Origin of the sequence: Coraliomargarita parva, from assembly GCF_027257905.1 — a bacterium.
Taxonomy (GTDB): domain Bacteria; phylum Verrucomicrobiota; class Verrucomicrobiia; order Opitutales; family Coraliomargaritaceae; genus Coraliomargarita_A; species Coraliomargarita_A parva.
The window spans coordinates 57,672-173,014 of the sequence record NZ_JAPZEI010000003.1 but is presented as its reverse complement, the minus strand read 5'-3'; the positions used below and the strand labels follow the sequence as shown (position 1 = coordinate 173,014).

At 52.7% G+C, this 115,343-nt stretch carries 74 protein-coding genes (2 of these 74 cut by a window edge); 33 read left to right on the top strand and 41 right to left on the bottom strand.

What is annotated here, in order from left to right; translation table 11 throughout:
• The 4 genes in view from O2597_RS05190 to O2597_RS05175 are tightly spaced (at most 51 nt apart) and all read left to right on the top strand, a layout consistent with a single transcriptional unit that may run on beyond the window.
• Positions 1–1,893, top strand: the 3' portion of a protein-coding gene (locus tag O2597_RS05190) for a glycoside hydrolase family 31 protein (protein ID WP_269523138.1). The gene continues 201 nt to the left of window position 1, outside the view; only the last 1,893 of its 2,094 coding nucleotides appear in the window; its start codon lies beyond the left edge, outside the window; it ends in the stop codon at positions 1,891–1,893.
• Positions 1,890–2,888 carry a DUF4886 domain-containing protein gene (locus O2597_RS05185; protein ID WP_269523137.1) on the top strand — a complete coding sequence of 333 codons (999 nt, stop codon included), beginning with the start codon at positions 1,890–1,892 and terminating at the stop codon, positions 2,886–2,888. Before O2597_RS05190 ends, O2597_RS05185 begins: the two co-directional genes overlap by 4 nt.
• A gap of 43 nt (positions 2,889–2,931) precedes the next feature.
• A complete protein-coding gene (locus tag O2597_RS05180; protein ID WP_269523136.1) occupies positions 2,932–3,942 on the top strand; it encodes a glycoside hydrolase family 130 protein in 1,011 nt (336 codons plus the stop codon).
• A gap of 51 nt (positions 3,943–3,993) precedes the next feature.
• Positions 3,994–7,152: a glycoside hydrolase family 2 TIM barrel-domain containing protein gene (locus tag O2597_RS05175; protein WP_269523135.1), complete on the top strand. Its 3,159-nt coding sequence runs from the start codon at positions 3,994–3,996 to the stop codon at positions 7,150–7,152.
• Between the two features lie 468 nt (positions 7,153–7,620).
• Here the strand turns inward: O2597_RS05175 and O2597_RS05170 are convergent, their stop codons facing one another.
• A complete protein-coding gene (locus O2597_RS05170) occupies positions 7,621–8,403 on the bottom strand; it encodes a helix-turn-helix transcriptional regulator (protein ID WP_269523134.1) in 783 nt (260 codons plus the stop codon).
• A 138-nt stretch (positions 8,404–8,541) separates the two neighbouring features.
• On the opposite strand from O2597_RS05170, the gene O2597_RS05165 reads away from it, so the two are divergent.
• The 4 genes from O2597_RS05165 to O2597_RS05150 all read left to right on the top strand — a co-directional run bounded on the left by O2597_RS05165 (position 8,542) and on the right by O2597_RS05150 (position 14,715).
• Positions 8,542–9,327 carry a hypothetical protein gene (locus O2597_RS05165; protein ID WP_269523133.1) on the top strand — a complete coding sequence of 262 codons (786 nt, stop codon included), beginning with the start codon at positions 8,542–8,544 and terminating at the stop codon, positions 9,325–9,327.
• Positions 9,328–9,533: 206 nt separating this feature from the next.
• Complete coding sequence (locus O2597_RS05160) at positions 9,534–10,880, top strand: FAD-dependent oxidoreductase (RefSeq protein WP_269523132.1); 1,347 nt, start codon at positions 9,534–9,536, stop codon at positions 10,878–10,880.
• A gap of 445 nt (positions 10,881–11,325) precedes the next feature.
• Complete coding sequence (locus O2597_RS05155; protein ID WP_269523131.1) at positions 11,326–13,158, top strand: right-handed parallel beta-helix repeat-containing protein; 1,833 nt, start codon at positions 11,326–11,328, stop codon at positions 13,156–13,158.
• Between the two features lie 48 nt (positions 13,159–13,206).
• Entirely contained in the window at positions 13,207–14,715 is a 1,509-nt protein-coding gene (locus O2597_RS05150; RefSeq protein ID WP_269523130.1) for a sialate O-acetylesterase, read from the top strand.
• Positions 14,716–14,963: 248 nt separating this feature from the next.
• Here the strand turns inward: O2597_RS05150 and O2597_RS05145 are convergent, their stop codons facing one another.
• The 5 genes from O2597_RS05145 to O2597_RS05125 all read right to left on the bottom strand — a co-directional run bounded on the left by O2597_RS05145 (position 14,964) and on the right by O2597_RS05125 (position 21,438).
• A complete protein-coding gene (locus O2597_RS05145; RefSeq protein ID WP_269523129.1) occupies positions 14,964–15,935 on the bottom strand; it encodes an alpha/beta hydrolase in 972 nt (323 codons plus the stop codon).
• On the bottom strand, positions 15,935–16,831 hold the full coding sequence (locus O2597_RS05140; RefSeq protein ID WP_269523128.1) for a polysaccharide deacetylase family protein: 897 nt from the start codon (positions 16,829–16,831) through the stop codon (positions 15,935–15,937). The genes O2597_RS05145 and O2597_RS05140 overlap by 1 nt, the downstream gene beginning before the upstream one ends.
• 186 nt (positions 16,832–17,017) lie before the next feature.
• Positions 17,018–17,851, bottom strand: a complete 834-nt coding sequence (locus tag O2597_RS05135) for a carbohydrate-binding family 9-like protein (RefSeq protein WP_269523127.1) — start codon at positions 17,849–17,851, stop codon at positions 17,018–17,020.
• A 236-nt stretch (positions 17,852–18,087) separates the two neighbouring features.
• A complete protein-coding gene (locus O2597_RS05130; protein ID WP_269523126.1) occupies positions 18,088–20,601 on the bottom strand; it encodes a LamG-like jellyroll fold domain-containing protein in 2,514 nt (837 codons plus the stop codon).
• A gap of 57 nt (positions 20,602–20,658) precedes the next feature.
• Positions 20,659–21,438 (bottom strand): hypothetical protein, encoded by a 780-nt coding sequence (locus tag O2597_RS05125; RefSeq protein ID WP_269523125.1) that lies wholly within the window; start codon positions 21,436–21,438, stop codon positions 20,659–20,661.
• Between the two features lie 83 nt (positions 21,439–21,521).
• Here O2597_RS05125 and O2597_RS05120 point away from each other — a divergent pair, with 83 nt between their 5' ends.
• Together O2597_RS05120 and O2597_RS05115 are read left to right on the top strand one after the other, a co-directional pair.
• The gene (locus O2597_RS05120; RefSeq protein ID WP_269523124.1) at positions 21,522–22,313 is read left to right on the top strand and encodes a helix-turn-helix domain-containing protein; all 792 of its coding nucleotides are present in this window, start codon (positions 21,522–21,524) and stop codon (positions 22,311–22,313) included.
• 160 nt (positions 22,314–22,473) lie between these two features.
• On the top strand, positions 22,474–24,546 hold the full coding sequence (locus O2597_RS05115; protein ID WP_269523123.1) for a glycosyl hydrolase family 28-related protein: 2,073 nt from the start codon (positions 22,474–22,476) through the stop codon (positions 24,544–24,546).
• Positions 24,547–24,561: 15 nt separating this feature from the next.
• On the opposite strand, the gene O2597_RS05110 is transcribed toward O2597_RS05115, so the two are convergent.
• From O2597_RS05110 to O2597_RS05100, 3 genes are read right to left on the bottom strand one after another with little or no spacing between them, the layout of a single operon-like run.
• The gene (locus tag O2597_RS05110) at positions 24,562–25,395 is read right to left on the bottom strand and encodes a sugar phosphate isomerase/epimerase family protein (protein ID WP_269523122.1); all 834 of its coding nucleotides are present in this window, start codon (positions 25,393–25,395) and stop codon (positions 24,562–24,564) included.
• Positions 25,379–26,380, bottom strand: coding sequence for an NAD(P)-dependent oxidoreductase (locus O2597_RS05105; RefSeq protein ID WP_269523121.1), 1,002 nt, complete (start codon positions 26,378–26,380; stop codon positions 25,379–25,381). Before O2597_RS05105 ends, O2597_RS05110 begins: the two co-directional genes overlap by 17 nt.
• Entirely contained in the window at positions 26,377–27,738 is a 1,362-nt protein-coding gene (locus O2597_RS05100; protein ID WP_269523120.1) for a BNR-4 repeat-containing protein, read from the bottom strand. Before O2597_RS05100 ends, O2597_RS05105 begins: the two co-directional genes overlap by 4 nt.
• Before the next feature lie 90 nt (positions 27,739–27,828).
• Between O2597_RS05100 and O2597_RS05095 the strand changes: the two genes are divergently transcribed.
• Entirely contained in the window at positions 27,829–28,722 is an 894-nt protein-coding gene (locus tag O2597_RS05095) for an AraC family transcriptional regulator (RefSeq protein ID WP_269523119.1), read from the top strand.
• 63 nt (positions 28,723–28,785) lie between these two features.
• Here O2597_RS05095 and O2597_RS05090 read toward each other — a convergent pair whose 3' ends face one another.
• A complete protein-coding gene (locus O2597_RS05090; RefSeq protein WP_269523118.1) occupies positions 28,786–29,556 on the bottom strand; it encodes a hypothetical protein in 771 nt (256 codons plus the stop codon).
• A 305-nt stretch (positions 29,557–29,861) separates the two neighbouring features.
• Between O2597_RS05090 and O2597_RS05085 the strand changes: the two genes are divergently transcribed.
• From O2597_RS05085 to O2597_RS05075, 3 genes are all read left to right on the top strand, one after another.
• Positions 29,862–30,704: an SGNH/GDSL hydrolase family protein gene (locus tag O2597_RS05085; protein ID WP_269523117.1), complete on the top strand. Its 843-nt coding sequence runs from the start codon at positions 29,862–29,864 to the stop codon at positions 30,702–30,704.
• A gap of 47 nt (positions 30,705–30,751) precedes the next feature.
• Positions 30,752–32,572 (top strand): glycosyl hydrolase family 28-related protein, encoded by a 1,821-nt coding sequence (locus tag O2597_RS05080; RefSeq protein ID WP_269523116.1) that lies wholly within the window; start codon positions 30,752–30,754, stop codon positions 32,570–32,572.
• A 65-nt stretch (positions 32,573–32,637) separates the two neighbouring features.
• Positions 32,638–34,074 (top strand): sulfatase family protein, encoded by a 1,437-nt coding sequence (locus O2597_RS05075; protein WP_269523115.1) that lies wholly within the window; start codon positions 32,638–32,640, stop codon positions 34,072–34,074.
• A 508-nt stretch (positions 34,075–34,582) separates the two neighbouring features.
• Here the strand turns inward: O2597_RS05075 and O2597_RS05070 are convergent.
• The 5 genes from O2597_RS05070 to O2597_RS05050 all read right to left on the bottom strand — a co-directional run bounded on the left by O2597_RS05070 (position 34,583) and on the right by O2597_RS05050 (position 41,824).
• On the bottom strand, positions 34,583–35,431 hold the full coding sequence (locus tag O2597_RS05070) for a PEP-CTERM sorting domain-containing protein (protein WP_269523114.1): 849 nt from the start codon (positions 35,429–35,431) through the stop codon (positions 34,583–34,585).
• 277 nt (positions 35,432–35,708) lie between these two features.
• The gene (locus O2597_RS05065; RefSeq protein ID WP_269523113.1) at positions 35,709–36,527 is read right to left on the bottom strand and encodes a PEP-CTERM sorting domain-containing protein; all 819 of its coding nucleotides are present in this window, start codon (positions 36,525–36,527) and stop codon (positions 35,709–35,711) included.
• A gap of 125 nt (positions 36,528–36,652) precedes the next feature.
• Positions 36,653–39,634, bottom strand: a complete 2,982-nt coding sequence (locus O2597_RS05060; protein ID WP_269523112.1) for a right-handed parallel beta-helix repeat-containing protein — start codon at positions 39,632–39,634, stop codon at positions 36,653–36,655.
• Positions 39,618–40,937, bottom strand: a complete 1,320-nt coding sequence (locus O2597_RS05055; protein WP_269523111.1) for a sulfatase-like hydrolase/transferase — start codon at positions 40,935–40,937, stop codon at positions 39,618–39,620. Before O2597_RS05055 ends, O2597_RS05060 begins: the two co-directional genes overlap by 17 nt.
• A gap of 158 nt (positions 40,938–41,095) precedes the next feature.
• Positions 41,096–41,824: a hypothetical protein gene (locus tag O2597_RS05050; RefSeq protein ID WP_269523110.1), complete on the bottom strand. Its 729-nt coding sequence runs from the start codon at positions 41,822–41,824 to the stop codon at positions 41,096–41,098.
• A 161-nt stretch (positions 41,825–41,985) separates the two neighbouring features.
• Here O2597_RS05050 and O2597_RS05045 point away from each other — a divergent pair, with 161 nt between their 5' ends.
• On the top strand, positions 41,986–42,948 hold the full coding sequence (locus O2597_RS05045; RefSeq protein ID WP_269523109.1) for a LacI family DNA-binding transcriptional regulator: 963 nt from the start codon (positions 41,986–41,988) through the stop codon (positions 42,946–42,948).
• Between the two features lie 240 nt (positions 42,949–43,188).
• Here O2597_RS05045 and O2597_RS05040 read toward each other — a convergent pair whose 3' ends face one another.
• Positions 43,189–44,697 carry a sulfatase family protein gene (locus O2597_RS05040; protein ID WP_269523108.1) on the bottom strand — a complete coding sequence of 503 codons (1,509 nt, stop codon included), beginning with the start codon at positions 44,695–44,697 and terminating at the stop codon, positions 43,189–43,191.
• 170 nt (positions 44,698–44,867) lie between these two features.
• Here O2597_RS05040 and O2597_RS05035 point away from each other — a divergent pair, with 170 nt between their 5' ends.
• Positions 44,868–45,902 (top strand): LacI family DNA-binding transcriptional regulator, encoded by a 1,035-nt coding sequence (locus O2597_RS05035; protein ID WP_269523107.1) that lies wholly within the window; start codon positions 44,868–44,870, stop codon positions 45,900–45,902.
• A gap of 77 nt (positions 45,903–45,979) precedes the next feature.
• Here the strand turns inward: O2597_RS05035 and O2597_RS05030 are convergent, their stop codons facing one another.
• Both O2597_RS05030 and O2597_RS05025 read right to left on the bottom strand, forming a co-directional pair.
• A complete protein-coding gene (locus tag O2597_RS05030; RefSeq protein ID WP_269523106.1) occupies positions 45,980–47,317 on the bottom strand; it encodes a sulfatase family protein in 1,338 nt (445 codons plus the stop codon).
• Positions 47,318–47,375: 58 nt separating this feature from the next.
• On the bottom strand, positions 47,376–48,095 hold the full coding sequence (locus tag O2597_RS05025) for a PEP-CTERM sorting domain-containing protein (protein WP_269523105.1): 720 nt from the start codon (positions 48,093–48,095) through the stop codon (positions 47,376–47,378).
• Positions 48,096–48,354: 259 nt separating this feature from the next.
• Here O2597_RS05025 and O2597_RS05020 point away from each other — a divergent pair, with 259 nt between their 5' ends.
• From O2597_RS05020 to O2597_RS04985, 8 genes are all read left to right on the top strand, one after another.
• Entirely contained in the window at positions 48,355–49,395 is a 1,041-nt protein-coding gene (locus O2597_RS05020) for a LacI family DNA-binding transcriptional regulator (protein WP_269523104.1), read from the top strand.
• A 189-nt stretch (positions 49,396–49,584) separates the two neighbouring features.
• On the top strand, positions 49,585–50,208 hold the full coding sequence (locus tag O2597_RS05015; RefSeq protein ID WP_269523103.1) for an SGNH/GDSL hydrolase family protein: 624 nt from the start codon (positions 49,585–49,587) through the stop codon (positions 50,206–50,208).
• A gap of 44 nt (positions 50,209–50,252) precedes the next feature.
• Entirely contained in the window at positions 50,253–51,899 is a 1,647-nt protein-coding gene (locus O2597_RS05010; RefSeq protein WP_269523102.1) for an FAD-dependent oxidoreductase, read from the top strand.
• A gap of 27 nt (positions 51,900–51,926) precedes the next feature.
• Entirely contained in the window at positions 51,927–54,056 is a 2,130-nt protein-coding gene (locus O2597_RS05005) for an alpha-amylase family protein (protein ID WP_269523101.1), read from the top strand.
• A gap of 31 nt (positions 54,057–54,087) precedes the next feature.
• Positions 54,088–55,473: an FAD-dependent oxidoreductase gene (locus O2597_RS05000; protein ID WP_269523100.1), complete on the top strand. Its 1,386-nt coding sequence runs from the start codon at positions 54,088–54,090 to the stop codon at positions 55,471–55,473.
• A gap of 36 nt (positions 55,474–55,509) precedes the next feature.
• Positions 55,510–56,382, top strand: coding sequence for an alpha/beta hydrolase (locus tag O2597_RS04995; RefSeq protein WP_269523099.1), 873 nt, complete (start codon positions 55,510–55,512; stop codon positions 56,380–56,382).
• Between the two features lie 24 nt (positions 56,383–56,406).
• The gene (locus O2597_RS04990; protein ID WP_269523098.1) at positions 56,407–57,813 is read left to right on the top strand and encodes a hypothetical protein; all 1,407 of its coding nucleotides are present in this window, start codon (positions 56,407–56,409) and stop codon (positions 57,811–57,813) included.
• A 43-nt stretch (positions 57,814–57,856) separates the two neighbouring features.
• Positions 57,857–59,962: a glycosyl hydrolase family 28-related protein gene (locus O2597_RS04985; protein WP_269523097.1), complete on the top strand. Its 2,106-nt coding sequence runs from the start codon at positions 57,857–57,859 to the stop codon at positions 59,960–59,962.
• 4 nt (positions 59,963–59,966) lie between these two features.
• On the opposite strand, the gene O2597_RS04980 is transcribed toward O2597_RS04985, so the two are convergent.
• Positions 59,967–60,989 carry a LacI family DNA-binding transcriptional regulator gene (locus O2597_RS04980; protein WP_269523096.1) on the bottom strand — a complete coding sequence of 341 codons (1,023 nt, stop codon included), beginning with the start codon at positions 60,987–60,989 and terminating at the stop codon, positions 59,967–59,969.
• 21 nt (positions 60,990–61,010) lie between these two features.
• On the opposite strand from O2597_RS04980, the gene O2597_RS04975 reads away from it, so the two are divergent.
• A complete protein-coding gene (locus tag O2597_RS04975) occupies positions 61,011–62,393 on the top strand; it encodes a hypothetical protein (protein WP_269523095.1) in 1,383 nt (460 codons plus the stop codon).
• Positions 62,394–62,638: 245 nt separating this feature from the next.
• Entirely contained in the window at positions 62,639–63,313 is a 675-nt protein-coding gene (locus O2597_RS04970) for a hypothetical protein (RefSeq protein ID WP_269523094.1), read from the top strand.
• Positions 63,314–63,761: 448 nt separating this feature from the next.
• Here O2597_RS04970 and O2597_RS04965 read toward each other — a convergent pair whose 3' ends face one another.
• From O2597_RS04965 to O2597_RS04955, 3 genes are all read right to left on the bottom strand, one after another.
• A complete protein-coding gene (locus tag O2597_RS04965; RefSeq protein ID WP_269523093.1) occupies positions 63,762–64,427 on the bottom strand; it encodes an REP-associated tyrosine transposase in 666 nt (221 codons plus the stop codon).
• Between the two features lie 120 nt (positions 64,428–64,547).
• A complete protein-coding gene (locus O2597_RS04960) occupies positions 64,548–66,578 on the bottom strand; it encodes a beta-galactosidase (protein WP_269523092.1) in 2,031 nt (676 codons plus the stop codon).
• A gap of 69 nt (positions 66,579–66,647) precedes the next feature.
• Positions 66,648–68,528 carry an FAD-dependent oxidoreductase gene (locus tag O2597_RS04955; protein WP_269523091.1) on the bottom strand — a complete coding sequence of 627 codons (1,881 nt, stop codon included), beginning with the start codon at positions 68,526–68,528 and terminating at the stop codon, positions 66,648–66,650.
• 196 nt (positions 68,529–68,724) lie between these two features.
• Here O2597_RS04955 and O2597_RS04950 point away from each other — a divergent pair, with 196 nt between their 5' ends.
• Complete coding sequence (locus tag O2597_RS04950; RefSeq protein WP_269523090.1) at positions 68,725–69,582, top strand: helix-turn-helix transcriptional regulator; 858 nt, start codon at positions 68,725–68,727, stop codon at positions 69,580–69,582.
• 96 nt (positions 69,583–69,678) lie between these two features.
• On the opposite strand, the gene O2597_RS04945 is transcribed toward O2597_RS04950, so the two are convergent.
• From O2597_RS04945 to O2597_RS04910, 8 genes are all read right to left on the bottom strand, one after another.
• Positions 69,679–72,696 (bottom strand): helix-hairpin-helix domain-containing protein, encoded by a 3,018-nt coding sequence (locus O2597_RS04945; RefSeq protein WP_269523089.1) that lies wholly within the window; start codon positions 72,694–72,696, stop codon positions 69,679–69,681.
• A gap of 392 nt (positions 72,697–73,088) precedes the next feature.
• Positions 73,089–73,880 carry a hypothetical protein gene (locus tag O2597_RS04940; protein ID WP_269523088.1) on the bottom strand — a complete coding sequence of 264 codons (792 nt, stop codon included), beginning with the start codon at positions 73,878–73,880 and terminating at the stop codon, positions 73,089–73,091.
• A gap of 246 nt (positions 73,881–74,126) precedes the next feature.
• Entirely contained in the window at positions 74,127–76,772 is a 2,646-nt protein-coding gene (locus O2597_RS04935) for a right-handed parallel beta-helix repeat-containing protein (protein ID WP_269523087.1), read from the bottom strand.
• 13 nt (positions 76,773–76,785) lie between these two features.
• Positions 76,786–78,303 (bottom strand): hypothetical protein, encoded by a 1,518-nt coding sequence (locus O2597_RS04930; protein WP_269523086.1) that lies wholly within the window; start codon positions 78,301–78,303, stop codon positions 76,786–76,788.
• A 213-nt stretch (positions 78,304–78,516) separates the two neighbouring features.
• Positions 78,517–79,242, bottom strand: a complete 726-nt coding sequence (locus O2597_RS04925) for a PEP-CTERM sorting domain-containing protein (protein ID WP_269523085.1) — start codon at positions 79,240–79,242, stop codon at positions 78,517–78,519.
• Positions 79,243–79,326: 84 nt separating this feature from the next.
• Positions 79,327–80,751 (bottom strand): sulfatase-like hydrolase/transferase, encoded by a 1,425-nt coding sequence (locus tag O2597_RS04920; RefSeq protein WP_269523084.1) that lies wholly within the window; start codon positions 80,749–80,751, stop codon positions 79,327–79,329.
• Between the two features lie 233 nt (positions 80,752–80,984).
• Positions 80,985–82,406 (bottom strand): hypothetical protein, encoded by a 1,422-nt coding sequence (locus O2597_RS04915; protein WP_269523083.1) that lies wholly within the window; start codon positions 82,404–82,406, stop codon positions 80,985–80,987.
• Positions 82,407–82,543: 137 nt separating this feature from the next.
• Positions 82,544–83,557 carry a LacI family DNA-binding transcriptional regulator gene (locus tag O2597_RS04910; protein ID WP_269523082.1) on the bottom strand — a complete coding sequence of 338 codons (1,014 nt, stop codon included), beginning with the start codon at positions 83,555–83,557 and terminating at the stop codon, positions 82,544–82,546.
• A gap of 144 nt (positions 83,558–83,701) precedes the next feature.
• Here O2597_RS04910 and O2597_RS04905 point away from each other — a divergent pair, with 144 nt between their 5' ends.
• From O2597_RS04905 to O2597_RS04895, 3 genes are all read left to right on the top strand, one after another.
• The gene (locus O2597_RS04905) at positions 83,702–84,382 is read left to right on the top strand and encodes a PEP-CTERM sorting domain-containing protein (protein WP_269523081.1); all 681 of its coding nucleotides are present in this window, start codon (positions 83,702–83,704) and stop codon (positions 84,380–84,382) included.
• Between the two features lie 492 nt (positions 84,383–84,874).
• A complete protein-coding gene (locus tag O2597_RS04900) occupies positions 84,875–87,334 on the top strand; it encodes a sulfatase family protein (protein WP_269523080.1) in 2,460 nt (819 codons plus the stop codon).
• Between the two features lie 20 nt (positions 87,335–87,354).
• Complete coding sequence (locus O2597_RS04895; RefSeq protein WP_269523079.1) at positions 87,355–88,758, top strand: sulfatase family protein; 1,404 nt, start codon at positions 87,355–87,357, stop codon at positions 88,756–88,758.
• 266 nt (positions 88,759–89,024) lie between these two features.
• On the opposite strand, the gene O2597_RS04890 is transcribed toward O2597_RS04895, so the two are convergent.
• The 3 genes from O2597_RS04890 to O2597_RS04880 form a co-directional block, all read right to left on the bottom strand.
• A complete protein-coding gene (locus O2597_RS04890; RefSeq protein WP_269523078.1) occupies positions 89,025–92,147 on the bottom strand; it encodes a sulfatase-like hydrolase/transferase in 3,123 nt (1,040 codons plus the stop codon).
• Between the two features lie 149 nt (positions 92,148–92,296).
• Positions 92,297–93,049: a PEP-CTERM sorting domain-containing protein gene (locus tag O2597_RS04885; protein WP_269523077.1), complete on the bottom strand. Its 753-nt coding sequence runs from the start codon at positions 93,047–93,049 to the stop codon at positions 92,297–92,299.
• Between the two features lie 94 nt (positions 93,050–93,143).
• The gene (locus O2597_RS04880; protein WP_269523076.1) at positions 93,144–94,478 is read right to left on the bottom strand and encodes a sulfatase-like hydrolase/transferase; all 1,335 of its coding nucleotides are present in this window, start codon (positions 94,476–94,478) and stop codon (positions 93,144–93,146) included.
• Positions 94,479–94,551: 73 nt separating this feature from the next.
• Here O2597_RS04880 and O2597_RS04875 point away from each other — a divergent pair, with 73 nt between their 5' ends.
• Positions 94,552–95,583, top strand: coding sequence for a LacI family DNA-binding transcriptional regulator (locus tag O2597_RS04875; protein ID WP_269523075.1), 1,032 nt, complete (start codon positions 94,552–94,554; stop codon positions 95,581–95,583).
• A 595-nt stretch (positions 95,584–96,178) separates the two neighbouring features.
• Here O2597_RS04875 and O2597_RS04870 read toward each other — a convergent pair.
• The 5 genes from O2597_RS04870 to O2597_RS04850 form a co-directional block, all read right to left on the bottom strand.
• Positions 96,179–98,032: a cellulase family glycosylhydrolase gene (locus O2597_RS04870; RefSeq protein WP_269523074.1), complete on the bottom strand. Its 1,854-nt coding sequence runs from the start codon at positions 98,030–98,032 to the stop codon at positions 96,179–96,181.
• Positions 98,033–98,046: 14 nt separating this feature from the next.
• Positions 98,047–99,504: a glycosyl hydrolase family 28-related protein gene (locus O2597_RS04865; RefSeq protein ID WP_269523073.1), complete on the bottom strand. Its 1,458-nt coding sequence runs from the start codon at positions 99,502–99,504 to the stop codon at positions 98,047–98,049.
• A 32-nt stretch (positions 99,505–99,536) separates the two neighbouring features.
• Positions 99,537–100,232, bottom strand: a complete 696-nt coding sequence (locus O2597_RS04860) for a hypothetical protein (RefSeq protein ID WP_269523072.1) — start codon at positions 100,230–100,232, stop codon at positions 99,537–99,539.
• Positions 100,229–103,867 carry a hypothetical protein gene (locus tag O2597_RS04855; RefSeq protein ID WP_269523071.1) on the bottom strand — a complete coding sequence of 1,213 codons (3,639 nt, stop codon included), beginning with the start codon at positions 103,865–103,867 and terminating at the stop codon, positions 100,229–100,231. The genes O2597_RS04860 and O2597_RS04855 overlap by 4 nt, the downstream gene beginning before the upstream one ends.
• A 365-nt stretch (positions 103,868–104,232) precedes the next feature.
• Positions 104,233–104,955, bottom strand: a complete 723-nt coding sequence (locus O2597_RS04850) for a PEP-CTERM sorting domain-containing protein (RefSeq protein WP_269523070.1) — start codon at positions 104,953–104,955, stop codon at positions 104,233–104,235.
• A 161-nt stretch (positions 104,956–105,116) separates the two neighbouring features.
• Between O2597_RS04850 and O2597_RS04845 the strand changes: the two genes are divergently transcribed.
• Both O2597_RS04845 and O2597_RS04840 read left to right on the top strand, forming a co-directional pair.
• The gene (locus tag O2597_RS04845) at positions 105,117–105,962 is read left to right on the top strand and encodes a helix-turn-helix domain-containing protein (protein WP_269523069.1); all 846 of its coding nucleotides are present in this window, start codon (positions 105,117–105,119) and stop codon (positions 105,960–105,962) included.
• A gap of 284 nt (positions 105,963–106,246) precedes the next feature.
• Positions 106,247–109,306 carry a polysaccharide lyase domain-containing protein gene (locus tag O2597_RS04840; protein WP_269523068.1) on the top strand — a complete coding sequence of 1,020 codons (3,060 nt, stop codon included), beginning with the start codon at positions 106,247–106,249 and terminating at the stop codon, positions 109,304–109,306.
• 1,346 nt (positions 109,307–110,652) lie between these two features.
• Here the strand turns inward: O2597_RS04840 and O2597_RS04835 are convergent.
• The 3 genes from O2597_RS04835 to O2597_RS04825 form a co-directional block, all read right to left on the bottom strand.
• Positions 110,653–113,289 (bottom strand): right-handed parallel beta-helix repeat-containing protein, encoded by a 2,637-nt coding sequence (locus O2597_RS04835; protein ID WP_269523067.1) that lies wholly within the window; start codon positions 113,287–113,289, stop codon positions 110,653–110,655.
• Positions 113,290–113,715: 426 nt separating this feature from the next.
• A complete protein-coding gene (locus O2597_RS04830; RefSeq protein WP_269523066.1) occupies positions 113,716–114,765 on the bottom strand; it encodes a glycosyl hydrolase in 1,050 nt (349 codons plus the stop codon).
• Positions 114,766–114,907: 142 nt separating this feature from the next.
• Positions 114,908–115,343: the 3' portion of an arylsulfatase gene (locus tag O2597_RS04825; RefSeq protein WP_269523065.1), read on the bottom strand. It continues 986 nt past the right edge of the window; only the last 436 of its 1,422 coding nucleotides appear in the window; its start codon lies beyond the right edge, outside the window; its stop codon occupies positions 114,908–114,910.

Genomic DNA, 115,343 nt, shown 5'->3' with positions numbered 1-115,343 from the left:
GTGCTGACGCTCCCCTTCTCCCAATCGGAAGGGATCTTCGGCTTTGGGCTCCAACTGAAGAGCCATCTACAATCCGGAAAGAAAAAGCATTTGCGGGTGAACTCAGATCCGGTCGCGGATACAGGTGACTCACACGCACCCGTGCCGTTTTATGTGTCCACAAAAGGTTACGGGATTCTGGTCGATACAGCCCGCTATGCTTCCGCCTATGTGGGCACACATGCGGGACAAGAGGCTTTGAAAGCACGTGTCGTCGCAAAGAGCGAGGAACCCAAACTATCGACAACCGAGCTCTACACCCGCCAAGCAATTGGAAAGTCGGTCGTTTTTGATATCCCAGCCGCACAGGGCGTCGACGTGTATATCTTTGCAGGGCCCGACATGGCAAATGCCGTCAGCCGATACAACCTGTTTTCCGGTGGCGGTTGCCTCCCGCCCTATTGGGGTCTCGGGAATTGGTATCGGGCCTGCGCAAGACATACCTCAAGCGATGTTCTTGAGCTCGTCGACGGTTTTCAAAAAGACAAGCTGCCATTCAGCGTGGTTGGCTTGGAACCCGGTTGGCAGACTCATGCCTATCCGTGCACCTATACCTGGAGCGAACGCTTCCCGGAACCCGAATCCTTTATTTCGGAATTAAATAAATCGGGCTATCAATTGAACCTATGGGAACATGCGTTTGTTCATCCCTCGGCGCCTTTTGCTGAAGCCATCGCACCTGTCTGCGGAGAAAATCTAGCAATGGATGGCTTGGTTCCGGATTTCCTGGAAACTGAGGCCTGTGAACTCTTTCAAAAGCACCACAAGAAATTGATCGAGCAAGGTGTCTCAGGCTTCAAGCTCGATGAATGTGACAACAGTGATTTCATCTCCTTCTCGTGGTCGTTCTCTGAACATGATCGCTTTCCGAGCGGAGCCGATGGCGAACAAATGCACTGCCTGTATGGAATCCACTACCAACAGACAATAGAGGAAACTTTTACTCGGAATGGGCTCCGTAGCTATGGCTTGGTCCGCTCTTCCGGCGCATTGGCCGCACCACACACTGGAGTCTTGTATAGCGATCTATACGATCACCGTGATTTCATACGTGGCGTAGTAAATTCCGGATTTAGTGGCATGCTCTGGAGTTCGGAAGTCCGTCATGCAAAGGACACCGAAGACCTGCTACGGCGGATACAGACAACCGTCCTTACCGCTCAAAGCCAGATCAACGGATGGTATATCCCCATGCCGCCGTGGTATCAAGTAGACCGGAAGCTGAATAACGAAGGGGTTGTCATGGATGAGATGGACACCGTGCTGCCACTCGTGCGTGAGGCTCTGAATCTCCGGATGAGGCTCTTGCCTGTTCTCTACACCGCATTTGCAGAATATGCACGCAGCGGCCGGCCACCCTTTCGCGCGGTGGTGATGGACTACCCGGAAGACAAAGCAACCTGGAGCTTGGACCAGCAGTTCATGATCGGAGACCACTTACTGGCAGCACCGCTCGTAGCCGGTGAAACAACAAAGGAGCTGTATCTACCGAAAGGGCTATGGTGGGATTTCAAGACAGGCCAGCAGATCGAAGGAGGACGCAGACTCACCCTTGAAAACCCGTCTCTGGATACAATTCCGCTTTACGTGAAGGATGGAGCCATCTTGCCACTGGCAGAAATCAAGCGAGATAACTCTGAGTCACATGAGCCAACAGTCATCCGACCGCATGTATTCAGTTCAACCGAGGCTCAAGGCATTCTTTATGAAGATGACGGTGAAAGCCTGAACGCTTCGAATCAGCTGTGGCATGAGCTGTCTTGGTCGGCAAACTCAGGCCTGAACATTCAAACCGAGGGTCCACTCATGGAGAATCAACGCATCTATACCTTTGGAGAACTGAAAATGCCATGATCCGCCCCTTTCTGATCCTCCTGATTTCGATCCTTCCGGCTGTAATCCTTGCATCCGACTCCACGATTCAGATCCTGGGAATCGGGAATAGCTTCACCCAGAACGCGGCCCAGTATTTGCCTGACATCATCAAGTCTTCGCCTGAGGTCGAAGCCGACATCGCGCTGGCTGTGATCGGAGGTTGCTCGCTGGACAAGCACGTCGCCTTAGCCAAAGCTCACGAGGCAAATCCCGAAGCGGGCAACAAATATAATTTCTTCGTGAACCGCTCGAAGATAAAAGGAGGTGCCTCATTGCAGGAAATTCTTCAGGATCGGGAGTGGGACTATATCACGATTCAACAAGTCAGCACCAAGAGCTACAAAATCGAAACCTACTACCCCTATGCCGGGGAGCTTATTAGCTATATCAGGCAATATGCTCCAAGTGCAGAAATTGTGATCCACGAAACATGGTCCCATAGTATCGACAGTTACCGCTTCAAGAAATGGGGACTCCATCCCGATGACATGTTTGCACGGCTACACGCAGCCTACGGACAGATCGGCAATGAATACAGTCTCCGAATCATTCCCGTGGGCACTGCCTTTCAAAAAGCGAAAAAGCACCCCCTCTGGAATTATCAGCCGACGGAAATGGATGTTTCCATGTTGAGCTACCCCGAAGACAAAGAGAATCTACCTGATGAAAGTAGAAGCCTTCACCGGATTCACTTTTGGATCAAAGACAAGCAGACGGGAAACATGAGGGTCCACAACGACGGATACCACGCAGGCAAGTATGGTGAATATCTGGGAGGCTTGGTTTGGTATGAGTTCTTTTTCAATCAGGATGCACGTGAGATCACTTATCGCCCAAAAGGGTTTACAGACGAACAAGCAATCTCATTGCGGAAGGTCGCGCACGATACGATATTACAGACTAACACAGCCGAAGTGATACCAGCGGGCGCAGTTCTCTTCGATAAGGAATCAGAATTTGTAGATAATCCGTAATACAAATTCCTAAACCATTTTAAAAATCTCTTAAACTTAATTTATGAATAATTCAACTTACGCTCTAACACGCAACACAAACAACCCAGTTCTCAGCGTCAATGACGTTCCTTGGGAATGCATGTCGGTCTTCAATGCAGGTGTCTGTAAATACAAAGGCAGTTATACGATGTTATTTCGCACGGATACAGGTGCTAAAGAAGCCCCAGATGCTCGACTGACAAAAGTCGGCCTGGCAACAAGTGTAGATGGCATCAACTGGCAAGTCGACCCTGAGCCCGTATTCGACCAGACGAAAATGCGCGAATGGTTAGGTTCCGTTTATCGTGAACGATTTGGACCAGAAGAATTGTTTCGGATTTACGATCCACGTCTCACCATCATTGACGACGAAATCTACCTTTGTTTCGCATTAGACACGATTCACGGTGTCCGCGGTGGCATTGCTAAAAGCACTGATTTCCGTAATTGGAACCTGCTACACATTACACTTCCAGACAACCGTAATATGGTGCTCTTTCCAGAAAGGGTAAATGGAAATCTCGTCCGTCTGGAACGCCCATTCCCAATCGTCACCCATCATAAAGACTCATTTGACATTTGGATCAGCGAATCACCCGACGGCGTGCACTGGGGCAACCACCAACTCCTCTTAGCGGCGCACGAAATACCGTTTGGCAACACGAAATGTGGTCCAGGCGCACCACCGATCAAGACCGAAAAAGGCTGGTTAACGACCTTTCATTCCGTCTATATCCACGAGGATAAACAACTTTATTCCTGGGACCGAGGTGCATGGCACAAGGAATACATGGCTGGCTTGCTATTACTCGATTTGAACGAGCCATGGAAAATTATCGGCATGAGTCAAGAGCCCTTGCTTCGCGCTTCTGAACCCTACGAACTCGAAGGTTTCCGAGGCTCTGTGATTTTCCCAGGAGGTTTCCTACTTGAAGAAGATAAAGTAAAAATGTTCTACGGCGCAGCCGACACAACAGTGGCCTTAGCTGAAGGCAAACTGGAAGATCTGTTAGCGATGATTCAGCCAATGTAACACACTCTGAACCTCCCTGTAGAACAACAGCACGTAGCGTATCCTTTGATCATGACACCTGTCTCACTTAGCCCAAAGCCTTCCTGCCACACTCCACTGGTACAGTGGTCAACGGTCTTATCCGAAGCACCCGACCCAATTGCACTGGACAATGCTGCCGCATGGAAGAGCGTCAACGTTCCTCATAACTGGGATGACTATCATGGCTACCATGAAGTCTGCCATGGGAACCTGCACGGCATCGCTTGGTATAAAACGCATTTTCAATACAACAAATGCGCGCAAGAGCGTCTTTACGCATTCTTTGAAGGCGTGGGCAGTTACGCAACGGTCTACATTAACAAGCAGGAAGCAGGCTATCACGCTGGTGGCAGAACGACATTTACTGTCGATTTGACAGATCATTTGGTCGAAGGCGTTAACGAATTGCTCGTTAAAGCAGATCACAGGGAAATGATTGACGACCTGCCCTTCGTTTGCGGCGGTTGCTGGGGTGCCCCCAATACCGAGGGCTCCCAGCCGATGGGCATCTTTCGCCCAGCGTGGCTAGAGTCAACTGGCCCAGTCAGAATCGAGCCCTTCGGCGTCCATGTTCAAACGCCAAAAGCAAGTGAACTGGTAGCGGAAATCTTGACGGTCAATACACTGTCAAATCCAACCCAGCTCAGTGGAGATGCAATCATTCGACAATCCGTCCTCGATAGCAATAAGCTTGAAGTCGCTAAAAGCGAGAAAACGGTTCAATTGACAGGTCAAATAGAGGAAACCGTTTCGAGCAGTTTCCCCGTATTGGAAAATCCCCAACTTTGGTCACCGGAGAATCCACACCTTTACACAATGCACACCGAGGTGCTTGTAAACGGCAATGTGTCACACATAACGGATACAACTTTCGGCATTCGTTGGATTGAATGGCCACACATCGAAGCCCCCGATGCAGATTACTTGGGGGTATCCGTAGATCGTCGCGGCACACCGATTTCATGGGGAGTCGAACCCCTCACACTTGAGAACAACGGGCTAACCGAGATCGCCGTGCCTGCGAAAGATGGGGCCATTTGCCTCGCACCCATGGGGGTCAGCATACAACAAACAGCAGACACCACCAACACCGCAGCAAACCTCGTCGTAGATTTAACACTACAAGCAGCATTAGAGAGTGACGAACCGGTGCAAATCCTCTGTGAAATACAAAACGAGATGGGCACGATTTTTTTCCATCAATACCGGAAGGAAATGCATGTCACAGCGCCGCAGTCCAACTTGAGATGGCAAGTGCCGACCATTATCCATCCGCACATGTGGTCGAAAAAAGACCCTTACCTTCATAAGCTTGTAGTGGAAATCCGAACACAGTCTGGCGAATTATCTGAGCGCAGCGTGACACTCTTTGGCATGCGCGATCAACCATGGGATACCAGCACTCCACTGAACCTCACCCGCCCAGTCTACGAAGCACTGCCAGAAAAAGCAGCCGAGACACAGAGCGACCGTGAGCGCGTATTCAAAGTCAATGGACAGCCACTGTTCATGCGCGGAACTTGTGAGTATGAAACCATGCTCGGCTGCGATCACGCATTCACCGAAGAACAGATTGCAGCAGATGTTACGATGATGAAAGCTGCCGGATTCAATGCCTTCCGCGACGCCCACCACCCGCACAACTTGCGCTATTATGACCACTGGGACCAAGCGGGGATCGTGTGCTGGACACAGATGGGCTCTTGCGTCTGGTTTGATAATGATCGCTTCCGGGAAAACTACAAACAGCTGGTTCGCGAATGGGTCAAAGAGCGGCGCAACCACCCTTGCATTATCATGTGGGGAATACAAAACGAGTCCCCCTTGCCCAAGGAATTCGCCGAAGAAATACGCGACATCATTATTGAGCTCGACCCGACATGCCCGCAGTGGCGCATCACGACGACTTGCAACGGCGGCAAAGGCTCTGATTGGAATGTGCCGCAGGATTGGAGCGGAACCTATGGACGCAATTGCCACGACTATGATTTACAGGCCATTCAAATGGTTGGCGAATACGGCGCCTGGCGCACCTTTGGTGTCCACACAGAAACTGAATACAATGGCGATGAAAATGACCGCAGCGAGAGTTGGGCCTGTGCGGCAATGGAAATCAAGTTACGCCTCGGCGACGAAGCCCGAAATGATGCCATCGGCCATTTCCATTGGATATTCAACACGTTCCCAAACCCGGGGCGCGCTCCCGACAACTGCGAAGGCCCGGACAACAGTAAGATCGGATCCGTAAACAACAAAGGCTTGGTTACCGCATGGCACCAACCATCGGATCTGTATTACATGTTTCGTTCACATTATACTCTGGGACAAGCCTCAGACCCCATGGTATATATCGTCTCGCACACTTGGCCAAACCGCTGGATAAATCCGCAACCAAGGAAAGTCCGCGTTTATAGCAATTGCGAAGAAGTCGAACTGTTCAACGGCGTCGAACGCGTTTCTTACGGCAAGAAAACACATCCGGGTTTTGGGTATCACTATATTTGGGAAAACGTGCTTCCAGAAACAAATATTCTTCACGCCATCGGTTACCAAAACGGCCAAAAGGTGACAGAAGACATCATCCGACTCGATCACTTACCCGAAGATGAAAGCGTGACGAAATGGATCGGCGAAACCAAAGATGTATCGGCTGAGGGAACCGTTTTGTATCGTGTAAACTGCGGTTCCGATCAGGCATACATCGACGATTGCGGAGCCACGTGGTCACCAGACACAGCTTGGACCGACTCATCAGACTTTGGGTGGATCAGTTGGGGAAATCGCTTTGATAATGTTGAAGATGACCTGGCGAGCAAAGGCTTTACAATGACACCCGTTCGCGGCACGACTCTTCAGCAATTGTATCGAACATACCGCTACGGAAGACACTGCCTGAAATACCATTTCAAGACAGGACCAGGGAAGTTCCGCATTCGCTGCCACTACGCTGAACCTTGGTTCGGCGTAGGAGGTTTCAAGGACGCAGAGCAACTCCGCTTGTTCGATGTCGCCATCAACGATACCATTGTCGATGCAAAGCTCGACATCCATAAAGCATCAGGCGGACATCACCGAGCACTCGTCCGCGAGTATGATATCGAAATCACATCTGCTACACTGACGCTGCACTTCCCAACGATCCACGTCAACCAAGCCATCATCTTCGGCATCGAGTGCATCAAGCTGTAGCGACTCAATATATCAAACCGACTGATCTGAATGGCGCTAGCTTAAGGAATCGGAGTGATCGTAGGCGACTTGCTTCAGCCGGTCGCCCGCATGTGCAACGGGTTCCGCAAGTCCGCTCGGCCGTGCGGCTAAAGCAACACGACTACGTCAATCCACCTTAAGTTAGCGCCATTCCCGACTGATCTTTTAAAGATTACCCCGAACGCTGGGAAGAGTTCTCCGTTCAGGAAAACCTTGCCCAGTTGAAAGACGGCGTCGGCTATTTCGGAATAATATCACTGGGTTCTTCAGACGTTTATCATTCCTTTCGATTGAGTTCTTTTTCGAAGAAGATGCCCGTGACATCACTTATCGCCCCAAAGATTTTACCGACGAACAAGCGATCTCGTTACGGAAGATCGCACACGATACGATGCTACAGACTCAAAACGCCGAAGTGATACCAGCGGGCGCAGGCCTTTGGTAGTCTTAGCCTCGGTCTTCTGATGGAGCCCGTTTCCAGAATTTTCGATAGGTTCGACTAAAGTAAAGTGCATCCGGATAGCCTGTGCTCTCGGCAACTTCTTTAATACTCATCTCCCGCTTGCTGAGGAAATATCTAGCTGCCCGCATACGCAGCATCGTAAGATACTGGTTCGGACTAAAGTGCATCTGACGGCGAAACAAATTCCTAAAGTAATCAGGGTTGAGTGTAAGCTGCTCCTGAAGTTCAAATAACGCAGAGGGCACAGCGTAATGATCCTGCAGCCAACCGACGGCATAGTTCACCTCTGGGTGCCGACTGGATGTTATGGAAGTTAAGGCGTCGGTCGGAGCCGACAGAAAAAACCGGGCTAAGATCGCCTTCATCTCGCCTTCCAAAATCAGTTGCTCCTCCTCGGAAGCCTGCCAGAGGTCATACATTCGAAGTAGCGCAGCCTTAAGCAAATCAAAGCATTCGGGTTGACTGACGACGGCATTCACCGAACTCAGCAAGCCCTCGCCCACATTGAACACGGCCCATGTTAGCTCGGCTGGCTTTCCTCCAATAACCTTCCATTTTCGCCAGGTCCATTGAGGCACAAATAAAACTGTTCCCGGAACCGCAATGATCGGATCACTATTCTCAACTTCGTAGCATACTCTACCCCGGATAAAAGCGATGATACGACTCGAAGGAACCACTTGGGATTGGGTAAAACGGGATTGAGGAAACACGGAGTGATTCACCTCGAGAAACTTAAGCCGGCTCAGCAGGATCTGCCCGAGCAAAGACTCAACGGATGAGTTCATAGAAGTTCAATCCATCCCAAATACTCTGTTTTGTCCATATAAATTACCAAACCCAACGTAGACGCCAAAGTGCCCATTTATTATGATAACAATTCACCCGAAAAAGTCCTTATTCCAATGAAACTCCATCCCAAGCACTCCATCTGCATATTACTCGCCTGCTCCAGCCTCTCGGCAGAAAATATTCTGCTGAACTTCGGAGCAACGAGCTACAACGGCACAAACGCTCCCGGTCACTCTACAGGCGATTTGACTGGAACCTACTGGAACACGGTAGCAAGTGATACCGCCTCTGGCATCGTTGATGAAAACGGTCTGGCCACTGACATCGCACTGGATTTCGGAACATCCGCAAGCAATGGCAGCACGACTGTCAATTATTCCAATGCAACAAAATCCTCCGACTACACATTTAATTCTGCTTACGACACGTTCATCACACTGTTTGATACAGGCTTGGGCTCAAGTAATGCGGTACGGGATACAGGCACGCAACTCGGCATTGCCGTAGCGGTTTCCGGCTTGGATCAAGGAGAGTATCGGTTCTATGTAACAACTTTCCGGGGCGATTCGGATTCAAACACGCAACGGGATTTCGATCTTTATGCAGGTACCTCGACCGATGCCATGACGGATTTCTCGGGCAGTAGCATCGGGACAATTATCAATACGAGAAGCGGCCTCTCAAATTGGTCAGAAGTGGATAACTATCTGACTGGCACATTCACAATCGATGGAACGAATGATGTCTTCTCTATATTATCGGATTCCCCCAGTTACATCGGTGTACTCACATCACTCGAAATCGTCGCGGTTCCTGAACCTGCTCAGTATACACTGATCTTTTCGGCCATTGCAGTACTTCTTTTGGGATACAGACGCACTCAAAAGCTCGATAATTGAGCAGCCCGCTTACCCAATAGATAAAAGAGGGCTTTGGCACTCTTTCAGGATAGAGTCAGCTCTCAAAGGAAATGTGCTCTGGTTAATGAACACATCGCCTTTCCATTAACTGTAACGATGGATCCATCGTCACAGTTTGGCTGGTCAAACTGGCAAGAATCCAGTCAAGGCCTGGCATACCTAAATGTATCTGAATAAGCATTTTTATGTACGAGAATAGCATACTCGAAGCAGCGCGCAGCACCCCTGTATATGGCGAATACGACCTCTGCGTGCTTGGCGGTTCCTGCACTGGAGTGTTTGCCGCAGTCCGAGCGGCGCGCCTGGGACTCTCCGTCGCCTTGATTGAGCGCATGGGGAGCTTTGGCGGCGTAGCAACCCTCTCCATGGTCAACATCTGGCATAGTCCGCTTGATGAATGCTTCGAAAAACAGATTTTCGCCGGCCTATCAACGGAATTAATCGAACGCCTGCAACGACGTGACGCAGTCACGGTTCGCGAAAACGATCCCAATGCTGCCTGGGTCTTCAATTCCAGTGAGATGCAAATCGAGTTGGATGAACTCGTGGACGAACATAAGATCACTCCATTGCTCCACACCGTCTGTGTCGCACCACATATTGAAGACGGTGAACTCACTGCGATTCTAGTGGAGAATAAATCCGGCCGAAGCGCCATCAAAGCCCGCTTTTTTATCGACGCGACCGGCGATGGAGACCTGTGCCAGCGACTTGGTATCGACACTTACCTCAGTTGCCATCGCCAGCCATCCACCACATGTGCTCTCTTTGACGGCATCAGCCAATGGGATAAGTCCGAATGGCAAGAACTCATCCTGAAGCATGGCCACGAATACAATCTGCCAGAAGGCTTCTCCTGGGGTTGCACAGTCCCCGGATCCGACCTCTTCATGTTTGCTGGCACGCGTGTCTATGACGATTGCTCAACTGCGGAAGGATTCACTCAAGCGGAAATAGAAGGTCGTCGGCAGATTCGTGCGATTCAGGATTTGCTAAGAAAATACGCACCGGAGCATCCGATCACACTACAGGCACTCCCTGCGCGTATCGGTATCCGCGAGACAAGACACATACGCAGCCATTATCATTTGACAGGAGAAGACCTTCTTAATGGCCGAAAATTCCCGGACGCCATCGCATATGGATCTTATCGTGTCGATATCCACCACGATGATAAGCCAGGGCTGATATTCCGCTATCTGGACGGACGTGAGATTTACATGCGTCCTGGCCATCCACCACAACATGGACGCTGGCGTCCCGAACAAACAACCGACCCGACTTACTATCAGATCCCCTACCGCAGTCTGGTCCCACGCGGACCATACGGGAACGTACTTGCCGCAGGACGCTTCATCGATGCCGACGAGCAAGCGCATGGAGCCATCCGCGTCATGGTCAACATGAACCAAACCGGCGAAGCTGCCGGCGTCGCCGCATTCATCGCACTCAAAGAAAACCGTAAGGCCTGCGACATTGATGTCGATCAACTCCGCTCAACTTTAAGCGATGGCGGATCTATCATGCTCTAGGAGCCTGGTCAGGGATGTATCTATTCTTTCCGGTGTAGGTTTCCCATCGGATTGCCCATGTTGCGTCAAATATTTACCGGGATAAACATTGAGCCGGATCATTGAGTAGCGGGTTTGAGAGAGCACCTTCAAACACTCGTCCACATGCCGACCTTCCATCCCGTTGATGAAGTTTCCGCCCCCCATGAAGTCCGTCACATCGCCTTTGATTCCGGCATGCGCAGTCAGGGCTAAGGCTGCTGTAAACAGAGTCTTAGAGATGAAAGAGACGATTCTAGAGTTCATACAGGTATCGTTGGTCTTCAATGTTTCCGAGACAGACCTAGCCACACTCGTGACGTATACGATGCGGCTAATACATAAATTAATCCCTTGAAATGTAATGCGTTGCATATAACTTAAGCCCCCTCGCTACGATTATCCTGAAAAATATAGAAATCCCATCATGCCCCTCCATCGCTTGCTACAAGGCACAGTTCTGACAGTCCTCTCCACCCAGGTCATTCTGGCAAATGAACCACCGAAAACAGCCGGGGCGATCACTCCTGAGAAAGTCATGCATCTGAGCGAGTTTGGTGGCATCCCGAACGACCCAAAGGACGACACTCAGGCCCTCAACGCCGCGCTCCAAGCAGTCAGTGAACTCGCACCGGCGCAGATCATACTCAAATTGGATGCCGGCCGCTACCTGTTCTCTTCAGCCGACGTGCCACCGCATCGTGGACATGTCATACTCGATGGTTTGTCCAATCTGACGTTATCCGGTGTTGGACCTGAAACCGAGTTGATCATGACCGACACTAAAGCCAGCGGAATCGTCTTGAGACGCTGCGAGAATGTGCGCATCGAACAGCTCAGTGTCGACTACGACCCGCTTCCACACACTCAGGGAACGATCATCGCGGCCGATCCTGACAAACGCAGCTTTGATGTCGAAATCGACCCTGGCTTCCCCTCCCCGCTCGATGAGCATATTGTCACTGAGACTTGGAGAAAAACACGCGCCTATCTCTTTAAGCCCAACAGCACCGAACTGAACACACTCTTTTTTGACCAGTATCCCGCCTGGGCCTCAAAAGGAGTCGAAGCCAGAATGACTCATCTTGGAGGCCATACCTTTCGTTATCATTCCAGAAATCCGGTTCAGGATAAGTTTGTCGGCTACCGGGTTGCCATCGTCGGTCGTAGCAACAACGACGCCTTCATTTTCGAAGAGTCGACCAACTGCAGCGCGGTCTCCGTCGACCTCTACAGCGCCCCCGCTGCGGCCTTCAAAGTTCGCCATTCCAAAGAAGGCACGACCATCGACCACTGTAGGGTCATCCCAAAACCCGGAACCACACGCCTACTGGCATCCAATGCCGATGCCCTTCATGCCAAGTTCAACCGAGGCGGCATTCATCTTCATAACTCACGCTTCGAAGCCAGCGGCGATGACGGCGTCAACATCGGCGGCGCCTACCAAGCCGTCTACGAACAAGCGGATCCTCATACATTGATTATCCAAGCTCACAATACTTACAAAATCGGCGACACGGTGACACTGACCGACACTGTATATGGCTCGGTCATCGCAACCAGCACGGTCAAGGCGGTCGGCAATGAGAAGTGGAAAGGAAAGATTGCCGTGCGTATCACCCTCAATGAGCCCGTGGAAACAACCAGCACAGTCGACGACGGCACGCCATATAAGCAAGCCAACCAGCTCACCAGCATCGCCACTTCCGGCCAGAATTCTACCCTCATCGGAAACGATTTCATCAACATCCGGGGACGGGGTATCATGATGCATGGCGATAACTCGGTGATCGAAGGCAATACCTTCAAAGGTTTCCGTGGACCAGGCATCGTCATCGGCCCGGACTTCTGGTGGGGCGAATCATCATCCGGTAGTCATCTCAAGATTCTCAACAATCACTTCGATGACATCTATTGGAATAACATCATCGCCCACGGGGGTAAAAAACTTAGCCACGATTACCCCGCAGCCTCCAGCGACATTCTGGTTGAGGGCAATACCTTCACCAAGTATGGCCGCCCTAACCCAATCCCCGGTCGCGGCGTGGTCGGACCGATCCTTTCCTTCAGCAACGCGAGCGACGTCGTCATTCGCAACAATGTATTTGGCAAGCCGCACCCCGAGTCGAAAGGCGGCCCGCTTGTCGTGCTGGAGAAGGCGCGCGACATCGAGATCTCAAAAAACACTTTCGAAACCGACAAGGAGAACTGGCTGGAAACCGATGAAGACGTCGATCTGCAAAGCATCCGAATCGACTAAATCGATCACCGCCCTGCCCCAGTCCAGCAACAAGCGATTTAATTTACTATGAAGTCTAAAGCACTGATCCTGATTGCCGTCCTTGGCGCAATTGCCACCTCCCATGCCGAGATTAAAATGCCCAGCATCTTTGGCCATCGAATGGTCTTGCAGAGAGACATGCAGACCCCGATTTGGGGCACCGCAGATCCGGGTGAAGAAGTGATCGTGGAGATTGGCGAGCAGCGCCATCAGACACAAGCAGACGCCCAGGGCGCTTGGAAAGTATTGCTCACACCGATGCCTGCAGGCGGCCCCTACCTCCTCAAAGTCAAAGGAAAGAATACCCTCACCTTCAATGACGTTCTCATGGGCGACATCTGGATTTGCGCCGGCCAATCCAACATGCAGTGGCCGGTCATGTATAGCAAGAATGCGCCGCTTGAAATTGCCACTGCCAACTATCCGGAGATCCGCTTATTGACCTTCCCCGTCCAAGGCAGACAAGAGCCACAGATCTATTTCAAAGAAACCTGGCAAGCATGCACCCCTAGGTCCGCGAAAGCCTTTTCGGGCGTGGGTTACTTCTTCGGACGCGACATTCACAAAGCCACCAATGTGCCAATCGGCTTAGTCGACATCTCATGGGGTAGCTCAGCAATCGAGTCCTGGATTGATCGTGAAACACTTGAAGCAACCGGTGTCTCAGATGAATACATAGCCACCAAAGAGAAGCGAGCAGCTGAGTATACCGACGAGGAGCATGCAAAGCGCGTCGCCGAATACCGGACAAACATGGAAGAATGGAAACAAACAAAATCCGGTCAGCGTCCGGAACCACCAAAGGATCCGCGTTATAATCAATACCGCCCGGCCAACATCTACAACGGCATGCTCTATGGCGCGATTGGATACGGCATCAAAGGCGCGATCTGGTATCAGGGTGAGTCCAATGCACGCAATGCGGAAGCCTACCATACACTTTTCCCGACCATGATCGAGATGATGCGTGAAGACTGGGACCAAGGTGATTTTCCTTTTTACTGGGTACAGCTAACCAGTTTCCGTTTTCAACCAAAGGAACCAGGTAACGATAGCTGGGCACGTCTACGTGAAGCGCAAACCATGACGCTCGATAAACTCCCGAATGTTGGACAAGCGGTCACCTTGGACGCGGGCGAAGTTTATACCATTCACCCTGAGGATAAACAAACTGTTGCACACCGTCTGGCCCGCCTAGCCCTGGCAAAAGATTATGGTTTCAATGAGATCCCCTGTGAAAGTCCCCGTTTCAAGTCGATGGAAATCCAAGGCTCCAAAGCGCTTCTCACTTTCGACCATGTCGACAAGGGACTACACGCTTATGATTCCAAGGAGGTCAAAGGTTTTGCCATCGCAGGCGAGGACATGAACTTCGTCTGGGCAGATGCAAAAGTCACAGGCAAGGACAGCATCGAAGTGTGGAGCGATTCGATCAAAGCCCCTGTCGCCGTCCGCTATGCCTGGGCACAGAATCCGGATGCCAACGTCCGCGATCGTAATTCGCTCCTGCTGACACCGTTCCGCACGGATGACTAGGTAAAATAGACGGCACAATCCGAGCTAAGCAGTCTCGGCTTAGTTCGGATTGACTCAAAAAAAGATGAGCTGAACCGTTAATGGACGTGAATGAACGTTAATTTTTTATGTGTGGATAAATTTGCTTATTAATAAGCGTGAAAAATCAACCACATTGACAGCATCTTTCAGGTGCTTCGGACTTCCGGGCACAAGAACTGTCAACCGAAGGGGCAAATCCAAATAACAATCCCCCTAATTAACGTTCATTAACGTCCATTAACGGTTCCAAAAATAGAGTCTGGTTTGAGGTGCCTTAAAATATAATCCGCGGCCATTCGGTTGATCGCTTCCATACTGGGAGATCGATTCGCACCTGAAAAACCATGCCGCGCTTGGTGCACGGTGATCAGCTCCGCATCGGCGCCAATCGCTTCGGCACATTCCATATAATACTGTGATAAACCGATCGGAAGGATCTGATCTTCGTCGCCATGTAAAAGTAAAGTCGGTGGCGAATCTGCTCTCAAGTGCTCCGTGGGACTCAGCAGCTTGGCGCGTTCCGGAAAATCTTTGGCCAATCCGCCAATCATCGGAACCATACGCCCCGGATTCTCGAAGTTACTCCCGACGAGTAGCTCCGGATTTAGAAAGGTCGTCGCGGGATAGTATGCGAGGATACAACGAAATTTCGGATCATAACTGATTAAATCCGAATCCCCTGGAAAGAGATCGTTTGCAGCAAGCCCAGTCATCAAAGCTAAATGCCCGCCAGCAGAACCGCCCCAGACCCCCATCCGGTTTGTATCCAAATTATAGGTATCGGCATGCTTTATCAAAAAGCGCGCCGCATCCTTGCAATCCACAACACAATCAATCGCGTTCGACTGTCCTTTGCGCGTCAGACGATAATCGATGGCGGCGCAGGCAATCCCCTGATCCAGTATCTGCCGAAGCGATGAAAGAAAGACCGGACCGAAAATCTTGTATTTGCTACCACCTCCCCAGCCACCGCCGTGCGTATAGAGCATGACTGGCATCGGCCCCTCCACCTCCCGATCCGGGAGAAAAAGAATCATTTTTAAGGATTTCTCTCCAACCTGTTTATAGACGACATCCGTCTTCGCATGGAAGCTTTTCAGGATGCGCTCGTTGCGTTCCGATGCCGTCTCAGCTTCACTGCCGACTACTGGGTTCAACGCCAAACTCGCGAGGAAAAAGATTAAGAACAAAGACTTCATTATAGATCGATTACTTGGTTGGGATAAACAGTGATTAGTTTCCAGTCTTCCCCCTCCGTGACTCGAACCGTCAGGGGGATGTTGTAGACCGAAGTATCGAGTTCGGTTCGGATAATAAAGCGGTGCCCATCTTCAAGCCAGTGCAACTCGGAAGCATTTCTGAGCTGCGTATACATGCTCACTTCGCCGAATGTTGCAATCCATAGATCTTCGCGATGCGACTGCAACAAGTCCAATAAGGCAGCAAAATCTGCCTCCCCATTGGGCAACGGATCATATCCATGATAATCCGGTATAATTGCATGGAGCATAGCCACACCCCAGGCTCGCTTTTGAGTGAGCCGTTCAACCCACGCTTCGGCATGATGGATTCGGAAGTTCCGGCCAATTCCATACTGCTGAGTCCGTGCATTCAAGTGAGACGCCATCACATAGCCCAAGGACTGCTCATCATAGGCATTCCAAGGAAAAGCAAAACTCACCGGACGTATACCGACTTGCTCTTCGATCATCGCGGCAGCTTCAGTCACCTCTGTGTTCAGGACGGCTTCGTTCTGCCCGACTAGCTTGATCTTATGTGAAAGGCTGTGATTGCCGATTTCATGGCCTTCATCGGATAGTTGAGCAATCTGCTCCCAACTCATTTTCTGAGCCAGCGAAGGATCTGACCGGCGCTCCAGTGCTGTATTTGCAGCATTGGTCACCACGAAGAAGGTCGCCGGCATTTGATGTTCATTCAGTAAGGGACGGGCAATCGTGTATTGATCCAGGATGCCGTCATCAAACGTCAAACTGACCGCAGCCGCTTTGTTGTCCTTGAACTTGCAGATAGAAAGCTCGATCGGATCCGCGTAAAGTAGACTCAGCATTCCCGACATAAGCATACCAATAGACATTAGTGACTTGTTGAATGGATATCTTCTCATTTGGCCGTAGCGTCTGAGCTTGCTCAGGCCATCGACGCACACAGCAAGCATCGGGCGCGAGCGAGCTCGCACACTACGTCTGATTACGTAATCATTTTTGCACTTGTTCACGAAACAAGACACGAGGGACTTAGGGAGAAACGATAGCATAACTATTTATTCTACTAGATGAAGCTCCCCCATCAGGTGGGGACTCAAGTTCGGTTTACCATAGACGGTGGGCGCCCATTGCATCGGCACCATATACCCGCGTGCCTTTTTACCGGCTATCGGTCGCCCCCACCGTTCGTAGCGGATAAAATTTGCATGTAAAACCAGCCCAGGCTGCAGCTGTCCATTATAGTCATCAGCTTCATAAAGCACGCTAGCGGGGATCGCCATTTCCACCACCCAAGTGGCATCGTCCTGAATATGGGCTGAAGTGCGCAACCCATCACAATCCCAGCCCAGATTCACTTTACGTTGAAGCTGGATGGATTCATCGGACATCACACCATCGGCATACCATTTCGCGTCCCCCGTGACTTGGTAGCTTAGATCCAAGATCTGATTTAGCGGGGTCACTTGGACTTCGAACCACTCACGCTGCTGACGGGCCGGATCAAATAATACTTCCACAATATCACCATTCTGGTGCTTATTGTCGCGTCCCATATACGGGACCACCAGAACATCATCCTCACAGACAAAACGGATAAATAATGCCTCCGGAGCCCAGAGAAGTCTAAGTTCTGTCGCAGAAGTTGCTAAGTCCTTTGTGTATTTGGAAGCAACCATCGGTAATTCCGGAACGACAACCGCTTGTTGCCATACTGGATCATTAGTGGATGCGTCCACATCGGGAAGCAACTTAGCTTGAGGAACTTCAAGAACCGGAACCTCCTCCCGACTGACTGTGCCATAGGTCGAACGAAACAAGTTTTGACAGCCCACATTGGAGAATACTCCAAAGCAGATCAGTAATAGGGGAAGAAAATTTCGATAAATCATTTTTGATTTTGTGGGAACGAAGTAGTCGGTATGGGGCCTCTATCCATTGATTCGAGCATTACCTCGAAAATACAACCTGCATAATACAATGCATTTCATTTGCAAACCTGCAATCATTAGAATCCTTCCCCCCTTCCCCACTACCGGAATATCGTCCCACCCCTTGAGGCCATTAGTGATTACCAAGCCTTTCACTACCGAATAAGCTTTTCAGCAAATATCGGCACCTTTCATCGTCAGTTTAGTGGCTCAGCAATAGAAAATCTAAAAAACGCCTCAGTCTGAGTGTCTGATAATGAAAACTCCCAGAGGATTTGTTCAATGTCATCATCCTCGATTTCCCACTGGTTCAGCACAGTTGGTTCCGGCAAAGACATGATTTCCCAAAGGTTTAACGTTGAAGACGTCTGTAGCCACAGGTCGACTAAAGCGTGCTTTCGCCGGTTGGCTGTTATTTGAATCGTGGGACTCCCACCAGACCAGCTAACATCGTAACTGAAAAGCGATCCTCCCTCGTTTTCTATGGGCGAACGAGCAAAGGCATACTCCAGGATGTTGGAGAATCCGTCAAAATCATAGTCCATTTCGGGTTCTGCACTCGAATTTGAAAAATCAGGGTTCAAATGTTGGTTCCATTGCTTCCAAGTCGCGTATGATGCGCTAACCAAGCTTCTTTTATTGATAAAAACTTCGAGATCATCGACTCTGATAACACCAGCGTTTTGAGTTTGAAAAAAGCCGATTCCCTGGAGGAGGCCTGACGGTATGGCGCGTGGATCTTCCTGTGCCTGTTCCAGTAATCCGGATGCATCAAAAATCATTTCCCGCCATTCTTTGGCATCACGATTCATGATCAAATTCTCCAATTCAGCGCTGCTCCAGTCACTCGAAATGGCGCCGTCAATCGACATTGAAAATGGCTGTGAGTAAATATGCCAGGTATCATCTATTTTAAGTGCCAAATATACGCTGTCTGCCGCGAGACTGTTATTCAGAGTAAACTCGATACGCTCGATCAAGGTGACGGGTATCGCAGGCACGGCATCCGTCCAAGCGAAGCCTTGCTTGCCGGCCGACGTTTTGGCCAGATAACCGGCCCCCTCTGTCCCCGTCCCGACGCCGGAACCGAGCAACCATCCATTTGAAATCGTTTCGCTTGCGTCGGTCACCGCATCTTCGAAAGCACACCAGCTACGGGTCGAAACACTTCGGTCGGAGCCGCTGGCGTTACGAAAGGAGAAACGGATGACAGGCTCACCGAACGGCACAGAAACGGCATGCAAGATGAACAGTTCATAGGGCGACAAGGCCCGGTCGAAAACGGCAACTCCACCAATCTGACCTTTATACCAGTTTGACATTCCATGTGTCAGACGCACCGCCCCCACCGTAAAGTCACCGCCATTAGATCCCAAACCATCCGGGAAATAATACGGGTTCTTCGCATAGGTGATCCCCTCACCAATACTGGGTCCCGGTTCCGTATATTCGGGCCGGGCTTCGAATTTGGCATTGAGATAGGAACGTGCATATTCACCGTCGTAGGTGAAAGCCGCAGTCGCCCATTGACCGCCCAACACTTCAGTGAGATTCGCGGAATAGTCCCGACTGTAAGGCAAATACCCGCTCGATAAGACCTTGGGCGAAGGACCGCCATACTGTGATACGTGTCCGCAAACATTCCTGTAACCACCATACGCCGGGAGATTGATGAACAAACCATATTGGCGGCGGGGATCGTTGTTATCCTCCTGCCAAATACCGGAAACAAAACCGGCATTGCCCGTCGTAGTCCACTTTACCCAGGAAACCACAGTGAGCTCGGCATCGTCGCCCGCGATATCGAGTGCGCCAACTGAAGCATTAGGTAGGCTCAGATAAGTGGAGCTACCATTGAAGGAAGCCGAATAACCGGAAAAAGGACCTTCACCCACACGGGAAACGGCAGTGCTCCCACCATCTGTCAAAATATAGTCACCGACCTCGGACACACGCACATCTCCCTCGGCTTCTCCGAATGTCCAGAAAGCAACCAGACCGGGCATACTTTTTACGATTTCCGTAGGCTCTGGCATCTCGGGTGGCACCTCCCCCAGCAAGCGAAGCTCATCGATACGGCAAACCGTGCCAGGATCGTCATGCTCGATATAAAAGCCGATCCCGTCGATCGTCAGATCAGTCAAATCTTCTTCCGGCGACTGCCCCGTCAGGCCGAGCGAAATCCCCGGGTCCAAATCAAGAATCTGCCAATTCGCGGCCTCCACATCCAGCTCAACCGAGATGGTTTCCGGTGCGCTCTGAAAGTCGGAAATCCCCGCAAATGCCGCAGTCGAATACACCTGCTCTCTGGCATACCAGACATTATTTTGCCGAACCAATAGTCGCACGGATACCGAAGGCAGCGAGTTGCCCATTTTCCATGAGACCGCAGCGACATCCTGGGCGTCAAAGCTATGGATGGCCGCCCAGGCAGTTTCGTCCGCAACGGAAAAAAAGTAACCACCACTGCCGTCCGGGCCGGTGACACTGGCGATGCCAATCCGGTCTCCGCTCGCCGGAGTCTGGTCGCTATAATCTTCCGCTTCCGCTCCATGATAGGCCGACCAGTCAACGCTGGACAGCGGCTGGTTGGTATTCGTCGAGTTGGCAAAATCCTCGGCCCCGGCTTGCAGCAGAGTTCCCGCAATCAATACGAACGAAAGCACGATGAACTGCCAGCAGCCTCTGAAACGAAAGGCGGCGTATCTCATCCAAACGAATTTCAGTAGGCCTTCGACAGGCAACATTAAGGCAAAAAACTACCTGTCCTATTTCCGGCGGCGGCGAGCCAGCATGGTCAACAGGGCGACACTACCACAGAGAAAAGCGAAAGTCGCCGGCTCGGGAATATTCGTAACCTGAAGTGTATCGAGCCGGATCGTCGTATTGGCGGTGTTATTTGAATCGAAGTAGAATCCGATGCCAGTGATCGGAGACGAAGCCAAATCGGAGGAAGCTACCGAACCGATCGACATCGTGCTGTCGGGAGTCAGGGTGAAATCAAGCCATAAGGCCGCGTCCGTGGAATAGGTGAATTGTTGGGCCACAGCCGACGCATCTGCCGAACTAAAGTTGCTAGCGGACGTATAGGCGCTGCTGTTGGAAAAAACCTCGGCAGATACATACCAGCTGCCTCCCACCTGCACAAGCAACTGGACAGAAGCCGTGGTGTTCGAATTCCCCATCATCCAAGTGATGGTGTCTACGTTTGACAGGGACAGACCATCCTCGAATCCAGCCCAGATCATATCCTGGGTTCCGGTTGATGCATTCGATGCGAAGTAGTAGCCAAATCCATCGCTGGAGGGATTTCCTGTAAGACTGGAGATACCAATACGATCTCCTGCATTCGGGGCAACATTCGTCAAATCAGTCGCCGACGTTGTCGCATAAGCCTCCCATCCGATAGTGGCGCTACTCGAATTAGTGCCACTGCTATCGAATGTTTCAGAGTAGATGACGCCTCCATGAAGCGAGGCTCCAGCGGCCAAAGACGCCAGAATGACGAAGAGGGTAGGTTTGGTAGGGGTAAGCAATTGAATATTCATAGAGTGCCTATTATGCGAAGAAATCAGTGATACATACAATTTTATACTAGAGATGTGATGCAGTTTCGATTTACTATTGGTAAATGATTGAAAAGGTGCAGTCACTCGAAAGAGCCTTTAAAATCCTCTATATAGTGGCGGGACGAAGCGGAGGGAGAAGCGTGGCTGAAATTGCGAAAGAAGCCGGACTCAAGTCGATCACTGCCTATAAACTCATCCGCACGCTGGAGTCGGAACATTTCCTCAAACGCACGGGCCCTCCACTCCATTTCGAATTGGGTCACGCGGTCTACGAACTCAAAAGCATCGACGATGCCCGTCACCTTCTAACCTCAGCCGGCAAGGAATTACTCAGGGCGCAGCGCCGCTTACCCGAAGCTGCCTTTGCGCTGCTTCAGTGGGAAGACACGGACACCTATCAACGGCTGGCGGTCTTGCCGAAACAGTATGGAAAAGTGATTGCGCGCCGCGAATATCAGGTGGACCCTTACAGCAAGGCGAGTTCCCTGCTCTTCCTCGCGTATGCGCGATCGGAGCAAGTAAAACGTTTCTTTGAAAAGCACCCGTTTGACCGGCAAATAGAATCAGGCAACACGCTGACATGGAAATCAAAGCGGGAGTTAAACCGTTTCCTCAAGGAAATCCGCACCACCGGACTGGCTCTACCAAAGGCTCTTGATTACGGATGGTTCCGCTTGGCCGCCCCGGTCTGGTCAGCCGATGGAGAATTACTGGCGGCCGTCGTGGGTTACATCGGAAACGATCACGCATCCGACCGGCAAAAGAAACGACTCATCGAGTTATGCATCGAATTAGCAGACCGGCTGACAAAAATCATGTCTACCTACGATAAAACAATGTTCGACGCCACTTAAACTGCAATGGTGCCAGAAAATTAGCCTGAGCCCTAAACGGAGGGGCAAAGTTTTCTTAAATCACTGACCAGCCATTGGATGGGGCCTCTATCCATAGATTCAAGCGATAAACTGTCGATTCTACTTGTTAAATGCAATGCATTTCATTAACTACCGAACTATGCCAAAAATCACCCCTCTCAGTCGCCTGCTATGCCTCTCACTGTTCTTTGTCAGTGCCCTTAATAGCACGTCAGCAGTAGACCTTACATCTGGAGACCGGCACCCCGGGACCCGAGCGGTATTTCCCGAAAGTGCCCTTTATGAAAATGGTGGCCCGATTATTGATGTCACCCGAGCTCCGTTTAATGCCAAGGGCGATGGCGTCACTGACGACACCCAAGCACTGGTGAAGGCCTACGACGTAATAGCTAAAGACGTCCGCTACGAAAATGAGTATGGTAAAGGTTTAAAAAACACGCCCATACCTGACAAATCCTACATCATCTACCTACCCGACGGGGAATACCTCGTTTCCGATACCATCATTTATTCAGGCGAGCCGATTATCTGGCGTCGGCCTAGCAGTGGTGATCTCCTTGAAGGGATCAATCTGGTTCACTTCATCGGCGAGAGTCGCGAAGGCACCATCATCCGACTCAAGGATGCTTCGGAAGGCTTTGAAGCAGGCTCACACAAGCCGGTCATTTCCTTCGGCAAGCTAGAGTTCAATAATGTCGAAACAAACAACCTCGTTGAAAACATCACGATCAACACGGGCTCAGAGAATCCTGGAGCAGTAGGGATTTATCATGTCGGTGCAAACATGTCCACACTCCGCAACCTGACGATTCACTCCGATGATGGTGCAGGCTATGCCGGGATCGCGGTGATAGCACCGCCGACCATGGGATACCATTCTGACATTACCATCGATGGCTTCGAGAACGGGATCCTCATGACGCCCTACCACGTTAGCCACAACTCCTTCGAATATATTAGCCTGATTGGTCAGAGCAAAGCCGCCATCAGTGTCGAAGACAGCTCGACCTCGCTACGTCGCATACGGGTTGAAAACTGCGGCGGCCCTGCAATTGAGATCGTGGGCAAAGGCGGTCAGGTCTTTGCTATGGACAGTGACTTTTCTGCGGCCAGCTCAGGCGTCAGCGGCCCGGCCATATCTGCAGAAATGGGCTCGCTCTATGTTCGGGATATTCGCACGAGCGGATACGCCACCAGCATCTCTGCCTACGGCAACCGCCAAGTCAAGGAAGGCTACGTGGAAGCATTTGCCTATCCAAGCGCTCATGCCTATCCCTATGTGAAAGACGCACTGTTACACGCACTCAATCTCCCGGTTAAAGACGAGCCGCCGGTTTCCTATCCTGAGAATTTAGAGGATTGGGCTGTGGTTGAAGATTACATCGAAGGCACCGAGGCCGCAGATGACCCCTTCGATTACTCCGAAGCCGTCCAAGCCGCGATGAACAGCGGCAAGCCCTATGTGATCTTCTCCAAAACGGGCAGCTACTTGATAACAGGGACCATTGACGTGCCGGCCTCCGTCAAAGTCGTGAACGGTCTCTTCTCCAAGATTTCGGCTAAGGACCAGACACTATTCAAGGTTTCGGAAGCATCAGAGAAACCCGTAATCTTCGAGAACATTCAAGTCTGGGGCGCCCGGCCCATCATCAGCCATGAAGCCATGCGGCCCGTCGCGATTCGCATGACACGAGGCCAGCACAGCATGTATGAGAATAAAAATGAAGCCGCGGGGGCTGAGCTATTCCTCACTAATATTTGTAATGTTGGGAAAGACAAAGGCAGCATCCGCGACCAGAAAGTCTGGGCACGTTTTATCAATACTGAAAATGGGCTCACTCCGCAGTTCCCAGTCGTCAATACAGACTTCTGGTTATTCGGATATAAAACGGAAAAGCACCGCAGCTCGGTCGCAGCCTACGACGGCTCCCGCGTCGAAGTGCTCGGTGGCGTCTCGAATCAATACACGCAAGCCAAGTATCTGCGTGACGGCTACTCGCCGGATGCGACTTTCCTGATTGAAAACTCCCAAGCGACTATTTTCGCCTGCACCAACGGCCCTAGCCGCAAAGACGAGTTTGGTTTCTTTAAGCTTCTGGAAGTGACCAAGGGAAACAAGACATGGACCTATGACGTCTCGAAAGCTCCCAAGCGCCACGGACGGAAAGGCCAGTATTTCATCCCGGCTTCGATCGTGGGCGCCGAAGAATAAATGGGCTCAAGCAGCCTAGCTTGGCCACCATCCGTGAACACCCCCGGATTCGAGGGCCTCTTTCAGGGAGGGCAAATCAGGATGCCACTGCTTCTCCCACTCCAGACTGACGACACCGTCAAAGGAATCAGTCGTCAGTTTCTCCAACAAAGGCACGATCGGTAAAGCCCCCTCCCCCGGTAACACATACTGAACTCCATTTTTGCTCGATGCATCCAGAAGAGCATCCTTGATATGGATGTGCCGGGTAAATGGTTTGAAGTATGCCCAATCGTCCAAAGGCGAACGCCCGGTCAAGCGCCAAGAATGGCAGACATCCCAGAGGATGTTAATCTTCCCAGGAAAACGCTCAGCGAGCTCCCCTGTTTTCCGCCAATCCGCCAAATAATCGTGGGTCTCGATCAGCAGTTCAGTGTGAATACCTGCAGCGCACTTCCAAGCCTCCCATTTTTCCAAGGCCTTCAGAATCAAAGCAACGCCATCTTCCTGCCCATCTGGTTTTCCGTCAAAGACACGAATGTAGGGAATGTTTGCTCGCTCAGCCCAGTGCGCCAACTTTTGCACGTCTTGCCAGCCCGCTTCGTTATCAGCGAGTAAAAACCAGGAGCTATTGAGGCCAACGACACCCACACCCGATGCATCGCACTGGGCACGCATCGATTCCGGACTGCCGAATGCCTGAATCATCGCCGAGTGAATATCCAATTCGCCTCCAAGCGTGCGCAATTCAATTGCACCAAAGTCAAACTGACGAGCCAGAGTTGAGAGTTCGGCCCAGTTCGCTTCCGGCCAACCCATGCTGGAAAAGCAAAGTTTGAAAGGTCTGAATGTCTCAGGTGCTTCTGTCATAAATTTCCAAAGTTATTGCGGCCTGAACGGGTTCGCCAACTAAGTAGCGCTTTAAATTTTCAAAAGCAAAGTCGGCGCAATACCGGTAAGCATCCGTGGTCGGCCCTCCGATATGCGGGGAGAGCACGATCCCCGACACTTGATGCAGAGGCGAGTCCTTTGAGAGAGGTTCTTCAAAATAGACATCCAATCCCACACGCAGAGATTTTTCCATGGCCACCCGGGTCAAGGCAGCCTCATCAACGACCCGCCCCCGGCCCACATTGACAAAGACAGCCCCCTCCGGCAGTTCGCGTAATATGGCCTCGTTCACACTCAGTTCCGAGCTTTCCCGCAAGGCCTCCAATTCGATGAGCACATCGGCTCCGGCAAAAAGCGATTTCAAACTCTGGGCTTCTTGAACCCCGTTAACCTCAAACAGTGACGAAGGCACCCCTTCGGAATACGCAGTAATCGATGCCACTTGAAAACTTCGCAGCATTGGAACGAGTTCGCGCGCAATCACACCAAACCCGTGAATGCCGACTCGGCGATGCCGTAGACTCTGCGCATTCAGCCTAGCTTTAGCATTACGAGAATCCCCCATCATGAGATCAGGCCAATCCACAACACGACGCAGCGCACCCAATGTCAGGAGCATCACATGTTCTGCTATGGTATAGCTGATTTGCGAACCCCAGTTACTGACGATCACACCCCGTTCAATCATGGAGCGTGGCACCAATTGACGCACCGATCCGGCGAAGTAACACACGTAACGGATCGAATCATTCGGGTCCTCAGCAATGACCTTGGGAATTGATGGCGTATCCCAGCCAGCGACCAAGACGTCAGGCTGTTCTTCCCGCAAACACTGAAGCCATTGTTCCCCGGAAAAGCCTGTCACATCGACTTCCTGAATCTCATAACCATCCAGATTCGGGAACGGCCGCCCCTGTAAGAATGCCTTTTTGGAACGTTCGGATATGGCAGCCAGCAACTTCATACGCCTTGAGTCTGATTGAAGCTGACCCGCTGCGGCTGACAAGTATTGCCTTCCATGTCATACGGTAACTCAAAGACAAGCTCTCCGCTTGAATCACAGAAATACAATCTGGATGAACTCAACTCACGTGGATTGCCATCGGCCCAAAAGGCATAGAAGGGATCCTTGGCCCCGAGAGGACGACGGACATAGCCGTGATTCATCTCACTGTCTTCGGTCACCTTGCACACACAGAGCCAATGAGCTCCTTGATCACGACTCTCCCAGATCGAAATCTCGCCACCGGTCCCGTAGTGATCCTTGCCCGGATCCGTCGGAGCAATCACGCGCCAGAGATCACCTTCGACGTAGAGACTCCCCATGTCGTAATTGTGGGTCGAAATCGTAATTACGGATGTTTGCCAAGCCTTCCCATCCCAGTGCGTCACACACCATTCCCGCGGGTCGCCCTGCGGACCGGGGTTCCCGTCACGACTGCGCACATACAATAAGATCGGGTTGCCTTCGGCATCAAAATTCAAATCACAAGTGTAGGCCAATTGCCCGGCAGAACGATAGTCTGCGACCAACGCCATATTTTCCGGTTGATCCAAGGGCAATGCAGCGACTGCTCCAGCTGCATTGGTCCAGGTTCTCCCACCATCACTGCTTTCCAAATAGTAGATATTCGTCCGTGCATTATTGTCACTCTCCGGATGCCAATTGAAAAAGGTAGCAAGCTTAACACCATTACAGCCTGAGACTTGATAGTGTCCACCAAAGCCAGCCAGTTTATGGTCCCGCGACCATGTGAACCCATCAGAGCTCGTTTTCCAAAAAAGTTCACGAGCGGGGCCCTTCAAACCCTCGGTATATTTTGTAAAAAGCAAAAAGAACCCCTGGTTTGGAATCAACCAAACCTCCGGATAAGTTACTTCCTGTTCCGAAATGCATTCAAAAACGTCAATACAACCCGGCTCTCGACTACAGAAAATATATCCCGGACGTTTCACTCCACGCCCACTGACGAATACCCAAATACGACCTTGGGCATCGATTTGAATGGATGCATTATCATGGGGGTCGTCCACCCCCTGCTTATCACAAACGACAACCGGCTTGGAGACCTCGCCTGTCTTGTGATCGTAGTAACCGGCCATGATCAACAAATAGCGTTGATCGGCCGAAGGTGTGCCCCCGTAGGTGAAAAAGGTTTTGTCGAATTTTTCAGAGTAAACCGCCATCGGTTGGTGATTTGCCGTATAGGTGCCCAAACCTCCGGAATAGCGGTCGCCATGTTCATATTGATGCCCGAGCTCGAACCAGATGCCACGATAGCCATCAATTGTCAGCTGTTTTGATAGGGAGGAGCAATTCATGTCCTCGAGTTTCAAGAAAATGCAGATAACGGCGCAATCGGATTGAATTTTGATATTTTATAAATCATTTTATTTTTATATCATTTCACCATGGTCGAAAATTTCACCCCGCAACATCTACGCCTTTCCCTCCATGAGTTTGCCAGTTTACGCAATGAGCTGATCTGGGCTTACGACCACGCGCCGGGATCCCTCACCAAAGTCGTGACTCGCAATGCAAATAGCGGCAATTGGGCTTGGTTCATTCGGACAGGCTGCTTGAATTTAATCCATGAAGACAGAACGATCCGGGTGAACCCAGGCCAATGGATCCTCCTGCCCGAGGGCACCTCGCAACATGTATTCGAAGAGAATACGCACATCATTTCCATTCACTACCGATGCCAATGGCCTTCAGGCGAAAATCTGGTCCGCACCCAACAAGGACTGGTCTTCGAGGCAAAAAAATTCCCTGAGCTACTGAAATCCGCCACCAAACTGGCAAAAACTGTATCCACCGCAGTCCCGAAATCAGCGATCTATAACACTTACCATTCCCAACAGCTGGACTTTCGAAGCTACCTCAGAATCGAATCACTCTTCCTAGAATGGCTCGGACTCTGGTCAGAGGTCGTCCAAAGTGAAGGAGCCGAATGGGTGAAGAATCACACTGAGGACGAGCGCCTGTATAAGGCCATTCGCATCCTCAACAAACACCCTCTCAGCCAGAAGCTCCCGGAAGACACATTGATGGAGGAAACAGGCTTAAGCATGGTTCATCTGAACCGTTTGATGCTCAATTACAGCGGTTTTACCATAAGGAAGTATTGGGAAAACCGTCGCCTTAACATGGCACAGGACGCGTTAATGGACACCCGTAAGAGCATCAAAGAGATCGCCTATCAGCTGGAGTTTCGCTCCGACTCTTTATTCGTCAACTGGTTCAAACGGCGCGAAGGAATCAGCCCGGGACAATACAGGGAGGAAAATACGACACAGCATTAAATGTATAAAAAAAAGCCTCCGGTGAGAGTCCTCAGAGACTCAGCCCAATAGAACTCCCATTATTTACGCTCTTCTTCGAACAAGGCTCACAACTAAGACACAAATACCACCAATTAAAGCAGATGCCCTCGGCTCAGGAACAATAGAAACATTATCTATAATGTAATCGCTGGACGAGTTCCCACGACCAAAAGTAATATTGGCCAAATCGTTACGGGCTGCTGCATAGTGAAAGTATGTGATACCGGTGGCAGAACCGGCGACTACGTCATCGGTCAAATTGTAGATCGTAATATTATAGTAGGAGTTACTGCCACTTTGTTCGTCGAAAAATCCATCCAATGTAAGACGATAAACATCAGTGCTTGCACTAGTGATTAATTCACTTTGTGAACCACCCGCATCGACTAGAGTTTTCCAATTCGAGCCATCATACATCTGGAAATTACCTGTGTTATCTAAACGCGTATTAGCAGAAATTACGTTTCCTGAATCACGCAAAAACATATTAAATGTTCGGCTATCGCTTCCAAGAGCGTTTCCAGTGGTCAAAAGTTGGAAATCGACATTCAACGTGAATGCACCGGTCATCGTTGTAAAATCCTGGTATAAGGTGCTACTGCTGTTAGTTCCGGCAATGATTGCGGCCGAGCCTGAACCATCCAAACCAGTCACCTCAGAAGGTGTGATTCCACCAGCCTTTGTCCAACTATCCGGATCACCACTGGTCCAGGATTCGAAATCACCATTATCCAGAGTCTGAGCACTTAATTGAGAAACAAAGGCAACAGACAGGAGCCCGATGAGGGCAGAACGTGCGGAATAGTCATTCATAATCAATCGTGACAGGGGTTCAGGGTGGTCGCAGGTTAAGAAATACCGAACCGTGCATTCAACCGAATTGCCTTTTACTATTTCCCAAAGAGTTTTAAATTTTTATCAGATCGCATCTTGGCAGACACTCTCACCGACCAGTAGGTAAAGAGTTCCTTCACCCCATAAGCCATCATTGACTCAGTTCGTCCGACACAGGCCTTAAACGTAAAATGTAATGCATTTCATGTATTCGGTGGACAAGACAACTTTCTTGGCTAAAGCTAGAATCTTTCATCCCAACCGAGTCCATCCCCTTACCTAATATGTCCATTAAGATTCTGAAAATCAGCGTCTGCCTACTCTGCTCCGCGACAGGCAGTCTCTTTGCACAAAATATCCTCTTTGTAGGTAATAGCTTCACCTACAAATCAAAGAGTCCCGACGCCAGCGTTGTGAGCGACTTGAACGGCGGCAAGATGGGAGGTATCCCCGCGATCATTCACGCCATGGCCAGCGAAAGCGGTGTAACCGGCTTTGAAATCAGTATGGAATGCGTCGGTGGCCAAACACTCTCCTGGCATTATGCGAAGAAGCGCGAGCTCATCGACAAGCCCTGGGATGTTGTCGTGCTTCAGGACTATAGCACCCGCACTCTAACCACACCGACCAGCGGCAAAGGTTCCAATGTCCCTGCCTTCAAGAAAGCAGTCGACGATCTCTGCAGCATGATGCGAGCAAAGAATCCAGACGCTGAGATGATCCTCTACGAAACCTGGGCGCGACCCAACATGGTCAAGACAGGGACCTTTTCGAATCTGGAAGCGATGCAATCGGAAATCCGCACCGCCTACAAGCAGGCCGCCCAGGACTTCAACGCCGCATATGCTCCGGTGGGTGATGCCTTTGTCGCAGCCGTTGAGGCGGGCTACGCGGACGACCCAAGCACCGAGGCAAAAGAGGGCCCTCACTCACTCTGGGCGGGCGACCATTACCATCAAAGCAACTACGGCTCCTTCCTATCCGCTGCGGTTTTCTATGCTAGAATCTTTGAGCGCGACCCCCGGGAACTTTCGACCGGAGAAGACAGTGTTGCTGCCCAGCTAAACTTGGACCCAAAGATCGCGCAGTCACTGCTCAATCTCGCCTACCAGTTAACCCAAAGCTAAAACGTCTCCGGACAAAGCGAAACCTTGCTTCAAGCCCTTCCCCTAGAATGCAAAAACTACAACACTTCAGTGCCTCACTACTCTCACTCTTACTGGCCGCCTGCGGGAATTCTGTAAAAACGACGACGCCGGCCGAGACGACACAGCCTGCAGTCGAAAACGTCTATCGCCTCAATGTCCAGGACCTGGGCGCATTGGGTGATGGGAAGCACGACGATGCCGCTGCTTTTGAGTCGGCGCTGAATCAGCTACGCGCCATTGAGGGCCCGAAAGAACTGATCGTTCCAACCGGCACCTACTACCTCAAGCCCACAGAGGGATCGAGTGCACACATTTCGATCACCAAGCAAAAGGATCTCACACTCAAGGCCGGCAAAGGCACGCTCTTTGTCATGGGTTCTCCCTTTCATGATGGAGTCTATGTCGGCCAGTCCGAAAATGTAAATTTGGAATCCTTTGCGATCGACTACCAACCGCTCCCCTTTACCCAGGGCACGATTGTGGAAGCGGATCCGAAAAGCCACGCATATGTGTTGGAGATCGACGAGGGCTATCCTCTGGTCAGCGATCCGCAAATCGATGCCGATCACACCAAGAACATTCTCTACATCTACAAAGACGATACCACGATCAAGGATAACAGCTTCTACGACCAGTATATCGTCAAGATGGAACAACTCGGTGACCACCGGGCGAAGCTGAAAAGCCGCAATCCGGTCACGGATGCTTTCGTCGGCAAGCGTGCCGTGCTAGTAGGACGCCGCAAAGCCAATGCGGTCACCTATGATAAGAGCAAAGGTGGAACCTTGTATCAAATTTCCGTGCATGCTTCACCCGCACTCGCCTACTTGCTCCGGTCCTCCAGCAATATCACACTGAGGGAATGCAACATCATCCAAAAGCCCGGCACCAACCGGATCCTCAGTTCCATCGCCGACGGCCTGCATGTCAAATGGGGGCATATCGGCCCGAAGGTCTATGACTGCCACTTCGAAGGCATGGGCGACGATTCCATGAACGTCGGAGGAACGTATCAACGAATCTACGACCAACCGGATCCCCGCACGCTCATCGTCGAAGCACATGGATCGCTGGCCACCGGAAAGAATATCAAATGGGTTGTTTATGAAACCGGTGAGGTCATCGACCTTCCGGAATGCAGCGGCCTGCGCACAATGAGATACAACGGCAAAGCGGCCATGCAGCTCAGCTTTAGCGAGGACTTAAAGCGGATCGGCCCAATGCTCAAAAATACCGATTTCGACCACTGCGACTTGGTCATCAACTACGACCAGGTAGCGATGAACCCGATCATTAAAGGCAACTTCTTCGGGCGCCATCGCATGCGCGGTATTATGCTGCATGCACCAGGTGCCATCGTCGAAGACAACCACTTCGAAAACCTGAATGGCGGGATCAATGTCGGACACCACTACCATGGCCGTAAGGAAGGCCCCAATGGTGCCGGAGCCATCATACGCAACAATAGCTTTTCCTATGTGCAATCGGTCAACATCAGCCTGAATGACTCCGGGCCTCCGGCAGCGACGGAGGCCCGGAGAAGCTCGATCAAGGATATCGAGATCACGGGCAATCAATTCGACAATTATGGCGAACCCACCGCACACAGCGGTAGAGACTTCGGCTCTGTCATTTCAGTCAATACGGCTGACAATGTCCTCGTTAAAGACAACGTCATCGGGGTGCCCAACCCGAAGGCTCCCTCCGATGTCGCTCGCATTAAAATCGGTGAAGCGATGAACGTGAAGCTGGAGAATAACATGTTCTCCGCAACCGCATTACAGAATGGGACGGAATACGGGTTCTCCGAAGAGGCTGATATGACAAGCATCGAAAAAGACGACTGAACAAATGCAGCGTCGATGCGACACATCGCTTTGACAAACTCGCTCAACTGACGATAGCATCGGATATGAATATACTCTTCCTCATGACCGACCAGCTGCGCTACGACTGCGTCAGCTACCTCCCCGGGAGTAAGGTCGAGACTCCGAATATCGATCGGATTGCGCAAGGTCATGCATTTACACGTTGCCAAACAGTCAACCCGATTTGCCAACCGGCACGCACCGCCCTTCTAACTGGTAAATACCCGCATCAGATCGGCACACTTTCCATGTCTGGCGACTTGAGCCTGGACCATCCGACCTGCCCGCAGGCCCTGCAAAAAGCGGGCTACTGGACCGCCGGCATCGGCAAATTCCACTACCTGCAAACCTGGCATTGGGATCGCCCCCGTGGCCAAGGCGTCGATTTCACGGCCCTCAAAAAGGAGATGCAGCAACTCGGCTACGACCACGTTTGGGAAACAGCCGGCAAGCAGCTGGCCCTCAAAAACTACTGCGATTATTGCGTCTATCTGGAGGAACAAGGTCTACTGGAAGCCTATCGTGATTTCGTTCAAGCCAGTGGATTGAACCGAAACTTTCCCGATGCTGAATTGGCCAAGGACGGCAATCCGTGGCCTTTCGACGAAGCACACCATGTGGATCGGGTGACCGGACGAAAGATTCGCGAGGCGATTTCTGAACGACCAAAGGACAAGCCCTTCTACATCTACGGATCCTTCTGCAGTCCACATAAGCCATTCGATCCGCCGCAGAGGCTGCTCGACCAAATCCCATACGAAGAAGAGGATGATTTCATCCCCGGAGAGCGGTCGTTATCCGCAGAGCAGAAAAAAGATCTCTGGAAACTGCGACGTGCCTACAAAGCGACCATCCGTCTGATTGACGAAGAAGTCGGCATGATTTTGGACCAACTGGAAAGCGAAGGTATTCTTGAGGACACCCTGATACTCTTCAGCTCCGACCACGGCGAAATGATGGGCGATCACTTCCGCGTGCAGAAATCGGACTACCACCAGGGTTCCCTGAATGTGCCCTTCGCCATCCGCCATCCCAAGTATTTAAATGCCGGATACAACGACAGTCCGGTCGAACTGACAGATGTCACAGCCACGATTCTGGATGCAGCCGGGCTCGCCCCGAAAGAGGCGCTCAGCAAAGCTTGGCCGCAACACAACAACAAGGTGCCCTGCCGCTCGCTGCTCCCGGTCTTAAGCGGAGAATCCCATTCCATCCGCGAATACGCCTTTTCCGAATGTGCGGGTGATTGGTCGAGTATCACCAGCTCAAAATTCAAATACGTCCGCTTGCACACAAGTAAGGATCCGGATCAGCCAAGCGAAGCACTCTACGACACGGAAAACGATCCTCACGAACAACAGGACCTTTCAGCCGATCCGGACTATACCGAAACCCTGGCTTGGCACCGCCGCCGGTGGATACATGTCATGGAAAAGACTCCACCAGCCCAACACACATGGGCACCCTTGATCGGAAGTTGATCAGTATTTGCGATTCAACGGCAGCACAGCAACGTCCCACAATTTCAGCTGAATCCCCGATCAACGGGAAACACCGGTGTTGGACATCGAGTCATGCCATGCTTGAACCCCTCCGTCTCCGCTTAGCGGAGCCACCTCCCCTCTGAGAGAGGAGGAGCTTGTGTTTTATAGCCCCACCGAGACATTCGCTACAATCGAAGCGCCTCACCTGCTTGCAGGGGAGGAGGACCGCAACGCGGTGGAGGGGTTAAATAGCGGCGTATATTGCAGTGTCTTCCCGCGAATCGCAGATGAACCCGAATGGCACGGACTTAAGGCAATGCCGTAGTGGCGACTTCAGTCGCCAGCAAGTCGACGCACCTACAGTACGTAATATGGCAGCTAAAGCAGCCACTACCGCCCCAAGCCTCTATAGGCCCAAATATTCAAATCGCCTCATTCATTAAGTCCGTGCCATACCAGATGAACCCAATTTCAGTTGGTGCTGAGAATCCGAAAGCAGCGACTATCACTTACGCTTGCTCCACACGACAAAGGCCAGACCAAACAAGCCACTGATCAATGCGTAGGTGCCCGGTTCCGGAACCGCTGTCACGGTGATGTTGTCAACGTAGTGATCCCGGGAAACCGTGTCGGCAAAAGCTATCATCACTTCATCGAAACTGGTAATCAAAGCGCTGGTATCCGTGGTGACCATAGTCGTCGTGGCATTGGTGCTCCCGTCCCAAGATCCTGAGATCGTCAACTCGGATGCCCCCGTCATTTCGATCGTTAATGAAAAGCTATGATAAGCATAATCATCATCGAACCCCGCGCTGGCAGTCACCAAATCCGTATCCGACACACCAATCAATTCCGTATCATCGGCATCTTTACTGATCTTAGAGGAACCGATCGCGTTTAGCGTCGGCGTGCCGATGTTTAATTGGTAGCCATAGTCATTATCGGATTCCGATGTATTATCACCCGTAATCGGGGTTCCATTGCTACTGAACAGGCCAAAACGAAATCCGCCTCCAACTGGATTCGGGATACGGATCTCACCGGAAAATGTAATCGAATCGCCGATGTTGCTAAGCGTGAATTCCGAAAAGGAAGCGACCACACGTTGTTGATTGGCATTCATATCAACAAACATCGCATTCGAACCTCCTGCCGCACTGTCGTCTGCCACCGATAGCGTCAGTCCCGAATCCCCCACCTCATACCAAGTGCTATCGAGAGGATCACCGGCATCGTCGAGCACCGTCGCCGAGTTCTCGAACGTGTCGTTGAGCAGAGTCGCAGCCTGAAGACTGGAAACTCCGGCAAGTGAAGCTACGAAACTGAAGAATAATGTAGAACGGAGGTAATTCATGGGGATTGGGTTTGGTTGGGCCATGGAGGAAAGTAATGCCTACATGGAACAAAATCCGGCCAAAGAAACAACCCACCATTCACTGGACACGTCCATCCGTCCCAAACAATACCAGCCCTCATAATAAACGTAGCGCGCCGCTTTCCTGGCCTGAGCTTGTCGATGGCAGCAAGCGAACGCCGTTGTAAGAAATACGAGCGATTTTTGCAGGTGCCAGTGACCGTTTATCACCGATGCGGCGTGCCCCCGCGAGAGGTCCTAAACCTGTATTCGAAGATCAAGACTGCCGGCGTCGCAGCATCACAAAACCAAGCCCGAAAATGCCGGCCAGCAGGGCGTAAGCCCCCGGCTCCGGAACGGCAATCGCTCCCTGATAGATTGAAAAATCGTCGTAGTTGATTACTGCCTTGCTATGCGACACGCTAGAAAAGGTTCGGAATTCAAATTCGCCAACGCCTGCGACTCCACCAGTGTAGGCACCATGAGCTATGTTGACGTCATCGGCCATGAGCGTGCCGTCCAGATAGATATCAGCCGTCAGGGAGGCCACTGCTGAGGTATCTCCGTAATTCACCGTGCTCGCCGAGTTGTTCAAAACGATCTGTAAATTATAAACTGTATCGTAATTGAAGGTAAAAAAAGCAGTATTGTCTGAATTAGCGACCCTTACGCTATCCGTCTGCGTATAAAAGCGCAGATGCAACGCCTGATCTGCCCCTCCGGCCAATGATGCATTACCGATCCCCATGACCATGGTTGTGACATCCCCCGGCGTGGTCGTGCCTTCCATATAAAGCTTGGTCGACAGAGTCACAACCTCACTACTTGTAAATGTCTGATAGAGTGCCAAGGCACTGTCTTTGGTCGCTCCAACATTCAGGTAGCTGTTGTCAGCCCCAAAGTAATCCGCGTTAACTGGGGGCGATTGAATATTGAAAGTGCTGCCAACAAAAAAACCAGTTCCATTGTCGTCGAAGCTCCAGGCACTGAGATCGTTAAAGGCCTCAGGGCCGACCAGCACTTGAGCGTTCGCGTTGCCGGCAAGGCCTGCAATGGTGGATAGGGATAGAATAAGAATAGGTAGGGGTTTCATCATGCGAGGGGTGAATAGGATGTAACTTGCAGATAAATGACACACCACCTCGATCGGTGGCAAGGGATCATTCAGTGTTGCGCAACACTGAATTTGCCCAAAATAGCAGATGATTCAAACATTTCGCATTACTCGGCGATCGAGACGCGAAGAAAGCGACGTTCATGCGCTACGATCGGGTCAACATCCTGTGCCGTCACCCGAAGGGAAGCTCCCATGTCAATCGTGCCGAGTATCTCCACAGCATCCGTCGACCAGCTGCCGACCAGCAAAGTCTCGCTTAATTGGGGCGTGATCGTCACCCCGCCCGTATCGCTCGGACTGTCGTATTCGATTGTGAGATGTCCAGACGGGCTTTGCCCGATGCGGACCAAGTTCGTATCCACTTCAGTGGGGTTCCCACAGAGTGCAAATTCTTCGAGATTGGAATAGGCATCGCCATCCGGATTATCCAATGGTCCCGCCCCGACCGGGGCTGATCCTGTATAGTTGAAGGCATCTCCACGCCAGACTTCGAAAGCCCGGTCGACAATCGTCACCATCGCACTCGACGGGCTACCGGCAAAGTAGCCACTGCCGTCATGAAGCACCAAAACGGCCTCGCGGTCGCCATCGACCGCATCATTCGTGATCGCAGTCAGCAAAAGCTCTGTGGTTTCGCCTGCAAGCTCAAGCGTGGTTCCCGGATCCACATAATCGACACCGGGCACAGCATCGCCCTCCAGACTCCAATCCAGTGTTAATGGAAGCACCCCCACCCCCTGACGTTGAAAGTCAACCACACCGGATGTAGGACCATCTTCCGAAGCCGTTGCCACCTGTAAAACAGGCGTGACCAGATTGTCTCGTATGGAATGGCCCGCCGACGAATCATAGAGGATCACGGTGTCGTAAGGCGTCAGACCGGAAACCTGAGCCTTGATAAAGGCCGGTGCCGTCATCGCCGTTTCGACAAGGCTGGCATTCAGCGCGTTGGCCACCGTAGCATTCGGTGCTTCGATACGGAGGGCCACATGATCCGTTAAATCAAAAAGGGAGCCAATGTAGGTCCCGGCCTCATCAACCAGCAAACTCGCCCGTTGAAAAGGAAGCACGACCGTATCCCCCACACTGGCAGTTCCAAGTATCGCGCGCTGGGAAATCGTTTCAGCGACGCCGTTCACCTGAGGGTCCAGCCCGGTATGAGTTGATTCGAAAAGCTGCGTCCCCTTGGGCAAAGTCACCACGGAATCAGAGGCACCAAGTCCGAAGCCGGTTCCGCCTTGCAGGTCATCCAATGAAGCGAAGACCACTGCGGGCAGTTCCGAAGGATCCCCCACCAAATCATCAAGCAGGCTGAAATAGACGTCTCCCGCATCGGAAGGGTCGTAGGTATTGCCGGCAATCACGACCTCACGTGATTCCAGATCGCTCAAACGGATCAAGCTGCGGTCCCAGGAATTAATCGCGGCCCGACGCCAGCGCGCAAACTGATTCCCGCTGATGCTGATGTCGCGAAGCTTGTTGTCATTGGCGATACTGAAACCGGTCGTGCCCGTGTTCCATATGTAAATATTGCGGAAAGTGATGCACGTTCCGTTGTCGATCATAGTGTTTCCCGAAACGGACACCGAATTGCTTTCACACAGCGCCACCCCCGGACCGGTGTTGCTATAGAGCAAATTATCGGAGATCGTTGAGACACCTCCGCAATACTCGATCTGGATCCCGGCACCACTCCACCACTCACGCCCGTGCTGGGCAAAAATGGTGTTGCCGGAAATCGTATAACCATCGGATTGATCGGCCAACCAGAGACCCGGACCGGCATTATCGTATATCACACAGCCTTGGATCTTCGCACCGACGGCCCGGGAAAGGAAGATGCCCGCCGCCTCACTGCCCTGCCGGTTGCCGGCGCTGTGACAGCGACGCACGACCGAATTACGGATCTCAATGCCCGTCGGCCCGCTGGCTCCGGAAACAGGATCCCCCACCCCGGTAATTCCGCCTGACGGGCAATCCTCGATCACCGTATCGGAGATTCGGATACCGGAAACACGGCCAAGCCCGCCATCGATACGGATCGCAGCACCGCAGTCTTCGATCCGGCACTGCTCTACCGACCATCCGGCAACGGGCATGAGCGCCGCTTTGTTCGTCTGTGCCCCCGCATCACGGAAGACGATGCCGCGCACCGTCACATTTTCGGCCAGATAGCCGGAAGCATCCACGGCCGATTGCAGAAGCGCGGGGCTCGTTGCCGCCACAACCACTGTGCCGGGAACCTGCGCTTCGATGGTGAAAGGCTGTAGCGCCGTGCCCCCCGAAGGAATCGTAATAGCCTCAGCATAAGTGCCGGGAGCCACGTGCAGCGTCACATTAGGCCCGGCTTCCTCGACACCACGGGCCAAGGTAGCAAAGGGTGCCGACTCGCTGCCGTCATGACCATCGTCACCGGATGGATCGATGTAGTAATGGCTCGCTTCATACACCGTCGGGCTGAAGGCAAGGATACTGATGTCGTCAAACAGGCCCTGTTGTGCCCCCGAACTGGCATCGTCGGTTGACGCGAGCGCCAGCCACAGGGTCTCGCCCGTTGGCACCGATGCCGCGTCGAGAGACACCGTAACGCTTGCGCTGACAGGAGCGTTCCCAGCGGGCTGGGAAAGCAGCACACTGTCCACCAAGGTCAGTCCACCCAGCGAAGACGGAGGCGTGCCGTCCGCTCCGGTGGCGCTGCCCGAGTAAAGCTGCAACTCGGCTCGATTGAACGGCGCGTCGCTGCGCATGCCGACCTCCATCGTCACATCATAGCGGGTGACTCCCGCATCGTGCGTTCCGATTTGCTGATAGACCCCGGTCGCTTGTGTGAAGGAACTGCTGTCGACCAGATTCAGCCAGTAAGAACCATCGGAATCCTGAGGAATCGCCGACGGGTTGCCGTTTTCGTCCTGATGCAGATCGCCGTTTCCCGAAGAAAAGTCGAACCAATCAGCCACATCCTGCCCCGAATCAGCTTCGAAATCACCACCGGTAATGCTCACGGCAGCCGGTAAGCTGAATGGTAGCAACAGGCAGGCAACATAGCCCCACAAGCCACACATGAATCGTTTAAAGCGCCGTGTCATTGGCAATCGCGGGTTTCCAGGTGTTATTGAAGTCGTCTTGCAGCTCGGATACGACCGAAGGCAGACTACCGGACAAGTCGGTCGTTTCGCTGGGGTCGGCACTGAGGTCAAAAAGTTGCAGCGTGCCGCCGATTCCGCCGCCGACGTTATCGCCATACAGTTTGTAATCTCCCTTTCGTATCGCGGCATGACCATTGAACCGCCAGGCAAGGAAGTCGTGCAAGGCCGTTGCGTTGCCCTTCAGCACCTCACTCGGATCGAGCCCATCGAGTGGTCCACGGGCGAGCGCGGCACAATCCGCACCGGAAGCTTCGATCACGAGACGACTCAAATCCAGCGAGATGAGCGGCGTCGCCACAGTCGCTCCGGCGGGCAACTCTGCCGGCCAGCGAATGATCCCCGGCGTGCGGATCCCGCCTTCCCAGAGCGAACCCTTACCATCCCGCAGCGGATCATTGTTCCCTCCTGCGTAGGCATCGATTTCACCACCATGGTCGCCATAAAAAATAACAATCGTATTATCCGCCAGATTCAGGGCTTCGAGCGTATCGAGAATCCGTCCGATCGCCCGGTCCATCGCAGTGATGGCTGCGAGACAACCTTGCCGCCCGGCAGCTTCCCCGGCATAAAGCGCCATGTCGGCATCGGGGGCTTGCGGCGGGAGCAACTCTCTCGGCGGCAAATTGGCGGGAGCCCAGTGTGGTGCCGAAAACGGTAAATAGACAAAGAAGGGTTCGTCCTGCTTACGCTCGATAAAGTCAATTGTGGCATCGGCAAACAGGTCGCTGGTATACTCGTCGACACTGAGTGGCGCGCGCGGGTTGTTGCCGAGGAACATGTCGAGGTTTCCGAGATTATTGTGCACGAAGTAATCGTTCAACCCGCCGCCGATCCCGAAGAATTCATCGAAGCCCCGCTCGACCGGACGACTGCCCGGCGCAAAGCCCACGTGCCATTTCCCGAAGCAGGCCGTGGCATACCCGACCGATTTGAAATAGCGCGGCAGTAGGGTCTCCTCCGGATCAAGCCCCTCTTTCATCACTGCACCGATACTCAAATCCGGATTCTCATAGCCGAAGCGCTCATTGTAACGTGCCGTCAAAATCCCGCCGCGACTGGGGCTACAGACCGGTGCCGTGACATAGAACTGTGTCAGCTTCACCCCCTCTTGCGCCAGCGCATCCAAATTCGGACTCAGGGTCGCCGCATACTTGTTCCCGAAACAACCGAGATCGTTATAACCATGGTCGTCGGAGACGATGTAGATGACATTGGGCCGGGTATCCGCAGTGGCCAAAGCCACAGAGAACACACTGATACATACAACAGCTCGGAGAAAAATGCCGCTCAATCGACACATAGGATGAAATTTAAAATAGAAAGAAAAGCGCCGCTTTCTCAATGGAAGCGGCGCGGTGAAAAACCGGTTTGTCTGTCCGGCGGTTCGTCGAACTGCTCACGCTATGCCTTACGACGACAAGCGATCGCAGCGATACCGAAGACTCCAGCAACAAAAGCAAAAGTGCCAGGCTCTGGAATTGCAGCGATGCTGACATTATCAATGAGGCCCTGTTGGGAGCCCGGTGCGTCATCCGTTGACGCAAAGGCGATCCAGATCAAGTCTCCATCCAACAGCTCGGCACCTGTCACATCAAAAGTCACCGTGATCGTCGCGATGTTGCCAGATCCGGGAGAAGTAATTGTGTAGTAGTCTTCGGCTGCCCCCGAATAGGAAATGGCAGATAATAGATCGGCAGGCGTAGAACCATCAGCTCCGGTCGCAGTGCCCGTATACAAATAAAGGTTCATTACGTTGAACGGTGAATCTGTCACACGACAGCCCACATCAAAAGTGATCTCGTAACTAGTCACACCGGCATCGTAAGTGCCGATTTGCTGATAGACTCCGGTCGCGTAGCCAAAAGAGCTGTTATCTACAAGATTCAGCCAATAATCGCCCGTGTTATCTCCAGAAGGTATTTGAGCAGGATTCCCGCTGACAGCCTGCTGCAAGTCACCGTTTCCTGTCTGGTAATCGAACCAACCAAAGACGTCCTGTGTATTGCCTCCGACTGTTTCAAAGTCACCGTTGGTAATAGAAACGGCTCCGAAAGAAAGCGTCGCAAGCGAAAGAAAAACAGACGCAGCCAATAGTGTGCGTGGTGAAGATATGTTTCTTAGTAACATCATAGGAGTGGGATTTAGTTTTTTGAGGATTTCTGAATTAAGGAAAGGTTCAGCGTCTAGAGACGTGGAACCAAATGAATGGATCGAAGACTACGCCACGATTTCAGTCCAGCAAGCGACTGATTAGTGTTGCGCAACACTAGGGCTTGCATAAACCTGTCCACATGAATCAAAAGCAGCTTGCGGCGCATCTAAACATGAGCGCCAGTGCCATTTCGGCCGCACTCAACAACAAGCGGAATATCCCGGAAGCGACCCGTCGACGCGTTCAGGAAGCCGCCCGTGAGCTGGGCTATACGCCCAATGCCGCTTCACGTATCATGGCCTATCGCAGGCACCAGAACGTGAAGCACAACATGAATATCGCAGTTCTGGTGCCCAAAGAAGCCAAAGCCGGATTCAAGCGATGCCAGACCGGAGTGCGTCAACAAGCGGACACCCTCGGTCTACACCTGAATGAAATTGTATTGGAGAAAGGAATGCGTCACAAGCGGTTGCAACAGATATTGGAAAGCCGAAGCATTCAGGGCCTTCTACTCTATCGGTTCCCTCCCGACTTCGACCTGCAACTTCACTGGTCACACTTCGGAGTCGTCGCCATCGGACACTATCCGGAATGCTTCAATCGTATCATTTTGAACCAGCACCAAATCGCCACAGAGTGCGTTCTACATGCCATTGAGGCGGGCTATCGACGCCCCGGACTTCTGCAGCGAAAGGGAAACCTCGCTCAGGTCAATTACCTCAGCCTCGGCGGTTACCTCTCTGCCATGGCAAGATTGGATTCAAGTAATCCACCGCCGGTATTCGAATATGAAGGCACGCCCCAAGCTGTCATCGATTGGATCAAGGAAAACCGGATTGATTGCCTGATTAGTAATGTGGGAAAACTCGAACTGATGCGAAGTAAGCGTCTACAAGCTAAACTCGACACACTTGGATTCTACGCACTTGCGCGAAATTCACTAGAGAACCCACCCGGAACGATCGGAGTCGAACAAGATCTAAGAGCTCAAGGCGCTCAAGCGGTCAACATGCTCTTTGGCATGCTGACGCGAGGCGAATACGGCGAGGCCCACATCCCTCGGATGACCATGATCGAAGGGCGATGGGTAACAAGCGCCTAACTAGTGTGGTGTCCGTGAAGTAAGCTACTACAGAATAAAAGATCGGCCCTGGGCCACACATCCGTAGCGCGCCGCTTTCCTGTCACGGCGTATCAACGAGGAGACGGAAGCAAGCGTGCAGAGCATAAGCTTACAACGGAGTTCGCTTGCTGCCATCGACAAGCTCAGGCCAGGAAAGCGGCGCGCTACTTTTGACTAAGCTTGTAATGTAGGGAACTTCGCTGACACCACACTCGACCCTTATTTAGACAAGCGTTCGATCTGCTCCGCATACTTCTCGCGCAAGGCATCGGCACCGTCCTTCCGATCGGTCGCTTCCAGATAATCCATGTAGTCATGAAAACCCTCAACTCCCGGCCGTCCCTCGGTGAGTGAAGCATGAAATGGACCGCCCTCGCGGACCACGGTCCAGAGTGGGTCAACGACATCGTTGCTCGTATAGGCCATCTTCTGCATTTGGGCATCGTGCCAACGCGATAGCCGCCACTGCCCTTCCCGGCAAAGTTCGGGATGCACTTGGGCCAAGTCGTTACACTCATGCGGGTCCGCTTCCAAGTCGAAGAGCATCTCTTCGGGGAAAAGATGAAATCCGTCATGGTAGGTCCGCATGTAAAGCCATTTGTCCCAGCGAACCGAACGCTGGCAGACGTGCGCACATTGACTGATCACGACTTCGTCGCGCCCGACATCGGCGCCTTCGGTAATCGCCGGAGCAAAGGACTCGCCATCCCAAAGGTCGAAACTCTCCCCGCCAATTAGATCCATCAGAGTCGGTGCCAGATCCAGATTGTAGTGAAACTTCGTATTCCGCAGGCCTTGGGCACCCCCCGGATACTTCACGATGAATGGAATGCGGCAGGTGATCTCATCGGCGGTGCCATGTTCGCCATAGAGGCCCAATTCGCCTAAATTCTCACCGTGGTCCGCTGAGATCACGATCATGGTGTCTTCGTAGACACCCGCTTGCTTCAGGGTGTCGACAATCTTAGCGATCTGGTCATCGACATAACGCACGCCCATATCGTAACCATCAATCATGCGGCGCAATGATGCCCGGTCGGTTACCTTACCTGGTTGCTTCGGAAACTGCGGGTTCTCATTACCATGATACATCCCCACTTCATGGGCTCCATGCGGGCCCACTTTCTGGTTATTGTCTTCGATCACCTCGTCCGTCAGCCATTCAGGCAAGGGATCCTCCGCAAAGGGGTTTTCAAAATCTTCCGGGGTGCGATAAGGGGTGTGCGGGTCCCAGTAGTTGATATGCAAATACCAATCGTCCTTCGTCCCGTGATCCGCCAACCATTTGTCGACGACCGGTTGCACGTGCTCCGCCGACTCCTGGCCCCCTAGCCCCGTATTGTGAATCTCATTGAAGCCAGCGTAAAAGTGCCAAGCGGCATGACGTTGCCCGAAGGGACTAATCATCGCGGTATGGTAGCCGTTGCGCTGAAGCTGGCCAGCCAGACCCTTGAAATCGAAGTGGTCGCGAAATTGACGCGTCGGGCCCTCAATCTTCGGCTGTGCCGCCGTGCCGCCGTGTCCCACCACTCCGGTCTGAATCCCGAAACGTCCGGAATAAAACGCGGTCCGGGAAGGCAGGCAGGGCGCATCCGGTGCGTAGCAACGCTCAAAGACGACACCTTCCTTCGCAATCTGGTCGATCGCAGGGCTGGTGTTCCGGTGGTAGCCATAGCAACCGAGATGGTCGGGGCGCTGGCTGTCGATATCGATGTAAAGGATGCGCATAGTTTCAGTTTTGAAAAAATATCGGTGTGACTCGGAGGTCGCGGATCCACCAACTGCAGGAAACCAATTAGTTGAGTTCCGATTTATTCGAGGAGCAACCGACATTTTGCTGGACGCGTCCAATGACTCAATCTGAGATAACCGGATTCCACGCCTCATAGAACACTAGCATGAGCAACCCCACCATACGCGATATCGCCGCTGCATCCGGCTTTGGTAAGTCGACGGTCTCTCTGGCCCTGCGTAACGACCCGAGCATTCCACAAAGCACCCGCGATCGCATCAAGCAAGCGGCGGAAGAACTGGGCTACCAACAAAACCCCTACGTCAACTCCTTCATGGCACAGCTGCGGAGGAACCGCCCCACAAAAGACTACGCCACCATCGGCTTGGTCAATACCCACCCATATTCCTACGCGTCACCGGAAAAGCTGTCGAGGGAACTTCGTCGACTCGTCGATGGCGCCCAAAAGCGCGCAAAGGCACTCGGCTACCGGACGGAGGAATGCTGGCTCGGACAACCACGCATGACAGCCGCCCGCATGCATTCGATTATTAAAGCACGCTCCATCCGCGGCCTGTTTGTCCTCCCGCTCCACTCGATACGAGGCCGCTTTAACATGCCATTGGATGAGTTTGCTTCGGCAACCGCCGGGTATTCTGTGATCCATCCGCCCATGTATCGGGCCTGTAATCACAACTTCGCAACAGTCACCGAAGCAATGCGCAACCTGCGGCATTTGGGCTACCGTAGAATCGGGATCGCGATGCCACAGCAGCACGATGACCGCACGGATCATTTCTGGATCTCCGGGTATCTAGGTTTTCAACACATCCATCAGGCGAGATCTCCGATCCCTCCACATATCGTGAAGGAAGTGACCACGAAAAATCTGGCCCTTTGGATCGAGAAAGAGAAACCGGATGCGATCATCAGCACACTGAAAACCGTCCCTGAGATGCTTGAAGCAGTCGGCTATCAGCTACCCAAGGATATCGGCTTTGCGAACCTAAACTGGACCCCCGAATATCCCCACCATTCCGGAATCGATCAATGCTATGAGTTAATCGGCGCGACTGCCATCGATATGATCGCCGCCCAGCTCACGCGAAACGAGTATGGCCTACCTGAGAATCCCAGAGTCAACATGACCTTGGGAAAATGGATCACGGGGCAGACCACTCGCCCACGTCGCAAGCAATGATCCGAGATCTATGTCTATTTTTACTTGGAGATCTTGAGCGAATGTAACATCCAAATTTAATGAATGTATCTGTATTGTTAAACCGGAGAATTTGGTTTGGGCGTTTGGAATGAATCTCCAGTTTTTTCGACCCATTCCTTGAGCAATGTTCTCATTTCCTCTCGCTTCGTATGATAGTTTACATTGAAAGCGAGATTACATTGCTCATAGGGATCATCGTTTAGATTGAACAACAGCCATTCGCCATTCTCCACGCAGGCGTATTTCCAGCCATCCCGAGTGACGACACAACGCCAAGCATAGCTGGTTTCACGCGGACCGAGAAGTTGGAGGTAAGCGCTCTCCGGTTCCAGCTCAATGCGCTCATCATAGTTTCTCCCTGTTCGGCGATGGGAATAATCGAAGCCTTCCATCCAGTTGGGCACCTCAATCCCCGCCAATCCGAGTGTGGTTGGAGCCACATCCACGTGATTGACCAAGCAGGGTGCATTGCCTGTTTTTTGCCCATTATAGCGCATCGGTTGCCCGCCACCGATCAGGAAAGGAACGCGAATGGATTCTTCATGTGGAACGCATTTCCCAAAGCGTCCGTGACTCCCCATCATGTCGCCGTGGTCACTGAAAAACATGACGTGGGTGTCATTGATCATATCCTGCTCGCGAAGTGCGTCCATGATTCTTCCCAAATTGGCATCGGCGTTTTCGATTTGGGCGTAGTAACCGGAAAGGTCGAAACGGGCCCGGGCCTCAGAGCTTTTCGGCACGTTGGGGCGTAGTGTGAGTTGCTGGGCCTGATAATGACGGTTGGCTGCCGGAGCCAAGCCGGGGACGTGCGGAGGCTGAACCGACACAACCATGAATAGAGGGGGATCGTCCTCACGACGGGCACGAATCCGATCCAGTGCCATATCCGTCAGGCAGTCGGTCTCGTAACCATTGAGCTTGAAGTGTTCGATCTCTTGCTCGCCGTCGTGGCCGTGCAGGTAGCAATCCCATTGACTGTTGTTATTCTCGTATCCGACCCAAGTGTCGAAACGCCCCCGGCACTCTTTCGGAACGGTCCATAAGGCGGCACGCCCCTGACTTTCTTTAAATCCCGCTACATGCCATTTGCCGAAATACACCGTCTCATAGCCGTTCTCATTCATCACGTCGGTAACAAGTTCGTAGGAGGGATCCAAGCGGTCTTCATGGAGCTGAACCGAGTGATTGTGTGCGTATCGCGAAGTCAACATACTCGCGCGATAGGGGCAACAAAGGGGGTAGCCTGAAACTGCAGCTGTAAAATTCGTTCCAGCGATCGCCATATTGTCAAGGTTTGGCGTCAGCACATTAGGATCGCCATTGGCACCAGTGGCCTGGGCACGCATTTGATCCACAATAAACCAAATGATATTAGGTCGTTTTGTATCCATGAGCTGAAAAAGAAGCCGCCCAAGAGGGAGGCTTCAAAATAATCTAACATTAGTATCGTTATACTCTGCGACGACGCACTACCACCGACATCAATCCGATAAAACCTGCAATCATGGCAAAAGTGGATGGTTCGGGAACCGCAATAATGTCCACTTCGCCGTAATTGGTGCTGTAGTTGGAAACAATCCTCGTGATATCCATGGCGAAATAACGATAGTCACCAATGTTTCCGGCCGTATCTGTAATATTAATACCCTGTGAACCATTCTGGTCCAAACTGGTCGAAACCGTAATGAGTTCAGTCCAACCCATCGTGGTCAAATCATCATTAGGATCTGTAGGTAATGCGAAACCTGCCTCATTACCTGTAGCGGCATACAGTGTGTAGCCATGCGCCGTGCGTAAGTCACTGTGTGCCGAGTAGGAGTTGAAGGCTTGGATGGTCAAGACACTCCCCAAATCAAAAATTATGTAAGGGCTCGTGCTATCAGTTACAATCGTCGACTCGCTGGCATTGCCCGCAAGCGTCGTTTGCACCGTTCCATTATTCAGATTTGAGAGACCTTGCACACCTGGTCCGACAAGGGATATCGTGGCACTCTCTGCAGCATCACCGGTGACATTGCCATCAATCGTGTCGAACACGAAAAAGCCATCGGTCTCGGTGTTTGCAGCGTCATCGAATTCCGTCGTAAAGGTGATCGCGGCATTGGCTGTGGACACGCAGAATATGAATGCTGGCAGCAGATAGGAAACAAGGGGAATATTTTTTTTCATAGGTATGTAAACATGGTTTGGGTTAAGAAAATCTTAGATTTGCAGGTTTAATATCCTTAAACAATTATGCTCCAACTAGACACGTCCAGTATCACTCGCTGACCTGGCAAAAATTCTGAGCAATCCATTCTTCAATGCGAATTCTACATAAGTCATCTCAGCGCTTCTCAGGCTCCAACCCGCCGAAGTCCGAAGGTTAAGGTATGCTGATATTTTACTGGACGTGTCTAATCTCCAGTAATGAAATGCGTCGAGAAGCATGAGTGCACCAAAGCCTACCATACGCGATATTGCGTCCGCATCCGGATTCAGTAGATCAGCGGTTTCACTCGCCTTGCGCAACGATCCAAGCATTCCAGAAAACACGCGAAATCAGATCAAGCAAGTCGCAGAGGAGTTAGGCTATCAACAAAACCCTTATGTCAACTCCTTCATGGCTCAACTCCGAAGGAATCGACCGGTAAAAGACCATGCCACAATTGGCCTGGTCAACACGCACCCCTATTCCTATCTCTCCTCAAATGAGCTTTCTTGGGTGTTACGCCGACTTATCAAAGGCGCAGAGAAACGCGCAGCAGAACTCGGCTACAAAACAGAGGAATGCTGGCTGGGACAGCCGCACATGACGGCGGCCCGTATGTATTCGATCCTCAAAGCCCGTTCCATTCGCGGCCTATTTATCTTACCGCTCCACTCAAGCCGCGGACGTTTTAGCATGCCATTGGATCGGTTTGCCTCAGTCACCGTCGGCTACGCGCTCATTCATCCTCCGATGTATCGGGTCTGCAATCATCACTTCACATCATTCACAGAAGCATTTGAAGAGCTAAGACGCTTGGGTTATCGAAGGATCGGTATTGCCATGCATAAAGCACAAGACACCCGAACAAGTCATATATTGATTTCAAGTTACTTGGGAATGCAGCATGTCTATCAAACCAGATCCCCCGTGGCTCCTCATGTCGTCAATAAAGTCACCACTGAAAATCTCATCGACTGGGTGGAAAAAGAAAAGCCGGATGCCATCATCAGCAGCCTAAACACGATACCTGAAATGCTTCAGGCAGCAGGCTATCGATTGCCCGAGGATATCGGCTTTGCCAGCCTAAACTGGGATCCGAAATATCCACAACATTCAGGTATCGACCTATGCTATGAGTTAATCGGATCGTCCGCCATAGACATGATTTCAGCGCAGCTCATGCGAAACGAGTATGGCTTGCCGGAAAATCCCAGAACCAACATGACCATGGGAAAATGGGTCGCAGGGCAAACAACCCGTCCCCGGAGCAGGAAATAACCTGTGCTTCAGCCTATTTTCGATGAAACCAGTCATCTTTTGGCATGGATATCTTGACTAAATGTAATGCATTTCATTTAGTCTATTAAATCATCCCGCATTATAAGAATGAAGATTATCCCCAAAGCCTTCGCCCTGCTTTCACTATTGACCTGTAGCTTGCATGCCGAATCAGCCCCAAAAAATCAGATGACCACATCCTTGATCAGCAATCTCGAAGCCGGGAAGGCGCAAACCATCGCGTATTACGGCACCAGTCTCACTGCGCATGGCGCATGGAACCGCCTGCTGACTGCAGAATTGAAAGCCCGCTACCCAGGATTGGTGACGGCATACAATAATTCAGGCTCAGGGAAAAATTCAAAATGGGGACTCGAGCACCTGGAGGAGAACGTCCTCTCCAAGAATCCGGATACAGTATTCCTGGAATTCTCGGTCAATGACGCCGTCGCCCGATTCAAACTCACACCGGAAGAGACGAAGGCAAATCTCAACCTGATGATCGACCGGATACTCGCGAACAACCCGGATTGTGAAATCATCCTGCAAGTCATGAACCCCGTCATCGATCGCCCGAAAGGGCACAAGGGATGGCGCCCTACCCTGGAGGCTTGCCAGGAGAACTACCGAGAAGTGGCGGCCGAACGGGGCTTCCTCTTGATCGATTATATGCCGGCTTGGACAGAGCTACTCGAGAAGGATGAGGCGACCTTCAGGGAATATGTTCCCGACGGACTCCATCCAGCGGAGAATGGATACCGAGCGATCGTCATGCCGATCCTACTCGAAAAGCTTGGGCTCGAAACGAAATAGCAGCCGACACAGCCACAGTCCACACTTGGCAACGAAACATTTCCATGCAGGCAACTGCCCCAAATTCAAATAAAGAGATCACCGCCGATCTCGTGATCTACGGAGCCACCCCCTCGGGGATCATGGCTGCCGTGCAAGCCTGCCGCATGGGCAAATCGGTGGCACTGCTTGAACCGGGCCAGCACATTGGCGGCATGGCTGCCAGTGGCCTCGGAGCGACTGACATCGGGAAGCCGCATCTGATCGGAGGACTGGCACGCGAATTCTACAGCCAAGCCTATCAATATTACCAATCCCCGGAAGCGTGGGCGGCTGAAACACGAGAGGCCTACGCCCCACGCCACAGGGACGCGATTTCTGAGCCGGGTGAACTCCAGTTTTTCATCGAGCCCAAAGTCGCGCAGGCGCTCTTCGAGCGTTTCCTGCGGGATCACAAGGTGAGCGTTTACTTCGGCGAGCGCCTCGACCGCACCATGCTCGCAGAGTCCAGCCAGCGTGTTGCGGGTGTGCAGATGGAAGGCAATCGCATCACGTCCCTCCGGACGGAGAGCGGACGCGTCTTTAAGGCAGCCGTCTTTATCGATACGAGCTATGAAGGCGACCTCATGGCCGGTGCCGGCGTGCCCTTTATGCAGGGACGTGAAGACAACGCACAGTTCGGAGAAACCCTCAACGGCATCCAACCGGCAGACGTGCAAACGATCGACCCGTTTCGCGTCGAAGGGCAACCGGAGAGCGGTCCGCTACCGGGCATCGAAGCATCCGCACCGGGAATGCCCGGCACAGCCGATCAGCGCCTACAAGCCTACACATTCCGCATCACATTGACGGACGCCCCAGAAAACCGGATCCCGATTACACAGCCGAAGAACTATGATCCGGAGTGGTATGAGCTTTGGGCACGTTCACTCGCGCAGGACCCGGATCAATTCCCCGGCCGTAACTTGTTCAAGCTGACCCCGATGCCGAATCGGAAGACCGACTCAAATAACCACGGTCCGTTCTCCACCGATTTTGTCGGGCAAAACTACGACTGGATTGAAGCGGACTATGCAACGCGCCAGAAGATTTGGGAACAGCATCGTGACTATGTCCAAGGTATGCTCTGGTTTCTCGGACATGACGAGCGCATCCCGGAGAAGGTGCGTAACGAGGTCTTGCAGTGGGGCTTACCGAAAGATGAATTCGAAGACACCGGACACTGGCCCTGGCAGCTCTATGTGCGGGAAGCACGACGACTCTGTGGCTGTTACATCATCACCGAGCATGACAGCTCCGGGAAGGTAAGAAGCGACGATCCCGTGGGTATGGGATCCTACGCAATGGATTCACACAGCGTCACACGCTACGTGGATGCAGAAGGCCGGCTCTGCCATGAGGGCTTCTTCTTCAGCCCCGCCCAACCCTACGGCATCAGTTACCGTGCACTCATTCCGGAGGAAAGTGTTTGCAGCAATCTGATCGTCCCGGTCTGCATTTCGGCCACACACGTCGCCTACGGTTCCGCCCGCATGGAACCGGTATTCATGATTCTGGGCCAATCGGCTGCGACGGCGGCCGCCCAGGCGATTGATGCCGGACGGAGCGTCCAAGCGATCGATTACGCACAACTTCAGCAACGACTGCTGGAGGACGGCCAAATTTTATCCGCCAAATCACAGTCCTGCGAACCCGCTGGCGCACATCAATAAGCCTCCCTGTTCAAAAGCAAATCATCCATGTTACTGGCTGCACAGTATTATCGCCCCCCCTTCCCTGAATACCGCTTTTGGAAACGCGACCTCGCACAGATCAAAGCATGCGGTTTGGATGCGCTGCAAATCTGGATCACCTGGGCCTGGGTGGAAGCGGAACCCGGCGTGTATCGCTACGACGACTACGACGCACTCTTCGACGAAGCCGAACAGCAGGGCCTGGGCGTCATCATCAGCACGGTGGGAGAGCTCCACCCCGAATGGATCCATCGCATCATTCCGGATGGCGCGATGATCGACCACATGGGGAACCGCGTGATCTCCAGCCATCGCATCGAGTCGAACTTTGGCCTCACCCCGGGATGCTGCACCGACCACCCGGAAGTCGCCCGACGCATGGGCGAATTCCTCAAGGCGACCGCCGAGCACTTTAAACATCGAAGCAACCTCGTTTCCTGGGACATTTGGAATGAAACCCGTTGGAACATCCATGCCGATGGCCACGTCTGCCACTGTCCGCATACCCTCGCCGCCTTTCGTGAATGGCTGAAGCACCGACACGGCGATCTCGACGGTCTGAACAAAGCCTGGCATCGCCGCTATGTCTCCTGGGACGATGTCTTTCCCGGCAAGATGGTCGGTAGGCCCTACACCGAAACGATGGCCTTTTCCGCCTTCCTCCAATTCCGCTCCGAGGAGCATATGCGCTTCCGGAATCAGATCTTCCGCGAAGCTGACCTCCCCCAACCGGTCGGTGCCCACGGTGCCACGCCATCGGTCGATCAATGCGGCATCGCCTCCAGCTTCCAAACTCCGGTCTCACGGGGCAGCGACTGGGAGCACGCCAAAGTCCTCGACACCTACGGCACCTCGTTTTTCCCGCTTTGGCACAAGCTTTCCCTGTCCAATTTCATGGTGACCGTCGGTGCGCTGGAAACCGCCATCAAGGCATCCGGCAATGCCCAACTCTGGATCACCGAGCTCCAAGGTGCCGCCGCCAACTACGGTCAGGAGATGGGAGAGCCGGTCCCCTTCGACCTACAGCAACGTTGGCTCTGGAGCTCCGCGGCTTGCGGCGCAAAGGCCGTCATCTTCTGGAGCTGGTGCAACGAGGTCTTCGGACGCGAAGCCACCGGCTTCGGACTGGCAGGCCGTGACGGTCTGGCGGATGAACGTATGGCCGCGCTGCGCCGGATCACCAAAGTCTGGAAACAACACGAAGCCCTTCTGGATGCCTATCAGCCGGACCCGTCGAGCGTAGGCGTTTGGTTTGCCCCGGAGAATTACCAACTCGAAGCGGCCGAAACCGCACAGGCCGACAAGTCCAAGCAATCCGTCTATGCATGGATGTGCGTGTTGGAACAACTGCATCAGCCTCCCACAGTGGTCACGCCCGCCTATTTGGAAAAGGTGCTCCCGCAACTTAAGCTGCTCGTCCTCCCCTGCGCCAACATTGTCGATCCCGAGGCAGTGCCTCAGTTGATCGCATGGGTCGAAGCCGGTGGCACTTTGATCTGCGAAGCCGAAACCGATGCCTGGAACGCCGAGGGCTTCTACCGCCCGGAACCGGAAGACCGCCCATTGATGCATGCACTGGGCTTTGCCTACATCGGGCGACGTCAGGGACGCCGCCGACAGATTCAACTGGCAGATCAAGGGCAGCAGTTTGCAGTCGAAGCGGATTGGTTCACCACTCCGCTGGAGGATTTAACCGGAGGCGCACAATTGCTTGCCAGCTATGAGAATGAAGCCATCGCCATGCACCGCAGCATAGGTAAAGGGCATGTTTATGCACTGGGCTTTTACGCCGGCTTGGGTGTTGCCGACCTCAATGCACCCTACGCGGAACAAAAGAGCGGCTTCCGCGATTGGGTCACACAGCTGCTCAACCTCTCTGGAAGCCGCGCGCAAACGACAGAGGCCTTACAAGTCGAAGCCCCCAATCAAGTTCGCTGGCGGACTGGACTGTCCGGGCAACAGCGTCTGCTCTTCCTGATGAACGACTCGCAAGAACCGGCAACGGTGTCTGTAATACAATCCGAGGACTCCCCGGTCACCGAACTCCTTTCCGGTGAAAGTATGGAATCGACATCCACAAATACGATCACCTGTGAGATCCCCGCCGGCGACGTGCGCGTGCTCAGCATCGGTTAATTCCCGTCAAAATTTATCCACTTTCAAAACCATGGAATCCATCAATCTACCGATCACCGCCAGCTATGACGTCATCGTCGTCGGCGGTGGGCCCTCGGGCTCCAACGCCGCGATTGCCGCCGCCCGCGCGGGTCAAAAGGTCCTCTTGATCGAAAAACACGGCTTTCTCGGCGGCTCGCTCACCGCCATGGGCGTCGGCCCGATGATGAGCTTCCACAACCCTGCCGGTGAGCAGGTCGTGCTGGGCCAACCGGAGGAGCTCATTCAACGCATGATGGCCAAGGACGCCAGCCCCGGCCACATCCCGGACAGTGTCACCTATTGCAGCACGGTCACTCCCTTTGAAAGTGAGGCTTTGAAAATCGAGTTGGAGCTGATGCTCCGTGAAGCCGGTGCCGAGATCCTCTACCACACCCATTTTGCAAGCGCCCACAAAGACGAGAATGGGCAGATCGAATCCATCACCGTCTGCAACAAGGCCGGCCTGCAGACTTACGGGGCAAAGGTCTTTGTCGATGCGACCGGAGACGGCGACCTGCTTGCCACGCTCGGGGTCAAATTTGCCAAAGGCCGCGCCGGCGACGAAGCCATGCAGCCGATGACGATGAACCTGAAGATCGGAAACGTCGACATGGCTGCCGTCCGCCGTGATGTGGAAGATAATCCGGATAACTTTGAATTCGATCTCGGCGTCGAAGAAGGTCTCAAACGCCTGCGGGCAACCCCACGCGTCAGCCTGAAAGCCTACCGACATACCTGGGCGGCCGCCAAGGAACGGGGCGAGGTCGATGTGCCGCGCGAGTTTGTTCTCTTCTTTGAAACCGCCACCGCCGGCGTCGTCATCGTCAACACCTCGCGTATCCAAGGTTTGGATGCGACCAATCCCTTCGATCTGAGCAAGGCCGAGACGATCGGCCGCCGGCAAAACCTCCAGATATTCAATTTCCTCAAGCGTCATTGCGCCGGTTTTGAGCATGCCATCATGATGAGCGGCGCGTCACAGATCGGCGTCCGCGAAAGCCGCCGCGCCGAAGGGCTCTACTGCCTGACTGGTGAAGACCTTCTCTCGGGTAAAAACTTCGAGGACCCGATCGCGCTGGGCGGCTATCCGATCGATATCCACTCTCCGGACAAGGTGGAAACCAACTCCCAACATCTGGACGACCACATCCAGTATCAGATCCCCATGCGTTGTCTGCTCGCCGCACAGCCGAGCAATCTCGTCATCGCAGGCCGCTGCATCAGCGCGAATCACGACGCCTTGGCCGCCATTCGCGTGACCCCGATCGCCATGGCCATCGGACAAGCCGCCGGCACCATTGCCGCCGTCTCTGCGCAAACGGCCACACCCGCCAACCAAGTGCCCTATGCCGCCGTCAGGAAGCTGCTCCTAGAAAATGGAGCCAAACTGCCGTAACAAATCGAATTCTGAAATCATATCTGACTCTTACTTATGAAACTCCCACATTCATTCCGCCCTAAAGCAACCACATGTGCCCTCCTGCTCGGACTCGTCGCTCTCGGTGCCACCCAACCCTGCATGGCAGGTGTAAAGCGGAAGCTGGAGATTCCCAGCGAATCCATGGGCAAGCAGATCCCCGCCTTTGCCATTGTTCCGGATTCTTACAAGGAGTCCACCGACACTTACCCGGTGGTCTATCTGCTCCATGGTAAAGGTGGCACCTACTCCCACTGGCAAAACGCCGCACCTCTCACCGATCTGGCTGACCAATACCAGACCATCATCATTTGCCCGGACGGCGACAAGGACAGTTGGTATCTGGACTCTCCGGATCGTGCCGACAGTCAATACATGACCCATATCGTGAAGGAAGTCGTGGACTATGTGGACGCCACACTCCGCACCAAAGCCAGTCGCGAATACCGTGCCATCGCAGGCAACAGCATGGGCGGCCATGGGGCCATGCTTGCCGCACTCAAGCATCCCGATGTATTCGGTGCCGTTGGCAGCATGAGCGGGGTTCTGGACTTGATGCCCTACATCGATTCAAGCCTCGGCGCGAGCATTAGCAAACGGATCGGCGATCAAGCGACCTATCCCGAACGTTGGAAAGAGGCCTCCGTGATTGAGAACCTCGACGGATTGAAAGACGGCGAGCTCGCGATCATTATCGATTGTGGCACCGGAGACCATTTTCTCAGAACCAGCCGTGCCGTCCATGAGGCCCTGAAAAAGGCAAAGATCAACCACATGTATATCGAACGCACCGGCGGGCACACCTGGAGCTACTGGAAGACAGAAATCGAGTATCAGATGCTTTTCTTCCATAAATATTTTGAGAAAGCTAAGACCGTATCGGAATAACAGTTAGGAATTCGCACCGAAGCCATGGATCCAATTAAATACCCACGGGCATCCGCCCTCCTTGATCAGGTAGTCAATCAGGACCTTCTGAACCTGACGACGAATCACTTGATGAGTTGGCAACAGGGTGCCGGAAACTTCGGGGCCTTGCACTTCCATGCATGCTGGGGCAACTCATCCGTGCTACAACGCCGTTACCATGGCCAGACTGTTTCGAAGGCCTATGTCTTAATGAACGGGTTCACCCAGCTCTACGATCACACGAAGGATGATCGCTGGCTCTGGCAGGCAGAAGATCTCGTTGCAAATATTATCAGTCTACAAGCAGCCAGCGGAGGGTTCTTCCACGCATCGGGTCCACATGAACCCACCTACGTGCCGGAGAAAACCTGCCCCATTGCGCAGGCATTTCCCTTGGTTGGCCTACTTGAATATGCCCGTTGGTCGGCGGCGAATCCCAAAACCGTCGAGCGGATCCGCATAACGGTCAAAAAGCACTTGGATTGGTTCGTCAAAGAATGGTGGCTCAAGGGCACCGATTGGTCCGGTCGATTGTCTTCGGGCGGCTTCTGTGGGGTTGCGAACCAAGACCTCGTCGTCGTCGCTGCCATGGCCCGCTACGCGGAAGTTTTCGGTGACGATTTGTATTACCGGAAATACGGCAAGCCCACCTTGGACCTATTGCTCTCCCCCGCCTATTTTCACGAGGCGATCGGCTTGTTTGAACGTGGCGATAAACCGAATTTCACGGAGACCGTCGGCTATCATATCATCGTCCTGAACATGCTGGATGAGATCCATGAAAGCACCGGCGATGCACGCATTCCAGGAATCGTGCGCCGCTCAAAAGAAGCGCTCTTTGATTCGATCTACGAAGGACCTGATAGTCGCCTCTATTTCGCATGGGGTGCGGAAACCGACCCGAACGAAAAAACGAAGATACTCAATTGGATACGCCAACCCTACCTCGTCAGTGAGATGCTACCGCTCTCACAACTTCTTCAAAAGCATCTCGACCTCTATCCGGATGCGAAGAAACAGACACTGCTCCATCGGCTTGAGCAAACCATTCCCGCCTATATTTATGCCGACGGATCGATCCCGTCAGCGCTCAACAACGAAGATCCGCTCTTCATGCTCACAGGCAACTACCTCGGGGTATGGACCTACACCATCAACCGGATGGGTGCGAAGATGAAGAGCCCGCCGGAGCAGCCGATCCCCTGTGTTCATCGCAGTTCCGGCTCAATGACGTGGAAAACAAACCAACAGATGTGGAGTCTTGAGCTGGACGGTGTGCGCCGCTTTGCCGGCCTGAAGATGAATCCGATGGGGGTCGCGATCGGTCCGGACGAGCAGCTCGACGGTGCCGATTTCGAGGCACTCGATCGCCCCGACTGCATCGAAGAAGTTGAATCTCCCTTAAGTTAAGCGGCCTCAGGACTGCCCTGAGCGAACAATAAAAATACCAAAGATGCCCCCAACCACTCGTATCCGATTCTCCCAGCAAATCATTCAAAATCTGGCACTCGCATTCTGTATCATTCAGATGATCGGATGCGCAAACGAACCGGCCAATGCGGTCGCTGACACCAGCCCGGAAAGTCCCCGTATCGGCGATCGTCACCCCGCCACCCATGCGATTTACCCGGAGAGCGCTTTCTATCATAACGGTGGGCGTGTGATCGACGTCACCCAACCGCCCTTCAATGCGAAAGGTGACGGCAAGACCGATGACACGGCAGCGCTGGTCAAGGCCTACGACTTCATTGCCGACACTGTTCGTCAGCGAATCGAAGACGGCGTCTATTGGCCCATCGCCGACATGTATACCATCTATCTCCCGGATGGCGAATACCTTGTCTCCGATACCATCGTCTACTCGGGAGAGGCACTCGCCTACCGAAAGAAATACGCCGTCAGCGAAGGACTGAACCATATCCGCTATCAGGGGGAAAGCCGTGAAGGCACGGTCATCCGCTTGAAAGACCACGCCACAGGATTTGAGGCAGGTGAAGCCAAGCCTATCATCTCCCTCGCCCGAAGAGAGGATAACAATATACAGACCTTTAATTGCATCGAAAACCTCACAATTGACAGCGGCTCCGGTAACCCCGGCGCGATCGCGATTAATTATGCCGGAGCCAACAAGAGCTCGCTTCGTAATTTGCTAATTAAATCCGGCGACGGCCAGGGAGTTGCAGGCATTCGGATTCTCACTAGTCCCTCCATGGGCTATCATGCCGATTTCACCGTCGTAGGATTCAACTACGGCATCTGGATGATCCCCTATCATATGACCCACAACGCCTTCGAGTATGTGACACTCAAAGGTCAAAAAGAAGCCGCCATCACACTAGAGGACGCCACCGCATCACTCCGCGCCATTGATGTAATCGACTGCGAAGGTCCCGCACTGATTCAACGCGGCCCGGGCAGCCAAGTCGCGATTATCGACAGCGCGCTGGGTGGCTTAGAAAAGAGCGTAGCTTCTGCAGCCATCGAGCTAAAGAAAGGCACTATTTTCACAAGAAACATTACGAGCAGTCATTATGTAAATGCGATGCAATCGACTCTCTTTGACGCTCCTACAGGAACCAACATCGACGAGTTCACTTACCCCGCGCCACTGGCGATCCCGGGAACTCTGACAAGCGGCAACCTGCGTTCACTGAATCTACCGATCGAAGACGAACCGCCCGTGCGCTTCCCTGATACGCCTGACGGTTGGGCCGATGTAGATGACTACCTCTCTGAATCCGAAAAGTCGAAGGAAGTGCCGGATTACCGCGAGGCTCTGCAAGCCGCACTGAACAGCGGCAAGGCCTTTGTCCTCTTCGGACGGCAACAGAAATACTACATCAGCGGCCCCGTCACAGTGCCCCCGACCGTGAAAGTGATCAACGGGCTCCATACGATTCTGATTGGTGAGAAAACGAGCAAAAAACCGATCTTCATCATCAAAAATGATGCACCGGATCCACTGACAATCGAGAATATCCAGATCAATCATAACAGCGTCTCCCACCAGGCTCCGAGAACCCTTTGTCTCCGGAATTTCGGGACGCGTGGCAGCAAAGCCTACGTCAATCAAAACTCTGAATCCGGCGTCAAACTCTTCCTTACCAATGCGACCAATCTGGGTAAAGTGGACGGTGGATTCAACAATCAGAAAATCTGGGCCCGATGGATCGATACCGAATCGGGCACGGACACGAACTTCCCCTTTCAGTCTTCCGACGTTTGGGTCTTCGGATTTAAGACGGAAAAGAATCAGATCTGCTTTGCCGCAAAAGACGGCACACGTCTGGAGGTCCTAGGCGGTCAAGCGAATCAGTATTGCCAGGAAAAATTCCTGATCGATGGTTACTCACCAAATCCTGTCTTTCTGGTGGAAGATTCCGAAGCCAGCATCTTCGCGGGCACCAACGGCCCCAGCCGCGACCACTTTGGCTACAAGACCCTGCTCACAGTGAAGGAAGGCAATGAAAGCTGGTCCTACGACAAAGAGGAAGCTCCCAAACGCATCGGTCGCAAAGGACAAGCCTTCCTGCCACTGACTGTGATTCGCCAAGAGTAAGCGATTACAACCAGGTTCCCTCGAGGGCGATCTTCTTTGGCTTTTTGGATAAGCCCAATTCGTTCCGCAAGATGGATTGGTGCAGTAGGCGCACGCCTTCCGCTCCAATCTGCTTCGGGTCCAGATGGATACGCATAATCGTTGAGTCATTGAACTGATTGACGTGGTTAAGCATAACGAAATGACGTGGGTTCCCGTGCCAGTATGAAAGTAGCGATTCGTTAGCCACCAGGACGCCATCCAATTGGTTCGCATCGCACCAAGCCGAAAAGTCGGACTCATTCGTTGGCCATGCCCCATCCAACACCACTTGGTTTCGCAAGCCGACCGCTGCGGCATAGCCCCCTAACCAGCGATGGCCCGTGCGCTTTTCAATAAAGGGATTAACCGCAAAACCGATTCGATAGCATCCACGCTCGCGTAAGATCTGGCAGGCCTGAAACGCACCCTCAAAATAATTCATACAAACCGAGTCCATGTGCGGTTCGTGCATCACCGCACCCAAGGACACCATGGCAAATCGAGACCAATCCCAGTCGGAGAATTTCCATTCTTCAAACGAAGGACCAAACAAAAGTCCCCGCACACCCCGGTTATACAGCATCCGGGCAAGTTGTAATTGTTGCTTGAGATCATGCATCAGAACATGCCGTTCGACACTGTAGCCGTTTAAAATGGCTTCCGCTTTCACTCCTTCGTAAACCACTGCGCTGTATTCGGTCTGGTCACGGTCGAGGAAAGCAAGATTCGACAAACTACTCGCGGGATGACTGGTCGACCGATAGGCCGCCAAAGCGGAAAGCACGGGATCCGGACGATAGCCCAAGGCATTAACAGCCGCTTCAACTTTTGCCACAGTCGCGGGACGAACGACTTGTTTCCCATTCAGCACCCGCGAAACGGTCATGTGACTCACACCCGCCAACGTCGCCACATCATAAATCGTAGGACGCTTGTCACTGTTTGAAGTTTTTTTTGGCACGAATGTTACTGAAAACATTTCACTTCTATTGGCAACGCAATTCATGCGACCATGATTTAAGCGAATATGAAAAACGAACTCCCCGTAAATGTTTCCGGCATCATCCCCGACTATGCACAAGTCGCTGGCTTTGGCCCGCCTCGCAGCGAAATTGGCATCGGCTGTCTGATGCCGTGGCAAGGTAAACTTTACATCCTGAATTACGTCTCCCACCGGCGCGGTATCGGAACAGGACTGCGCGTGGTCGATGAAAATTATCAGATGGCGATGCACGAGAAAGCAGTCGTCGGCACCTATGCCAACCGCTTTGTCCACGGCCCCTCCAACAGGATGATTATCGGTCCACATGTGGTCGACACCGAGCACAATGTCAGCACGGTCGAAGAGCTGGTCGGGATTCGTCTCTGTGGCACCGCCACTCACTTAACCAATCCAAAAGAACTGGTTTATATGCTGGGCATGGAAGGCGAGCTCTATGAACTGAACGTTTATACGCTGGAAGCCACTCACCTCTTCGATCTCACTAAAGAGCTCAACACACCCGGTGAATTTTCCTGTCACTTCAAGGACTGCTACACGGGGCAAGGGCGTCTCGTCGTCACCAACAACGACTACAACGAAGAGGATTATCTAGGTAAGCGCACGGAAGGGACGCTCGCGGAATACGACGGCGAGAAATGGACCGTCATCGAGCGTAAGCCCTTCATTTCAGTCAACGGACTCGGCCATTTCGGTCACACAATTTTTGCCAATGGTTGGGACCGAGCATCCGCCATTCTCAAGGTCTATACGAAGGCGGACGACAAGTGGACCACCTATCGCCTACCGAAAGCCTCCCACACCTACGAACACAAATGGCAGACCGAGTGGCCCCGCATCCGTGCTACGGAGCATGAGCGCCTAATGATGGATCACCACGGCATGTGGTATGAGCTTTCTCCCTACGCTTACGGAAATCGCATCTGGGGGGTGCGGCCGATTTCCACACACTTGTCGGTCCACGCGGATTTCACCTCCTGGAAGGGCATGTTCATTATCGGTGCCGATAATGTCAGTCGCGAAGCCGAAGAAAACGTGCACTGCGCCGAGCCTCAATCCGGCCTCTGGTTCGGAAAAGTCGACGACCTCTGGAATCTAGGCAAGGCCGCTGGCTGGGGCGGTCCCTGGTGGAAGGATGCGGTCAAAGCCAACGAACCTTCCGATCCTTACCTCATGACCGGTTTCGACAAGAAGGTCCTCCACCTCAGCCATGAGTCGGACAGTGAAGTAAGCTTTACAATCGAAGTCGATTTTCTCGGCTGTGGCGAATGGAAGACTTACCAGCAAATCACAGTCCCAGCCAAGGGATACACGCCCCATACCTTTGCAGATGGATTCAGTGCCCATTGGGTGCGCGTCACCGCCGACAAGGACTGCGAAGGAGCCAGTGCCCACTTCATCTACACATAATGATATGCCACTCAGATGTGAAATTTCCAGTTTTCGTAAGCCGCACAGGGCCATGGCATCCATTTAGAATCACACACAGCACTGCACCCTATGAGCACATGAAAAGATTATGATATCGAACACGTATTTTATGTAATGAAACACACTTGTTGATGCACCTAACGAAATTCAAAATGCAAAGCATTGCATGAATTCTAAATCACCCACTCACCTAAATCAAATCCCAGTAAAACCACCCCGAAACTATGAATGCAAAAACATCTCTACTAGCCATCACATCCCTACTCGGCACACTCTCAGTTCAGGCTGAAACGATTGCAGAATACACCTTCGATAGTAACTCGGTGGTTTCGACCGACACATCAACCTATTCGTCAGCAAGCGCATTCCAAACGCTCAATGGCACCTTTACCTCAAATGAAGCACAGGTAACCGCTGATATTACAAGCAACTCCACGAATCCCTCAGATCCACCGGCTTATTTTTCATTTTCCTTTACGGTTCAAAATCTAGATGCGGGAGAGACCTTGGATTTAACAAGTTTAACCTTACTCTTTGCCACAGATTCGGTAACTGCCGATTTGGGCGTCTATACGGATGCAGTCGGATATACGGGAACCGGTGACAAAATCGGGGCTTACACGCATGGTAATACTTCAAGCTACGACTTGGTAACCGTCGATTTAACAGCAACAAACTCAGTCGTTGCCAGTAGCTTAACTGGCCTGACAAATGGTGAAACTATCGATTTCCGATTCACGATTGGAGACAGAGGCAATAACAACGCTTCAAAAATTTATCATATTGATGATGTGAACTTAAGCGGGACCGTATCTGCCATCCCCGAACCCGGCACTTTTGCCCTGCTTGCCGGCGCATCCGCATTGCTCTGGATAGCCATTCGTAAACGCCTTAGTTAGCACCTGTGACATAGAATTCTTCCAGGGCCGCTCCTTTATTCGAGCGGCCTTTTCTATTCATTGTAAATCAGAAGCACTCGAAAAGTTTGAGCTAAATGGCTAAAGTGAAGCTTCAGTGACGTAGTCGCACCGCTTCAGCCGTGCGACCCGAATCGGCGTTGTGGCACCGCTTGCACTTTCGGTCGACCGGCTAAAGCAAGTCGACTACGGCGGACAGGAACGTGGGGCCGATCGTTAATTCGAGGGGCCCTTTACGATTCATGGTAAATCGAAAGCCAGCGCCATAATGCGGTTTACAAAGATCTTGAGCCGAATGTCTAATGTGAAGCTTCAGTGACGTAGTCGCACCGCTTCAGCCGTGCGACCCGAATCGGCGTTGTGGCACCGCTTGCACTTCCGGTCGACCGGCTAAAGCAAGTCGACTACGGCGGACAGGAAAACAGGTCGACTACTGGAGGCCGATCCACTCTTCCGGAGAATGACAAAGTCCGGCTTTTACGGGGTTCATCTGTATATATCTAAGCCAGCGCCGAAACTCATTTTCATTTCGGACCCATCGGTCATACCATCCTTTTTGCCAGACCGGCCCACTTCGCTTCAATGCCCTATTGATATTCTGGGTCGACCTCAGCTTGAACTGTTGGATGGCGGATCTGAAATCTTGAACTTCTTGTGCACGAAAAGGCTCGGTTAGCAAATGCATGTGATTTGGCATGATTGCCCAATTTTTTAATCGCAGGCCGTTTATATCGTAATCTTGCATGAACTCGCTGAATGATAGGCGGACATTGGGTTGATGAAAAAGTGCATTCTCACCACTTTTGTCCAAATAAGCTTCTAAAATCTGGAACGAGCGCCGGTGGTATTTTAGTGCTTCTTCGTTTTGGGCAGTAATGTCTTTTAAGGCATCGTTGATTTCAGCGAGCTTCTGGATGATGGCTTTGGGAAGGCTCCCTTTGCATCGAATGGTGAGGGCATAACAGCCAAAATCGACGACCCAATGTGGTAGCTGATCGTAGTAGCACCCAAGCATTGTTCCGGACCAGCACTCGCTCGGAATATCCGCCCTGTTCGACATTATCACCGAGAATACTACGTTAATTTGCGTTTGCAAGCGTAGTCGCACCGCTTCAGCCGTGCGACCCGAATCGGCGGTGTGACACCGTTTGCACATTCGGTCGACCGGCTAAAGCAAGTCGACTACGGCCAGCAGCTGAGCCGCCACCTGAGTGCTTCATTCGCGTTCCCTCAAAACCAAAGCCGCATACGGCTCCAGCTCGATCAATCCAGTGTAGCCTGTCCCGGTTTCAATATCGGCATACAGGCTAGAACCCAAATCGCAGGAAACCACTTCGTCGTTAAAGTTCATAAGGAACAACAAACGCCGCCCTTCGCTCTCCCGGGTTTGAGCCGAGACACCCTTCGGCAGGCCTGCATTCAGACTATAAGGGATCTCCAGCTGCTTGACCAGATTCCCCAGAAGATCGCTCGTAAAGCGCTCGTCATTCCGGGAGGCAATATACCACGCGGCGCCTTTGCCGTATTCATGCCTCGTCAGTGCCGGAGAACCCGCATAGAAATCCTCGTCATAAACAGCCAGCGCTTCCGCGCCTTCCAGGTGTAAGACGTCCAAATAGTGACGGGCCTCGTAGCTGCCCGAAAGACATTTCGCTTCTGTAAGCGTCTTGATCCTCCGGCGACAAGGATCCGGCAGCGCATCGGATTCCTCGACCCAAATGCCCAGAACCTCACGCAGATGTCCCGGGATACCGCCGGCGATGGCCAGACCTGTTTCGTCCACCACACCCGTCCCGTAAGTCGTCACCAAAGTGCCACCACGCTCGACAAATTCAGCCAGCCTCTGTGCGGAGGACTCTGGAAGTAAGAAAAGCATCGGCACGACCACCAGCTGGTAAGCGCTCCAATCCGCTTTGGCATCGACGACATCGACCGCAACGCCGCGATCCCAGAATGGCTTGTAGTGTGCCAATACCGTCTCCAAGTATTGCTTGATCGTATTATGTTGCGTCCCGGCGGCATCCAGGATCCAGGAGGACTCCCAGTCGAAGACCACAGCGACTTTAGCCGGGGTGGGCATCCCCACGACCGATTCCATTTGCGTCAAGGATTGCCCGAGCGAACTAAGCTCACGGAACATCCGGGTATTGCCATGCCCCACATGATCGATGACTGCAGCATGGAATTGTTCAATGCTCCCCCGCCCTTTGCGCATCTGAAAGTAGCAGACCGAATCCGAGCCGTGGGCGATCGCCTGCATCCCCGCCAGACGCAGCATACCCGGACGCAGCAGGGGTGAGACATCCTTCCAGTTTACCGGACCGGGGGACGCTTCCATCAACAGGAAGGGCTGGCGTTTCAGGCTCCGTGTAAGGTCATGCCGGAAGCCGGCAAAGAGCGAATGATGGCTGGTCAGCGAGTCCGTTTGAGGCGTGTGCCAAGAGGGATAGGCATCCCAGGAAACGACATCGAGTTCTTTGGCAAGCTGATGATAATCGTAATCCAGATGAACGCCCATGAAGTTGGTCGTTACAGGAATCTTCGGAGAGTGACGGCGTAGCGGCTCGACTTCATTACGGATAAAGCTGCGACATTGTTCGGTCATGAAACGCCTCCAGTCGAGCACGAGCCCACAAACCGTCTTGTCGATGGTCTGGATCTGTTCCCAATCGGTGTAGGTGTGGCTCCAGAATCGGCTCCAGTAGGCATCGTTTAAAGCATCCAAACTCTGATACTTCGCCTTCAGCCACTGACGAAAGGCCGCGAAGCATTGGTCGCAATAGCAATAGCCACTGAACTCATTGGAGATATGCCAGAGGATCAGTGCCTCACGGTCTCCGTAGCGAGCCGCCAACTGTTCATTCATCGCACGCACCTTCTCACGATAGACCGGTGAAGTCAGGCAGTGGTTGTGACGCCTCCCCTGCACTTCATGCTGCCCCGTTTCAGTCACGCGCCGGATCTCCGGATACTTCAAAGCCATCCAGTTCGGTTTGCCGCCGCTCGGCGTCGCGAGAATGATATGCATGTTCTGGCGCTCGGCACGATCGAAAATATCATCCATCCATCCGAACTCATAACGCCCCTCTTCCGGCTCCAAGCTCGCCCAGGAAAAAACTCCCAGCGTCAGGGTATTGATACGGGCCTTTTCGAAGAGCTCAAAGTCCCGATCAATCACATCCGGTTGGCTCAACCATTGATCGGGATTATAGTCTCCTCCGAATAATATTTGCTCACGAGGCTTCATCTAAAAACAGGTTAAAGGACGGCACAGAAAATCCGATCACAATCGGGAACACATTCAAAAGAAATCAACTTAAGCACCCACCAAGGTTTCGCTTTTCTTCTCCAGCCCATGGTCCGGTGCCGCCATGTCTTTAGCTGGGATTCGGGCACAGACGCTCGACCACGATGCACCCTCGCTAGGGCTGAAGGTGAGCGGCAGCACAGTGTCCAATGCTTCCATGCTATACAGACGAAGCTCATTGTCCCCTCCCCAGGTGGCATGTCCCGTCCAACGAATGCCACAAACCGCTTTGCCGACGGCCAAGACCCAGAGTCGCCGCGCATTCGCCTCCTCTTTGCGCAAAACCTCCCACTCGCCCGATTCGGTGAGAACCTCCACCGTGAATGCCTTTACCATGCTATTGGGAACTTTCAACTTGGGTTCATCAAATCCGTATTGGGACGGCATTCGCTTTCTGAGAGTCAAATCGCTATCAAATACCAGTCGTAGGCATTCGACCGTTTCGGGTTGATTCCATGCCAACTCAACAGAGCTGCCCACAGCTGCGCTCCAATAATGCTTCCCATGGTCTGCATCCCGTTCATGGCCGTCCATGAGCACAGTCGCATCAGAACCATCCGAAGTTGTGCAGGTCCCATTCTGCGTCAGCCCGGAAGATCGGCGGGGCAAGTCGGGCAGCCAACAATCGTCCTCCATCAAATGCCATTGCACCGTTTGGATATTCTCCTTGGAGAGCTCGGCCGGCATCAAGCCGAGCTGCGTGCACAGCGCCGCCGCAGTGCCCACGGCCTGCCCCATGATCGCACAGGTGCCCATAACCCGGGTCGAGGACAGAGCCACATGCGTCGCAGAAATATTCCGACCGGCACAGAACAGATTTTCCACATTCCTGGAATACAGCGATCGCAGAGGAATCCCATACGGCGAAGGACAGGGATGAAAAATCGTGGCTGCACCCGGATAATAAAGCCCGGCCGGATGATGGTCGTCCATCTTCCATCCACCATACGCCACGATATCCTCAAATTGACCTTCAGACTCCAAATCCATCTGCGTCAACATGTGTGGCCCGACGTAGCGGCGATTCTCCCGCTTGCCCGGGAGTGAGCCCATCCATTTGAGCCGCCAGTTTTTCAATTTCTCTGCCTGAGGCCCACGGTTCTTCATGTAGTCCCACACACCCCAGGCTGCCTTGACCAGCTCGTCGTAAATCGCTTCCGCATCATCGATCGTATTCTGGAGACCACCGATTTCCAGCCACCAGAAATTCTGCCCGAACCCGGAACCGATTCTGGAAGGTAAATTCGACGCATCATCAAACTGGTAGGCCCATTCCGGGGGTGTGAATGGTTGCGCTTCCGCCGTCTCTTCCAGTTGCAGCAAAATCGAATTCCCCATCGTCTTCAGATCCGCCTTTAAGGGCGCGATGGGCTCGCCCGTAGCTTCCCGGCTTTCCCGACCCACGACCACATCCGCCCCCGAGAGCGGTGCGAGAATCGAGTCCCCGGAACAATCGATAAAATAGCTCGCCTCAATGGTATGCCAAGTCTGGGTCGTGAGCTGCCAGGCATTCACTTTGGTAATACGCGAACCCTCCATCTCCAAGTCATTGCAACTGCAGTTGAGCAAGGTCGTCAGCCCCGGTGTCATCGCAGCAAATTCATACAGGACCGAATCCCAGACCGAGTAACAGCCTCCGGGATTGCGCTTCATATTGAGCAACATGATCTCTTCGAGAATCCCGGTCTCCTTCCGGTGATAGCCCAATGCTCCACAAATCCACATTCGCACCTCCGAAGAGGCATTCCCCCCCAGCACCGGGCGATCGTGAATCAAGACGACACTGGCCCCGCGCCGCGCCGCCGCAACCGCAGCTACCAGTCCTGCCATACCACCGCCAACAACACAGAGGTCGGCAGCAAAATGCTTCGAATTCAAATTGGGGTTCATACATTCAAGTATGCAACAGAGTCGATTTCAGCTTCAAGTCGGCATGATGACATAAATTACATATTTTATGTCATAAATTCACCAGACCATTGACACGCATTTTGCGTAAGACAGTGTGCAGACCTATACTTGAGACATCTTTGCTGAAATTCACCAGCTCGTCTTCGTCACGATCATGACCTCATCACTTCCAAGTATGCGACTCGACCAATGGATCACGCTGCGCATGCAACTGATCTGGGCCTATGAGAAGCGGATGAAGCATACGGAAGAATTTTACGAAACACGAAATAACTTCCAAACCGCACTTCTCGTCAAAAAAGGATGGGCGGAGGCCGGTCAGAGCAAAGCCTCCGTCAAACGAGCCAGAAAGGGACAATGGCTCGTTCTCCGCCAGGGCAAGCGCCTCCAGCGTTTCAGTCCCAACTGTGAGATCCTCTCGATCGGATTTCGTTTTCAATTTCCGACCGGTGATGCCGTTTACGACGAAGGCTACCCTCTTTGCTTTGAAAGCCATCTATCTCCCGAATTTAACGAAGCAGCGCTAAAGGTCCTGGAAGAAGTCAGACTGCACATCGGGGATGGCTATTACCTACGCCAGCAAGAGATGGATATGGAGCATTTCCTGATGTCACAAAATGCACTCCGAGTCTTCCTCATAGAACTCGCGAAAGTCTTTCATTCGCATGAAATGCCGCCACAAACAGGGATCCAAGAGAATCCACTGGTCAGCCAGGCCTTGGTCACCATTGATGAGGCAATCAATGCGCCCGATAAAAAAATAAAGACCTCGGACATTGCGCGTCGCATGCAATTAAGCACGTCACATCTGGATCGTTTGATGGTCTCCGGAACTGGCCGCACCATCCACCAACAGATTGAGGCCCGAAAACTACAACTCGCCCAGGATGCATTAATTGCCGATCACAGCAGCCTGAAAACAATCGCCTACGATCTCGGATTTTCCTCCCCCTCTCACTTCAACTACTGGTTCAAGCAGCGTGAAGGCGTCACTCCATTGGCGTATCGGCAGCAGCAGAGAGTCCACGATTGATCGCGTCCGATCAAATCAAAGACAAGCGCGCTGATACCGTTTCAAGCCTCAAGAGGAACGGCGGCGCAAGATAACAAAGCCCAGCGCAGAAACCGACTAGCTCAAATCATCCGGGTCGATCACCCGGAAAGAAACAATCCGGAACTTACGACCAAAGAGTTGATTCACATCCGACAGGTCACTGGCGTCTTCCTCGTTGTCGTCACTGCCATCGACATAATCCGGCGTGCGTTGCACGATGGCTTCCACATAGACGCGAGATTGGACGCTACCGTCAAAGCCGAGACTGTCGCCATAAGCCCGGATGGTGAAGGTGTCGCTTCGCGCCGAAAGCAATGGACCGAGGGGCGTCAACAAGTCCGCTTGATCGACATAACCGGGTGCGGCCACGGACTTCACCCCGGCTTCCGCTTCAGGAAAGGGAAAATTGTCAGACTGTGCTTCGCCGAGCGTTAGCGAACGAGTGCCTTGACGATAAGCCTGGTTGATGGAAACAGAAGCATCATCCAGCGCGGATTGAAGCGCACCGGAGACGGCTACATAAACATCGGTCGAGATCCGGCGATTGATGAAGTCGGCTAAGGAAAGGAAGGGACCACGAAGCCTAACTTGTTCAACAATCGCTTCAGCCAGTTCCTCAAGCTGATCATCCGTCAGGGTGCGAAAGCCAAGCCATTGGTCGGGATCATTACGAAATGCCTCAGTTAGCGTAGAGGGATCAATCTCACCCCCACTCGCTGTCACAGATGCCGGCACAACAGCATTACTGCTTTGCGTTAAAGTCACATTCGCGCTAGTCGCATCAGCGGAGCGCACAGGCATCGACATGTCCTTGAGCCCACCGAGCAAAGCCTTCCAGGCCGCAACCGAAGTTGAATTCACATTGAACATACCATCTACCAGCAAGTTGGCTCCCACCTTCTTGTAGGCATCGGCCCGGGGTTTCCCTGATGCAAATAGTTGAGAAACAGTTTGCCCCGGGTCTTCGGGATCTTCCAACCAAGCAAGCATGCGGGAATTGGGTAGCGGAACACTATCCTGACTATTAAGACCGACAAAGTCTTCAAACCGGTCTAACTGCTCCTGATATGCCGTAGTCGAGTCTTTGTAGACTGGAACGGTCACTGGATCAATGGAAGAAAAGAAATAGTCGTCCCAAAGCACTTCATTCACCAGATAGGAATGATCCGCGTATGTGATCCCCTGATCCTCTGCGTAAGTCGTATTCGCGGCAATGACGGATGGTGCAAAGGAATTTCCGATCGCTTGCATGATGAAAGGCTGTAAGCTACCTTTCCTCTTCGACGTTGTTCCACCATCCGGGATAAAGTTTTGAGCAGCCCCAAGCGAGTGAATCGGAGATTCGGCAACCGTGTAAGCAGTAAAATGAGTCACGCCATCATATGAACCGTAAGAGGCACCGAAATAGCCCAAACCTTCAGGTGTCAGTTCAACCGCCTCGCTCATATCACTCAGCCTACGCATGCCAATTTGCAAAGATGAAGCCCTCTGCATATTGTCCTGCAAGTCGTAAATAGTAAGTTGAGGCGTGGAAGGGTTGAAACGCAGTAAGCTCCGCCCAGTCCGGCGGGCACCTGGTTCGAGGTCAAATTCAGGATCAACTTCCGTCTTAACTCCAAAGGAAAAATCAGCCAAAGCCCATTTGTATGGCTTATTCGTAAGAGTATCGACATAAGAAAGTTCTTCTACGGTATGCGAAATATTTACATCATTCGCAATCGTTGGAAATACATCCGGAAACTGAGTCGCATTGATCGAAACGGGTTTCGAGGCAATGCTATGTGAACCGTAATTCTGAAAATCCGGCGTATTCGGCTTCGTTTGGTTCCAGCCGATCACAGTGCCCGTGAGCACAAGGGCATAATATAAATTCGAAGTATTCGGAAACAGACTATAAGTCAAAACCTGCGTGCCATCACGTGAGGCCTCTGGAGCGTAATCAAGGGCAGGCGTCTTGTATCCGGAACCGTCTTCCCAACCGATCGATGCATTGAAAATCTCATGCTTATCAAAAGCTTTCATGGATTCCATCGGAGTATTGAAGCCCTGAGATTGAATTTGAACTTCACCCGGGCGCATGACCAAATCCTGCGCTCTTCCAACCCGGGCATAGAAGAAATTGACCGTGTATAGGTCCTTGAAATTAAAGTATTTGGGGGCACCGTCGACGTAGAGCGTCAATGTATAGGGAGGGCGCCAAACTTTAAATGTAGTGGCCGTGCTGCTTGGAATCTGTAGCCCGATGTTACTCGGATTCCAAATCGTGAAAATGGGGTCGCAGACAAGGTGAAGATTGTAAGTCTCCGGCGAATCGGCTGTCGCGGCCACCGTTGTCGCGGTCAGGGAGTAGACTAAATCGGTTTTCAATACCGTGAAATGCTTATAAGCCAGGAAGGGATCATCCGCAGCGTCAGCTGGGGTCGCTTCCGCCACGAAAAAAGGTGTGCCGGCAGCAATTGCTCCACCGTCTTCGTGTGCTGGTGGAGAATTCAGATACTGTATTTCCCCCCACACATTAAAGTCACGCCACATTTCGAACCAAGTAAAGCCATCTTCACCATTGGCCGTATACAGAGGGTCATCAACATCGCCCAGACCTTCATACAAAACCAGAACATCATTCAAATCATCCAAGGGCTGCTGTAACAACAGGCTCAGGTCCTTGCGAAAGCCCCCCGAGCGAACATTGGTTAAGAGCCCTTCGGCAAATAGCGAATAATCGTGGCGGTATGGGGTGGTGGCCCAATCAAGACTTGCATTAGCCACACTAAACTGCGCATCACTCGACAACTTGGCGACATCTTCTGCGTCGATTCCGGCTCCGAGTAGAAACTCGTGATTCGCACGGGGAAGCGATTCCAGCTGATCCATCGCTTCCTCCTGATTCGTGGCAGCCACCAAAGGATTCCCCAGCTTGGCTTTGATATTTTCATCACCGACCCACCAAGCATAGTTTCCAGTATCCTCAATGGACTCCACTCCGGCTTCAACCTTCTCCGAGACCGTTCCACTGGAATCGGATTCAGACGGCACCAAAGTCACAAGCGAGCTCGCCAGATCCGCGCCATTCTCAACTGACTGGACATCGGACACAACCGACTCGCTTCCCGAGAGCAGCCAACGCTCGAAATTCGGCGACGGACGTGTCGCGCTCGTATCCGGCCAGGCATCATAAACTCCAGTCCAATGCTTGCGTGCACTGGTATCATCGTCAGTCAGACGCTGCCCTCCCGGGGCACTGATTCTCTGATCCGGCCCGAGCGACTTCTGCAGCTCACCTAAACCAACCAAGATTCCAAGTCGGGCGTTCTGCTCGGCATGAAGCTTTTGAAGCGCCACATGGGCACTACTCGTTTCGACCTTCACCAGACTGACCATGCTGAGGAGCAGCAATAAAATGAGTGCCATTAAGCTGAGACTTACCACCAAGGCAAAGCCTGCGCTTCTTCTTCCTGACAATGTAGAATGACTCATACGCGTTAAATTCATTTCATTCCCCGGAGACCAATAAACTCGTTGATCGAACGGTAATCGATGCGCCCATTATTTGAGTTTCTAAATATGAAATAATAGGAACGGACTCCTTGCTGATATGTCCTGCGGCGGCTACAAAAGACTTTAGCACCTCCACCCGAAACCGGTTCATACATGCGCAGCCCAAACCATGGCTTATCCTCATATTCCGGAGCCTCGGCAATGACCGGGTCAAGTGGCTGCACAATCGTCACCTCCTCATTGAATTGTGCCGCAATCGGCACATCAAGCGTGTTGAAAAACAAGAGCGCCCCACCTTGAAAATGCTCCAATGACGCATTGATCAGATAAGGCTTCAAAAGCTTTGCTCCTGGGACAAGTAGAACCACAAACTCGTCGCTGGACGCCTCAATCTGAATCGATGACACAAGGCGAAAGCCATCTTTCGAAGCGGAATCCTTCAACCACATGTATAATGCCTTGCCCTTGCATGGTAACGCCTGACTCAAGCCACGCGCGCCAACGAGAACAGGCCCCGATGGAGGTAGCACCCCACCCGACTCGCTATCAATCTCCAGCTCCGGCTTCTCGCTGTAATAAAGTTCCAGATTCTGCGCCTTTTCGGTCAGCAATAACATGCGAACCGTAGTCGCACCCCCTTCAGACTCAGGCTGCTGAACAGCCTGTCCCCACAAACAGATCGGCGCCAGCCAAAGGCCCGCGAGAATCAATAAAATCACTCGCGCTACCAGAGTGGAAGCAATGGGAACAAATGTGCGTCGTGGGAAAACCGTCAGAATCATAGTAGATAAATGTGCAAAGCAGACAATCTAGGGCAATGTGTTTGAGCAGGAACAAAAGGGATAAGGTAGTTAACCCACACAAAATGTAATGCATTTCATACTACTCAAGACATCTCGGCCGTCAAGTGCGGATACTGAGAAGGAGGAGAATCGAGCATATATATGATTCGAACAGTTCAAGACGATCGCAAGAACTGAGCGGTTTTCCCTATAAAATAAAAAACCATAGACTTAGGACATCCGGTCTCAGGGGTGGTCGATGTCCAAGTATTCAATCCGAATATCGCCGTCTTTATTGTCCGAACGGATTTTCTTATCAATCCAGACCTTTTCCCCGGCGACAGCTTCAAAAGTGTTTTCCTTCACGACAAAGGAAGTGAAGCCCTGCGGTCCCCAGACCATATTCCGTCCGAAGGTGACATGAACCGCTTGGTGCGGAATCTCCTTGAAGGTATTTTCGTAGATTTTGACCCGGCCACGATCCCCCCGGCGCAACGGAGTTGAAAAGAGGATGGCCGAATGCACGGCATGCTGGCCACAGGACTCAAAGAGGTTGTCATGCACATTCAGCTCGTTCATCGCCCAGCCCATGGCCGGTTGGTAAACATAGAGCCCAGACAGGAAGGTGTTCCGGATTTGGTTATCTGCGACTTCCACCTTCCCGGAGATCACCGTCAGACCGGCCCCCTCGGTCGTCCCATCGATCTGATTCCCACGGAGCACGACGTAGTCACTGTCACGCAGGATCGAACCACTGTAACCCACGTGAATGCCGCTATCACGGATATTACGAATGTCATTTTCTAAAACTTTAACCCAGCAGGACGCCTCAACGCGGATGCCATACTGCTTCGAACCCCGGATCTCACAGTCCCGGACCACCGCCTGATTGCAGGTATCCAACTGGATCGCCGGTCCATTGCCACCTTGCGTATGGATCTCCTCGGCCCAGACGCCGCGGCAGCCGGAAAAATCGAGTAAAGCACGGTTCCGACGAAGCATAACTGAGTGAGAAGCCTGCAAGGCGATGCCACAGACGGCCACATCCTCACAGGCAACAAAACGCAGGCCCTGATGCTCCAGGCTGTCGAAAACAAGCAAGCTGCCAGCTCCCTCCCCCATCACACGCACATTTCGACGTTCGGCGACAAGAAGATGATGTCGGATTGCAGTAAATTCGAATGTGTCCTCCCCCTCGACTGGAGCGATACGGTAGGTGCCCTTCGGTATAAAAACAGTGCCCCCGGACTCCGGCAGCGCATCGATCGCCTTTTGGATGGCGGCACAATCATTGGACTGGCCATCGCCCACCGCACCAAAATCGCGGACATTCAAAGTAAGCTCACTGTCCGATGCAGGTCTTTCCGGCATCGGCCGGTCCGCAACAGCTCCGGTCGGCACACGGGCGAAGGCATAGACATCACGATATTCTCCCGAATCCGCATCCACTTGTTCCAGAGATGCCTCCACCGCGCTCTGCGCATCGGCATCACCACTCAGATGATCCAATTGTGCCTCGTTGGAAATCCGATTGTGGGCGGCTTGAAGATTATGAAATTCACCACGGACGACGAGGTCCGATGCGTTCGCAATCATGGTGTTATTGCGAAAGGTCAGATCGGAGCAGAGAGGCCCGTCGCCTCCATCCTGCCCCATGCCAAACACTACTCCCCCGTTCCGGCCACCTTCAATCCGGTTGCCCTCAAAGAGGACATTCTCCAGCTTACCGAAGTAAACCCCATGTGTCTCCGCACCATAGATTTTATTGTTCGTGACGACGCCATCCTTACCCGAAAATTTTAACACTGAGGAAAATTCGGGCTGAGTGTAATGGCTCCGGGGGTTGTCTGCGCGCGCCGCCAGGCCACAGCGAACCAGCGTATTGTCCTTGATGATAAAATCATTCGGATAATCGCCCCAAGAGGTGATCCCACTCCCAAAGGTGCGTTCATACCAATTGCCCTCGATTCGGATATCCGATCCTCCGAAAATAAAGCCACGCCCAAAGGCAGGCCCGAGCGAGGTATTGTAGAGCAAATTCAAATCCGTAATCCGCTCGTGCCCTAATTTGCGGAAATAGATCATTGAGCCATTGTCATCCATCGGCTCCTCCATGTGGGTGTAGGCCATGGTCACATGATTGCTCGCATCGAACTTGATACTGTCCGCCCGCGTATTCCGCACATCACAATCGACCACCCAAATGTTTTCACCGTGCCAAAAGCCGATCCCAAGCTCTCCCTGGTCGACATAGACGCCAGTCAACTGAATGTCATGGCATTTCGTCGCACGAAAGGAGGATCCCATTTTGATATCCCCGCCCCGACGCTGCCGGAAAAAGGGCGATTGGGTGATCGACAAATCCCGCAGCGACACATTTTTCGCTTTGTCCAGCGAGAAGCCGGCGACATGAAGAGCATATTGATCTCGGTCACCGGCAAAATCAAACTCGAGGACCGTCTCCATGCCTTCGCCAACAAAGTGAATATCCTCCAAACGCGAATGTTTCAAGGCCGGCCAAATACTGCCCAGTTTCGGACGCCCGTAGTCCATCACCGTCGCAGTCGGGTCCTCCTTGTCATGGCGGAACAGATAGTGCCCCTTCGGAATGAAGATCACACCGCCACCCTGCGCCTGAAGCTGTTCCACCGCCTGGTCGAAGAATGGATTCGAAATCTGTTCCCCATCTCCAAGCGCACCCAGCTCCTTCACATTCACGACCGGCATCGCCTCGTAGTTGATATGCGGCATCGCCTCCAAACCGGGACGCTCATAAAAGGTATCCGGAAGATTCTTGACCTGATCAGCCAAGATCGACCCCGTCAGCACATGAGTGCCAGCCAGCAGAGTGCAAAAGATTTTCAGCAAAGATTCGGAGCCAAGGAACTTCATCGGAATCCCCTGATCATTCAATCACAACGCCTTGGTTCGCGCCGTCCTTGTCCTTGAGTTCCCCCTTCTTCTTATCCGGAAGCTCGGTCGCTTTCACACTGAGAACATGGACTTGGGAGAGGTCCCCCGAAATAATTTGCGGACGTGGCCCCACAGTCAGTTTGCCCAATGTCGGATCGATGCTCCCATAGCGGGTTTTCAATTGGCCCCAGACCAACTCATAAGGGCCCATGCCAGCGATTTGGACCTGCAAAGGCTTTGAGGTATCTCCTTCGTTCTGAAGTTGCACACCATAGTAGCCAGTGACCGGACTGTTATAACGCTCGTCACGAAAACCCAACTTCTCACGACTCCAAGCAGCCCACTTCTCTGAGCCGTCCTGAGCCTTAAAACGCAGGATATATACATTCGGATTCGAAGTTTCAACCCGTCCCAGATATTCGCCATTGCTCACGAGCTCGGACACATCGGCCAGCGAAAAATAGGCCGGGCGCGGACTGCCGGAACCATGCGAAATGCCAAAGACATCGTTGGCCATATTGAAATACCACAGGCCCTTGATCTCAGGGATCGTGCGAGACAGAAGCACCAAGCGTGCGATATGATCCGCTTGGACGTAGTGGTCAACCCCAGCACCGGAATGCGTGAACCAGCCGACTTCAGTCACATACATCGGGACGGGCTGGCCATTATTGTAATCCTTCGCATAGCGATCCTGCAGCTCACGCATCCAGCGAATCCAGAGCTCCGGATCTTCCACCGCCTTCACATAAGTGTGCATCGCAAGCCCGTCACAATTTTGAATCAAGCCATACGACAAGACCTCATCGAACCAGCCACGCATTAATTCCCAAGGGTTCTTACTATTCAAGTCCGGCTTGCCGGAGTGGACCGAGAACATGGCGTGTCCCCCAGCCAGAAAGGTCACGTCCGGATAGGCCTTCTTGAGCACTGGATAAACCGATGCCACGAAGTCTGCATAAAGTTTGGGATCGGGACGCTTACGCGGCTCGCCCTTCTTCCGCGGAACACCGAGCCCCATATCCCATTCATTCCAAAGCTCGAATGTGTGCACCCGTCCCTTGAAGTGTTCGATCAGGAACATGGCATAACGGATGTAGCCCGCTTGCGCCTCTTCGGAAAGCGGGTAACCGCCCTCGTCATAGAACGGATTGCCATAGCTCAAAATGATCAGCGGATCGATCCCCTTCGCCAAAGCCGTGTTGACCATCTCATCCGCATAGCTGGGCACCTTTAAGACGCCTTTCTCTTTTTCGACTTCCTTCCAGTAAATCTCGTCACGAAACGACATGATCCCGGCGTCTTTCAACCGTTGCGTCGTCGATTCGATACTGTAACCTTGAAACTGCTTTCCCATGTGCGTCACCACACCTAGCTTGAAGACTGGTGCGGTCGAATCAGCATCCGATGTCGCGCCGACTTCTTCAGCATGCAGCGTAAAATGAGAGAGGAGCGATAAGCTAAGGCCAAAAGCGACCTGCTTCAGAAGGTTCAATCGAGGTATTGTCATGTGGAATCAGGGCTCAGCATGCAACGCATTGCATTTTGCAAAAATCAAGCACACCAAATCGATTGGCAAACAAAAAAAAACGGCATTCTCCTCGAATTTGCCGGCACGCCAAGCCGTCATGTCCGCCGTAGCCTCGTGCAGAGGAGGAAGCCTCGGCGAAGGCTGGTCGCGCTTTCGCTGTAGAGATTTTGGGACGCTCTGATGTCCCTTCCACTACCGACGTCGCACAAAGACGTAACCAAGGCCAATCAGGCCGAACAACAAGGCATAAGTCGAAGGTTCTGGAACGGCGGTCACCGTAAAATCATCCCAATAAGAAGTCACCTGACCGCGCACACCAACATAGCCCGAAGAGAAGGTGCTATCCTCAACTTCGATTGAAGCGACGATCAACCCATCGTTATCAATCAAATCCGCACTAATCGTAGTCCCTTCAAATGTGGCGACAAGCGTCCAGACCTGAGGGTACACGTATGCGGATGGGGTTTCAATGTTCGCACTACCGATCTTCGTAGCATAGGTTGTCGCACTCTGGTCAAAGCAGTATAACTCGAAGCTCGTCGTATTGTTGATTCGAAATGTATAAAAGTTCTCTCCCGTAACGTCACTACGACCAACAATACCCGTTGTACCAGAATTAGATTTGAAGAAATTGCTTACAATCGTGAAGTCATCGAGCGTCCCATCATTCGCATAACCATTGTCAAATGAACCGGTGTATAACGCCAATCCATTTCCAGAGCCATTGAACCTGAGGGCGTCATTGTAATAATAGAAGCCGTTCGTCCCAGAATCTCCGACGACCCCTGAAACCACGTTCCAGTCCGTAGGCATATCATAGTTCGTCCCTGTAAAATCCGTCGTAAAGAGTGTTTGCGCCTGTATCAGCGCACAGAAAAACATGGGGGCGAGAAACTTAACATATTTCGAGACCTTCATAATTCAATAACTTCGGGATAAACAGAGGGCAGGTACGAGGTGTAATGTATTACAGAGGTATATTTGCGAGTCAATACCGAAGCCTCAAACAATCCCACGCATCTCAATCCTCTCTCCTTCCTTCCCTAATAACTCAACCAGTGCGTCATGCAAAATACGATGTTGAGGGTTCTGTGGATCAAAGTTGACGCAATTATTCTCCGATCTGGCCGGAAGGTCAGCAGCCTGCAGCGATTCAACGGACCACTTCCCGCTTTCATCCGGCGCGATCGAGTAGATCAACTCACCGTCAAACACAGACCGCACCCGCAATACGGAGGACAAGCAGACATCCGAAACCGCCGGAGTCATCAGGGAACTGCCCTTCAGCCGCAGCGGAGATTCGATACCGGCCAGCTCCAGCAGGCTCGCATACAAATCCATCGTATTACAGGGACGCTCGTCAACCGAGGCCTGCTGCGGGATGCCGGGCCCTTCGATCAGCATCGGCACCCGCACGGACTCCGGAGCCGGACTGCCCTTGCCCCGGAAAGGCGAGTTGATCGGATCGGTCCCGAGATAATCGCCATGGTCCGAAGTATAGATCACGATCGTATCACGCAATAGCCCGGAAGCGTCGAGATAGGCCCGTAAGCGCCCCATCTGCGCATCCAGCGAGCTGACCATGGCGGCATATTCCTTGGCAAACCAGCCATAGGACGAGCGGAAACGCGGATTCACATTCGGTGGTGCCGGAAACATCCCGGGCTCATAGAGATCGAGGAAAGGCTGTGGCACGACCGGAAACACCAACCACAGCGGGAAACACTGGCAGAACCACCAATAGGAAGAGTAAGCTTCTTCCGGCAAGCCCAGCCCAAGCTCGTCGTTCAATAGACGTGCCCGATCCAACGCATCCGGCATCTTCTCAAACTCTTCCTGGACCGTCGCATTGTGCGGCGGATGCCAATTCATCTGGATAAAGAACGGCTGGTCCGGGTCGCGCACTTCACTCATGTAGCGCATGGCGCGATCCGTCATAATCTCCGGCTCATACAAACCGGACCAGCGCCCTTCCAGTTGCCCCTCTGCATCGTAGGCCGGCATGTCATAACTGAAGTGCCCATTATTCCAGCCCTCCCAATGCTGCCAAGCCAAGCGTCGGTCCGGAGCGACGTATTGCCCCGCCCGCCCCGATTCTTGCCGGTTCCAGTGGCATTTGCCGAAATAAGCGGTCTGATAACCGGCATCCTGAAAGAGCTCGGCCAGCGGCGCCCCCTCCAGACGATCCAGCTCAAGGTGCCCACGGTTGTCCTCGGCACCATGCTGGAAAGGATAAACCCCCGACTGCAGGCTACAGCGATACGGCATGCACAGTGGAGCCGATGAGACACAGTTACTGTAGCGAATTCCACGCTGCGCCATACGGTCGAAGTGAGGCGTCTGCACAACCGGATGGCCGGCACTCCCGAGAAAATCGGCGCGGTGCTGGTCCGCGACAACCAGTATAATGTTGGGCGATTGAGTCATGGCTATCCGAGTGTGGTGTCAGTGAAGTTCACGCCATTAAAAGCTTGGTCTGTAAGTAGCGCGCCGCTTTCCTGGCCTGAGCTTGTCGATGGCAGCAAGCGAACGTCGTTGTAAGCGTATGCTCTGCACGCTTGCTGAAGCGGCGCGCTACTTGCAGAACTCGGATGACCGGCCTGTTGATCCTGAAAATTATTTTGCTGACACCACACTAGAACAAGCGATCTCCCTACGACCTATTTAATCAAAAGCGGGATGTGCTCGACGAAATCGGGTTCCTCCAGCGTCGCGAAATCCGCACCGTAAATCCCCTCCTCCGGTCCGATGGCGAGGGCCGACTCGTTGGCTTTAAGACCGGCGAAACAACGCTTCCCATCCATCTCCAAACTCCAGAGTCTCTCGTTCGACTTCCAGACCAAGTTGCCACACTTGCGGTGAACCGTCGGGACACGCACCGGCTGCGGACTCTGAATTTCGCTGCCCAATCGGCGGATCAGATACAACCACAAAGGAGCCACGAAAGTGCCGGCAATCTGGAAGACCGCATCGCCGCCACGTAAATTCAGCGCCTGGGTGCCATCCGCATACACATAGGCTGCGAGCGTCCTCTCCAGACGATTCACAATCTCCTGTTTCTCTTGGTCGGGGAAACGAGCCAGGTGCGCCTTCATGTGCCACAAAAGATACGGTAGGTCTGTCAGCACATGTGGATATCGGTCCCAACCAATGATATGACTCTTATCGACCGGATCCGTCTGCGCCCCCCAGGCGAGATAGAGCAAACCATCGTCTTCTTCATATGCTGCGTCGAAAAGATGGGCCCGGACATTGTCGATGACCTGGGATATCCGCGCGTCCTCCGTGCAGGCGTAAAGATACTCCAGCACATCGAGGATCACGTAATTATAGCCCGTGCGTTCGGCAAAATTCGGCTTGTCACAACGCTCGAACAATCCAAGCGCCTCGTAATAAACCTCCGGGCTAAGGAAATAATCCAACGCCGGCTTGCCGTATTGCTCAAAATAACGCGCTTCCCCGCAGACCTTCATGTATTTGGCCATCGCCGCGATGACGACCAGATCCTGGTTCGTCACGCCGCAGAAACCCGGTGTCTTCAAGCGACCGGCCCATGTGTTACCATACTGCCACCACTCGCGGCAGAACCACTTGAAATTCCTTTGAAGTGCCAGATGAATACGCTCTTCACGGTCCGGGAGCGCATGCTCCCAACCGAGGTAGTTCAATAGAGTCAGGCAAGCGAAGCCCTGATGGATCGGACAGGTATTGTCATGATCCGTCAAGTAAGTCGGCTCCCCCGCATCCCCTGAGTGAAAAAAGCCGCCGTCCGGTGCCTGGAGGTTCAAGACATTCGCAACGATATCATCGGCGAACCAGCGCCAGCGCGCATCGCGGGTGTGGTCGAACAGCTGCATCATCCCCTTCAGATAAACATACGACCGGGAAATCGTTTGGCCGTGATAACGGCGCAGCAAACTCGACTTTTGCCCCCAGCAGGCATGCATCTGAAGCTGCCCAAAACGCCCCACGCCCTGCTGCCAGCTCATTAGCTGGGCCGTCGACATGTCGAGCAGCTCCTGGTTGAGCACCGTATTCGGGTCTTCAACTTTGCTCGGGTAATAGATTTCTTTGACTGCCATATACCTATTCAGAGTTCGTTTTAACCGGATATTGCGGAAACGGGGATTGGAATCAATTCGAAGCTTCAGCCTGCCAATCTCCTACGCTTAAAATGTTTCAGTCAATCCCGCAGTGTAACACATTACAAAAAATCACATCATGCGCCCTTCCATGTGCCCACGACCTGTATCACAACCGGTTCATGGAGACGCCCCCGCTCACGACGGAGTAACTGCGATACGACAACGTCCACAGCCTTACGGCCGACGACGTCCAGGTGTTGGTTGATTCCATAGGGATGGTCCGGCGTTGAACCCATATTCAGCAGTGCGAATGGTGGTGTCGCGTCGTCACTCTTCTGATAGTAGGCATCCACCGCTTTTAGAATGTCGTTATTGGCATATGTGATCACCAAGTCCGGCTGATATTGGTCAAGTATCTCATCGACTTGCCCCTTCAAATCTTCCCTCTGCCGGAGCAGCAAAAAGTGCCCCGACATGCCAAGTCGCTGACATTCCGGAATGAAGCCATCATGCCATTGGTGGTCGACCCGTTCATCCTGCCAAGCATCCAAAAGAAGGACAGGTCGCCGAAAGCCTCTATCCGCAATCTTCTTGAGCGCAGTTTGAATCGACGCAAAGGGTGAATGCACCACACGAGGCAAATCGGAAGCCTTGAAGGAATAGCCAATCACAGCACAAGCGAAGGCATTGAAATCAAAGCCCTCCAGGTCCTCACTACGCGTATAGGGCGAATCCTGAATAATCACGCCGGGAACACCGCGCGCCTGAAGAAGCTGCGACAGGCGGCCAGGTGTCATGTCATTTAGGGTAAGTGAAAACTCCTGCAGACGGTAGCCCATGCGTTCCGCCTGCTCGGCGGCAGCGGGAAAATATTCGCCCTGCCCCCAATTATACCCGGAAGCTTTCCCGCCCGGCCAATTGGTGATGTATGCGATGGTAGTGCTCCCCTCTCCGGGGGTCGCATTACGCCGATAAGATCCCAGCGCCGACAATAAGGGATGGCTCCGGTAGCCCAATCGTTCAGCGACCTCCAATACCTTTGTGCGTGTGGCTTCCGATATCCGTGAGTTACCTGCCAAGGCGCGGGAGACCGTCGAGTGGTGCACACCCAGCTCTTCCGCAATGTCTTTGATGGTCGTGATTCGCATAGGCAAACAGAATGTGCACATGTTTGCGCACTCGCACAGATTGAGACAAGACGGAAATTTTGAGTGAATGGAATGCGTCAGTTAAAGAGCCCCAAGCAGACTCGACTGATTCACTTCTAATTCAAACTGAACCCCTTCATTAACATGAGAAAAATGACACTCCTGCTCAGTTTAGCGGCGACCGCACTGCTCGGCTTATCCCTGAATGCGCAAACGACCCTGCTGCAATACGGTTTCGATGGCGATTCACTGGATCCCACGACCGAAGCAGCCAACATAACCGGCGGCACTTTCGACCACGCAAACTCGGCCACGACCGCAACCTTCTTCTTTTATACAGGCTCCACTCTCGGTGCCAGCCAACCGGCTGCCAATGTAGCCGGGAACAATCAGGAAAATTGGGCTTCCAACGACACGGATCCGAATCTCACAAGATATTATACGTTCACCCTGACAGTTGACAGTGGCAGCGTTAACTTGGACGAAGTCTCATTTGCATGGAACCATTCGACAAACGGACCTAAGTCATGGCAGTTACGTTCGGATCTGGATGGAGATAACTTCACCACAGTATTGGGAACCAACACAGTTTCGAGCGCAGACACAAACACCGTTGAGACCATTGTATTATCTTCCGCATTTGATGATTTTTCAGGCACAGTAGAATTCCGGATTTATGGTTACGGGGCAGTTCAAAATACTTCCGGACAGGGCTTCCGAATCGATGATGTCACTGTCTCGGCCATTCCGGAGCCCGGCACTTTTGCCATGCTCGCCGGTCTTTCCTCGCTGATGTGGGTCATGGTGCTTCGCAGGAAGAAATAGGTTCTTTAATACTTCTTTTCCAGATCATCACAACTCACGCGGTTTGTGGTTATCTGTTGGATCATCGACAAACTCAGTGGAGCAATTAGTAGTCGCTTCGTCTGCTCAATGCGAGCAATGGAGGCGGACCTCCGTGGCCGCCGTTCGTAGGCGAAGTCCATACTCAGAACTTGATCTGTAAAAGCTGGCGGCTGCGACAGAGCGCAGCCCTCCAGAACAGGAGCTTCCAATGCAATTAACCATAACCTGAATGGCGCTAACTGAAGGAGTCGGAACTAATTTTGAATCGAGAACGTAGGTGGCCCGCTTTAGCCGGCCACCCGCATGTGCAGACCGTTCCGCAAGTCCGCTCGGTCACACGGCTAAAGCGGTGCGACTACGGCACTGAAGCTTAAGTTAGCGCCATAGACCATGAACCTTGCTTTTTAGCCACCGGAGCAGGAACGGCAGCTGGAATGTCTGTTCTTCCGCTGGCTTTTTGAGTCCAATTCAATGAACATCCTACAAAGTCTAATGTGCACAGCTGCCTTAGTGGCATGCGGTGCCACCACAAATGCTCAATCCGCACAGCCGAATGTAATCCTCATTCTTGCCGACGACATGGGCTACGAAACCGTCGGTGCCTATGGCGGCACATCCTATGCGACACCGTCGATCGACCGGCTCGCGGATGAAGGCATCCGATTCGACAACGCCCACTCCCAACCGCTCTGCACCCCCAGCCGGGTGCAAATCATGACGGGGCGATACAATGTCCGGAACTACGATGTGTTCGAGCTGCTGCATGAAGGGCAAACCACTTTCGCCAACTACCTCCGCAGTGCAGGCTACCGCACCTTCATCGGGGGCAAATGGCAGCTGTCGGAACAGCAATCCGGTTCCTCACAGGATCCGATTGAATTCGGCTTTGACGAATATTACCTATGGCAATTGGAGCGGCGGCCCCAGCGCTATTATGCCCCGGGATTTGAAGCGACGATTCCGGCCGAAGGTTGGAATGGGGCTCATTTGAACTATCCGGCAGGCCCCGAATTCTTCGGTCCGGACCTGGTCGTGAACCAGATCAACAACTTCATCACCCGTAGCCAATCGGAGCCGTTCTTTGTCTATTACCCGATGCTGCTCCCGCACAATCCATTCCTACCCACCCCGGATGACCCGGACTACGATCCCACCGCCACAACAGAGCCGGATGATGCCCAATACTTCGGCTCGATGATGGCCTACAGTGACAAGATGGTCGGCCGAATCCTGACCCATCTGGACGAACTGAACCTGAGCGACAACACCATTGTCATCTTTGCCGGAGACAATGGCACGAAGGACAACGTGGTTTCCATTTGCAACGGACAGAGCATCCGGGGCGGCAAGGGACTCATGACCGATGCGGGCACACATGTCCCACTCATTGTTCGCTGGCCGAGTCATGTGCCCGCATCCAGCAGTAGCGACACCTTGGTCGATTTCACGGACATACTGCCAACCATGCTCTCAGCCGTGGATTTGCCGACCACAGGTGATCTCGATGGGCAGTCTTTCCTGCCTCAAATGCTGGGCCAAAGCGGCAGTCCTAGAGAATGGATCTACTGCTGGTATAAGCCTCGAACCGACAATGAATCGCAGGCCACGGATTGCGTCCAGAATACCTCATTTAAACTTTACCGCAATGGCTCCTATTTCGATCTGAATGCAGACATCCTCGAATCGACCCCACTCGACACAGGCAGTTTACTAGGCGACGCACTAGCCAGCTATCAAATGCTGGAGACCGCACTCGCCGGATTTGATGCTGATGTTGCCGACCGCAGTCTCGCCCCCCGCCTCGCAAACTCAAACTGGAACTCGGCGGCAATCATCAAACCCGCAAGAGGCGATTTTGTTGTCACAGCAGAGTCGGCAACCGACCGGAACGGCCCTGTGGAATATCAATACCGTTCACTCCCGGAGAGCCTGCTCAGTGAATGGACCCGAAGCAGCAAATATACATTTCTCTACAGCGGCACTCCAGGAGAGATGGCCATCACTTACCGCGTCCGAGACTTACTCGGCAACGAATCCAACTGGTCCGAAACACTCGCGGTTACAGTGCCCGAACCATTGAATCCCCGCCTCCCTATCATTTCACAACCGAATCAGGACGGCGATGCGGGTGCCCTAAACATCGGGCAATCCTTCACCATTCCACCAGACAAGGACGGATGGTTTCTCAGTGAAGTTCGATTCTACTCAACAGATAGCACCACAGGGGCCGGCAGTTGTAATCTCACGCTCTACGATGCCTTCACGGATCTCACCCATCGGGGCAATATCATCGCAACCTCGACCAACGCAGTGGCCAACCCGGGAACCTCCGGAGCTCTGATGCGTTTTCAATTTGATCCGATCAAGCTCGAAGGAGGCCTTCGCTATTATGCGGTAGTGAGTGACGCCGACGGCAACGCCTTGCCCTCCGGGCAAGGGCTCCCCACCCAGCGGGATTTAAGTGCACCCTACCCCGGAGGAGACAACCTCAAAGAAAGCGGCGCGAACGAAGCCATTGACCTTCGCTTCGAAGTGATCGCTTACGCCTACCCCGAATCATTTTCACAATGGCAATTGCTGCAACCGGAAGCTTCAGACCTGGGTTTCACAAACGCACAAAACGTATTCGGATTGCCCAATGGCTTATGCTATTTTTTAGGGGCCGCCCCGGAACACAGCCTCAGCCATCTGCCGGTATTAAACCCGGCAGAGAACTCATTCACCTTTCAAATCGCTTATGGTGTCTACGATTTGGATTGGAGCGTTCGCACGACTGAAGATCTCGCGACACCTAAAGAAGACTGGTCGGTCATTGCCCGGAATGATCCCAATGTGAATATAGACTATACAAGCCGGACGGTTGAAGTCAGTCTGCCGTTCAGCGGAAACAGCTTATTTGCAACACTGGAGGTGTATCCGGAAACTGAATAGACCCGCAGATCTTTGCAAAGATGAAACAGCCACCGAATATATTACTGATCACTGCCGACGACATGAACTGGGATGCCGTGGGCGCGTATGGTTGCCCCGTACCGGGAACGACTCCCAACATTGATCGACTGGCAGCCGAAGGCATGCGCTTCGATTACTCGCATGTCACGATCGCGGTTTGCCAGCCAAGCCGATCCGCCCTACTCACGGGCCGCTACCCGCACTGCAGCGGCGGTGAAGGCTTCCATAACCTGCGTCTGCCCGATGTGCCGATTCTCCCACAGTTGTTGAAAGATAATGGCTACCATGTCGGCATACTAGGGAAAGTCGGACACTCTACGCCTTACGCTGAATTCCAATGGGACCTGCAAAAAGACTTCGAGGAGCTGGGATACGGCCGTAATCCACAGCTCTACGCGAGAGACATGGAGGATTTCCTGAGTCACAAAGGGGAGCCCCAGCAGCCGTTCTTCCTCATGCTGAACTCGCATGATCCGCACCGCCCCTTCTATGGAAACGATAACCCGGAATGGTATGAAGACGACGAACACCCGGCAGCCATTCCATCGCGTTGCTTCAAAGCAGAGGAAATCGAGGTGCCGGGCTTCCTTGAAGACCTGCCTGAGGTCCGTCTGGAAATCGCCGAGTATTATAGCTCAGTGCGGCGATGCGACGACACCATAGGCGAAGTCCTGCGCGTGCTTCGAGAGGCCGGTCATGAGCAGGACACCATTGTCATCTTTCTCTCCGACAACGGAATGGCCTTTCCCTTTGCCAAAACCAACTGCTACCTCAACAGCACGCGCACGCCGTGGATCATGCGCTGGCCCGGCGTGATTGCTCCCGGCTCCCACAACAGCGAAGATTTCATTTCCGGGATCGATCTCATGCCCACGCTACTGGAGGCAGCGAACATCCCCTTCCCGCAAGGCATGAACGGCGCATCTTTTATCCCCCTCCTTGAAGGCCGGGAGCAATCAGGCCGAGACTTGCTGTTTACTCAGTTCCATCAGACCGCAGGTCACAAAGACTACCCCATGCGCGGCGTGCAGAACCGGCGCTTTGGATACATTTTCAACCCCTGGTCGAATGGCCACCGCGTCTTCAAAAATGAATCACAGTCCGGCAGAACGATGCAGGCCATGCGCGAAGCGGCACAGACTGATTCCAGGGTCGCTGAGCGCGTCCAATTATTTACCTACCGTGTGCCGGAAGAGTTCTATGATTTTGCCAACGATCCGGATGGACGTCATAACTTGATCAATCATCCGGAATTTCAAGAGACCATCAACAATCTTCGGAACACGCTCGAAGATTGGATGATCGCGACAAACGACCCCGCCTTGCCGGCATTTCAAAATCGTAGCTCAGACGAAGCCGTCGAATCCTGGATGGAAAACCTTCCTCTCAATCACTCGAAATAACTTCCAACTCTGCCCCAGAACTGAAAAGGGCGCAGAAATTAAAAACGAAGCACAATCACGAGACATCAGCGATTTCTGAATACAGACTGCTCTAGTGTGGTGTCAGCGAAGTAAGCTTCAGAAATACACCTGGTTCTTAGAAGTTGTGAAAGCTAACGGAGCTAGGGCGTCCCGCCCTAGTCCCCTGCAACGCTCTTATATCAGGGCAGGATGCCCTGACTCCGTTGACGCCAATCTTAAATGTAAGGCACTTCGCTGACACCACACTAGAATCCTGAAACGCAGACCCGCAGGAACATTTGTCCGCCAGCATCCATTGCCTTTGCATAGGACACTTGTTCGATCGCGCCTAAATCAATCTGACTCACCTGAACGAACTCGGTCTCGTGCCACTGAATCAAATTTGTTGACCACTGGGGTGCGTATGTCAGCGAGCTATCCAAGTGCTGACGCGGGTAGCTCAAAGACGCCCTCTGTGTCACATTATTGAATTCATATGCAGCGATAGGAAAATCAGCGGTGTTTGTCGGATCGGTATCAAATAGATATTCGAACACCGTCGTAAAGCCGTCGCCATCACTGTCAGATTCATCTGCCAGCGCGACTGGGCTGACCTCGTCGAATTGTGTTTTCCACAAAGTCAAATTGGTTTGCTTGAGCTCGAACTCGATCCAATTGAGATTAAAAATCTGTCCACCTGAAGTTCGACGAAGAACGAGTTTCCGGTCTGCACCGCCGGGTTTCACTTCAACATTCGTGAGCGTTGCAGTCTGCCAGGACTGCCAGCCACCGGTCGCAAGGCCATCCACCGAACCGACAAGCGCTCCCTCCAGAAAGCAATCGAGCCCGGCTATCACACCAGTATTGGCGGAGGCCATACGGAAATGGATATCATAAATCCCAGGAGCTAGATTGACCGTGTAGGCCAGCCATTCATTACCCGCTAAGCCACCGATGTTATACCCGCCCCCTGCATCACTGCAAATGGCGATGTCCACATCCTCATTGCGGTATGCGGTTCCCGTTAAACTATTACCTGCAGTGGTGTCATGATAAGCGACCCCCTCGCCACCCAGATCATAGTCTTCCGCTTCGAGTCGCCCGGGAATAATCGTGTTTGAGCCGGTGTAAGGTGTGCTGGATACAGTTTCAGGGAAAGGGTTGTCCACAACTGTTGTTGACGCTTCGGCAATCCGCAGATCGAGTTCATTTTCCAAACTTGCAATCAAACCGGCGTAAGTGGAGGGAGCACTGTAAGCGAGGTTGTTCAATTCGTCGGGATCTGTAAGGTGATCATAAAGTTCAACTTGGTCCGATCCACCATTATCCCACCGGGTCAATCGGTAACGATCCGTGCGTAGCGTGTAAGCAATATGGCTGGGATTGGAAAATTCAATTTGCGAGAGTGCACTATCGCGAACCTGCGAAGTGGCATCCTGCAATACAGGAGCCAGACTGACGCCTTCGATTGCATCCGGCTCAGGCAAGGCAGCAAGGTCTGCGACCGTCTTATAGAGATCGACAAGCTCGACGATGGACTGTGTGGACTGACCGTTGGCTGGAGCACCCGGCGCACAAATCATCAATGGCGTGCGCGTCGCAAGCTCGAACATGGTCGTTTTTTGATAATGGTCGTGCTCTCCCATGTGGTAACCGTGATCCGATAGGAATACGATGATGGTATGATCGCGCACACTATCGGAGGTGTCGCCATCACCATTCGGATCGTCCAAGGCTGCGATGACACGCCCGAGCTGATCGTCGAGGAAAGAGATGGTCGCGTAGTAGGATAGGATCGTTTGCCTCGCAATGACTTCCGATAGCTGACGCTGCTCCGGCCAGTGATCGCGAATACTGTAAACCGCTCCCGAAGGCAAAGTCGCATGGTAGTCACTGATCGGATCGGGCACCACTGGTAAGATGATATCGTCAGGATCGTAGAGATCGAAATACTTCTTGGGAGCCACAAAGGGCGTGTGCGGCTTGTAGAAACCGACCGCGAGGAAGAACGGTTGATCGGAATCCGTGTAGGCATCAATCAATTCGATCGCCTTCGTCGCCACCATCCCGTCCGAGTGATTCAGCGGGTCTGCTTTATCGATATTGTTCGAAGTCAGGCCCTCTGCTGGAAGGTAGCTGAGTCGTGCTCCAGTGCCCCTCCATCCGCCCGCCTTCCAACCGCTGCCATCGTTCTTGAGGATAAAAATCTCATCCTGAACTTCGGTTGAGTTGTCGACGCCCACGGGGTTGTAACGTTCCTGCCAAGACTGCGGATCGTCCTCGCCGTTCGTCCCCAAAGCATTCGGATTGCTCATATGGTAAAGCTTACCCACCCGTGCCACCTGATAGCCGTTGTTGATAAAATACTGCGGTAAAGTCACGGCATCCGGCAGTGTCTCCCGAACCGACGTATACAGGTCCTTGATATTCGTTTGATCTGGATACAGGCCCGTCAAAAAGCTTGCCCGTGATGGGCCACACACCGGCCACTGGCAGTAAGCACGCTCGAACTTGACACTCTGGCTGGCCAGTGTGTCCAAGTTTGGGGTTTGCGCCACGGGATGACCATAAGTCGCTATGTTGTGGTTCAAGTCGTCTGCCGTGATAAAAAGGATATTAACGGGGTTCATAAACCGGAGGTATGTATCAGAAAACGCCTCGCCCAGTGCCATTTGCCCGATCGCGCTGAAATGAAGGTTGTCATTACTCAAAGCACATTCATCCGTATCGATCAGATAGGCATTCAAGTCGGCAGCGGCCACTGCTTCTTGAGCCGCACGAATCCCCGCCAGTGAATCAGACGGCAAGTCCGTTTGGTGGATCGACAGCCGGCTGAGGAAAAACGGGAGAGCGGTTCCATAACGGGTGCGTATGTCAGCGATGAATTCGATTAAATCATCCGTATATTCCTGGGTCGACCGGCCCAACCGGGCGTCACGCTCACCCTGGGTCCAAAGCATCCCGACGATTTCAGTGGTATTCCCACCTGCTTTGAGCGCCGCGATACCGTTTGTGACTGCATTGCGGAAACTGGTATATACCGCCCCCGTTTCGGGGTCCCAGTCATTTGCCAAATCTGTGCCACCCGCGGCTGATTTAATCAGTGCAAAATGTTCATCTGGATACCGGTCCGCCATGTGACGACCGAAGGTGATCTCGGGCCCAAAGTTCGTTCCACTGGGCTGGAGAGCTGCAAGCGATCCAAACTCATAGAGTAAGACATCGCTTTGTGATACTTGAAGCTCGGCAGGTAGCTCTGAGGTAGCACCCCGACCGACCATATTCGACTGACCGCCCAAGAGAAAGACCTTATAATGAACTGCGTAGGCAGGCAATGCCAGTAACTTGAATAGAAGAAGGTAGAGTGCGAACTTTGAGAAACACTTCATGTTGATACAGAGATAACTTGCTAATGATTAGACGGTGAACGCCTGCAAAATTTTGGGGGCTCAAACAAAACAGAGACCTGGTCAAAAAAAACGCCGCTCCCAGTCTCGGAAGCGGCGTTAAAATCCGGGTCGGCCGACTACACCTGCCATTAACGGCGGCGCCAGACGAGTGTGACCATACTTAGCATTCCGGTAATTAAAGCGAAGGTGCCGGGCTCGGGGATAACTGCAGTCAACTCGAATGCATTGATATGTTGCGCACCAGTGCCAGAGGTCGATACGCTAGTTAGGGTGATGCGTCCCGAGCCATCGGTAGCAATATTGCTGAAGGTGTAAACCGAAGGCGAATCATTCGGATCAACGACAATGGTTTGCTCGCTAGCCAAGCCAGCATTGATAATCCAGCCGAGGGCGTCGCGATCGGCGTCATCGCTGACCCAGGACTGAATGCTAAAATTATACAGCAGGCTATCATTAAGACCGTCGAAGGCATAAGTCGAACCGTTTGAACCCCAAAAGGTATCCTCTTGAGCGGAAGTAGGCAGCGGGCCCGTCACCGGAAAAATTGCCGCCGCGTCATCAGCTAAGACGTCTAAACCGCCCATTCCGGAATTCCCCCCACCTGTTTGAATGAACGACACTCCGGTTGCAGCGCCGTCTGTATAACGCACCATGTCCGAGAAAATTACGTAACTCAACGTCGAGAAATTCGTGTTATCGGCGAGTTCTAGATTATTCCAGTATTCACCGGTAGCGGCTAAGGTCGTTTGGGCCCCTGTCGTATTTGTAAAATCGGCGACAATGGTGTCACCGGCTACGATTGCCGCGTGGGCAGATGGAACTGCGTTGAGTAAGAGCGCGGAGAAGAATGATGTCAGTAGGTAATGGGTGTTATTTTTCATGATTCAAATATTGAGAAAAGATTCTGCGGATATGTAAATAAGGGCGATTCTGCAAACATGTGCAGAGCTGTCTTTGAAAGTTCGATCAACAGAATCACTCCGGCATCGGGAAACTGTCGCCGGTTTTATCAATCCATTCCCGCATAAGCGCCTTCATCGCCTCCCGCTTCTGACGGAATCGCGTATTGAAGGCTAAATTGGTCATTTCAAAGGGATCTTCGTTCAGGTCGAATAAGAGCCATTCCCCGCTCTCGACGCAGGCATATTTCCAACCGTCTTTTGTAACCACACAACGCCAGGCATAACTGGATTCGCGTGGGCCGAGGAGCTGGAGGTAGGCACTCTCCGGCTCCTCACTGACGCGCTCCTCATAGTTTTTACCTGTTCGGCGATGAGAGTAGTCGAAACCTTCCATCCAATCGGGCACTTCGATCCCCGCCAATCCGAGTGTGGTTGGTGCCACGTCCACATGGTTGAGCAGACAAGGCGCATTACCCGCTTCCTGGCCATGATAACGCATCGGCACGCCTCCGCCGATGATGAAAGGAACACGAACGGACTCTTCGTAGGGAACACATTTTCCGAAACGCCCATGGCTGCCCATCATATCCCCGTGGTCGCTGAAAAACATGACATGTGTCTGATCGATCATATCCTGCTCCCGCAGCTCATCCATAATTCGCCCCACATTGTGATCGACATTCTCGATCTGCGCATAGTAACCGGAAAGGTCAAAGCGCGCTTGCGACTCAGTCATCTGTGGCACGTTGGGCCTTAGATCGAGCTGTTGCGCCTGATAACGACGATTCTTGGCGGGAGCCAGCCCCGGGATATGAGGCGGCTGAACTGATACCACCATGAATAACGGCGGATCGCCTTCACGGCGGGCACGAATCCGCTCCAGTGCCATATCCGTCAGGCTGTCGGCCTCATAAGCTTTCAACTTAAAGTGTTCGATCTCCCTGTCGCCATCGTGGCCGTGCAGGTAACAATCCCACTGACTGTTGTTATTCTCATAGCCAATCCAAGTTTTGAAACGGCCCCGACATTCCTTCGGCACCGTCCATGTGGCAGCCCGTCCATTTCTTTCTTTGAACCCCGCAATATGCCACTTCCCCAAATAGACCGTGTCGTAGCCGTGCTCGTTCATCACGTCAGTGACGACTGCATAAGAAGGGTCGAGTCGATCTTCATGCAGCTGAACCGAATGGTTGTGTGCATAGCGTGAGGTTAACATACTCGCACGATAAGGACAGCAAAGCGGATAGCCCGAGACAGCAGCTGTGAAATTTGTCCCGGCAATGGCCATATTATCCAGATTTGGTGTGAACACATTAGGATCGCCATTAGCGCCGGTAGCTTGTCCGCGCATTTGGTCGCAAATGAACCAAATTATATTGGGTGAACGAGAGTGACTGTCCTGATTCATTGGCTTAATGGATTATTCGAAACACCTTTCCACCAACTTAAGATTGCTTCGATGTTGATTGTCCTGCAAACATGTGCAGGACGCTCTATTTGTTGTGCATGTAACCATCAAAGATATTGCCGCGGCGACTGGCGTGCACCACTCCACCGTATCCCGGGCCTTAGCGGGGCATCCGCATATCGCAGAGGCGACACGCATCAAGGTTCAAGAAGCAGCCGAACGGCTTGGCTATCGCAAGCATCCCTTACTCTCGGCACTGGCCGCATACCGTAAAGATTCCAAGCCAGGACAGGACAGCACGACGATTGCCTACATTTCCAATTGGCCGGGAAACCGCGTGCCTGATTTGCACTGGGGACAACTGGAATATTTTCCCGCCGCAAAGGAGCGTGCCGAAGCATTGGGCTATCGCCTGGAGGAGTTTTCCCTCTCCCATGATGGAATGACCCCGCGGCGTTTATCAGCGATACTAAAAGCCCGGGGAGTCTGTGGTATCATCGTGCAGGATTCCCCTCATACGGGTCCCGCGGATTTTGAAGGTTTCGAGTTTAACGCATTTGCCTGTGTTGCGATTGGCTACTCGTTATTGTATCCACGCATACCGAGTGTCGCGCATTCTGCATATGCTTCCATGAAAAATGCGCTTCTTCACTTATTGGAGTCCGGCTATAAAAAACCACTCCTGCTCTTGTTTGCCTGGCAGGATGATCGTGTGGAAAATCAGTGGCAGGATAGTTTTGTGCCACATAGTGCACGCTTAGGTTTGGATGGCGATCTACTGTTGTTGCCGAATGAAAAGAATGTTTCAGATGAAGTCTTTAAAGCGATCCGTCATCACCAACCGGATGTCATCATTACGTATTCAAATGACATTCTACAAAAAGCCGCCAAATCCTATTATAAGGAGAAGCATTTGGAGCCGCCACTCATGGCGATTCTAAACAAAGGTTTACCCGGAAACAAATCGAGTGGCATCAATCAGCGCCTTGATATTGTCGGCCAGAAAGCGGTCGACATCGTGGTGTCCCATTTGCTTCGTCGAGAATTTGGAACGATCTCTGAAGCTATAAGTATGCAAGTAGCGGGAGCTTGGGAAGATCTGTAGCGATTTGTTTGTTCAGCCCCGGATTCAATACGGAAGCTACAACTGAACCCATCATGGTGGATAATCGTGGGCTGAATCAGAACCTTTATCCCACCGACAAGGATGCCTACGCAAAGCGACGCGTCGCCGTCATGAAGGAACACATCTACCGTGTCGACTAGTGTGGTGTCAGCTAAGTTCCTTACTTTATAAATGGGCGTATCTGGCGTCAACGGAGTCAGGGCATCCTGCCCTGATATAATAGTGTTGGTTGGGCACTAGGGCGGGACGCCCTAGCTCCGTTAGCTCTCACAACGCTTAAGAACGAGGTGTCTTTCTGAAGCTTACTTAGCTGACACCACACTAGATGCAGTTCCATAATATACAGACACACTCCGGTGGGAACTGAAGCTGAAGAACGTAGTCGCTCTGCTTTAGCAGTGCGACCCGTTTTGGCGATGCGGTATTGTGTTTACTTTCTGCCGACCGACTAAAGCGGGTCGACGACGACGGACAGAATGTGGACACCCAATCCCACAATAAAACCAGCAGCGAACTATATATAAAAGTCCGCCGCTGGTTTGATTAGGCACTCCGTGGTATCGGCTACCCCAGCTTAAGGCCGGAATCCCTTCCCGCTAATCACCTGCAGGAATCCAATTTCGCTGGAGAGCTTTGGCTCAGCCCGATACTGGAACGAGTAGGCTTGGCGCTCGCTTTGAGCCAGATCCCGGTCCAAGGGCTGACCATTGATAAAGAGGCGACGTCCTTCGGAACCGATCTGATAAGTCACGCGGATCCATGTGTCGGTATCGACGGGGAATTGGCTGCTGAGTTCTGGATACCAGCCCTTCTTCGGCCAAGCCCAGTGCGTAGCGGTGATATTTCCATCGGCATCCAAAGCGATTTTCAGCGTATTGAATGGTTTCTTCAAATCGCCGCCGCTAATCAGCGTTTTGCCATAGTCCTCCTTCGAAACCTTGATCCAGAAATCGATGGCACCGGTTTGGAGATCCCGCATTCCAGCGATTTTGATCAGATTTGTATTCTGTTCGCATTCGACATCTCCCTGCCCAGGACCACCTTGCCCCAGCATTTCAGCCCATGGAAGATAGCCAGCCTGAGTCGTGGGCTCGATCTGCGCTTTGACCGACCAATTCCCCTGAAGCTGATCTTCGGTCAACGGCACCAGATACTCGACCGATGTGGTGGATGTCATCTGATCCCCGGGCAAAAGGTCACCCGATAAGCGCTGCCCAAACATCGTGATTTTACGCACTGCTCCCAAATCCTGCGGGAACCTCCAGTCGATCGTAGCGGCATCGTCTTCCTTACCGGCCCAATGCGCATAGATTTTTTCGTCGCCCTTGACGAATTCGAGGAGGAACAGATCCGGATCATCCGTGCCCTCAGGAACAATCCGGCGGCTGAACTGATAGCCGTCCAGCACACGAAGCGTCGCCATGTAAGCACTACCAGTTTGACGCGGCACGTAGTATGGATGGGCCGTATGCAGGCCATAACGATGCTCGCTGTTTGTCGGGCTCGAACCCGCATTCATAATATCAAAATAGATCGAAATCGGAAAATCGAGCATGATGCTCAGCAGCATCTGGCGCGGCACGCGGATGGCTGCCCCGAGCTCTCCGTAGCGCGTGGAAGGGAAGCCCCACTCGCTATTCATGATCGGTGGCGGGGTTTGTCCGTCCTTCAAGTAGGGCGTCATCAGCTCGTGAATGATATCCATGTCCAGCAAAACATCTTCAGGCCGGTTACGACGGTAAGGGTGGAAGCTGAAAACATCCACATAATCAAGGAGCCCATTTTTGAAGCAGTATTTCATGAAATCCTTGGAGAAGGTCTTGTAAATCGAAGGCCCTGCAATGATGGCATCCGGATCCACTTCACGGATCGCGGGACACACCACTTTGATTAATGCCATGTATTCTGCGGGATCGTTTCCCTTCCAGAAGCCCGCGTTGTTTGGCTCGTTCCAAATTTCCCAGACAACCTTCTGGTCTTTATATCGCTTAACCAGTTCAGTCGAAAAATGGGTAAAGCCCGCACGTCCTTCGTCTGTGACAATCTTCCTCTGACCATGTGGCTCATAGAGCGGATTGGTATAATCCAGAATCGCAACGACTCCAAGGTCACGCGCCTTGGCGTCGGACATGAGCTTGTCGATTTGAGAGAAGTCGATCTCGCCCTTGACGGTTTCCTGCTTGTGCCAGGCCATGTCCATGCGAATCCATTTAGCCCCAACCGATTCACAGGCATTCATCCCTTTCTCATTGTCATACCAGCGTATATTGACCCCGTAAAGATTGGGAACGGTCTTACCCTGATCGAGCAGTTCTTGCAGATTAATTTCATCAGTCGATGCTTCAGTAGTCGTATGGGCGCTGGTCAAGCCAAGTAGACAGACGCCGGCTAAAGTCATTGAACGTAAGAGTGTTCGTGTTCTCATCATATCAGTCAGTTTGTTTATTTTCTAGTTAGCTTCTCAAATCCGGAAACCGTCCCGCTCGTTCCGACGAGCTCGTTATCCTTAAATTTATGGGTCTTTCGCGTCCTCCAGTCGTCGCCGGGGACCTTTTCCAGCTTCACCAACTCAGGGACATTCTCGATGTAGTTATCGTGTATATTGTAACCACGATCAAAGTAGGTGCGAATGAAGCGGCCGATGTTACGCACGTCATTATCGCGCAGCTCGATATCGTTGAAAATAAATGAGTAAATAAATGCCACCCTCGAGGCATCAAAGCCGGGTTCGACGATAACCTTGGTCCTTTCGATGAGCGCATCATGACCGGCACGATTACCACCAACACGGCCATCACCACCCAGATTGAAAATACAGGTATGGGTCGGGTTCGTGATCGTATTGTCCCATGCGTGGAAATTCTGTGAGCCGATCAGCTTATTCGAATACTTACCGCCGCCGATGTCCGCATGGCCAAAGAAGCACAGGCCGCCACCGGTCGCCTTATTGTTGTAGAACTCAACATTCCGGCAGTTGAAAAGATCCATGAAGTTATGCGCCCCCTTCGTGCTGGCGTATGCTTCGTTGTCGTGGATCTTGATGTTGGAGCTCTTTGTCATCTGGCAATATTCGTGATGATGCGTATCGCTCCTCACAGTGTTGTAGGCGAATTCGATGTCGTGTGAGCCCCGCTCCGGCACAGGGATCGTATCAAAATTACCACCATTGATCCGGAAGACATAGCCTCCGCCCTTCCCCCAGAAATTGTTTTCGGTAATGCTCGCATTGGCCGGGCAATGAAAATGAAAACTTTTGGGCACCTGGCTGGTTTCCTTGTCGTCGCTGACCACCGTATTCCCCTTGCAAACCAGGCTCTTGATCATGGTGTGCGCGTCACTGCCCGGATGATCGCCTTCCGTGGTGTAGACCTTCCCGAAATTACCCGCAGTCGTATAGCCCTGAAACTCACATCCCTCGATCCTCAGCGACTCGATGTAGCATTGTGCATTGAAAACAGCGGAACGGTTTTCCGCATCGCCCTCATCGACGAACTTTAGATTCTTCAAGGCAATGACCTTTGGAAAAGGATCCACATCAGTCTTGCTACCGAGGATCTGGAATGCCGTGAAGTAAGGAGTATGGCGTCCGTTCAGCTTGAGCGGCTTCAAGTTATTACCCGTCCGGATCGTCACATCCCCCTCCCCCTTCATGATCAGGTGGAGCTCCTCCGGAACCAGAACCGGCGTTTCCATAAGGTAGCTGCCTGCAGGAAAAACCATACAATCTTCCGGGCTCTTCCCTGCCGCTTCAATAGCGGCTTGAATAGCGGGACCGGCATCCGTATCCGAATTCGGCACTGCGCCAAAATCGGCTACGGAATAGTCCCGAGCGGATAATACGGATGCGAACATCAGTGGCAGACACCACATCGTTCGAACGAATCGTTGTTTCAGTTTCATAATTCTAAAACGGGTCTCTCGAAAATCTTCTGTTACTTCTTTTCCGGGAGTAATTCAGAGGGGATGGATTCCAGATTGATGATATGCTTTATCCCTCCACGAGCGTCGTTAAATACGATGAGAAGGGTGCGACGTGTCGGGAAAACGGGAACGATTTTTTCCTCGATCAGATCCCAATCTCCACCCTTTCGAACAGCGACTTTCATGCGGTAGGCTTGGCTTCTCGGGGAATATTCCAGCACCTTGATCTCGCCGGGCTGTAGGATTGCGGTCTCCAGATTCATTTTTAAGGCGACTTCCGTATCGGCCTTAGTGAGGTTGTAGGCGGTCAGTGCACCCGGACGAATGTTTTCAAAGCGGTCGACGACGACCCGAGCGGTGAAAGGCAACACCCCTTCACCTTTAGAGCGTTCCAGCAAAACGAAAAAGTTGCCCGGTTCTTCCGGAAGTGAAAACGATGCGAGCACCTTCCGCTTCGGTTTGCCGGAATCAGGATCGCGAACCTCTGTATAGAGTTCGACCGGTTGCTTATCCGGAACATCGATCGAATCTGATAGACTGTTCAGAGATAGCCCCAGTGAAATAGGCGCCCCATCCAATTCAGCAAACACTTCCCCTTTGATCTGCGCTAAGGGCAGGAAGCGGATGGTCGCTTGGGGCAAATTCGCCTGCCCCCAAAGACATGGGATGCAAGCAATCGAAAGAAAAATTATATAGCGAAGTCTCATATTTCTTCTGCGCTCAGCCACCGGAAGTGAACGATGGTAAATTGACGGCCAAATTTCAGGTTATCGGAACTCACGAGCTCACCGGGGCTCAAGGTCGCGTCCTCCGAGTCGTCCACATATTCAGGAAGACGCTGCACGATCGCTTCGCACCAGGCACGACCCGCAGGCACATTCGTTACCGGATTCAGGGTTTCACCGTAAGCCCGGATCACAAAGGTATCTGATCGTGCGGACAAGCCAGGCCCGAGCGAACTCATCATATCTGCCTGGGAAAGCATCTTGTTTATGACGCCGGAACGACGTTGATGCGGGGCTTGATAAGCACCGTCATCGGCGCGATACGCATCCAAGTCGTAATCCGACGCATAGGATGCGTCGCCAACATATATCGGACTATCATCCAAGGCATGGTTAACTGAATGCTCATATGGATTGCTTAAGTCGGGGTCGTAGGTCTGATTGATCGCCGCTTGTAGAACTCCATGTAAACCGGACTTTGTATTCACTAATCTCCGGTTCACAAAGTCTGCCATAGAGAGAAAGGGACCGCGCATTTTTACTTCCTCGACAATTTCTTTCGCCAAGGCATTGACCACCACCTCCAGTTCAGTCGGCATCGTATTAATGTTCAGAGTATCCAGGAGCAATTCGCGGTTATCTCTGAAATGAGTCGGGATTTGATTACTACCCGCTTTTGCATAGAGATCGCCATCTCCAGTAGAAATCCGCGGCATGGCCACATTTAAGGGCATCGTCTCATACACTTTCGTATCCACATTGTATTTGGTGTAGGCCAACTGATTCCCACCGGATAGGATCGCCCGCCAAGCCTGCTCTGATGTCGAATTGATATTAAAACTGCCAGCCAGCATCAGATTGGCAGCCGCTTGTTTGTAAGCCTTGCTACCATTTAACTCATCAATATCCGGCGCATTTCCATCTGCTTGTTCATGGTAGCGAATGCGTGCATTAGGTAATGGTTTCGCATCATCCACATCTTGCTGTTTCCAATCATTCGGAAACGTTGAAACAAAGAAGCGATCCCAGAACATTCGGTTCACATGCCAGGAGATATCATAATAGCCGTGCGTGAAGGTCGTATCAGTAGCCCCCATTAATTTCCCGGACTCATAGGTCAAATGACGATTGTTTCCACTCGGACCGCCTAAGCGGAAATCGGCCTCACTATTGCCAAATGCATACGATGGGTAGGCATCCACTTGTGAGAATGGTGCCTGCTGCAACTGTCCCAGAGACATCAAAGACACAGATCCTGAATGTCGTGCTTCGAAAAAGATTCCGTTATTGTAGGTGTCTGAACTTGTGGTAGTTCCGGCCTTGGCATACTTGGAGTCGTTGGATCGCCCCGTATTCAAACGAGCCAAATCGCCCTCGTCATATCGATCAGCCAAGGCAATTGGAACTAAGCCCTGTATCGTGCCCCCGCCCATATCGACCGCACCCCCAAAAGTAATATTACCACTCATTTGCGAGTCGTCGTATTCCGTGCGCGTGGACAAGGGTGCACGCGGATTCGACTGACTCAGCCAACGCAGCGGCATCATCCCCCCACAGTGGCTGTTCTGCCCTCGGCCTTCCAGATAAGTTTGAAACTTAAAGATCGCCCTTGGATTGATCGGATCCGTGAGCTCATCCGTGCTCATCAAATTTCCCCTCCAATTTTGTGAAAGATTACCGTTCGAGCGAACCGCATAAATGCCGTTCACACTGCTCTCCCTGGATAGCATACGGACGTTGTCGACGACCTGAAAATATTGTTGAGTATCCAAACCATCCTCAGGCGCCAGCACGACCTGCATCGGATCGCCGTTCATGTCCGCGGGTGAAAGAAAGACCATGAATTTATGCCGATTCATCGGCGTATAGAGTCCAAGGTCCACGCCCGTATGCATCACACAGTAGGTGCCTTTGAAGGCAAAACGGTCCGCACGCAGCATTGCATTGGAACCGGTATACGCCTGCTCGTTGTCCGGATCATATTCCGGATGATGCAGGATGGTCGTCCCCGGAGCCAGTTCCTCGGTCGTCACTTTGAAACTGAAGAAATCGTCGCGCCCCGAACTGCCGCGCGTGCCCTCTTTATAGACACTGAAGTCATAGCTATCGATCAGGTTGTTCACCTGCAATTCGTTATTCTCGATGCTACCATTGCCACTCGTATCCTCGACTGAGTGCACTTGAAACTGCACTTTGGAACCCACTGCATTGACCGCAAAACCGACATCGTAAGTTGCCGCTGGAAGCGGCTCGTCGTAAGGATTCCACAGACCGAAAAAGGGATAGAGGCGAACCAAAAGCTCATGGCTTGTCTCATCCATGGAGAAGCCCACTCCGAATGAGAAAAAGGCAATTACCGGATGCCGTCCGGCGGTATTGCCGTCGGTCTTGTAAATTTGAGCCAGATCCTGCCCCTTTAGATAGGAACGAAGCTGTCCCCAGGTCGGCAGGCCAAAGTCGTCGCTGCCTTCAGCGGGAAAAATAGTATCGGAGTCAACCGGGGCTCCGGAGGCTCCATTTATTGCAGCCATCAGCTCCTTCTTCAATCCACCGGCGTAAGTATCGGCCAACACGCCCGAGCTAAAAGCTGTCATATCATGAAAGTGCTCCCGGATCGCATCCTGCAAATCACCGCCTGCCGACTCCGACGCAATCCGCAGCTGGTCGGTTTCGCTGACCACTCCAAGCTGCTCGCTGGGGATATCCGTATACGACGCCCCAATGGCTCCCCCACCCGTCGCATCCATCATTTCAATGCCGGCACGCTGGGAAGTCAGAAAACTGTAGACCTTATTCGCGTCCGCATCAGACGCAGCGCTTTGCTGCTGATAGTTCTCCTCCAGATTCACACGCGCCTTCATCCCCTCGTCACCCACCCAGTAGGCATAACGCCCGGCAGTGCCCCCCTCGCTGGCTTCGATCTCCACCGCAGGTGCGATGACATAATCCACATCCGAATCATCGGCAGTCGTCGTCGGAGCACCAACGAGCAAGCGGGCGGGTTGATTCGCGATCTTTAGATCGTCGGAAAAGGCGTCCACACTTAGCATGGCCGTCGGCGTCGTCGAAACTCCGGGGCTGTAGACTGGATTGGAAGTTCCCTGAACCGCTCCATCCGACTCCACGGTATAAGTTTCAAGCCCCTCGTTGCCACTGACCAACCAGTTAAGCAAGCGCGGTGCGTTGACAGATCCGGTCGTCGTGTCGAGGTCATTGGCGATTTGCGACGGGCTCTTGGAATAGTCTCCGGCATTCCCATTGCCCCAAGCCGCCAGCCAATGGCTTTGCCCGGCCCCTGGTGCGGTCGTCAGTCCATTTGCATTCGCACTGTCGTATAAATCCGCACGGGTTGTCGTCCGTTGGTCCGGCCCCAGATTCTTCTGCAGCTGCCCCAAGGCAATCGACAGTCCAAGCATGGCATTCTCCCGCGCCAAGGCCTGCTCCTGCCCCGTTGCAGCAACTTTAGTTTCAACCCGGCTCAGCGCGACAAAGGACAAACAGAGCAAGAGGATGAAGGCCATCAAACTCAGCGCAATGATGAGCGCAAAACCGGAATCCCGCCCATTCTTGGATCGCGCGAGGGGGAAATTGACCGAATTTCGGGGAGAACGGAGCATTTCAGATGGGGACAGCTAGATATTCTGACGGGATATCAATGCCCGGACACTCTCAAAACCCATCGGACAAAACAACGACCTGCATGTTGGACGCGTCCAAGAACAGGCCGGAAGCCGGATGAATTAGGCTGTGGGTAAGTAGCAAAGTCGGTCGGGGTTGGGATTACGATTCGACGAGTCATTAAGTAGAGCAACGCACCTCTAAATGCAATGCATTTCAACGAACAAGAGGCAGTCGAGTGAGATTCAGAAGTGAGTTGAATGAAGCCGTGTCAGCACCGCGACTGACACGGCTTCATTCACTAAGAATTTCGACTTCGCGACAAGCACCGGAGCTGCGCAAACGCGTGCGCAGATTCTAAACCCTATTTGCGACGGCGGCGAACCATGGCAACCCCCAGACCACCCACACCTAAAATCATAGCAAACGTAGCAGGCTCGGGAATACTCGTAACCGCAAAATCCTCCCAGAGTGAAGTGATTTGACCGCGCACACCAACGTATCCGGAAGAATAAGTGCTATCGGTCACCTCCAATGTCGCCGCAGAAGCACCGCTATCATTAAAGACTTCGGCCGAAATGGTATTACCCTCGAAACTTGCAACGACCGTCCAAGTTTCGCCAACTACATAGTTACCACCGGAAAAACTAGCCTGTCCCAATAGGGTCGGACTGCCGCTATCAAAACGATAAATTTGTAAGGCTGAGCTATTAAACATGCGGACCGTGTAGAAGCTATCTCCAGCCAAATTGCTCCGGGCAACAATGCCGGTCGCCCCGGAAGACGACTTCCGAATGGCGGACGAAATCGTAAAATCACCGAGCGCACTCGTTGTATAACCTGCGGTCACTGAACCTACGTAAAGAGCTAGCCCGTTGCTGCTGGCTGCATCGTAGCGAAAATCCCCACCGCCATCGATGCGAAAGCCCGAAGTCGTCTCATCGCCGGTAGCCCCCTGCACAACAGACCAATCTGTTGGAATTGTATAAATTGTGTCAGGAAAATCCGTCTGGTAAATGGTCTCAGCCTGCACAGATAAAGCAAGCATCAGTGAAGAGAAAAAAGCGGCAGGTTTCAGTAGTTTCATCAGATGGTCAATGGGTTGGGGTTTTAGTTTGTAATATATTACATTGGTAAACTTTAGGACAGACCAAAGCACTCGCAAGAAAAGAGCCTTGTCTCTCCTCTTTATAATTTTGTTTATTCTGCAGATAATCCTCATATAAAACAAACAACCCAGGCGCTGCGATGGACACACAACTCTACTACTCAAACTGGCACGACCTGACTTCCTACCTTATCTGGATCTATAAAGGAAAGCCGGTTCGAATCCGCGGCCGATATGAGAATCAATATCTCTCTGCATGGCTGATCCTTCGTGGCCATCTACACTTCGGCCAAAATCCCGCACAACCAGTCAACGCAGGGAACTGGGTCTTCCTCCCGGTCGGGCAAGAGTCACATGTTTTCTCAAAAGACGCAGAGATCATTTCAGTTAAGTTTACCCTGAAATGGCCGGACGGACAGATGCTTTACAATTGCCGGGGCCTTCAGGTCTTACCTAAAAAACAGTTTCCAAGCCTAAGGCAAAGTGCTGAAGCACTTCTTCGCTTCACAAATCAGCATTCCATCGTGGATAAGTATCTTAGCCAACAGAAGTCGCTCGATCTAAAGTCCTATATCCAAACGCATCAATTATATCAGAATTGGCTACTCGCCTACATGGAAGCCATGCAAGCGCTGAATCAAGACATGCATATATCTCACCGCGTGGATGAAAGGGTCTTGGCTGCTAAAAAAATGCTGGATACCCACTCACTTGAAAAGCCCTTGCAACTTAAAGCTGTGGCAGCGAAAGCAGGCCTAAGCTTTGGCCACACCGATGCGCTCTTTCACAAGAACTACGGGCAGACCATGCGCAGCTACTTCGACAACCGTAAATACCTCGCAGCCCAACATTGGCTGGCCAAAACGGATCAGCCGATCAAGGAAATCGCTTTCAAACTCGGCTTCAAAGACACCGCCGCCTGCACCCACTGGTTCAAGAAGAAATCAGGTGTCCCACCGCTCAGCTATCGGCAATCCCATGCGTGAAGCGCGAGCAGTGAAAACTTTGCCACGACATCAGGCAGACTAGGAACCGAGCCCTAGACCATCCACCTACCGGCTGGGATTTCCCCAAGCGACTTTAGCCTTGATTTGCAATGCATTTCATAAAACATAGCCAAGCCCCTCCCCCATCAAATCATTCAAACCAACAAGCTACGCCGAGATATCGAGATAAGTTGGCGTCAGATTCCCTCAAAGGCTGACAGAAATCAGACCGGGCCTCTCGGCTGAACCCCGCCTTTCACCCCAACCCCAACCCCAACCCCACAATGAGAAGAAGATATATCGCAACGATTATAGTATCCTTGTTCTGCGCTCAAATGGCTCATGCCAGCGACCCCTCGGTATTTGATGTGACTGACTATGAGTCCTACCGAGACAGCAACAACCCGAATGATGATGGCCCCCTCTTCCGGGCAGCGATCAGCGATGCCAAAGATTATGTCGCGACAAACGGCGTTCCCGCCACGGTCGAAATCCCCTCCGGAACCTATACGATTGGTCCCGACCCGGCGAACAATGGCGCTCACCTCAAAATCGCGCTAGCCGAAATGTTGACCATCAAAGGTATCCCCGACGCCACACTGATCATGACCGACTGGCAACATGACGGCATGGTCATCAGTGCCTCCAGGGAAGTCAGTCTGGAGAATATAACGATCGACTATGATCCGCTTGCCTACACGCAAGGCACGATCACATCAGTCGATACCACAAACAAATACATCTACATGGATATCGATAGCGGCTTCCCGCTGCCGACTGCCGATCCATTCGTGAACAGCGACATCAAGGGCTATGTCTATACCGATGACAATATCGATGGCAGCTTCAACGAACACCGCATCTACTACCCGACACTGGTAACCGGGCTGAACTACCGGCTCACGAGCTTGGATAGCGTCACCACCGATCTCGTCGGCCACGACCTGGTCTTAAGCACGCGTGGTGGCACAAAAGCCATCGCGGTGGTTGTCACCGGCTCTGAGTTGAATGAAGATCCTAATAATCCCGGGGAGCATCTCGATAGCGTGACGGTCAAGAATGTCACCGTGAATGCCTCACCGACCGGCGCCTTCAATTGCAGATCCAATGACGGCATGGTGACTCTGGAGGATTGCAATATCACCGCCCCCACCGGTCGCCTACTGTCGACCAATGCCGATGGCCTGCACGCCCGCTGGAACCGGGCCCCCATCAATCTGATTGGCTGCGACTTCAGCCGCATGGGTGATGACGCCGTAAACATCACCGGCAGCTACCAAGGATTGCTCGAGCAAACCTCCGCGAATGTCATCTACGTCGAACAGCATGCCGGCTACTATGTGAATGACCACATCCGCATCACCAATCCGGAAACCGGAGAACTCATTACGGAAGCCACCATCACCGCCGTCTCCAAAGGCGTCTACACTCCGACTGCGGGCACAATATCCACGAAAATAACCGTCGCTGAAACCCTGCCGACCTTAAGCTCCGTGCTCACCCCCTTATCCGGCCGGAGCGAGGCAGATGAAGTCATCAACCTGGACTTGATCGGAGCAGGCTCCCAGATCATCGGTAACTCCTTCGGCAATAACCGGGCGCGCGGTATTATGCTTCGTTGTGATAATGCGCTGATTGAAGGGAATTATTTCTACCAACTCGATGACCCGGCCATCGTCATTGGTGAGGATTTCGCATGGCGTGAAGGCCCCGGCGGCGATGGTGCCATCATCCGGAACAATGTTTTCGAGAACATCAACCGTTCCAATATTGTCATACAAATTGCAGGTGCCACACCACCGGCAGGCTATCATGATATTGATGACATAGTGATCGAGGGAAATGACTTCTTCGACTACGGACGCGCATCCTACAACGGCCGCGGGAATGTGGGAACCGTTCTTTATGTAGAAGACACCGAAAACCTTCAATTCCTGCGCAATACGATCGGAGCAAAGAACGAGGATGCCGTCATCACCGATCCGGTCACAAATCCGGTCTATCTCAATAATTCAGGCGACCTTGCCCTGTTAAACAACAACTTCTTTGAATATACGGGCGACCAGGACTGGCTCGACACCGGCAGCGACGTTGAACAACTGCATATTACCAACCAGATCTTCAATGATCGTTTCTCATATGGCAGCGAAACAGAACTGGATGCGGCATGGTCGACTTTAGCCACCTTGGGTGGCAATCCACTCCGTCTGGGCACCAACAGCAGCATCTCGGCCGACGAACCCTTCGCCATGGTGGGCAATACCACCGTTGCCAGGGATTTGGAGATGACCATACGTGCGGACTGGCACCTTTCATTCGATATGATTCACACAGCCGCGCAACGTAGCGGATTTATCGGCCTGCTCGATGCATCCCTGGAACACGGTTATCTCGTTCAGTGGTCGTCGGGAGCTTCCACCGGAATAGAAGGCACGATTTCGATCAAAGAGATGGACTTAAGCTCGCCACTGAACAGTTGGAGTGAAACCGGCGCGACGCTCTCTTCCGCTAGCAGTGGCCACTTGAACACCACCCTTCCCTTCGCCCATATCGAACTTTCCTGGGAGGCTTCCACCGGCACGCTGACCGCCTACGTCGATGGCGTTGCAGTGACCTCAACGACCGACACCACCGCGACTTCCTTCTCAAAGATAGTCATGCGCGGGAACGGCACAGGGGCAGAAGGTGCGTCGATCTACTATGACAACATCATCGTGAACACGGAAGCCGCCTACTATCAGCAGATGGATTACGCCAGCGAAACGGAACTGGACGCCGACTGGACTCAAGCGGCTTCACAGGGTGGCAATCCGCTGCGCCTCGGCACCAATACAAGCATCTCTGCAGACCAACCCTTCATGATGCTGGGTAATGCCACTTTCTACCAGGAATTGGATAAAACGATCACGAGCGATTGGCAGCTCTCCTTCGAGATGATCCATACCTCGGCACAACGCTTGGGTTGGATTGGTTTACTTGATGACAGTGGGCAATCGGGCTACGTTGTCAGCTGGGCCTCCGGCGGCTCGACCGGGGACAGCGGCACCGTCTATATCCGCAAGGTCGACCTCGCATCCGAGCTCAGTAGCTGGTATGAAACAGGCACTTCGCTCGCCTCTGGAAGTAGCGGCCATTCCAATACGACACTCCCCTTCGCACAGTTCGACCTCACCTGGGAAGCTAGCACCGGCACGCTCACAGTTTGGGTCGATGGTTCGCAAGTGGCCACGGCAACCGATACCGACTTTGCGGGCTTCTCCAGGATTTACGTGAGAGGTAACGGCAGTGGAGCCGAAGGCGAATCGATCTACTACGATAACATCGAGCTAACGACACTGCCCTAAGACATAAAGCGATTTTGCGCCAAGCCTTCCTCCATGAGGAAGGCTTTTTTATGGTTCATCTTCGATGAGAGCAGCCTGTTCGTGGTGTCGTCGTGTCAGCGCAGTTGCGACAGAGCGCACCCCTCCAGGTGTTGTATCGTGATGTCTCGGGACGCATTGGAGGGCGGGTCTCCGTGACCGCCGCAGCGATGCCCGTCGGTTGCCTGCAGTCCTATTCGCGTGGCGTTCCGCAAGGCTCGCGGTTGCGACGGAGCGCAACCCTCCAGGTGGTATAACAGGATGTCGCGGGACGCAATGGAGGGCGGGCCTCCGTGACCGCCGCAGCGATGCCCGTCGGTTGCCTGCAGTCCTATTCGCGTGGCGTTCCGCAAGGCTCGCGGTTGCGCTCCGTCGCAACCCTCCAGGTGGTATAACAGGTTGTCGCGGGACGCAATGGAGGGCGGGCCTCCGTGACCGCCGCGGCGTTGTCAGTCCGGTTGTCAGCGGTGTTGTAGCGTGAGGTTCGGCAAGATTCGCGGTTGCGACGGAGCGCAACCCTCCAGTTCTCACACAAATCGATGGAGGGCGACATCTGAAGTCTGTCCCATAAACATCCAGGTATCTATCCGAGCGAGACATGGAGGGCGGGCCTCCGTGACCGCCGCGGCGTTGTAAGTCCGGTTATAAGCGGTGTCGTTCGCGTGGCGTTCCGCAAGGCTCGCGGTTGCGACAGAGCGCAACCCTCCAGATGGTATAACGGTGAGGACTGGAAACCCAGCCTGTGAATTTTGGATTAGTGGTGGTTGTCGAATGCCGGGCGGCGTAAATGGGGTTGTCCAGCTCCGTCTGGATATGGATTCCAAAGTGCCAAGTGAGACTGAATCCGACAAGTGCTTTCCCTTCACCTCATTCCTTTTTTGGGTCACAACCGCTGACGCTAGAGGGCCCTTCGGGCGAGGTTGGGGAGATGAACTCAGATACGGCATGTACTTGCCTCCCAAACTCCCAATCTCTAGCGCAAGCGGTTGTAAGATTTATTCGCTTTCACATAACAGGATGTCGCGGGACGCATTGGAGGGCGGGCCTCCGTGACCGCCGCAGCGTTGTAAGGTCGGTTATAAGCGGTGTTGTTCGCGCGGTGTCCGGAAAGATTCGCGGTTGCGACGGAGCGCAACCCTCCAGTTTTTCAGTGACTCTAAAATTTGGCATTTTGGGGGTTAATTGGTCAAAGCTCCTCCACTGCAAAGTGACATTCCCCGGTAATGACCATGAACGAAAAAGAGCCACCATCCACAGAGGATGGTGGCTCCTTATTTACCCTTACCCCAAATCAGCTGAACGACTCAACCGAGCGTTCTTCAAAAAGTTTACGGGTTCTCCACATCCAGATGGGTAATCCGGATATCGTCATCCTTGCCTTCGTTGTGGCTCTGCAAATCAATCCAGCAATCCTTGCCGGCCACATTCTCAAAGGTGTTGCCTCTGACCTCGAACGAATAGAACCCCTGAGGGCCCCAGATCATGCTGCGACCAAAGGCGACATGGACACCATTGTGAGGCAGGTCCTTGAAGGTATTGTTTTCAATCAACACCCGGCCACGATCACCTCGACGCAGGGGCGTGCCGAAAAGGATACCGGAGTGGGCGATGTGCTGGCCACAGTTCTCAATCAGGTTGCCCCGCACGGTGAGCTCGTTCATCGCCCAGCCCATGCCCGGCTGATAGACATAGACCCCTGAAAGGTAGGCGTCCTTGATTTCATTATCGAGCAGCTGGGCCTTCCCGGAAATGACCACGATACCGGCACCTTCGATCGTCCCGTTGATCCGGTTCTTTTTCACACTGACATAATCGCTGTCGCGAAGAATCGATCCATACGAATCGATGTGAATCGCACTGTCGCGGGTGCCTTCGATCTGGTTACCAGCGAGCTCAACCTGGCAGGAACCTTCAATACGGATGCCGTATTGGCCGGAATTCTGAATCACAGAATCATGCACAAGTCCTTCGTTCACCGTATCCAATAGGACGGCCGGACCACAACCACCTTGCGTGGTGATATTCTTTGCCAGCACTCCACGGCATCCGGAGAAGTCGAGCAACGAGCGGCTGCGCCGCAACGGAGCCGTCTGATCGGTCGTAAGCATCACGCTCTGGACTGCAACATTCTCACATCCGATGAAACGGATTCCCTGGTGATCGAGACTGACGAAAACCAGTTTACTGCCGGCACCGTCGCCTTTGATTTGAATATTCTTTCGTTGGGCGATGCGGATGTGCTGCTTGATTTTAGTATAAGGGAATGATGCGTAGTCCTCCATCGGTGCGATGTGATACGTTCCTTCCGGCACATAGATCGTGCCACCAGCTGCAGGCAAAGCCGCCAACGCTTTCTGGAATGCTTCCGTATCGTTGTGTTTACCATTCCCTTTCGCGCCATAATCGCGAACATTCACCACGGCTTCGCCGATCACGCCAAGGATATCCGCTTCCTTCGGTGCGTCGAAATCCCTATACTCCGTCTTCGCGCGGGCAAAGGCATACACGTCGGTGTATTCCGAATCGATTGGCCCCACGGTAAACCCGGCTGACACGTCATCCCCCCCATTGGACTGAACGACTTTCTCCGTAGTCCGATTCCCCATCACCTTGGCATTGACAAACCGGCCCTCCAGAAGAATGGGTTCCGCATTCTTCACAAATGCATTATCCTCCAAGGTCAGGTTGATAAAGTTTTCCTCTTCCGGATTCTTTCCCGCCAGTAAATTGAGCCCCGTTCCACCGGCTGACTCGACACGGTTCTGTGAGAACACGGTATCCAAGTTGCCACTGGAACGTATACCGACGGCTTCAGCACCGAAGATGCGGTTGCCGGTAATCTCGCCATTTCGACCACTCACCGACATGGCCGATGAATAATTCGACTTGGATTGATCCCAGCGTGGGTTACCCGGTCTCGCAGCCAAGCCCGTGCGGACCATGGTATTGTCAAGAACACGGTAATTCGAAAGTGCCCCATAGGCGGTGATCCCATTGCCGTAGGTGCGCTCGATCCAGTTGCCTTCGACCAGGATATCATCGCCACACATGATGTAGCCGCGACCGAATCCGGGGCCGATCAAAGTGTTGTGAAGAAAGCGGTAGCCATGGCTCGGGGTGTCACGATGCTTTGTGTAATAGATCATGGACGTGTTGTCATCCATGGGCTCTTCCATGTAGTTATAGGCCACGGTGGCCTCATCACAGTCATCCACCTTGACGTTATCCGCGCGGGTATTGCGGATATCGCAGTCCACCACCCAGATATCTTTGGAATAGAAAAAGCCGAGTCCCAGATCGCCCTGGTCCACGTGGACATTGATCAATTGGATATTCTGGGACTTTGTCGTCCTGAAAGCATTGCCGGTTTTGACGTCACCGGCACGGCGCTGACGATTGAACGGCGTCGAAGTCAGCGACAGATCACGAAGGGATACATTCACCCCTTTATCAATCATCAAGCAGTTGGCGTGAAAGGCGTAGTGGCTCAAGGTTTCCGTGAATTCAAATTCGAGCACGGACTCCATGCCCTCCCCGACAAAGTGGATATTCTCCAAGCCTTCGTCGCCGCCGGGATGCCAAATATTTCCGGGTTTGGTTTTCCCATAGGCGGTGATCATCGAAGCCGGATTCTCCTCATCCAATTCGAAGTGATATTTTCCCTTCGGTATAAACAGGACACCGCCCCCCTGCTCCTTCAACATTGCAACCCCACGTTCAAAATAGGGGTTGGCAATTTGTTCGCCATCCCCCAGCGCTCCGAGCTCCTGCACGTTGACGACCGGCATGCTCGCATAATCGAAGCGTGGCATGTCCTCGAGACCCGGACGGTTGTAGAATGAATCCGGCAGATTCTCGATTTTCTTTACCTGACTTGATGCAATCGAACAGCTCGTCAGCAATTGAACAATGAGAACAGCGGCGCAGGTAATCGATATCTTCGATTTCAGGAAATAATGGAGCATAATAATTTGGGGATGAAGATACAGTGCACTTCAATGTAATGCATTGCACTGTCAATTGAAAATGTAGAATTTATGGAGGGAAACCGCTAGCTCCCCCACCGATTGTTGCCCTAGTTCAACTAGGTTAATTGGATTTTTCAGGTAGCGCAGCACCGTCCCCGGTGCGCATTGACGTCGTATAAGCGAATCATCATGGATCTTCGTGCGGTGCGAGGACGCACCGAATGGCACTTCTTTAAGGACAAATTGAAGGGTTCCTATTGCAACAAAGCGTCGCTCGTAGTGGCTGCTTTAGCTGCCATATTCAGCATCCTAAGCCACCTCGGCTCGATGGCGACTGAAGTCGCCACTACGATAAGAAGCTTAAAGTAGTGCCATTCAGGACGCACCTGCGCCACCATTTTACACAAGTTTAGGCCATTTTAACTAAGTAGAACTGGGGGCATTCAGAGGATGATCAGATATGCGCGGAACCAGTTCACGAACCAGATCATCCCGGTTCAGCACGAGAGGATTCGATAAGAGTTCCTTGCTTCCGGGATTCCGGTGCAGTCCCCAAGCATCACGCCAAGTCAGGAAGTAAACAACGCCCGAACCGATCTCCATCGCCTGTTGCGCGAGGGTGCTGTAATCATGATTCCGGTCACTGTCCGGATCCGCCGTGCTGCCCGATGGGCCGAACTCGGCAATCGCATAGGGCTTTCCCGTATGGACCATTTCCTCATAGAGGTCGGCCTTGTCCACCGGTGTCGTGCTGTAGCAATCGAAGGAGTTCATATCCACAGTGTCATTGCCGGGATACAGGTTGAGCGGATTGTTGTTCACCCAGATCAGATTATGCAGTCCGCGCTCCTTTGTGTAGTAGTCGAACATGTGCCGCCACATGGCTTTGCCCAGCTCCGGCTCCGGAGCCCCCCACCAAAACCACGCCCCCTGGGCTTCATGGAAAGGCCGGAACAGCACAACGATCCCCTCCTTCTGCAAATCTTCCAATCCGTCGGCGATCTCATCGATCTGTTGCAGATATCTTTGACCGACCTCGGTGCCGGCATCCAGCATGTCGAAATCCGCCCGTATGGAAACATCCCAGGACTTCCCTCCGGTGTAGGGATTCGACATGTGGACCGATAGAGCGGGTAAACCACCACGGGCCCAATATTCCTTCGCCAACGGGTTCACCTCACGCCAGCGCGGCGGTTTGTGGGTATGCGGCTCGGTCGAATCATCGGCCTGCTGATGCGGTTCGTAATAATCGATTCCGATAATCGCGACATGCTTGCCGGTCTGCGCGTAAATTTGATCGATCGCATCCATGCTATGCTCCGGATACCAGCCGATGAACTGCCCCGACATCAGTTTCGAGTCGGTCCGGCCCATGAGCTCATGACAGTAATCGAGCACAGCATGCACCGAAGCCGATGCCTCGGCATCGACCGGTTCTATCTTTCGAATCTCTTCTATAGGTGCATGCGCCATATCATGTGATTGTCTGCTAAATTCATATATCCGTTTGGGAAGGATGCACTCACCCAAACCCTGACTGTAAACATCTGAGATCAAGACCAGAGCGGAGACAACCAAGACGCAGATCGAACAGTTCAAAAGCAATGCTTGCGGCCTAATAGCGCTCAGGCTCCAATGTAAGTAGCCACTCCCGATGGTTGGGGCCGGCTTTACCGGAAATCAGTCGTTGCCCATCCGAAAGACCATCTTCCGGGCGCGTCGACAACTCATCCACTAGACGTTGACGCCACAGTTTCACCCGAGCCTCACTGTCCGGATCCTGAATGGCATTGTGACACTCCTGCGGATCCTGACGAAGATCAAAGAAGAACTCCTTTCCGCTCTGCGAATGCCAGACAAACTTTTCCCGACCATCCGTCACCCATTGCCAGGACGGCGCGTGCTCGCCGTGAATGTAGTCGCGAGGAAACGGGGCTTCCCCCTTCACGATTTCCATCACGCTCTCGGCTTCCACACTGTCGGGTATCGCAACGCCCCCCGCCTCCAGGAAGGTCGGCATCAGGTCGGACAAAGTCGTGGGCGTATCGCTC

Coding starts and splice junctions, on each gene's coding strand:
- O2597_RS04870 (WP_269523074.1), bottom strand. CDS start 98,032: ATGATGAGAACACGAACACTCTTACGTTCAATGACTTTAGCCGGCGTC.
- O2597_RS04880 (WP_269523076.1), bottom strand. CDS start 94,478: ATGAATCAGGACAGTCACTCTCGTTCACCCAATATAATTTGGTTCATT.
- O2597_RS04850 (WP_269523070.1), bottom strand. CDS start 104,955: ATGAAACTACTGAAACCTGCCGCTTTTTTCTCTTCACTGATGCTTGCT.
- O2597_RS04920 (WP_269523084.1), bottom strand. CDS start 80,751: ATGACTCAATCGCCCAACATTATACTGGTTGTCGCGGACCAGCACCGC.
- O2597_RS05155 (WP_269523131.1), top strand. CDS start 11,326: ATGCCCCTCCATCGCTTGCTACAAGGCACAGTTCTGACAGTCCTCTCC.
- O2597_RS05000 (WP_269523100.1), top strand. CDS start 54,088: ATGGAATCCATCAATCTACCGATCACCGCCAGCTATGACGTCATCGTC.
- O2597_RS04890 (WP_269523078.1), bottom strand. CDS start 92,147: ATGAAGTGTTTCTCAAAGTTCGCACTCTACCTTCTTCTATTCAAGTTA.
- O2597_RS05165 (WP_269523133.1), top strand. CDS start 8,542: ATGAAACTCCATCCCAAGCACTCCATCTGCATATTACTCGCCTGCTCC.
- O2597_RS04930 (WP_269523086.1), bottom strand. CDS start 78,303: ATGACAATACCTCGATTGAACCTTCTGAAGCAGGTCGCTTTTGGCCTT.
- O2597_RS04840 (WP_269523068.1), top strand. CDS start 106,247: ATGAGAAGAAGATATATCGCAACGATTATAGTATCCTTGTTCTGCGCT.
- O2597_RS04895 (WP_269523079.1), top strand. CDS start 87,355: ATGAAACAGCCACCGAATATATTACTGATCACTGCCGACGACATGAAC.
- O2597_RS05140 (WP_269523128.1), bottom strand. CDS start 16,831: ATGTCTATTGGTATGCTTATGTCGGGAATGCTGAGTCTACTTTACGCG.
- O2597_RS04925 (WP_269523085.1), bottom strand. CDS start 79,242: ATGAAGGTCTCGAAATATGTTAAGTTTCTCGCCCCCATGTTTTTCTGT.
- O2597_RS05095 (WP_269523119.1), top strand. CDS start 27,829: ATGGTCGAAAATTTCACCCCGCAACATCTACGCCTTTCCCTCCATGAG.
- O2597_RS05020 (WP_269523104.1), top strand. CDS start 48,355: ATGAGTGCACCAAAGCCTACCATACGCGATATTGCGTCCGCATCCGGA.
- O2597_RS04985 (WP_269523097.1), top strand. CDS start 57,857: ATGCCCCCAACCACTCGTATCCGATTCTCCCAGCAAATCATTCAAAAT.
- O2597_RS05145 (WP_269523129.1), bottom strand. CDS start 15,935: ATGAAGTCTTTGTTCTTAATCTTTTTCCTCGCGAGTTTGGCGTTGAAC.
- O2597_RS05115 (WP_269523123.1), top strand. CDS start 22,474: ATGCCAAAAATCACCCCTCTCAGTCGCCTGCTATGCCTCTCACTGTTC.
- O2597_RS04860 (WP_269523072.1), bottom strand. CDS start 100,232: ATGAGACTTCGCTATATAATTTTTCTTTCGATTGCTTGCATCCCATGT.
- O2597_RS04970 (WP_269523094.1), top strand. CDS start 62,639: ATGAATGCAAAAACATCTCTACTAGCCATCACATCCCTACTCGGCACA.
- O2597_RS05135 (WP_269523127.1), bottom strand. CDS start 17,851: ATGATTTATCGAAATTTTCTTCCCCTATTACTGATCTGCTTTGGAGTA.
- O2597_RS04935 (WP_269523087.1), bottom strand. CDS start 76,772: ATGAAGTTCCTTGGCTCCGAATCTTTGCTGAAAATCTTTTGCACTCTG.
- O2597_RS05035 (WP_269523107.1), top strand. CDS start 44,868: ATGAGCAACCCCACCATACGCGATATCGCCGCTGCATCCGGCTTTGGT.
- O2597_RS04910 (WP_269523082.1), bottom strand. CDS start 83,557: ATGCGAATCACGACCATCAAAGACATTGCGGAAGAGCTGGGTGTGCAC.
- O2597_RS05160 (WP_269523132.1), top strand. CDS start 9,534: ATGTACGAGAATAGCATACTCGAAGCAGCGCGCAGCACCCCTGTATAT.
- O2597_RS05110 (WP_269523122.1), bottom strand. CDS start 25,395: ATGACAGAAGCACCTGAGACATTCAGACCTTTCAAACTTTGCTTTTCC.
- O2597_RS05090 (WP_269523118.1), bottom strand. CDS start 29,556: ATGAATGACTATTCCGCACGTTCTGCCCTCATCGGGCTCCTGTCTGTT.
- O2597_RS04835 (WP_269523067.1), bottom strand. CDS start 113,289: ATGCTCCATTATTTCCTGAAATCGAAGATATCGATTACCTGCGCCGCT.
- O2597_RS05130 (WP_269523126.1), bottom strand. CDS start 20,601: ATGAGATACGCCGCCTTTCGTTTCAGAGGCTGCTGGCAGTTCATCGTG.
- O2597_RS04960 (WP_269523092.1), bottom strand. CDS start 66,578: ATGAAGCCTCGTGAGCAAATATTATTCGGAGGAGACTATAATCCCGAT.
- O2597_RS04865 (WP_269523073.1), bottom strand. CDS start 99,504: ATGAAACTGAAACAACGATTCGTTCGAACGATGTGGTGTCTGCCACTG.
- O2597_RS04905 (WP_269523081.1), top strand. CDS start 83,702: ATGAGAAAAATGACACTCCTGCTCAGTTTAGCGGCGACCGCACTGCTC.
- O2597_RS05075 (WP_269523115.1), top strand. CDS start 32,638: ATGAATATACTCTTCCTCATGACCGACCAGCTGCGCTACGACTGCGTC.
- O2597_RS04885 (WP_269523077.1), bottom strand. CDS start 93,049: ATGAAAAATAACACCCATTACCTACTGACATCATTCTTCTCCGCGCTC.
- O2597_RS04915 (WP_269523083.1), bottom strand. CDS start 82,406: ATGGCAGTCAAAGAAATCTATTACCCGAGCAAAGTTGAAGACCCGAAT.
- O2597_RS05120 (WP_269523124.1), top strand. CDS start 21,522: ATGATTGAAAAGGTGCAGTCACTCGAAAGAGCCTTTAAAATCCTCTAT.
- O2597_RS05150 (WP_269523130.1), top strand. CDS start 13,207: ATGAAGTCTAAAGCACTGATCCTGATTGCCGTCCTTGGCGCAATTGCC.
- O2597_RS04830 (WP_269523066.1), bottom strand. CDS start 114,765: ATGGCGCATGCACCTATAGAAGAGATTCGAAAGATAGAACCGGTCGAT.
- O2597_RS04980 (WP_269523096.1), bottom strand. CDS start 60,989: ATGAATTGCGTTGCCAATAGAAGTGAAATGTTTTCAGTAACATTCGTG.
- O2597_RS05015 (WP_269523103.1), top strand. CDS start 49,585: ATGACCACATCCTTGATCAGCAATCTCGAAGCCGGGAAGGCGCAAACC.
- O2597_RS04975 (WP_269523095.1), top strand. CDS start 61,011: ATGAAAAACGAACTCCCCGTAAATGTTTCCGGCATCATCCCCGACTAT.
- O2597_RS05010 (WP_269523102.1), top strand. CDS start 50,253: ATGCAGGCAACTGCCCCAAATTCAAATAAAGAGATCACCGCCGATCTC.
- O2597_RS05100 (WP_269523120.1), bottom strand. CDS start 27,738: ATGAATTGCTCCTCCCTATCAAAACAGCTGACAATTGATGGCTATCGT.
- O2597_RS05080 (WP_269523116.1), top strand. CDS start 30,752: ATGCAAAAACTACAACACTTCAGTGCCTCACTACTCTCACTCTTACTG.
- O2597_RS05050 (WP_269523110.1), bottom strand. CDS start 41,824: ATGATGTTACTAAGAAACATATCTTCACCACGCACACTATTGGCTGCG.
- O2597_RS05125 (WP_269523125.1), bottom strand. CDS start 21,438: ATGAATATTCAATTGCTTACCCCTACCAAACCTACCCTCTTCGTCATT.
- O2597_RS05045 (WP_269523109.1), top strand. CDS start 41,986: ATGAATCAAAAGCAGCTTGCGGCGCATCTAAACATGAGCGCCAGTGCC.
- O2597_RS05180 (WP_269523136.1), top strand. CDS start 2,932: ATGAATAATTCAACTTACGCTCTAACACGCAACACAAACAACCCAGTT.
- O2597_RS04855 (WP_269523071.1), bottom strand. CDS start 103,867: ATGCTCCGTTCTCCCCGAAATTCGGTCAATTTCCCCCTCGCGCGATCC.
- O2597_RS04940 (WP_269523088.1), bottom strand. CDS start 73,880: ATGATTCTGACGGTTTTCCCACGACGCACATTTGTTCCCATTGCTTCC.
- O2597_RS04955 (WP_269523091.1), bottom strand. CDS start 68,528: ATGAACCCCAATTTGAATTCGAAGCATTTTGCTGCCGACCTCTGTGTT.
- O2597_RS05005 (WP_269523101.1), top strand. CDS start 51,927: ATGTTACTGGCTGCACAGTATTATCGCCCCCCCTTCCCTGAATACCGC.
- O2597_RS05065 (WP_269523113.1), bottom strand. CDS start 36,527: ATGATGAAACCCCTACCTATTCTTATTCTATCCCTATCCACCATTGCA.
- O2597_RS05025 (WP_269523105.1), bottom strand. CDS start 48,095: ATGAAAAAAAATATTCCCCTTGTTTCCTATCTGCTGCCAGCATTCATA.
- O2597_RS05040 (WP_269523108.1), bottom strand. CDS start 44,697: ATGCGCATCCTTTACATCGATATCGACAGCCAGCGCCCCGACCATCTC.
- O2597_RS05060 (WP_269523112.1), bottom strand. CDS start 39,634: ATGACACGGCGCTTTAAACGATTCATGTGTGGCTTGTGGGGCTATGTT.
- O2597_RS05030 (WP_269523106.1), bottom strand. CDS start 47,317: ATGGATACAAAACGACCTAATATCATTTGGTTTATTGTGGATCAAATG.
- O2597_RS04900 (WP_269523080.1), top strand. CDS start 84,875: ATGAACATCCTACAAAGTCTAATGTGCACAGCTGCCTTAGTGGCATGC.
- O2597_RS04990 (WP_269523098.1), top strand. CDS start 56,407: ATGGATCCAATTAAATACCCACGGGCATCCGCCCTCCTTGATCAGGTA.
- O2597_RS04950 (WP_269523090.1), top strand. CDS start 68,725: ATGCGACTCGACCAATGGATCACGCTGCGCATGCAACTGATCTGGGCC.
- O2597_RS05105 (WP_269523121.1), bottom strand. CDS start 26,380: ATGAAGTTGCTGGCTGCCATATCCGAACGTTCCAAAAAGGCATTCTTA.
- O2597_RS05185 (WP_269523137.1), top strand. CDS start 1,890: ATGATCCGCCCCTTTCTGATCCTCCTGATTTCGATCCTTCCGGCTGTA.
- O2597_RS05085 (WP_269523117.1), top strand. CDS start 29,862: ATGTCCATTAAGATTCTGAAAATCAGCGTCTGCCTACTCTGCTCCGCG.
- O2597_RS04845 (WP_269523069.1), top strand. CDS start 105,117: ATGGACACACAACTCTACTACTCAAACTGGCACGACCTGACTTCCTAC.
- O2597_RS05175 (WP_269523135.1), top strand. CDS start 3,994: ATGACACCTGTCTCACTTAGCCCAAAGCCTTCCTGCCACACTCCACTG.
- O2597_RS05070 (WP_269523114.1), bottom strand. CDS start 35,431: ATGAATTACCTCCGTTCTACATTATTCTTCAGTTTCGTAGCTTCACTT.
- O2597_RS04995 (WP_269523099.1), top strand. CDS start 55,510: ATGAAACTCCCACATTCATTCCGCCCTAAAGCAACCACATGTGCCCTC.